104 protein-coding genes and 1 pseudogene (1 of these 105 running past the window's edge) are annotated in these 113,353 nt (G+C 62.9%); 45 read left to right on the top strand and 60 right to left on the bottom strand.

From position 1 onward, the window contains the following. Positions 1-181 carry the 3' end of a GntR family transcriptional regulator gene (locus DDF70_RS06750; protein ID WP_114944096.1) on the top strand. It extends 536 nt beyond the left edge of the window, so the window shows 181 of its 717 coding nt (coding positions 537-717); the start codon falls outside the window, past its left edge; the stop codon is at positions 179-181. Positions 182-266: 85 nt separating this feature from the next. Here DDF70_RS06750 and DDF70_RS06745 read toward each other — a convergent pair whose 3' ends face one another. The 3 genes from DDF70_RS06745 to DDF70_RS38685 form a co-directional block, all read right to left on the bottom strand. Beyond that, a complete protein-coding gene (locus tag DDF70_RS06745) occupies positions 267-1,577 on the bottom strand; it encodes an HlyD family type I secretion periplasmic adaptor subunit (protein WP_114944095.1) in 1,311 nt (436 codons plus the stop codon). Next, positions 1,574-3,334 (bottom strand): type I secretion system permease/ATPase, encoded by a 1,761-nt coding sequence (locus DDF70_RS06740; RefSeq protein ID WP_114944094.1) that lies wholly within the window; start codon positions 3,332-3,334, stop codon positions 1,574-1,576. The genes DDF70_RS06745 and DDF70_RS06740 overlap by 4 nt, the downstream gene beginning before the upstream one ends. A gap of 148 nt (positions 3,335-3,482) precedes the next feature. After that, complete coding sequence (locus DDF70_RS38685) at positions 3,483-11,048, bottom strand: peroxidase family protein (RefSeq protein ID WP_114944093.1); 7,566 nt, start codon at positions 11,046-11,048, stop codon at positions 3,483-3,485. Positions 11,049-11,564: 516 nt separating this feature from the next. Here DDF70_RS38685 and DDF70_RS06730 point away from each other — a divergent pair. The 3 genes from DDF70_RS06730 (at position 11,565) to DDF70_RS06720 (ending at position 14,438) form a co-directional block, all read left to right on the top strand. Further along, on the top strand, positions 11,565-12,863 hold the full coding sequence (locus DDF70_RS06730) for a sensor histidine kinase (protein ID WP_162820242.1): 1,299 nt from the start codon (positions 11,565-11,567) through the stop codon (positions 12,861-12,863). Further along, a complete protein-coding gene (locus DDF70_RS06725; protein WP_114944091.1) occupies positions 12,847-13,509 on the top strand; it encodes a response regulator in 663 nt (220 codons plus the stop codon). The genes DDF70_RS06730 and DDF70_RS06725 overlap by 17 nt, the downstream gene beginning before the upstream one ends. Positions 13,510-13,772: 263 nt before the next feature. Further along, positions 13,773-14,438, top strand: coding sequence for a LuxR C-terminal-related transcriptional regulator (locus DDF70_RS06720; protein ID WP_114944090.1), 666 nt, complete (start codon positions 13,773-13,775; stop codon positions 14,436-14,438). 163 nt (positions 14,439-14,601) lie between these two features. Here DDF70_RS06720 and DDF70_RS06715 read toward each other — a convergent pair whose 3' ends face one another. The 5 genes from DDF70_RS06715 to DDF70_RS06695 form a co-directional block, all read right to left on the bottom strand. Next, positions 14,602-15,321, bottom strand: coding sequence for a ribonuclease activity regulator RraA (locus DDF70_RS06715; RefSeq protein ID WP_205772403.1), 720 nt, complete (start codon positions 15,319-15,321; stop codon positions 14,602-14,604). A gap of 15 nt (positions 15,322-15,336) precedes the next feature. Then, positions 15,337-17,073, bottom strand: coding sequence for an L-arabinonate dehydratase (araD, locus tag DDF70_RS06710; RefSeq protein ID WP_114944089.1), 1,737 nt, complete (start codon positions 17,071-17,073; stop codon positions 15,337-15,339). A gap of 51 nt (positions 17,074-17,124) precedes the next feature. After that, the gene (locus DDF70_RS06705) at positions 17,125-17,967 is read right to left on the bottom strand and encodes an ABC transporter permease (protein ID WP_425374058.1); all 843 of its coding nucleotides are present in this window, start codon (positions 17,965-17,967) and stop codon (positions 17,125-17,127) included. A gap of 31 nt (positions 17,968-17,998) precedes the next feature. After that, a complete protein-coding gene (locus DDF70_RS06700; RefSeq protein WP_114944087.1) occupies positions 17,999-18,760 on the bottom strand; it encodes an ABC transporter ATP-binding protein in 762 nt (253 codons plus the stop codon). Between the two features lie 69 nt (positions 18,761-18,829). Further along, the gene (locus tag DDF70_RS06695; protein ID WP_114944086.1) at positions 18,830-19,849 is read right to left on the bottom strand and encodes an ABC transporter substrate-binding protein; all 1,020 of its coding nucleotides are present in this window, start codon (positions 19,847-19,849) and stop codon (positions 18,830-18,832) included. Positions 19,850-19,994: 145 nt separating this feature from the next. Here DDF70_RS06695 and DDF70_RS06690 point away from each other — a divergent pair, with 145 nt between their 5' ends. After that, positions 19,995-20,717, top strand: a complete 723-nt coding sequence (locus DDF70_RS06690; protein WP_114944085.1) for a GntR family transcriptional regulator — start codon at positions 19,995-19,997, stop codon at positions 20,715-20,717. A gap of 48 nt (positions 20,718-20,765) precedes the next feature. Here the strand turns inward: DDF70_RS06690 and DDF70_RS06685 are convergent, their stop codons facing one another. The 5 genes from DDF70_RS06685 to DDF70_RS06665 all read right to left on the bottom strand — a co-directional run bounded on the left by DDF70_RS06685 (position 20,766) and on the right by DDF70_RS06665 (position 23,844). Beyond that, positions 20,766-21,494, bottom strand: coding sequence for a LuxR C-terminal-related transcriptional regulator (locus DDF70_RS06685; RefSeq protein ID WP_114944084.1), 729 nt, complete (start codon positions 21,492-21,494; stop codon positions 20,766-20,768). 62 nt (positions 21,495-21,556) lie between these two features. Next, a complete protein-coding gene (locus DDF70_RS06680; protein ID WP_162820240.1) occupies positions 21,557-21,907 on the bottom strand; it encodes a DUF1236 domain-containing protein in 351 nt (116 codons plus the stop codon). 106 nt (positions 21,908-22,013) lie between these two features. Then, complete coding sequence (locus tag DDF70_RS06675) at positions 22,014-22,736, bottom strand: anti-sigma factor (RefSeq protein WP_162820239.1); 723 nt, start codon at positions 22,734-22,736, stop codon at positions 22,014-22,016. A 66-nt stretch (positions 22,737-22,802) separates the two neighbouring features. After that, positions 22,803-23,294, bottom strand: a complete 492-nt coding sequence (locus DDF70_RS06670) for an RNA polymerase sigma factor (protein ID WP_114944081.1) — start codon at positions 23,292-23,294, stop codon at positions 22,803-22,805. Positions 23,295-23,439: 145 nt separating this feature from the next. Then, positions 23,440-23,844: a DUF1236 domain-containing protein gene (locus DDF70_RS06665; RefSeq protein WP_114944080.1), complete on the bottom strand. Its 405-nt coding sequence runs from the start codon at positions 23,842-23,844 to the stop codon at positions 23,440-23,442. A 1,282-nt stretch (positions 23,845-25,126) separates the two neighbouring features. Between DDF70_RS06665 and DDF70_RS06660 the strand changes: the two genes are divergently transcribed. Continuing rightward, positions 25,127-26,176, top strand: a complete 1,050-nt coding sequence (locus tag DDF70_RS06660) for a S8 family serine peptidase (protein WP_205772402.1) — start codon at positions 25,127-25,129, stop codon at positions 26,174-26,176. A 101-nt stretch (positions 26,177-26,277) separates the two neighbouring features. Next, on the top strand, positions 26,278-27,315 hold the full coding sequence (locus DDF70_RS06655; protein ID WP_114944078.1) for an NAD(P)-dependent alcohol dehydrogenase: 1,038 nt from the start codon (positions 26,278-26,280) through the stop codon (positions 27,313-27,315). 112 nt (positions 27,316-27,427) lie between these two features. On the opposite strand, the gene DDF70_RS06650 is transcribed toward DDF70_RS06655, so the two are convergent. The 16 genes from DDF70_RS06650 to DDF70_RS06575 all read right to left on the bottom strand — a co-directional run bounded on the left by DDF70_RS06650 (position 27,428) and on the right by DDF70_RS06575 (position 45,430). After that, positions 27,428-28,909: a mannitol dehydrogenase family protein gene (locus tag DDF70_RS06650; protein WP_114944077.1), complete on the bottom strand. Its 1,482-nt coding sequence runs from the start codon at positions 28,907-28,909 to the stop codon at positions 27,428-27,430. Beyond that, on the bottom strand, positions 28,906-30,588 hold the full coding sequence (locus DDF70_RS06645) for a GMC family oxidoreductase (protein ID WP_114944076.1): 1,683 nt from the start codon (positions 30,586-30,588) through the stop codon (positions 28,906-28,908). The genes DDF70_RS06650 and DDF70_RS06645 overlap by 4 nt, the downstream gene beginning before the upstream one ends. A gap of 20 nt (positions 30,589-30,608) precedes the next feature. Continuing rightward, positions 30,609-31,742 (bottom strand): ABC transporter ATP-binding protein, encoded by a 1,134-nt coding sequence (locus tag DDF70_RS06640; protein ID WP_114944075.1) that lies wholly within the window; start codon positions 31,740-31,742, stop codon positions 30,609-30,611. A gap of 13 nt (positions 31,743-31,755) precedes the next feature. Then, complete coding sequence (locus tag DDF70_RS06635; protein WP_114944074.1) at positions 31,756-32,577, bottom strand: carbohydrate ABC transporter permease; 822 nt, start codon at positions 32,575-32,577, stop codon at positions 31,756-31,758. Positions 32,578-32,586: 9 nt separating this feature from the next. After that, positions 32,587-33,387 carry a carbohydrate ABC transporter permease gene (locus DDF70_RS06630; protein WP_245435394.1) on the bottom strand — a complete coding sequence of 267 codons (801 nt, stop codon included), beginning with the start codon at positions 33,385-33,387 and terminating at the stop codon, positions 32,587-32,589. A gap of 190 nt (positions 33,388-33,577) precedes the next feature. After that, on the bottom strand, positions 33,578-34,894 hold the full coding sequence (locus DDF70_RS06625; protein ID WP_114944072.1) for an ABC transporter substrate-binding protein: 1,317 nt from the start codon (positions 34,892-34,894) through the stop codon (positions 33,578-33,580). A gap of 469 nt (positions 34,895-35,363) precedes the next feature. Next, positions 35,364-36,761: a dihydrolipoyl dehydrogenase gene (gene lpdA, locus DDF70_RS06620; protein WP_114944071.1), complete on the bottom strand. Its 1,398-nt coding sequence runs from the start codon at positions 36,759-36,761 to the stop codon at positions 35,364-35,366. Between the two features lie 5 nt (positions 36,762-36,766). Continuing rightward, the gene (locus DDF70_RS06615; RefSeq protein ID WP_114944070.1) at positions 36,767-38,092 is read right to left on the bottom strand and encodes a dihydrolipoamide acetyltransferase family protein; all 1,326 of its coding nucleotides are present in this window, start codon (positions 38,090-38,092) and stop codon (positions 36,767-36,769) included. A gap of 1 nt (position 38,093) precedes the next feature. Then, positions 38,094-39,107 carry an alpha-ketoacid dehydrogenase subunit beta gene (locus DDF70_RS06610; RefSeq protein WP_114944069.1) on the bottom strand — a complete coding sequence of 338 codons (1,014 nt, stop codon included), beginning with the start codon at positions 39,105-39,107 and terminating at the stop codon, positions 38,094-38,096. A gap of 4 nt (positions 39,108-39,111) precedes the next feature. After that, positions 39,112-40,344 (bottom strand): 3-methyl-2-oxobutanoate dehydrogenase (2-methylpropanoyl-transferring) subunit alpha, encoded by a 1,233-nt coding sequence (locus DDF70_RS06605; RefSeq protein WP_114944068.1) that lies wholly within the window; start codon positions 40,342-40,344, stop codon positions 39,112-39,114. A 128-nt stretch (positions 40,345-40,472) separates the two neighbouring features. Then, complete coding sequence (locus DDF70_RS06600; protein ID WP_114944067.1) at positions 40,473-40,763, bottom strand: hypothetical protein; 291 nt, start codon at positions 40,761-40,763, stop codon at positions 40,473-40,475. Positions 40,764-40,857: 94 nt separating this feature from the next. Further along, on the bottom strand, positions 40,858-41,691 hold the full coding sequence (locus DDF70_RS06595) for a universal stress protein (RefSeq protein WP_162820238.1): 834 nt from the start codon (positions 41,689-41,691) through the stop codon (positions 40,858-40,860). A gap of 89 nt (positions 41,692-41,780) precedes the next feature. After that, on the bottom strand, positions 41,781-42,506 hold the full coding sequence (locus DDF70_RS06590) for a DUF2270 domain-containing protein (protein ID WP_114944065.1): 726 nt from the start codon (positions 42,504-42,506) through the stop codon (positions 41,781-41,783). Positions 42,507-42,827: 321 nt separating this feature from the next. After that, complete coding sequence (locus tag DDF70_RS06585; protein ID WP_114944064.1) at positions 42,828-43,748, bottom strand: MBL fold metallo-hydrolase; 921 nt, start codon at positions 43,746-43,748, stop codon at positions 42,828-42,830. A 58-nt stretch (positions 43,749-43,806) separates the two neighbouring features. Then, complete coding sequence (locus DDF70_RS06580) at positions 43,807-44,469, bottom strand: peroxiredoxin (RefSeq protein WP_114944063.1); 663 nt, start codon at positions 44,467-44,469, stop codon at positions 43,807-43,809. A gap of 244 nt (positions 44,470-44,713) precedes the next feature. Continuing rightward, positions 44,714-45,430 (bottom strand): GntR family transcriptional regulator, encoded by a 717-nt coding sequence (locus DDF70_RS06575; protein ID WP_114944062.1) that lies wholly within the window; start codon positions 45,428-45,430, stop codon positions 44,714-44,716. Positions 45,431-45,554: 124 nt separating this feature from the next. On the opposite strand from DDF70_RS06575, the gene DDF70_RS06570 reads away from it, so the two are divergent. From DDF70_RS06570 to DDF70_RS06525, 10 genes are all read left to right on the top strand, one after another. After that, the gene (locus DDF70_RS06570; RefSeq protein ID WP_114944061.1) at positions 45,555-46,550 is read left to right on the top strand and encodes a sialic acid TRAP transporter substrate-binding protein SiaP; all 996 of its coding nucleotides are present in this window, start codon (positions 45,555-45,557) and stop codon (positions 46,548-46,550) included. A gap of 99 nt (positions 46,551-46,649) precedes the next feature. Beyond that, complete coding sequence (locus DDF70_RS06565) at positions 46,650-47,234, top strand: TRAP transporter small permease (protein WP_114944060.1); 585 nt, start codon at positions 46,650-46,652, stop codon at positions 47,232-47,234. After that, positions 47,234-48,640, top strand: a complete 1,407-nt coding sequence (locus DDF70_RS06560; protein WP_114944059.1) for a TRAP transporter large permease — start codon at positions 47,234-47,236, stop codon at positions 48,638-48,640. The genes DDF70_RS06565 and DDF70_RS06560 overlap by 1 nt, the downstream gene beginning before the upstream one ends. 43 nt (positions 48,641-48,683) lie before the next feature. Beyond that, positions 48,684-50,201, top strand: a complete 1,518-nt coding sequence (locus DDF70_RS06555) for a UxaA family hydrolase (protein ID WP_114944058.1) — start codon at positions 48,684-48,686, stop codon at positions 50,199-50,201. A gap of 548 nt (positions 50,202-50,749) precedes the next feature. Next, complete coding sequence (locus DDF70_RS06550) at positions 50,750-51,211, top strand: Tat pathway signal protein (protein WP_114944057.1); 462 nt, start codon at positions 50,750-50,752, stop codon at positions 51,209-51,211. Positions 51,212-51,221: 10 nt separating this feature from the next. Further along, positions 51,222-51,908 (top strand): MotA/TolQ/ExbB proton channel family protein, encoded by a 687-nt coding sequence (locus DDF70_RS06545; protein ID WP_114944056.1) that lies wholly within the window; start codon positions 51,222-51,224, stop codon positions 51,906-51,908. Next, positions 51,908-52,354 (top strand): protein TolR, encoded by a 447-nt coding sequence (gene tolR / locus DDF70_RS06540; protein WP_114944055.1) that lies wholly within the window; start codon positions 51,908-51,910, stop codon positions 52,352-52,354. Before DDF70_RS06545 ends, tolR begins: the two co-directional genes overlap by 1 nt. A 16-nt stretch (positions 52,355-52,370) precedes the next feature. Continuing rightward, the gene (locus DDF70_RS06535; protein WP_114944054.1) at positions 52,371-53,243 is read left to right on the top strand and encodes an energy transducer TonB family protein; all 873 of its coding nucleotides are present in this window, start codon (positions 52,371-52,373) and stop codon (positions 53,241-53,243) included. Between the two features lie 226 nt (positions 53,244-53,469). Next, a complete protein-coding gene (locus DDF70_RS06530; protein ID WP_114944053.1) occupies positions 53,470-55,074 on the top strand; it encodes an FAD-dependent oxidoreductase in 1,605 nt (534 codons plus the stop codon). Then, positions 55,071-55,289: a DUF2783 domain-containing protein gene (locus DDF70_RS06525; protein WP_114944052.1), complete on the top strand. Its 219-nt coding sequence runs from the start codon at positions 55,071-55,073 to the stop codon at positions 55,287-55,289. The genes DDF70_RS06530 and DDF70_RS06525 overlap by 4 nt, the downstream gene beginning before the upstream one ends. A 20-nt stretch (positions 55,290-55,309) precedes the next feature. Here the strand turns inward: DDF70_RS06525 and DDF70_RS06520 are convergent, their stop codons facing one another. After that, positions 55,310-56,182 carry a MurR/RpiR family transcriptional regulator gene (locus tag DDF70_RS06520; RefSeq protein ID WP_114944051.1) on the bottom strand — a complete coding sequence of 291 codons (873 nt, stop codon included), beginning with the start codon at positions 56,180-56,182 and terminating at the stop codon, positions 55,310-55,312. Positions 56,183-56,284: 102 nt separating this feature from the next. Here DDF70_RS06520 and DDF70_RS06515 point away from each other — a divergent pair, with 102 nt between their 5' ends. Genes DDF70_RS06515 through DDF70_RS06485 form a run of 7 tightly spaced genes read left to right on the top strand, consistent with a single transcriptional unit; the run spans position 56,285 to position 64,124 of the window. Further along, entirely contained in the window at positions 56,285-57,895 is a 1,611-nt protein-coding gene (locus DDF70_RS06515) for an ABC transporter substrate-binding protein (RefSeq protein WP_114944050.1), read from the top strand. A gap of 42 nt (positions 57,896-57,937) precedes the next feature. Next, on the top strand, positions 57,938-58,915 hold the full coding sequence (locus tag DDF70_RS06510) for an ABC transporter permease (protein WP_114944049.1): 978 nt from the start codon (positions 57,938-57,940) through the stop codon (positions 58,913-58,915). Then, positions 58,912-59,820, top strand: a complete 909-nt coding sequence (locus DDF70_RS06505; protein ID WP_114944048.1) for an ABC transporter permease — start codon at positions 58,912-58,914, stop codon at positions 59,818-59,820. Before DDF70_RS06510 ends, DDF70_RS06505 begins: the two co-directional genes overlap by 4 nt. After that, entirely contained in the window at positions 59,817-60,800 is a 984-nt protein-coding gene (locus DDF70_RS06500; protein WP_114944047.1) for an ABC transporter ATP-binding protein, read from the top strand. The genes DDF70_RS06505 and DDF70_RS06500 overlap by 4 nt, the downstream gene beginning before the upstream one ends. Beyond that, the gene (locus tag DDF70_RS06495) at positions 60,797-61,801 is read left to right on the top strand and encodes an ABC transporter ATP-binding protein (protein WP_114944046.1); all 1,005 of its coding nucleotides are present in this window, start codon (positions 60,797-60,799) and stop codon (positions 61,799-61,801) included. Before DDF70_RS06500 ends, DDF70_RS06495 begins: the two co-directional genes overlap by 4 nt. Continuing rightward, complete coding sequence (locus DDF70_RS06490; protein WP_114944045.1) at positions 61,798-62,670, top strand: alpha/beta hydrolase; 873 nt, start codon at positions 61,798-61,800, stop codon at positions 62,668-62,670. The genes DDF70_RS06495 and DDF70_RS06490 overlap by 4 nt, the downstream gene beginning before the upstream one ends. A 35-nt stretch (positions 62,671-62,705) precedes the next feature. Further along, complete coding sequence (locus DDF70_RS06485; protein WP_114944044.1) at positions 62,706-64,124, top strand: M20 family metallopeptidase; 1,419 nt, start codon at positions 62,706-62,708, stop codon at positions 64,122-64,124. Positions 64,125-64,290: 166 nt separating this feature from the next. On the opposite strand, the gene DDF70_RS06480 is transcribed toward DDF70_RS06485, so the two are convergent. Continuing rightward, the gene (locus tag DDF70_RS06480) at positions 64,291-64,965 is read right to left on the bottom strand and encodes an FABP family protein (protein WP_114944043.1); all 675 of its coding nucleotides are present in this window, start codon (positions 64,963-64,965) and stop codon (positions 64,291-64,293) included. Between the two features lie 152 nt (positions 64,966-65,117). Continuing rightward, positions 65,118-66,002: an MBL fold metallo-hydrolase gene (locus DDF70_RS06475; protein ID WP_114944042.1), complete on the bottom strand. Its 885-nt coding sequence runs from the start codon at positions 66,000-66,002 to the stop codon at positions 65,118-65,120. Positions 66,003-66,152: 150 nt separating this feature from the next. Here DDF70_RS06475 and DDF70_RS06470 point away from each other — a divergent pair. The 6 genes and pseudogenes from DDF70_RS06470 to DDF70_RS37435 all read left to right on the top strand — a co-directional run bounded on the left by DDF70_RS06470 (position 66,153) and on the right by DDF70_RS37435 (position 70,897). Next, a pseudogene (locus tag DDF70_RS06470) lies at positions 66,153-66,935 on the top strand (sulfite exporter TauE/SafE family protein). A gap of 48 nt (positions 66,936-66,983) precedes the next feature. Next, positions 66,984-67,412, top strand: coding sequence for a protein tyrosine phosphatase family protein (locus tag DDF70_RS06465; protein ID WP_114944041.1), 429 nt, complete (start codon positions 66,984-66,986; stop codon positions 67,410-67,412). 341 nt (positions 67,413-67,753) lie between these two features. Next, positions 67,754-68,338, top strand: a complete 585-nt coding sequence (locus DDF70_RS06460) for a GbsR/MarR family transcriptional regulator (protein WP_114944040.1) — start codon at positions 67,754-67,756, stop codon at positions 68,336-68,338. Between the two features lie 4 nt (positions 68,339-68,342). Further along, positions 68,343-69,764 carry a cytochrome ubiquinol oxidase subunit I gene (locus tag DDF70_RS06455; protein ID WP_114944039.1) on the top strand — a complete coding sequence of 474 codons (1,422 nt, stop codon included), beginning with the start codon at positions 68,343-68,345 and terminating at the stop codon, positions 69,762-69,764. Between the two features lie 3 nt (positions 69,765-69,767). Further along, positions 69,768-70,775, top strand: coding sequence for a cytochrome d ubiquinol oxidase subunit II (cydB, locus tag DDF70_RS06450; protein ID WP_114944038.1), 1,008 nt, complete (start codon positions 69,768-69,770; stop codon positions 70,773-70,775). Then, positions 70,775-70,897, top strand: coding sequence for a DUF2474 domain-containing protein (locus DDF70_RS37435; RefSeq protein ID WP_205772401.1), 123 nt, complete (start codon positions 70,775-70,777; stop codon positions 70,895-70,897). The genes cydB and DDF70_RS37435 overlap by 1 nt, the downstream gene beginning before the upstream one ends. 31 nt (positions 70,898-70,928) lie before the next feature. Here the strand turns inward: DDF70_RS37435 and DDF70_RS06445 are convergent, their stop codons facing one another. Genes DDF70_RS06445 through DDF70_RS06435 form a run of 3 tightly spaced genes read right to left on the bottom strand, consistent with a single transcriptional unit; the run spans position 70,929 to position 72,164 of the window. After that, entirely contained in the window at positions 70,929-71,387 is a 459-nt protein-coding gene (locus DDF70_RS06445; RefSeq protein ID WP_114944037.1) for a DUF6691 family protein, read from the bottom strand. Positions 71,388-71,390: 3 nt separating this feature from the next. Next, the gene (locus DDF70_RS06440; RefSeq protein ID WP_114944036.1) at positions 71,391-71,816 is read right to left on the bottom strand and encodes a YeeE/YedE family protein; all 426 of its coding nucleotides are present in this window, start codon (positions 71,814-71,816) and stop codon (positions 71,391-71,393) included. Between the two features lie 12 nt (positions 71,817-71,828). After that, on the bottom strand, positions 71,829-72,164 hold the full coding sequence (locus DDF70_RS06435; protein ID WP_114944035.1) for an ArsR/SmtB family transcription factor: 336 nt from the start codon (positions 72,162-72,164) through the stop codon (positions 71,829-71,831). 307 nt (positions 72,165-72,471) lie between these two features. On the opposite strand from DDF70_RS06435, the gene DDF70_RS06430 reads away from it, so the two are divergent. The 4 genes from DDF70_RS06430 to DDF70_RS06415 all read left to right on the top strand — a co-directional run bounded on the left by DDF70_RS06430 (position 72,472) and on the right by DDF70_RS06415 (position 76,958). Next, positions 72,472-74,241, top strand: a complete 1,770-nt coding sequence (locus tag DDF70_RS06430) for a chloride channel protein (RefSeq protein ID WP_114944034.1) — start codon at positions 72,472-72,474, stop codon at positions 74,239-74,241. Between the two features lie 324 nt (positions 74,242-74,565). After that, positions 74,566-75,198 (top strand): Spy/CpxP family protein refolding chaperone, encoded by a 633-nt coding sequence (locus DDF70_RS06425; RefSeq protein ID WP_245435388.1) that lies wholly within the window; start codon positions 74,566-74,568, stop codon positions 75,196-75,198. Positions 75,199-75,485: 287 nt separating this feature from the next. Continuing rightward, a complete protein-coding gene (locus tag DDF70_RS06420) occupies positions 75,486-75,764 on the top strand; it encodes a metal/formaldehyde-sensitive transcriptional repressor (protein ID WP_009493033.1) in 279 nt (92 codons plus the stop codon). A gap of 54 nt (positions 75,765-75,818) precedes the next feature. Beyond that, positions 75,819-76,958 (top strand): HoxN/HupN/NixA family nickel/cobalt transporter, encoded by a 1,140-nt coding sequence (locus DDF70_RS06415; RefSeq protein ID WP_114944033.1) that lies wholly within the window; start codon positions 75,819-75,821, stop codon positions 76,956-76,958. Between the two features lie 204 nt (positions 76,959-77,162). Here DDF70_RS06415 and paoC read toward each other — a convergent pair whose 3' ends face one another. The 8 genes from paoC to DDF70_RS06375 form a co-directional block, all read right to left on the bottom strand. Then, positions 77,163-79,382: an aldehyde oxidoreductase molybdenum-binding subunit PaoC gene (gene paoC, locus DDF70_RS06410; RefSeq protein WP_114944032.1), complete on the bottom strand. Its 2,220-nt coding sequence runs from the start codon at positions 79,380-79,382 to the stop codon at positions 77,163-77,165. 3 nt (positions 79,383-79,385) lie between these two features. Continuing rightward, complete coding sequence (locus tag DDF70_RS06405) at positions 79,386-80,336, bottom strand: FAD binding domain-containing protein (protein ID WP_114944031.1); 951 nt, start codon at positions 80,334-80,336, stop codon at positions 79,386-79,388. Next, on the bottom strand, positions 80,333-80,968 hold the full coding sequence (gene paoA, locus DDF70_RS06400) for an aldehyde dehydrogenase iron-sulfur subunit PaoA (protein ID WP_114944030.1): 636 nt from the start codon (positions 80,966-80,968) through the stop codon (positions 80,333-80,335). The genes DDF70_RS06405 and paoA overlap by 4 nt, the downstream gene beginning before the upstream one ends. 242 nt (positions 80,969-81,210) lie before the next feature. After that, positions 81,211-81,915 carry an ABC transporter ATP-binding protein gene (locus DDF70_RS06395; RefSeq protein WP_114944029.1) on the bottom strand — a complete coding sequence of 235 codons (705 nt, stop codon included), beginning with the start codon at positions 81,913-81,915 and terminating at the stop codon, positions 81,211-81,213. After that, positions 81,908-82,690 carry an ABC transporter ATP-binding protein gene (locus tag DDF70_RS06390; RefSeq protein WP_114944028.1) on the bottom strand — a complete coding sequence of 261 codons (783 nt, stop codon included), beginning with the start codon at positions 82,688-82,690 and terminating at the stop codon, positions 81,908-81,910. Before DDF70_RS06390 ends, DDF70_RS06395 begins: the two co-directional genes overlap by 8 nt. Next, complete coding sequence (locus DDF70_RS06385; protein ID WP_114944027.1) at positions 82,687-83,634, bottom strand: branched-chain amino acid ABC transporter permease; 948 nt, start codon at positions 83,632-83,634, stop codon at positions 82,687-82,689. The genes DDF70_RS06390 and DDF70_RS06385 overlap by 4 nt, the downstream gene beginning before the upstream one ends. Before the next feature lie 2 nt (positions 83,635-83,636). Continuing rightward, complete coding sequence (locus tag DDF70_RS06380) at positions 83,637-84,509, bottom strand: branched-chain amino acid ABC transporter permease (protein ID WP_114944026.1); 873 nt, start codon at positions 84,507-84,509, stop codon at positions 83,637-83,639. 193 nt (positions 84,510-84,702) lie between these two features. Continuing rightward, positions 84,703-85,869, bottom strand: coding sequence for an ABC transporter substrate-binding protein (locus DDF70_RS06375; protein ID WP_114944025.1), 1,167 nt, complete (start codon positions 85,867-85,869; stop codon positions 84,703-84,705). A 297-nt stretch (positions 85,870-86,166) separates the two neighbouring features. Here DDF70_RS06375 and paaG point away from each other — a divergent pair, with 297 nt between their 5' ends. From paaG to DDF70_RS06355, 4 genes are read left to right on the top strand one after another with little or no spacing between them, the layout of a single operon-like run. After that, positions 86,167-86,961, top strand: coding sequence for a 2-(1,2-epoxy-1,2-dihydrophenyl)acetyl-CoA isomerase PaaG (gene paaG / locus DDF70_RS06370; protein ID WP_425374057.1), 795 nt, complete (start codon positions 86,167-86,169; stop codon positions 86,959-86,961). Next, the gene (gene paaI / locus DDF70_RS06365; RefSeq protein WP_114944024.1) at positions 86,961-87,422 is read left to right on the top strand and encodes a hydroxyphenylacetyl-CoA thioesterase PaaI; all 462 of its coding nucleotides are present in this window, start codon (positions 86,961-86,963) and stop codon (positions 87,420-87,422) included. The genes paaG and paaI overlap by 1 nt, the downstream gene beginning before the upstream one ends. Before the next feature lie 23 nt (positions 87,423-87,445). Next, positions 87,446-88,780, top strand: coding sequence for a phenylacetate--CoA ligase PaaK (gene paaK / locus DDF70_RS06360; protein WP_114944023.1), 1,335 nt, complete (start codon positions 87,446-87,448; stop codon positions 88,778-88,780). Between the two features lie 9 nt (positions 88,781-88,789). Beyond that, entirely contained in the window at positions 88,790-89,425 is a 636-nt protein-coding gene (locus tag DDF70_RS06355; protein WP_114944022.1) for a TetR/AcrR family transcriptional regulator, read from the top strand. A 157-nt stretch (positions 89,426-89,582) separates the two neighbouring features. On the opposite strand, the gene DDF70_RS06350 is transcribed toward DDF70_RS06355, so the two are convergent. The 7 genes from DDF70_RS06350 to DDF70_RS06320 form a co-directional block, all read right to left on the bottom strand. After that, entirely contained in the window at positions 89,583-90,401 is an 819-nt protein-coding gene (locus DDF70_RS06350) for a Phenylacetic acid catabolic protein (RefSeq protein ID WP_114944021.1), read from the bottom strand. A gap of 16 nt (positions 90,402-90,417) precedes the next feature. Next, positions 90,418-91,494 carry a 1,2-phenylacetyl-CoA epoxidase subunit PaaE gene (paaE, locus tag DDF70_RS06345; protein ID WP_114944020.1) on the bottom strand — a complete coding sequence of 359 codons (1,077 nt, stop codon included), beginning with the start codon at positions 91,492-91,494 and terminating at the stop codon, positions 90,418-90,420. 16 nt (positions 91,495-91,510) lie between these two features. Beyond that, positions 91,511-92,023, bottom strand: coding sequence for a 1,2-phenylacetyl-CoA epoxidase subunit PaaD (gene paaD, locus DDF70_RS06340; RefSeq protein WP_114944019.1), 513 nt, complete (start codon positions 92,021-92,023; stop codon positions 91,511-91,513). A 14-nt stretch (positions 92,024-92,037) separates the two neighbouring features. Next, positions 92,038-92,796: a 1,2-phenylacetyl-CoA epoxidase subunit PaaC gene (paaC, locus tag DDF70_RS06335; protein ID WP_114944018.1), complete on the bottom strand. Its 759-nt coding sequence runs from the start codon at positions 92,794-92,796 to the stop codon at positions 92,038-92,040. Then, entirely contained in the window at positions 92,796-93,086 is a 291-nt protein-coding gene (paaB, locus tag DDF70_RS06330; protein WP_114944017.1) for a 1,2-phenylacetyl-CoA epoxidase subunit PaaB, read from the bottom strand. The genes paaC and paaB overlap by 1 nt, the downstream gene beginning before the upstream one ends. 14 nt (positions 93,087-93,100) lie before the next feature. Further along, positions 93,101-94,096 (bottom strand): 1,2-phenylacetyl-CoA epoxidase subunit PaaA, encoded by a 996-nt coding sequence (gene paaA, locus DDF70_RS06325; protein ID WP_114944016.1) that lies wholly within the window; start codon positions 94,094-94,096, stop codon positions 93,101-93,103. 151 nt (positions 94,097-94,247) lie between these two features. Continuing rightward, positions 94,248-95,144 (bottom strand): PaaX family transcriptional regulator C-terminal domain-containing protein, encoded by an 897-nt coding sequence (locus DDF70_RS06320; RefSeq protein WP_114944015.1) that lies wholly within the window; start codon positions 95,142-95,144, stop codon positions 94,248-94,250. A gap of 212 nt (positions 95,145-95,356) precedes the next feature. On the opposite strand from DDF70_RS06320, the gene paaZ reads away from it, so the two are divergent. From paaZ to DDF70_RS06305, 3 genes are read left to right on the top strand one after another with little or no spacing between them, the layout of a single operon-like run. Then, positions 95,357-97,384 carry a phenylacetic acid degradation bifunctional protein PaaZ gene (gene paaZ, locus DDF70_RS06315; RefSeq protein WP_114944014.1) on the top strand — a complete coding sequence of 676 codons (2,028 nt, stop codon included), beginning with the start codon at positions 95,357-95,359 and terminating at the stop codon, positions 97,382-97,384. Then, positions 97,381-99,468 (top strand): 3-hydroxyacyl-CoA dehydrogenase NAD-binding domain-containing protein, encoded by a 2,088-nt coding sequence (locus DDF70_RS06310; protein ID WP_114944013.1) that lies wholly within the window; start codon positions 97,381-97,383, stop codon positions 99,466-99,468. The genes paaZ and DDF70_RS06310 overlap by 4 nt, the downstream gene beginning before the upstream one ends. A 35-nt stretch (positions 99,469-99,503) precedes the next feature. Next, entirely contained in the window at positions 99,504-99,929 is a 426-nt protein-coding gene (locus tag DDF70_RS06305; protein ID WP_114944012.1) for a PaaI family thioesterase, read from the top strand. A gap of 293 nt (positions 99,930-100,222) precedes the next feature. On the opposite strand, the gene DDF70_RS06300 is transcribed toward DDF70_RS06305, so the two are convergent. Beyond that, on the bottom strand, positions 100,223-100,678 hold the full coding sequence (locus DDF70_RS06300) for an Lrp/AsnC family transcriptional regulator (protein WP_114944011.1): 456 nt from the start codon (positions 100,676-100,678) through the stop codon (positions 100,223-100,225). A gap of 158 nt (positions 100,679-100,836) precedes the next feature. On the opposite strand from DDF70_RS06300, the gene DDF70_RS06295 reads away from it, so the two are divergent. Continuing rightward, positions 100,837-104,307 carry an indolepyruvate ferredoxin oxidoreductase family protein gene (locus DDF70_RS06295; RefSeq protein ID WP_114944010.1) on the top strand — a complete coding sequence of 1,157 codons (3,471 nt, stop codon included), beginning with the start codon at positions 100,837-100,839 and terminating at the stop codon, positions 104,305-104,307. 180 nt (positions 104,308-104,487) lie between these two features. Here the strand turns inward: DDF70_RS06295 and DDF70_RS06290 are convergent, their stop codons facing one another. The 3 genes from DDF70_RS06290 to DDF70_RS06280 form a co-directional block, all read right to left on the bottom strand. Continuing rightward, positions 104,488-104,862 carry a response regulator gene (locus DDF70_RS06290; RefSeq protein WP_425374056.1) on the bottom strand — a complete coding sequence of 125 codons (375 nt, stop codon included), beginning with the start codon at positions 104,860-104,862 and terminating at the stop codon, positions 104,488-104,490. 333 nt (positions 104,863-105,195) lie between these two features. Continuing rightward, positions 105,196-105,618 (bottom strand): response regulator, encoded by a 423-nt coding sequence (locus DDF70_RS06285; RefSeq protein WP_114944009.1) that lies wholly within the window; start codon positions 105,616-105,618, stop codon positions 105,196-105,198. A gap of 54 nt (positions 105,619-105,672) precedes the next feature. Beyond that, positions 105,673-106,068 carry a response regulator gene (locus DDF70_RS06280; RefSeq protein ID WP_114944008.1) on the bottom strand — a complete coding sequence of 132 codons (396 nt, stop codon included), beginning with the start codon at positions 106,066-106,068 and terminating at the stop codon, positions 105,673-105,675. Between the two features lie 167 nt (positions 106,069-106,235). Here DDF70_RS06280 and DDF70_RS06275 point away from each other — a divergent pair, with 167 nt between their 5' ends. Beyond that, positions 106,236-106,679: a response regulator gene (locus DDF70_RS06275; protein ID WP_245435387.1), complete on the top strand. Its 444-nt coding sequence runs from the start codon at positions 106,236-106,238 to the stop codon at positions 106,677-106,679. Positions 106,680-106,703: 24 nt separating this feature from the next. On the opposite strand, the gene DDF70_RS06270 is transcribed toward DDF70_RS06275, so the two are convergent. Further along, complete coding sequence (locus DDF70_RS06270) at positions 106,704-108,374, bottom strand: methyl-accepting chemotaxis protein (protein ID WP_114944006.1); 1,671 nt, start codon at positions 108,372-108,374, stop codon at positions 106,704-106,706. A gap of 200 nt (positions 108,375-108,574) precedes the next feature. Here DDF70_RS06270 and DDF70_RS06265 point away from each other — a divergent pair, with 200 nt between their 5' ends. Continuing rightward, positions 108,575-109,171, top strand: a complete 597-nt coding sequence (locus tag DDF70_RS06265; RefSeq protein ID WP_114944005.1) for a hypothetical protein — start codon at positions 108,575-108,577, stop codon at positions 109,169-109,171. 79 nt (positions 109,172-109,250) lie between these two features. Here the strand turns inward: DDF70_RS06265 and DDF70_RS06260 are convergent, their stop codons facing one another. Together DDF70_RS06260 and DDF70_RS36405 are read right to left on the bottom strand one after the other, a co-directional pair. After that, positions 109,251-109,925, bottom strand: coding sequence for a transglutaminase-like cysteine peptidase (locus DDF70_RS06260; RefSeq protein ID WP_114944004.1), 675 nt, complete (start codon positions 109,923-109,925; stop codon positions 109,251-109,253). 331 nt (positions 109,926-110,256) lie between these two features. Beyond that, on the bottom strand, positions 110,257-110,394 hold the full coding sequence (locus DDF70_RS36405; RefSeq protein ID WP_162820237.1) for a hypothetical protein: 138 nt from the start codon (positions 110,392-110,394) through the stop codon (positions 110,257-110,259). 173 nt (positions 110,395-110,567) lie between these two features. Here DDF70_RS36405 and DDF70_RS06255 point away from each other — a divergent pair, with 173 nt between their 5' ends. Continuing rightward, entirely contained in the window at positions 110,568-110,948 is a 381-nt protein-coding gene (locus DDF70_RS06255; protein WP_114944003.1) for a hypothetical protein, read from the top strand. On the opposite strand, the gene DDF70_RS06250 is transcribed toward DDF70_RS06255, so the two are convergent. The 3 genes from DDF70_RS06250 to DDF70_RS06240 all read right to left on the bottom strand — a co-directional run bounded on the left by DDF70_RS06250 (position 110,949) and on the right by DDF70_RS06240 (position 113,296). Then, complete coding sequence (locus DDF70_RS06250) at positions 110,949-111,734, bottom strand: DUF1217 domain-containing protein (protein ID WP_114944002.1); 786 nt, start codon at positions 111,732-111,734, stop codon at positions 110,949-110,951. It abuts the gene before it with no gap. 61 nt (positions 111,735-111,795) lie between these two features. Beyond that, positions 111,796-112,353: a hypothetical protein gene (locus DDF70_RS06245; RefSeq protein WP_114944001.1), complete on the bottom strand. Its 558-nt coding sequence runs from the start codon at positions 112,351-112,353 to the stop codon at positions 111,796-111,798. Positions 112,354-112,435: 82 nt separating this feature from the next. Next, complete coding sequence (locus DDF70_RS06240) at positions 112,436-113,296, bottom strand: flagellin N-terminal helical domain-containing protein (protein WP_114944000.1); 861 nt, start codon at positions 113,294-113,296, stop codon at positions 112,436-112,438. Positions 113,297-113,353: the final 57 nt, after the last annotated feature.

Raw genomic sequence — 113,353 nt, 5'->3', positions numbered from 1 at the left:
CTCCCTCACGGACGGCATGAAGCGCGCGGAGACCGAGCATGCCGAGCTTGTGCGTCTCTGCCAGAACGGGCAGATCGCAGAGGCCTGTTCTCTCCTCAGAACGCATATCGACGATGTGGCAAAATCGCTGCAGACCTACATCGAAGGTCATCAGAGGACGGACGGCAGCCGGCAGGCTTAGACATTACCCCCATTTTCAGAATTCGAGACGAACCGGCCCGACAGGCAGACGAACCGGAGCCGCAGGACTCCGGTTCGAGCCATCCTTATTCCTCGCGGAATGCTTTGGCCATGTTATCCGCGATGGGCTTCGTCAGATACGAGAAGACTGTGCGGTAACCCGTCTGGATGAAGCCTTCCACCGGCATGCCGGGCATGAGCTTGAGAGTGCCGAGGCGATCCCGCTCTCCGTCCGCGAAGGCCACACGCACCGGGTAATACTGGATGCCCGAGCGCTGATCCGTCACCAGATCGGCCGCAATGAGACTCACCCTGCCCTTGATCTCCGGCGTGGTCCGCTGGTTGAAAGCGGAGAGACGGAGCACCGTGTCGAGCCCGGGCCGCAGCTGATCGATATCCTGCGGCGACACTTTCACCTCGATCGAAAGCTCGTCAGCCTCGGGAACGATCATCATCAGGGGTTCCCCGGCGTTGATGACGCCGCCCACCGTGTGAACCATCGATTGATGAACGAATCCATCCTGCGGAGCCCGGATGTCGATCCGCTTCAACTGATCCTCAGCCGCCACCCGGCGTTCGACCAGCTCCGCAATCTTGGCCTGAACTTCACGCAGCTCCTTCGACACCTCGCTTTTGAGATCCTGTTCGATCTGCAGGATCTGAAGCGCCGTTTCGCTGATCCGGCCTTTCGACTGCGCGATGTTCGAAATAAGCTGTCCGCGTTCACCCCGCAGGCGCGTCTCTTCCCGTTTGAGAGCCGTCACACGGGTGATCGGAACAAGGTTCTTCCGCCACAGCTGCTCGACGCCGCTCAGCTCGCTTTGAATGAGCTGGATCTCGTCGGCCTTCGCAGCCGCCTGAAGATCGAGGCCATCGATCTGCTCCTGCAACTGCGCGATCCGCTCCTTGAGCTGCGCCTTCTGGCCCTCCCGTGCCTCACGACGGGATTCGAAAACGCGGTTCTCGCTTGCGGTCAATTCAACAATATCGGCCTCATCAAGGCGGCTTCTGAGTGCTGCGGGGAAGGTGATTTCATTGAACCCATCCCGCTCGGATTCGAGGCGCCCCTGGCGAGCCGCGAGTTCGTCCAAGCTTTTGGATACCATGGCCAGGTTGGCGCGCGCGACCGTCTCGTCAAGCCGGATCACGATGTCGCCAGCTCGAACCCGGTCGCCGTCGCGGGCATAGATCTCGCCCACGACGCCGCCTGTCGGATGCTGAACCTTCTTGACGTGGCTGTCCACCACCACGGCTCCAGGCGCCACGACGGCTCCGGACAGCTCGGTCACCACCGCCCAGCCGCCGAGTCCGCCGACGAGAAGGAGAGCGGCCGACAAGCCGAGCAACGTATGACGGCGGATGGAAATGCGGGCATTCGCAGTCTTGGCGGGGTTCATGAGGCAACTCCCAAATCTTCGACGACTTTCAGCGGCGTGACGGTTGTGACGCGCGGTTCGGGCGCTTGTGTCGCCGGAACAGGACGCAGAACCTTGCTCAGCACATCCTCCTTGGGGCCGAAGGTCTGCACATGCCCGTCACCCATCACGAGAACCATGTCGACTCCTGCAAGGGCGCTGGGACGGTGAGCAATCACGATCACCACCCCTCCCCGAGCCCTGATGTTCATGATGGCGGCCGTCAGTGCCTGCTCTCCCTCATTGTCGAGGTTGGAGTTCGGTTCGTCGAGCACAACAAGGAAGGGATTTCCATAAAGAGCGCGGGCAAGAGCAATGCGCTGCCGCTGTCCACCGGATAGAGCAGCACCGGCCTCGCCGACCTGCGTTTCATAACCGTCCGGGAGCTGGAGAATCATCTCGTGCACGTTGGCCGACTTGGCAGCTTCGATGATCGTCTCCGGATTCGGATCGGGATCGAAACGCGCGATGTTCTGCGCGACGGTTCCGGCGAAGAGTTCGACATCCTGCGGCAGGTAACCGATGTGGCGTCCCAGATCTTCCGGCAGCCACTGCTCTATCGCGGCTCCATCGAGGCGAACCTTGCCCCGCCATGTCGGCCAGACACCGACGATCATGCGGGCCAGGGAAGACTTTCCGGAAGCGCTCGGTCCAATGATGCCCAGCCCGCTTCCCGCATTCAGTTGAAACGCCACGTCCTGGATGGCGAACCTTTGACCGCCCGGCGCGCCGGTTCCCGCATTCTCCACGGAGAGTACGGATCGTGGCGCAGGCAACTTCAAAGGGGCTTCGCCGCGCGTATTGGATTCGAGAAGAGTCTTGAGCCGGCGCCAGCCCTGGCGGGCGCTCACGAAGCCTTTCCAGTTGGCGATTGCGAGTTCCACAGGCGCCAAGGCCCGCGACGTCAGGATCGAGCTGGCGATCATGATGCCGCCCGTCGCTTGACCGTCGATGACGAGATAAGCGCCGAGGGCAAGGACAGCCGATTGCAGCAGCATCCGCAGAACCTTCGACATGGCGCCGAAGCCGCCGGCCACGTCGGATGTCTTCTGCTGATACGCCAGATAGGTGGCATTGGCCTGGCCCCAGCGGGTACCGATCCGCTGTGCCATTCCCATGGCGTGGACGACCTCGGCGTTTCGGCGTGCTCCCTCGGAAATGCCGTTCCTGACCAGAGCGGCACCGACAGCAGCCTTTGAGGCCTCCCGCGTGAAGAACTCGGTCAGGAGAGTGATGGCGACGAGGACCGCTGCTCCACCCAGAGAGACGACTCCGAGCCATGGGTGAAACGCAAAGCAAATGAACAGGTAGAGCGGCATCCACGGTAGATCGAAGAGCGCCGACGGCCCGCCTCCGGCGAGGAAGGCCCGAAGCTGATCGAGATCGCGCAGAGGCTGCTGCCCGTCGCCTTCGGCCTTGCCGTTGATCGGAGCGGCAAGTTGGCCTTGAAACACCTTTTGACTCAGGTCCTCGTCGAGCGCGGCACCGACCCGGGCCAGGATCCGGCCACGCACCATGTCGAACAGACCCTGGAAGAGATAGAGCACGACGATGATGACGGAGAGACCGACCAGTGTCGGGATGCTGCGGCTGGGCAGGACCCGGTCGTAAACCTCCATCATGAAGATGGAGCCTGAAAGATAGAGAAGATTGATCAAGCCGCTCAGCACCGCGACACCCAGGAAGGCGCCACGGCAGGAAGCGATGATACTGAGACGGCCCTTGAGTGGATTGGTCATCGGCGTAGCCTCGGAAGATTGCACCAGGTGCGGTGCTCAGCTCCAACGTCGAGAAAGTTGCAGCAGTACGTTGGTGTAGAATCCCGCCGGGAGAATTTTGGGGGGCTAACGCTCCCGGCGGGACCATCACGATCTCAGACCAACCGCATCAGAAGATGAAGTCGCTGTTGTCGAGATCGGATGCGTTGACACCTTTCAGGACGAGGACATCGGAACCGTGTGAGATCATCACGTCCTGACCGAGTTGCATCACAATCAGATCGGACACCTTGTCCACGCTAGCGAGGCATCTCGCGTCGATCCTGTCCTGACCGTTTCGGAAGTCGGTGACCGTATCCCAGCCGCCGTTCGTCTCGAAGACGAAGGTGTCCCGACCCGAACCACCGGTCAGCCTGTCGTTGCCGGATCCGCCCACCAGCAGATCATTGCCCGATCCGCCGTTGAGGCTATCCTGACCGGCTCCGCCATGGAGCCGATCATCGCCGGCCATGCCTCTGAGCACATCGTCGCCCGCGCCACCCTTGAGGGCGTTGTTTCCGACACGGCCCGTAAGGGTGTTGTCCAGGGAGTTGCCGGTACCGTTGATGTTGCCCGAACCGGTCAGGACGAGCTTTTCCACGTGAGTGCCGGCAAGCGAGTAGGACACGCTGCTCCGGACGGTGTCGACACCCTGGCCGGCGCGCTCGATGACCTTGTCGCCGGCGCTGTCGACGATGTAGACATCGTTACCCCTGCCGCCATCCATCCGGTCCTTGCCGGTGCCGCCGTCGAGGTGATCGTTGCCGTCTCGACCGATCAGATGATCATTGCCGTCACTCCCATAAAGCTTGTCGTGGCCACTTCCGCCGTCCAATCGGTCGTTACCGCCGTCGCCCTTGAGAGTTTCGCTCCGCGAGCTGCCCTTCAGAACGACGCCAACAGGTGCTTCGGGTTGGGTCGGGGAGATCGGGATCGGATTGCTCGGATTTTCCGTCGTCGGCGTGACAGGATTCGTCGGCGGGGTGGAATCCGTGGGAGTCTCCGGGTTGGCCGGAACCTCGGGTTGCGCCGGGGTCTCAGGTTGGGTCGTCAGCGGGACTTCGCAGAGGTTCGGCCTGCGTCCTCCCTCGCACCGGAAGGTCACCCGGTGGACGCCGCAGGTGATCGTCGTCGTCCCGTCCTCGTTGTCCTCCCACTCGTACTCGTCCGCCTTGCGGCCGGGTTCGAGTTCGATCACGTCCTGCTCCCGCAGCGTACCGATGATGGTATCGTTGCCGCCGTTGGAGCGAAACACGATCCGGTGCGCCGAGGTGAGCTGGGAGATGTCGACCGTATCGGCATCACTCGTTCCATTCACCGTGATGGTGTTCAGAGCCAGACTGGTTCCCGTGAAATCACCGATGATCTGGACAGTGTCGTTCCCGCCCGCATTTCCTCCGACCGGCCCGCCCGGCACCGTGACCTCGCGGGTTCCGATGACGATCTCCTCGATATTGTCGAGTTCGGCGATGACGGAGGTGTTGCCGTTCACCGTGCGGGTGACGACGATCTCCGTGGCTGCGACAAGGTTGGTGATGCCCGCCGCAATCGCAGCATCGCGGGAATACACCCGGAACGTCTCGGACAGGCCGCTTCCGTTCACATCGAACGTATCGACACCATCCCCGCCATCCACGAAGTCGCGTCCATCCTGAGAGGTCTCGAACGTGACACCGAAGATGGTCGTGGAGGTCGCATTCCAAACGACTGTGTCGTTTCCGCCACCGGCCAGGATCGTGTCGTTTCCGGTATGCCCGTCGAAGGTGCTGCCGGCCCCATCACCGATCAGGATGTTGTTTCCTGCCGTACCATCGACCGGGTTCGTGTCGCGTGTCACCGTGACACTGGCCGTGTCGGTACGGACCGGGCTGCCACCATCGCTGACGGTGTAGGTGAAGGAGCCGCCGGCGGTACCCGTATCCGTGAAAGTCACCGAGCCGGGATTCGCCGTCAGCGACAGGTTGCCGAGGCCGTTCGGGTTACTGACGGAGGTAATGTCCAGCGCCGGCCCATCCGGATCGTTGTCGTTCGACAGCAGAACCCATTCCGGAACCACGATCGGTCCGTTCACAATGTTGGTGATGATGGTGTCGTTGTTTGCGTTGACTGGATCGTTGACCGCAATCACGTTGACCGTAGTCGTCGCGACGTTGCTGTCCATGAGCCCGTCATTCACCGTCACCTGGATGACGCGACTGCCCGCAACCGGATCGTTCGAGTCGTTGTCGAACGTCACCGCCTGGATCGCCCTCTGATAGGCGGCCAGGGATGCCGCACCCGCCAGGTTCACGGTGATTCTGCCGGCTACTGAAGTGTCGATGGTCGCGGATATGCCTGCAGGCAATGCACCGACATTGAGCTCGTCGGCTGCCTGGGCGTTGGTCAGCACGATCCGGGCAGACACCATCTGCGCAGCATCATCGACGATCCCGGGATTGCTTGCGATCGCCACAGCCGCACCGCCCTCGGTGAAGGAGGTCGCGTAATTGACCGTCGGAGCGGCTGCCGGGACCAGGACGTTGACCGACAGGTTGTCGATGTTCACGAACTCGTTGAACGCGTTGATGCCCGAGGCCACGAAGCGGATCGCGGCACCTGCCGTGAACGGCCCTGAGATGTCGAAGCCCCGGTTCCCACCATTGGTGTTTCCACCGATGGTTTCGATCAGCGTCCAGGCTGAACCATCCCTGGAGAACCAGACCTCGACCTGCTCGCCGTTGTCCAGCCCCTGCTCGGCGACCGAGTAGGTCAGCCGCGCCGTGGCAACACCCGCGAGGTTCAGGCCGCGCTGTATGCTGGCGCCATCACCCTGGTCGAACCGCAAGGCGCCGTTCGTGATCTGGATCTGCCCGTTGGTCGATGTGGCGCTGCCGTCATCGCCCGTCTCGATCCAGTTGGTCGCCCAGGGCCGGGAACCGTCAGACCGGCTGTAGGACGCCGTGGTGAAGTTGTCCGCATGATTGCCGCCGGCATCGAAAGCATGGAGAGACAGCTTCGGCGGGGTCACGTTCACTTCAACGTCGGCGAAGCGCAGCTTCTCGATGTTGAACAGGCGATCCGTTCCGTCCGAGACCCGGTTGTTGCCGGTGGTCGGATCGGTCTCGACCGTCACCGTCACGTGCTGGACGGTGATGCTGCCGTCGGCATTGCTCGTGATGGTGTAATTCGCCCGAAGGTCGCCGTACACCGCCACGTCGATGGCGCTGTTGTCCAGGTCGCCGTCGACGATCTCGCGGACGATGCTGAGCTGACCCGGGTTGAGGGTTGCGCTGAGCATCAGGGCGTCGAGGGTCTTGCCGCCGAACTGGGCAATTGCACCGGTCTTCGGAGCGCCATAGGCGTAATCGGTCTCGAGGTAGACCTTCTCGGTCATCCCGTCAGCCGTGTAGGTGACGCCGTCCTTGACGATCCGGATGCGTACGTTGAGCCACTTGTCGCCGTCGATGATGTCGTCCCCGGCAAAGCCCTTGATGGTGTCGCTGCCGCCACCGCCGAGGATGATGTCTGCCGCCTGCGAGGTATCGAGCACGATCAGCTCGGGGTTGCCGTCCTTGTCGAGGACGGGGTTGCCTTGCGCATCCACCACCGGGATCCGGGTGCGGTGTGCCACCAATTGATCGAGACCATCGATCAGATGAACGTTCTTCTGCAACAGGTCGTTGGAGAAGGATTCGAGCGGTGAGTTCGGACCCGGGATGGCAGCCGTTCCGGTTGCCTCGGCCCTCGTGTTCACGGCTGCGACGCGCCCGGTGAGAATGTCGTTGTGTTTCCAGCCTGACAGACCCTCGACCAGATCGAAGCGGTCGCGAAGGATAAATGCCTCCTGGTTGTCGAAAATCGGGATACCGAGGTCGGAGTTCGCCGCGGTGGCGTCACCCTTGTGGATGGCCCAGTCGAAGCCAGCCATGCCGTTGTTACGCTGGATGCCTTCGCCCTGGAACATGATGTCGTCGCCGGATTCGGCATCGTAGTCCGTATCGCTGGCGCCGCCATTGAGCACATCGTGACCGATGATGGTGGAATTGAAGAACAGCTCCGAGTTCTCGCCGGCAATGACGTCGAACCTCGCACCACCTTCGATCCAGTCGTCCCCCTCGTTGCCGAGCAGGAAGTCTCCGCCGTCGCCGCCAAGCAGGAAGTCGTTGCCCGTTCCGCCGAAGAGCTGCTTTCCATCCGGACCGGCAATCAGGAAGTCCTGGCCCTGGTTGCCGAAGAGCAGTGCCAGCCCGCTGCCGCCCTGGATGACGTCATTGCCCTCCTCACCGTGCAGCTTGTCGGTCATGCCGATATCGGTGCCGGCATTGGTGATGATGTCGTCGCCCTTGCCGCCATGGATGATGTCGACGCCGTAGCCGGCCTCGATGGTGTCGTTGCCCTCATAACCCCAGACGGTGTCGTCACCCTCGCCAGCCACGATATAGTCGTCCTCGGCGGAACCGCCCATGACCACATGGTCTGTGCCGTTGTAGACGAGGACATCATCGTCGCCGTCGCCGTCGATATCCTTGCGCACCACCAGCGGCGTGAGCGCCTGGAGGATGGGATTGTCCCAAACGGGGTCTGCCGCGATCTGCTTCGACCGGATGATCTCGAGAGTGTGAGCGGGCGTGGCGAAGATGTCTCCCGGAAGCGCCGTCCGGCCCTCGTCGCCGAGGTCGGTGTTGCGCATGATGATGTCCGTCATCGAGTTGTTTTCGAGCTCGTTGAGGAGGTTCAGCCCCTGGACACGGGAGAGATAGTAGAACCGGTCGGCGTCCTGGAGGGCTTCCAGCTGGGCCTCGAAAACGAAGGAGAAGGTCGACCCGAGCATGCCGCCGAAGTCCATCTTCTTCTCGGCGAGGCCGCCGATCCAAAGATCGATATCGTTGAGGCCCGAATTCTGGGCGGTCCAGGCACCTGTGGCATTCAGGAAGTCGAGACGGTCCGCCGGAGCGCCGGTCCCGCCGAGAACGAGCAGCGTCGCCGCTGCCCGCTTGGCATCGAGGGTGGTCGCGGCCTCGATCAAGGGATGCTTTCCATAGGCCGCGATGAAGTTGATGATCGACAGCGAGTTCTGCAGGTTGAGGGCAAAGTCGGTCCAGCTCACATAGGGCTTGAGCTGAGAGTCCTGCCCGGACATCTGGTGGAACTGCGCCCGCGCCTCGTTCAGGGACGGCAGGCCGAGATCGCGGCCACGGGCGATGTTCAAGGCGGCGAGATCGAGCGGGATGCCGACGAGCTGATTGCGCAGCACATGAGTGACAAACTCGTCGATCTCGTTGCCGTGCTGTCGGGACATGCCACGCATGATCGCGCCGGCCGCCTGCTCGTGATCGATGGTCACGTTGCCGTTGGCGTCGGTCGCTCCGAAGCCAAGCGGATTGAGGAACCCGTCGAACAGCTTCATCGAGAACGGGTTTCCGTTGGCGTCGATCGTATCGATATTCTCGTTGAGCATCGAGTGGCCGAAGCGGTACACGGCCTGGGCGAACTCCGCAAAGATCGCCGGATTGATGTCGACCGACGGTTCGAACACGAAGGCGTCCACGTCGGGCTGCATCTTGCGGGCGAATTCCTCGAAGACGAGGTGCTGATACTCCATTTCATTGGTGAAGCGGGCAGCCTGGAACAGGCGCTCACCATCCCACTGAAGGCCGTTGATGGCTGCGGGATCCGTGGGAATCGACGAGACGGGGACGCGCAGCCACTCGTTCAGGAAGGCGAGGTCCCCGCCGGAGAGGATCACCGACTTGACCTGCTCGACGAGATGGTTGTGCTCGGAGTGGAAGACGTGATGGATCGCGGTCAGGCCGACATTCTCGTTGCCGCGGCCGTCGCCCGTGATGTAGTGCGCGTCGAGCAGTTCATTGTCGTAGGCCGTGTTCGATCCGCGCGAGTTCACGAGCCCGGTCGTGCTCCCGTCCGCATTCGCATAGCCAACGGCGCTGTCACCGTCGTTCCGAAGGACGCCGCCCACGATGACAGGCACCGCCGCGTGCGCGATGTCGTCGAGGAAGGCGTGTCCGGTCAGGACGGCGTTCACGAGGCTCACCGGCGCGTCCGGCGTGCCCGAGATCACGACGTCGTCGGAAGTGTTCGGAATACCGTCAGGGCCGAGGCCAACGATGACCTGCGCAAAGCCCGTCTGAGGGTGGGGAATGAAGTTGCCGTAAGGGTCTGTGCGCAGCAGCGGCACCTTGCCGACATTGGCATCGGTCAGGTCGACTCCGAGCATCGTGCGCGCCTGCTCCTTGACGTCGGCCCAGGTGGCAAGCCCTCTATCGCCGTCGAGCAGCCTGCCGGTGGCAACGGTCTTGCCGCTCGCGTCGGTCGTGTATTCCCGCAGGAAGACCTGGTGCGAGGCATGCGAAGTGTAGGTCTGATTCTGGTCGACCCACGGCGTGGTCACGTTGACGGTATCTCCGTCCGCGTCGCGGCTGGCCCGTGTCATCACCATGAAATTGGTGTGAGGGGTCGCCGGATTGTAAAGCGGGTCATCCGGCGACAAGGGGATATAGACCGTCCCGCTGCCACCCTTGGAAATCAGGTCGAGGCCATGGTCGAAGAACTGCCCGAACAGGGTGAACAGCGAATTGTAGGGAGCGGAGTCGCCGATGTCGGGAGCGACGTTCGGGATCAGGACGGTGTTGCCGTCCATCTGGATGCCGAGCTGGGTCAGGAGAGTGCTCAGGGCCGTCTCGGCCGTCGTGACGGCAGCAGAGTCGGACTGGGCCTGGGTCTGAGCCTGCGTGAGAGCCAGCGTGGCGGCTTGCAGCGCGGTTGCTGCCTCAGCCGCATGCGTCGCGGCCGCCTGCGCGGCAGTCGCGGCATTCTGTGCCGGCGTTACGAGTGCATCCGCGGCGGCCGTCTTGGTGTTCAGGGTTTCCTGGGCCGAAACGAAGGCCGAGAGCGCCGCATCGTATTCCGCCTGCTGTTGGTCGGTGGGAATGCCGTCGAGGAGCAGGGCGTTGAAGGCAGCAAAGGTTTCGTTGACCTCAAGCTGTGCGCCGGCCTTCTCCTCGTTTGCCGTCGCGAGCGCCGCCTGCGCGGCTTCCGCCGCCGCCTGAGCATTTGCGGCTTCATTGCTGGCCGTCGTGGCAGCGGTCTGGGCCTCAGCCTTGGCTGTCACGAGCGCCGGAATGCCACCCGACGTGGTGTTTGACGTCTGAACGGCTTGCGCGATCGCCGCGCGGGCGGCCTGGATCTGCGCGATCGCGGTCATCTGGGCAGCGCCCTCAATGCCGGCATAGGTCAACGCCGCGCTGATCGCGGCGGGGTTGTTCAAGGTCTGGTCGGCCACAAGGTTCGAGATGAGGCGCGGATCCGCATCGACGACGGTTCCTGGTTGCAGCATTGGGGAGCCCGTGGCCGATCCAGGCGTGTAATTGTTGTTCGTCAGCCATACCGGGTTGGTAGGCGTGCCGAACATCATCGAGTCGTCCCCCTCGTTCAGGTAATCGGGGTTCGACATCTCAGGGAATGGCTGGTCGGCCGCGCCCAATGTCTCGCGTCCCTCGACGAGATTGTTGTACGTGCCGTCGACGGTGCGAAGTCCATAAGGCAGCAGGTGAGCTTGAGTGGGCGTGGTGGCGGCATTGGGATCGAAACCTCCGGCCTCCGCCACAAGTGCACTCAAATCCTCACCGGCAGCGTGCCGTTCTGCGATCTTGATCTGCTTCAGGATGTACTCGAGATCGTGCTTGACCAGATTCACCATTGTCGTCCCCTCCAAGTCGTCGCCGCAATGTTGACGGCACCTGGACACATTCTGGGCAAATTAAGGGACTTTTAACTATACGGCCTGAGGTCCGACTCCGCGGTCTGGCCCATCGGTCCGATGATGGTCTCAAGCACACCTTGGACCATGGTCTGGAAGCCGACTATGGTCCGATGTCGACCTGACATCGCTTACGCGAAGCGGGACAAAATCTTTGACATTGCGCCCCTTCCCCTGAACACACGCCTGGTGTTCACAGATCAGGTTGTCCGACGGATCTACCTCTTCGGGATAGTATTTACCCACGAGGAGGCTCGGCTCTAGATTAGAAGATCTCTAGATCCTGACCCTATATGAAGAAGGCAACGGTCCGGGGCCCAGGGGATCGTCGCGGTGTATGTTTTCAGGAATAGAAGGTCTGGCAAACCGTCAGGGGCAAGACGTCGGAAGAGGAGGAGCCTTGCCCGACAATTTCTCCTGGTCGCATTCGCAGTCATGCTGACTGGAATGTTTGCCATGGGCACTCTTGTCTCATGGCAGATCGAGAAGAGTGTCGCCGAGGTCAAGGCCGCATCCACAGCACTCTATATCAACACCTTCATCGCACCACATCTTCAGGATCTTTCCGGCAGCGTTCTCTCGCCCGGCAGCATCCAAGGCCTGAACCAGGCGATGGAAAGGCCCGATTTCCAGGCAAGCATCACCTCGGTCAGAGTTTGGAACCACGACGGATTGATTGTTCACAGCAGTGAACCTGATCTCATCGGCAAAAAATTCACCCCTCCTCCCGCTTCGCGAAAGGCTTGGGCCGGAACGATTGCCGCAGAGTTCGACGATGTTCCCGGAGACGAGGAGATTGCCGAACAATTCACCGGACTTCCTCTTCTCAAGGTCTTCGCTCCCATTCGGAACTTTGAGACAGGCGGCATCATCGCCGTCGTCGAGTTTCATGAGCGTGCAGAGAGGTTGAACTCCGAGCTCATCGCATCGGAATGGAAAACCTGGCTCGCAACGGCCTTGATCACCCTGAACATGATGGGATGCCTGTTCGTCATTGTGGCCAATGGGAGCAAAACCATTGACCGACAGCGTGCGACGCTGAAGGAGCGTGTCTCCCAGCTCTCGGAGTTGCTTCGTCAGAACCGGGTCCTCCAAGCGCGGATCGAGCGCGCAGCTCAGAATGCCACGGAAGACAACGAGCGCCTGATGCGGCAAATGGGATACGATCTTCATGACGGGGTCGCGCAGCTTATCAGTCTGGCGCTCCTGCGCCTCGATCGTGTGCAGGGGATAGAAGGCGACCGTGAAAACCTGCAGAAGATTCAGAAGGCTCTTGCTGATGCGCTCACCGATACGCGCAATATCTGCAAAGGCATGCTTCTTCCGGAAATTCAAACTCTGACGCTCAGAGATGCATTGATGTTCATGATACGCCAGCATGAACGCCGAACGGGAACGACGATCGCTTATCGAATAGCGGATCTACCAGACAGCGCACCGCAATTCGTTAAGATCGCTCTATGCCGCTATGTTCAGGAAGGTCTCAACAATGCCTTCAAACATGCCGATGGCCAGGAGCAACAAGTCGAGGTCTGTTGGGATGGAGCGACAGTGACCGTCGAAGTCGCGGACAAGGGGCCAGGCATGTCCGATGGAAACATCACCAGGAGCGAGCCGCGCCTGGGGTTGGCCGGCCTCAAGGATAGAATTGAAAGTATCGGAGGAGCATTGAGCATCAAGAGCATTCCTGGCGATGGAACGCGCATCAAAGCATCTCTACCCTTGGTGAATGTAGGGAATGCGGATGCAGCCTAGAATCCGGGTTGGGGTCATCGACGATCACCCACTTTATAGAGACGGGGTCGTGTTCGCTCTGGAGTCGGAGAGCGACATCGAGGTTATTGGACAAGGGCAAAGTGCTCAGGATGCACTTCAAATCGCCCAGGAGCATAGTCCGGACGTTCTTCTTCTGGATATGAACATGCCGGGAGGAGGCATCAATGCCGTGTCGAAGATCGCGCAAAGTTGTCCAACGACCAAGACCCTGATGCTCACCGTCGTCGATGATGAGGATGAAGTTCGAAGCGCCTTGAGGAAAGGAGCCAAGGGGTACCTCCTTAAAGGCACGGGAAGTTCAGAACTCGTGAATGCCGTCAGATCGATTTACCGGGGCCAAAACTACGTCTCGCCGAGTTTTGCCGCGCAACTCATCATGTCGAGAGGAGTTGGCGACAGCATCTCTCCGGATCCAGTGCGGCGATTTCCCGAGCTTTCAGACCGTGAAGAGCAAATCTTGATGCTTATCTTTCAAGGGTTCAGCAATAGATTGATCGGCGATGAACTCGGACTGACTGAGAAGACCGTTAAAGGATACGTGACGTCAGTCATGGATAAACTTCAAGTTCGCAATCGCGTGGAAGCGGCTATTCTGGCTTCAGAACGAATATCCGGAAAGCGGTAGCGTCAATGGCGTCGGTCCCCTGGATCAGGTCCTGACACGTTCCAGATCTGCATCCGCTTCTAAAGAGGCAATTCATACCTCTTCGGGGATAACACGTAAGGGATCTGCAAGGTCGCATCCTGTCACTTCATAGATATTGCTGCATGCAACCTTGAGTGAATATTCTTAGGGTGGGATGAGGCTCAATGAGATCGTCATCGGGCACATGAAAATCGGCTGCTTGAGTTGTTGGCAGCGCATCATATTGGATCTGGGGGGCTCCAATGACAGAAAATATTCGCGTCTGTGTCATCGACAGGCATCCGCTCTTCCGGGATGGCGTGAGCCTTGCCCTGAATTCTCAACCGGACATCAAGGTTATAGTCCAAGGCACATCGGTCTGGGATGCAATCGACGTCGCCCAAGAAAACGCTCCTGACATGATTGTCCTTGATGCCGGCGTGTTGGATCCCAGCATGGGGGCCGTAGAATCGATCCTCCAGCACAACCCTACCATTCGCATCGTCATCCTTTCCGACGAGGCAGACGAAGAGCATGTCTATAGCGCCTTGAAGCGTGGCGTGCGTGGCTATCTGCTGAAAGGCGCTTGCAGCAAAGAGCTGATACAGACAGTACGGGCGCTGCATCAGGGGCAAAATTTCATCTCGCCCGGCCTTGCTGCAAGACTTCTGATGAGATCGGGACCGAGCGGCACCAACGAAGCTAAAGGCTCGGGTCCTCTTCCCCCTCTGACTCCCCGCGAGCAGCAGATCCTCTCGATCCTGGTTCAGGGACGAAGCAATAAGGAGATCGGCAACAAGCTCGAGCTGAGCGAGAAGACGATCAAGCACCACCTGACCAACATTCTGCAGAAGTTGCGCGTTCGCAATCGGGTGGAGGCAGCCCTCCTGGCTTCCAACCACCTTCCGCAAAGCATGCTGGCCTCTTAGTGCATCGGACGTGAACTCGAACTCAGGTCCAATGCTCTAAGGCCTTGTCTTTAGGATCTTTACACGCGAAACCGGATCCCGTTTTCTGCACGAGTCGATGCGCCAGCTAAGGGACGATCATCGGAATCGATCCCAAAGTGGGGCCCACCTTAACGTCGATGCTTTAGCGGCCCTTCTCCTTGCGCCAAGCCGCAAAATCCGCGTGGGTTCGCTCATCCGTCGGTGGATAGAGCCCCAGGATGGAGCGGCCCTTCATGACCTCTTCCTGCACGAAATCCTCGAATGCGGTCATCTCCACGGCCTCGCCGGCAATCTCGTCCGCCAGATAAGCCGGAATGACGACGACGCCCTCGCCATCGCCGACGACCACATCGCCGGGCCACACTGGCACGTCACCACAACCGATCGGAACATTGATGTCGAGCGCCTGGTGATGGGTGAGATTGGTCGGAGCGGAGGGGCGGTTGTGATAGGCCGGAATGCCGAGCCGCGCGATTTCAGGCGAGTCCCGGAAGCCGCCATCGGTAACAACACCAGCGACACCCCGCTTCATCAGGCGTGATACCAGGATCCCACCGGCCGAGGCTGCGCGGGCATCCTTGCGGCTGTCGATCACCATGACCGCGCCAGGGGGGCACTCCTCCACGGCCTTGCGCTGGGGGTGAGAGCGATCCTGAAACACGCTGATCGGGTTCAGATCCTCGCGAGCGGGAATATAACGAAGCGTGAAGGCCTCACCCACCATGTTTCCGAGGTCGGGGTTGAGCGGGCGGACATCCTGAATGAACTGGTTGCGCAGGCCACGCTTGTAAAGGGCAGTACACAGCGTTGCTGTACTGACAGTCTTCAGCTTCTCGCGGGTCTCCGGCTTCAACGTGGTCATGATCCTCTCCATATGTCAGTAGATGGCGGGTTCTCCGGCGGGCGCACCGAAGCTGGTTTCCAAGAAATCGAAGTCGCAGCCTTCGTGAGCCTGCTTGATGTGCCGCGTAAACATCCAGCCATAGCCGCGCTCGAAGCGAGCCTCTGGTTTCACCCACTCCACGCGGCGTCGCTCCATCTCGTCGCCCGATACATTGAGGTCTATGGTTCGTGCCGCCACATCCACCGAGATCATGTCGCCGTTCTTCACCAGAGCAAGGGGCCCTCCGACATAGGCCTCCGGTGAGACATGAAGAATGCAGGCACCATAGCTCGTACCGCTCATGCGGGCATCGGACAGGCGCAGCATGTCGCGCACACCCTGCTTCACGAGCTTCTTCGGGATCGGCAGCATGCCCCATTCGGGCATGCCGGGCCCACCTTGCGGGCCCGCATTGCGCAGAATCAGGATGTGATCGGCGGTGACTTCCAGGTTCTCGTCGTCGATGGCGGCCTTCATGGACGGGTAGTCGTCGAAGACGAGAGCCGGTCCGGTATGCTTCAGATAGCGTGGATCACATGCGCTCGGTTTTATCACGCAGCCGTCCGGGGCAAGGTTTCCTTTGAGAACCGCCAGCGCTCCCTCGGCATAAATCGGATTGTCGACGCTGCGTATGACGTCATCATTGAACACCTCCGCCCCGGCAATATTCTCGCCCAGGGATTGACCGGTCACGGTCAGAGCATCGAGGTGAAGATGATCCTTGATGCGGGTCATCAAAGCCGGCAAGCCGCCAGCATAATAGAAATCCTCCATCAGATACTTGTCACCGCTCGGACGCACATTGGCAATCACCGGCACTTTGCGGCTTGCCGCCTCGAAGTCGCCGAGGCCGATCTCCTGTCCCGCGCGGCGCGCCTGAGCGATCAGGTGAATGATGGCATTGGTCGAACAACCCATTGCCATGGCAACGGCGATGCCATTCAGGAAGGCCTCCCGGGTCTGGATCCGGTCCGGCGTCAGATCCTCCCATACCATTTCGACGATGCGCCGTCCGCATTCGGCACTCATGCGCACATGGTTGGCATCGGGAGCCGGGATCGAGGATGCCCCCGGCAGGGTCATTCCAATCGCCTCTGCAATCGCCGTCATCGTGGAGGCCGTGCCCATGGTCATGCAAGTGCCATGGCTGCGGGCGATACCCGCTTCCATATTGAGCCAGTCCGCGTCCGTGATGGTCCCGGCGCGGCGCTCATCCCAATACTTCCATGCATCCGACCCGGATCCCAGGATCTTGCCCTTCCAGTTGCCGCGCAGCATAGGCCCAGCAGGCAGATAAATGGCCGGCAGCCCCGCACTCGTGGCGCCCAGGAGAAGCGCAGGCGTGGTCTTGTCACAACCTCCCATCAGCACGACCCCATCGACCGGATGGGACCGCAGCAGTTCTTCGACGTCCATAGCCAGCATGTTGCGGTAGAGCATGGTCGTCGGCTTGACGTATTGCTCAGCAAGGGAAATTCCCGGCAATTCTACCGGAAAGCCTCCCGCCTGGAGGACACCGCGCTTCACATCGTCGACACGCAGCTTGAAATGGGCATGGCACGGATTGATGTCGGACCAGGTATTGAGGATGGCGATGACAGGCCGGCCGACCCAGTCCTCCGGGGCATAGCCCATCTGCATCATGCGGGAGCGGTGACCGAACCCCCGCAGGTCATCGGGCGCGAACCAGCGCGCGCTCCTGAGCGATTCAGGCGTCTTTCTAGCTGTCATGGTGCGAACGCTCATTGAATTGGAAGAAAATGGGAAGGGCCGAGCGCAGACTCAGCTCTGGAGGCCCCACTTCCGGATGGTCTTGCGCTCGATCGTCCTGAAGATCAGATTCTCGACGACGAGACCGATGATGATGACGGTCAGAAGCCCTGCGAAGACGGATGGGATGTCGAGCAGGTTGCGGTTCTCGAAGATGAACCAGCCCAGTCCTCCCTGCCCCGACGATACGCCGAACACGAGTTCCGCCGCGATCAGCGTGCGCCAGGCAAAGGCCCAGCCGATCTTCAGGCCCGTCAGGATCGATGGGAAGGCGGCAGGGACCAGGATCTTGAAAACATAGGAGAGCCCCTTCAGACCATAGTTCCGTCCGACCATGCGCAGCGTCTGCGACACACCGAGAAATCCGGAATGGGTGTTGAGTGCCACGGCCCAGAGCACCGAGTGGATCAGCACGAAGACCAGGCTGCCGTTGCCGAGGCCAAACCAGATAAGAGCCAGGGGCAGCAGCGCGATGGCTGGCAGCGGATTGAACATTGCCGTCATCGTCTCGAGGAAATCCGTGCCGATGCGGGTGTTGATGGCGAGAATCGTCAGAATCGCCGCGATGGTAACGCCCGCCGCATAACCCATCAGCAGAACCTTGAGCGAGGTCCATGCCCGGAGCGGGATTGTTCCATCCATGATCCTGTCAGCCATGGCGGACAGGGTGTCACCCAGGGTCGGGAAAAGGAGCGGATTGTCGAGGTAGCGACCGTAGACCTCCCAGACGATACCGAGGAAGATGATGATGGCCGTCTTGCGGACGAAGCCATTCCCCCAGGCGAGTTCGAGAGTGCTGAGCTTGCGCTCGACCGCACCCGTATGCGCCTGCGCCGCACCCGTGTCGGCGCGCATCACGATCTGTGCATTGCTCATGAGCGTGCTCCTAATGTTCTGCTTCGTCGGCGAACAAAAGCTCGTGGATATGCTTCTCGAGCTGCCCGGCGCTCCCGTCCGTGGGCGAAACGCGGTCTACGTCGTTCACTTCGGCCTTCACACGGCCTGGATGGGGAGAAAGGAGCAGAATGCGGTTGCCGATCTTGATGGCCTCCGCGATGGAATGGGTCACGAACATCACGGTGAATTTCGTGTCTTCCCAAAGCTGCAGAAGCTCATCCTGACAGGTTCTCCGGGTGAGCGCATCGAGTGCGGCGAAGGGCTCATCCATGAGCAGAATGTCGGGCTCCATCGCCATGCCGCGGGCGATAGCAACGCGCTGCTTCATGCCACCGGACAGGGTATGCGGATAAGAGTCGATGGCTCTCGTGAGATTGACCTTCTCGATATAGGCACGTGCCCGTTCCTCGGCCTCCTTGTGCGACAGCTTACGGGCCGCGAGCAAGGGGAACATTACATTTCCAAGGACAGTCTTCCAGGGAAGCAGTTGGTCGAATTCCTGGAAGACCATCATGCGATCGGCACCAGGCTCGGTAACCTCGCGCCCCTTGATGCGGATCTTGCCTTCGCTCGGGCTCAGATAGCCGCCGACGGCCTTGAGCAATGTGGACTTGCCGCATCCGGACGGTCCGAGCAGGACGAAACGATCGGATTGATTGACCTGAAAGCTGACCCTGTCGGTCGCCGTCACGAGGACGCTGGGCGTTTTGTAGCGCAGTGTCACGCCACTGACATCGAGAAGAGCGGACATGAATGATTGACCTAAGATACAGACACGATAGTGCGCCCCTCCCCTTGCGGGGCGCACGGGCGCAGTTCATCAGCTGCCGTTGAGATCGTGCGCGATCGGCAGGTAGAAATCCTTCCAGGATTTCGGCTGTGTCTTGAGCGTTCCGATCTTATAGAGATGATCGGCAAACTTCATCGTACCCTGCGGCTCGAGGTTCCATTCCATCATGCCTGGCTCCTTGAGCCATGCGAGCAGATCTTCGGAACTGGTCTTATCGCCTGTGATTTCCTTATAGATCTCGACTGCCGCCTTCGTATCGCTGCGAATGAAATCCTGAGCCTCTTTGGATGCCGCGCGAACGGCCTCGATGACCTTGGGATTGGCTTCGGCGAACTTCGTCGTCGTGAAGAACTGGCCCTGCGTGAGCGGCCCACCGATGATGTCCGGCGACTGCAGGATGATGCGTGCGTTCGGCACGGTCTTCATCTCGATGTACTGGAAAGGCGGCGCAGCGAAGTGGCTCTTCACTTCGTGCTGAGGATTGGTCATGGCCACGACGGCATCGGGATGACCGAGCTGAACGGTGTTTGCATCGAGCTTCGACCACTGATCCGCGCCGAACTCCTTGGCGCTCGCCATCTGGAGAAGGATCGCCTGGGTCGAAACCTTCACAGTCGGCACGGCTATCTTATCGCCGGGACCGAAATCCTTCAGTGATTTGATCTTCGGATCATGCGTGACGAAGGCCAGCGGCAGGGCGGAAGACGCCACGATGCCCTTTACTCCGCCCTTTGTCCGGTCCCAGAGCAGAAGCAGATTGCCGACACCCGTATTCACCATGTCGACACCGCCGGACAACAACGCATCCGTCTGCGCGCCGCCGCCGCTGAAGGTGATCCACTTGGTCTTCAGCTCAGGCAGACCGAGCCGGGCGGCATGCTTCTCGATGAGCTGCTGCTTCTCGATGACATGCGTCGGCAAGTAGATAATGCCGGGCTGGCGCGTGATGGAAACCTCATTCTTCTGCTGCGCCGAGGCGGCGCTCGCAAGCGCAACCACGCCTAAAGCAGCCGCTATACCGGCGCTTAAGCGCCTTATCTGTCTCTTCATGGCATTTCCTCAAGGTACGCTCCTCTTGGCGGGAGCCTTGATGGCCTTATTCGGCCGCTAAGCCGACAGCTCATACACTAATGCATTAGTGCATTCGGTACAAGTGTGCTATAGAGAGGCCAGACGAAAGTTCAGGTTCACGCGGATGACGCACTCTCGCACAGCTCTCACTCACCCGATTTCAGGCGGGATTTCCGATCGCCTTGACCGCGGACGCCAGGCAGCGCCTCAGGTCTTCGAGCGCCTCAGAGAGATGATCATATCGCTCGTGCTCGCCCCGGGAACCGTCCTGAACCGGCTTACCCTGCAGCAGGAGTTCGGTCTCAGCTCGACCCCTATCCGCGACGCGCTCCTGAGGCTTCAGGAGGATGGCCTGGTCGATATTTTTCCGCAACACGCAACCGTCGTAAGCCCGATCGATCTCACGCTGGCCCATCAGGCGCATTTTTTGCGGCGCTCTCTGGAGCTTGAAATCGTCCGAAGCCTGGCTCTTAGTCCGGATCCTCGCCTGATCGCCAGACTTCAGGGTTTTCTCGCGCAGCAGCAGGCGCTGATGGAAGCAGAAGACTTCGAGGCCTTTTCCGCAGCCGACCAGGCATTCCACCAGCATCTTTACGAAGCCGCCCGCATGAGCGACCTGTGGATCCTCGTGCGTAGCCGCAGCGGGCATATCGATCGCCTGCGTCGCCTTCATCTTCCCACTCCCGGCAAGGCACAGGACATCGTTCAGCACCACAGGCTGGTTGTGCGGGCGATTGCGGAAGGAAAAGCGGACGAGGCTCAAGAGCACCTCCGGCATCACCTTTCCGGAACTCTGGCGCATGTGGAGGAGATCAGGGCAAAGTATCCCGGCTATGTGAGAGGCTGAAGGCAAGGAGTCGGCAGAGCAGAATCTGAAGAGCACGATCCTGCCAGGCTACAATGACCTTCCGTCTGTCGCGGTATGTCTGGTGGCCCATAGGGCTGCCTGCGTGCGATTGCAGACGCCGACCTTCTTCAAGATGGTTTTGACGTGAACCTTCACCGTTGCCTCGGACAGGCTCAGTTTGCGGGCAATGACCTTATTGGGCGCGCCATCCCTCAGGAAGGCCAAGATCTCGGCCTCCCGGCTTGATAGTGCCGGACCATCGACCTTCTTATGATGAGGGCCGTTCGCAGGTTCATGACGGGTATCGTGAGCATTCATCCCGCCACGCGGCAGGACGATGGCTGCAGGAAGGACGGCTTCTCCCAGCATTACCAACTCGATCGATTTGATGAACACATCTCGTCCATAGGACGAGAGACAGAATCCATGAACTCCTGCATCCCAAACCGTAGGCACGGTGTGCGGGTCGAAGGCGTCCGCCAGCAGGACGATCCTTGCCGTGGGGGCATGAGCTTTCAACCGCCTCACAAGGTCGATGGCCCCGCTGGTGAAGCTGTCTGCATCAATGATGAAAAGCGCAGGAAGATCGTGGTGAACCGCAGGCAGGCGAGAAAAGCCATCGACAATCTCGTGCCACACTGCAAAGCCCGTATCTGAGAGGATACTCTCCAGACCTAGGCGAAGGACATGATTTCTGCAGACTGGGAACACGATAGCAAAAGACGGGTCTCCGCTATCGGATACGAATTCTGTTCCGTTCACGTTATCCGATGGCATGGCTCGGCCATCCTTTCGTTGAGCTGACAGTTATCTATATTGGTTCTGCAGGCCCTTCGATCTCACTGTATGACGTAGACAACCTTACGCGATGTCGCGTCGACGATAATCCGGTGACCATCGACTACGCCATAACGATAAGTTTCATGCTTCGGAATCGGATGAAGCTCGACTGAATCGGAAAGGCTTTCTCCAACGGATATTTGCTTTTCCACTTGGACTCCCGCGGAACTATCCTGATTGACAGCCAGCCTTGCGGACACTTCCGCAGCAACATTACGAACGACACCTGGGATGAAATCCGCTTCGAATAGCGATGCCGCTACCGGATCCGTCGCGTTCGGCGCCGCCGTGGGAGCCGTGACGGCTCCAACGGAGAAAACAGCTAGCGCCAGATGATACGCGGCTCTCATCCTCACACTCTCTAAAAGGGCGGACTTGAGCATAGAACGGAGCGGCGCGCGGGTTTATTCCACCTATTCGGGAAAAACTTTCAGAGGCACGGACCTGATCTTGTGCTCAGCGATTCGCCTCGGCGAGAGCACGGGCTTCCGCTTCACCGACTAGGGGCGCGCCTGCATTGATGCTCTGCAAGTAAGTCGTCATCAGGTCATCACCTCCGCTTGGCGAATACTCAGGAGCCTTACTGGTGCTTGCCACAGCGAAGGTTGCATTCCATTGATTGTTGCGGCAAGCAACGGCTTCCGCTTCCTCGCCGGGGGACTTCAGCCGGAACTCACGGCACAAGCCCCCCTCTGCGAGGCGATAGGTCGAGATCACCCGTAGATGGCCGAATGGCAGTTCTACGTCTTGCCCCGACGCATTCCCGCTCAATGCGCGGTGGACACCCGGGCTTCCGAGTTGCGCCACGAGCCCGCCTGTCCTCGCCGTGTCCTGGGAACCGGCGAAGTACCCCAGGGCGAACGCAACGGCTGCAACCGATGCTGCCAGGGCCATTTGCGCATACAATGGCTTTCGCTTGAACCAACCGACTTCCGACCGTGCGACCTCAGAGCTTATGTTTGCCGTGCTGGACGTTTCATAAGCTTCGATCTGAGCCGATACGGCCGCCCGCAATTGTGGCGGCACATCGGGCATCGAAGCGGCCGAGAAGGCAGATCGAGTCAGGCGGCGACTCTGCTGGAAATCCATGACCCGCTTTGCCACGGCAGGATCCTCGGCCATCGCCCTGGCAATCGCGGCCGCGGTGGGCTCATCGAGTTCGCCATCGGCGAACGCCATAAGGATCTCGTCGCTGAGATGTAGCTGAGACATTCTATTGGCTCCCCTTTTGCATGTCCTCAGCGCCTAGGCAGCCGCTGTCAATTCCATCAACCGCTTGCGCGCCCGCGCAAGACGGCTCATGACAGTCCCGATGGGCACCCCGAGAACATCAGCGGCCTCCCGGTAACTGAGTTCCTCGGCGCACACGAGGAGCAGGACCTCGCGCTGCTCTTGAGGCAGGTTATCGATGGCACGCTGCACCTCGGACAGAACCAGCCTGCTCAGAACAGGCCCTTCGCCCTGATCTCCGATGAGCTGCGTTTGCTGCGATAAATCTTCCGGCATGCCTTCGGTTCTCATCCGTCTCAGGTGATCAATCCAGTGATTGCGGAGAATCCGGAACATCCATGCGTCGAACTTGGTCCCTGGGGTCCAGCTTTCCGCATTGGCGAGCGCACGTTCGCAAGCTCCTTGGACGAGATCGTCCGCAAGAGATTGCGAGTGACAAAGCACGAGCGCAAAGCGCCTCAGGCGCGGCAGAAGCGCCACCAGTTCCTGTCCTATGGCTGCCGGCATTCCTGCTCCGCATGACCTCTTTGCCTCATAACGGAGAACCTAGTCGCTTTATTCCAATCTCAAGTGGGGAATATTTGCAGCACTCAGATACAAAAATGGGCGGCCCAGCGGCCGCCCATCGTTGAGTCCGGAGGACTGATGCGCTTTAGCGGATGACCTGCACGATCTTATGGGTGCTCGGCTCGACCAGCACGGGGGTGTTGTTCACCACCGTGTACTTGTAGCCCTTCACCTTGTACTGGGCCGGAACCTCGTAATAGGTCACTCCGGACTCGGGCAGAACCGCACCCACACGCACTTCTTCCTTGTAGGTGTAGGACGGGACGGACTGAGTCGTGACGTACTGGCGGAATTCCGGCTGCTGCTGGTCGGCGATACCGCCCACGATAGCGCCTGTCACACCACCAACGGCCGCGCCGACCGGACCGCCGACGATTGCGCCGCCCACCGCACCAGTCGCAGCACCGGCCGCAGCGCCACCCTGAGCGAAGGCGGCGGCAGGCGCAAGAGCGGCGAGAACGGTAGCAGCGAGAAGGAACTTCTTCGACATGATCTTACTCCTGATTGAACGTTCGGGATTCGCACCCGGCAACCGACAACGCGTCATCCACCAAGTAGTTTCACAACAAACCTCAGCTTACTGAGACCATCCTTGGTCTATGCTAAGGAGCGAATATGAGAAGCGCACCTTGCATACTTCGAACACACCTTGCTGTTATTCATCTTATGTTCATCAAAGGCCGCAATTTGACATCATTTCAAGTTTATACTCCTCGGGAGCTTCATGAGAATTCCCTCTGGCTTGAAAGCCATGGACCCGGTATTGTTTATGAAACCAACACGGTGCCTTGGCCGTTATTGCGTGTTGGATCCGCTACCCCAAATCCGTCCCTGAAGGTTGCGACGGATACTCCGCGGCGAAGGTGAGCGTTTCGATGAAATCAAGACAGCGCCATCTCCTCATTGCTGCATCGTGCCTCGCTCTCATGTGCCCGCCGAAGCTCCAGATCGAGCTCACCACGGCCAGCTCTCTCTCCTTAGGAAGCACGCCCGCCATTGCCAAGGATGGCAACAATGGGGGTGGGAATGGGAACGGCGGCGGGAACGGAAACGCAAATGGCGGAGGCAATGGAAACGGCAACTCGGGCGGGAAGGGTAACTCCGGGGACAACGGCAATTCAGGCAGGAGCGAAGGTCCAGGTAACGCCGGAAACAATGGTAACGGTCAGGGGAATGGCAGCGGGGGTGGAGCAAGCAATGGAAATGGCCGCGGCGGCGGGAACGGAAATGCCGGACAAAGCGGTTCGGGCCCTTCCAGCAATGCATCCGGTCAGGGAGCGGCCTCAAGTTCCGGGAACTCATCGGGCCAGGGGGATTCCTCCAACCGCGGCAATTCAGCCGGGCAAGGGAAAGGGGCCGACAATGGAAAAGCGTTGGGCCGGACTTCCGGCGCGAGCCAATCGCCCCCTGCCGCAACCGGCGGGTTGTCGGCTCTCTTTGGAGCGATCGCGGAAGGCCTCCGGCCGCTGACCCCACAGGCTCCTCCCGTGGAAAAATCGAAAGCCCGTAAAACCGCCGCCAATGCCAAAACCGCATCGAACAGCGAGCGATCGAAGGCATCGCCTTCGCGTACGGGTCAGAAGAACAAGGAGCAGGCGGCTCCCACAAACAAGAACGCCCCGACATCAAACAGGCTGCAGGCTGCCAATCCGCAGCTGCCCGCAGCAATGGTCGAACGAACTCTCCCCAAGCCCGTTCGCGCCGAACGCTCGGTTGTCGCAATTGGCCTGAGTTCAGCCAGTCTGGCCCAATTGAGCGCACAAGGCTTCAGGATGGAAAAACAGACGACCGGAAGGCTCGCGAGCGTCGTTCAGCTCATCCCACCGCGTGGAGTTTCCCTCGACGAGGCACAGCGGAGGATCCACGTTGTCGATGCGAGCGCTACGGTGGATTTCGATCATTACTATTACACCGACGAGGGACCGGCGGACTGTACGGGGCCAAACTGCGAAGCAGTTTCGCTCGTGGGCTGGAACACATCCGCTTCGCAGCGATGCGGCCCTACCCCGACAATCGGGCTGATCGATACAAGAATCAATCGCGATCATGAATCGCTGAAAGGACAATCGATCGAGATCCTTTCAGGCCTCGAACTTCGCGGCAGTCCGTCTCACCAGGATCACGGCACGGCAATAGCCGCCATCCTTGTCGGCAGAAGCGGCAGCAGCAACCCCGGACTTCTTCCCGACGGGCGCCTGTTGGCTGTGGAGGCATTCTATCGGGACGGTGGTACAGCGGATCGGACCGACGTGGTCACGCTCGTCGGGGCTCTGGAAGCTCTGGCCGAACGCAACGTGCGCGTCGTCAACATGAGCCTTTCTGGTCCAACCAACGAAGTTCTGAAGCGAGCGATTGCTTCTGCCCAAGAGAAAGGCATGATCATCATTGCCGCGGCAGGCAACAACGGCGCAGGTGCGGAGCCATCCTATCCGGCCGCCTATCCGGGCGTGATTGCCGTTACTGCCGTGGACAAGAAGCTTGCCGTCTATTCCCGGGCAACGCAGGGCGAATACATCGATATCGCCGCTCCCGGAGTGGATTTATGGGTTGCCTCATCGGGCGGCAGCACCGTCAAGAGCGGCACATCCTACGCGGTCCCGTTCGTGACGGCCGCGGCAGCGATCCTCACTGCATCGAGCGCTTCATTAGACGCGACGGATCTTCAGGCAACCCTGGAGAGCAACACCCTCGATCTCGGCGCGCCGGGCCGCGACAAGACCTACGGGTATGGATTGCTGCAGGCCGCAAATCTCTGCGCACCTCGCCCGAAGGAGACGCCGGTCGCACACTCGGCGACGGGACAGAGTGTCGACCTGCCTTAACTGGCTTTGCGCACTCGTTTGCTCTCTTCAGCTCTGCCAGCCGGTGCTATGCAGCGCCGACAGGATCAGGCAGGATATCCTCCCGTAGAGGAGAGTGAGTCATGGAAGCTCTGGTACTGGAGCGCAAGGATGAGCTCAGTTTGCGCGATATTTCCGTCGCGGAAACTTTGGGCCCTCGGGATCTCAGAATCGCTCTCCGAACGGTCGGCGTCTGTGGCAGCGATGTCCACTATTATACCCATGGAGCCATCGGGCCGTTCGTGGTCAAGGAGCCTATGATCCTCGGGCACGAGGCCGCCGGTCAGGTTGTCGAGGTTGGTTCGGCCGTGTGGGAATTCAAGGCGGGAGACCGCGTCTGCATGGAGCCCGGAATTCCCGATCCGGCAAGCCGCGCGACGCGCCTGGGCAAGTACAATCTCGATCCGTCCGTGCGGTTCTGGGCAACACCGCCCGTACATGGCGTGTTGCGGCCAACGGTCGTCCATCCGGCGGATTTCACGTTCAAACTTCCGGATCACATTTCCTATGCAGAAGGCGCCATGGTCGAGCCTCTGGCGGTGGGAGTCCACGCCGCCACCAAGGTGCAGGTGCAGCCGGGCGATCTGGCTGTCGTCATCGGCGCAGGCCCGATTGGGATGGTCACGATTCTGGCGGCTTTAGCCGCCGGTTGTTCGCGTGTCATCGTGAGTGACATTCACGAGCCTAAACTCGCCCTGGCGCGTTCGCTGGGTCCCGTGATCCCAGTCAATGTTAGGAATCAGAATCTTCTCGACGTCGTCAAACGCGAGAGCGACGATTGGGGCGCGGACGTCATTTTCGAATGCTCGGGCTATCCGCCTGCCATGGCCCAGATCTTCGACCTCGTCTGCCCTGGCGGGAAAGTGGCCCTGGTCGGCATCCCCCTCGAGCCCTTTCCTTTCGACGTCAGCAAGGCTCAGGTGAAGGAGGCGCGGGTCGAAAGCATCTTCCGCTACGCCCACGTGTACCCGCGGGCGATCGCCATGATCGCTTCGGGCAAGATCGACGTGAAACCCCTGATCACCGACCGCTTCGCATTCAAGGACAGCATCGAAGCCTTCGACTTCGCCAAGGCGATGCCGCCCGCCTCCGTAAAGGTGCAGATCGATATGCCTATGTGAAGGCTTAGCGCGTCGCGCGGAAAAGTGGCCCCGGCTTTCCGCCAAAGCGATGCGCCAATGAATAGATGAGCATCGGACCCAAAAGTGAAAATCCACTTTTGGGTCCGATGCTCTAGATGTTTCCGCTCAGGTAGCGTTGCAAAGTGGCGCGGGTTCCGTCGCGCCAGAGGCTGCTCAACGAGGTCTCGAAGCGAGACCGAAACTGCGGTGCGTCGGCGATATCACCGAAGATGTCCCGGAGGTCGAGGAAGGACGCCGGATTATCCTTCGCGGCCAAGGCGGCAGGCGTCAGGCGGCTCGCATTGGGATCATCGAGCCTGAAGGCCTCGCCTGTATCGGTCGTTCCTGCGCAATAGCGGCACCATAGGGCGGATTCGAGCGCAAGACCCGTTACATCAGCTCCTGCCTTCAGGCGATCCCGCGTCGATGGAAGAATGAACTTGGGCTGGCGGTTCGACCCATCCTGAGCGAGCCGGGGGATCGTGTCTCCCACATCAGGATTAGCGAAGCGACGGGCGATCAACTGGTAATACTCGCGAAGATCGACGCCGGGCACGGGCGGTACGCAGGGAATGATCTCTTCGACCTCCAGCTTGTCCAGAAATCCTCGCACCAGCGGATCCGCCATAGCATCATGGACAAAATGAATGCCCAATAATCCTGCCGGATACGCGATGGTGGCGTGTCCTCCGTTGAGGATTCGAAGCTTCATCAACTCGAAGGCTGCCACATGCGGCGTGAAGGTGACGCCGACGTCCTCCAGGGCTGGACGACCTGTCGGGAATTTGTCTTCCAGAACCCATTGGCGGAAGGGCTCGCAGAAAACGGGCCAATTGTCCTTTATACCGAAGCGCTCGGCCAAGATGGTGCGCTCGCGGTCGGTTGTCGCCGGCGTGATGCGGTCGACCATGCTGTTGGGAAAGGCCACCTGCTCGCGCACATACGCCGCCAGGGCAGGATCCACGAGATCCGCAAGGCCGGCTACCGCATCTCTCGCGACCTGTCCATTATGTGGAATATTATCGCACGACATCACGGTAAAGGGCGCCTTGCCCGCGTCGTGACGGCGCTTCAAAGCCGCCAGGAGGACACCGAACACACCCTTGGGGGCATTCATGTGAGCGGCATCGTAAACGATATCGGGATGGTCCGGATTGAACGATCCTGTTGCCGGATCGATGCAATAGCCGCCCTCCGTGACGGTCAAGGACACGATTCGCAGTGCCGGATCGTCAAGGGCAGTGACGATGGCAGTCCCATCCTCGTTGACGGGCACGAAGTCCACCATGGCGCCCGTCACACGCGCGATATTCGCGCCTGGCTCGAGTTCCACCACCGTGGTGAGCCAATCCTGCGGCTCCAGCGCCTGTCGCATCGCTCTGTCGCCGATACGGATGCCGGCACCAATGAGAGCCCAATCGAGATCTTTGCCGGCATTGAAGAGGTCGTCCAAGTACACGGCCTGATGGGCGCGGTGAAAATTTCCGACGCCGACATGCAGGATACCGGCCTTCAGCTCCCCGCGACCGTAGCGAGGTTTGGCAACACCGGACGGCAGATTCGCAAGGTTGGCGAGATTCAAGCTCTGGCTCATGACGGATAGACCTGATCGGATATAGGAGACACGTGGTTCGACGAAGCATATTCCGTTTCACGATTCATGCGAGCATGTCCGATGATGACGTCGACCGCCTTGTCGGCAATGGCCAGCACTGACGCGTTCGTGTTGCCGCTGGGAATGGTTGGCATGATGGAGGCGTCGACGATCCTCAAACCCTCGATGCCTCGGACGGCAAGCTCTGGCGTCACAACGGCATGAGGATCGCTCTCTCTACCCATGCGGCACGTTCCGACCGGATGGTAGTTGGTTTTCACCGTCTTACGACAGTGAGCGGCAATAGCCTCATCCGAAGCGACCTCTTTTCCCGGAAAGATCTCCCGCTCGACCATGCCACGAACCGGCTCTGTCGCGAGTACCTCGCGGGCATATCGCAAGGCCCCGATAGTCAAGCGAAGATCGTCTGGATCTCCAAAGAATTGCGGATCCACCAATGGAAGCGCAGCCGGGTCGGAAGACGCGAGCCGCACGGAGCCCCGCGCCTTCGGGCGTAGCAGGCAGGGGTTCAGCGTGACTCCGTGAGTGGGTTCGACACCCGAGACATCGCGGTCAAGGTAGACGGTTGGGACACAATAGAGCTGGATCGTCGGCCGCTCTCTCCCGTCGGGGTCGATAAAAGCGCACGCCTCGACGCCAGTGGTGGTAACGGCACCCGATCTGAAAAGCATGTACTGCAATCCATTGCTCAACATCGCAAGGCCACGGTCCTGGCCGAAATAGCCGAACGCCCCGGAGGTCGTGGCAACGACGGGAACTTCATGATGATCCTGCAGGTTCTGACCGACACCGGGCAAGTCGGCACAAGTCCTTATACCATGCCGCGACAGCTCATCAGGCGGGCCGATGCCGGAGAGCATCAAAAGCTTCGGCGTCATGTACGTCCCGGCCGCGAGGATCACTTCCGCGTCGGCGAAGACGGTTTCAGGCCCTGTCGGCCCGAGAAGATCCACCCCGGTTGCGCGGCTCTTCTCAATGCGGATCCCCGTGGCAAGCGTCTCCGTGATAACGGTCAGCTTCGGATGAGAGATGACGGGCTGGAGAAACGCGTCGACTGCACTGCACCGGCGACGTGTGGCCCAGTCAATCGTGTGCTGCATGAAACCGACACCGCTTTGTCGAGCTCCGTTAAAGTCGGCATTGTAGGGGATGCCCAACTCCTGCATTGCCTGCACGAAGGCGCGGCTCATCGCGGAGTGCTGTCCCAGGTGCGACACCTTCAAGGGGCCGCGGACGCCATGATAGGGCGCGCCCAGGTGATCGTTGCCCTCCTGCCGGATGAAATGAGGCAGAAGATCCTTGTAGCTCCACCCGGCGCCACCCAGAGCTTCGTCCCAATCATCGTAATCCTGAGCCTGCCCGCGGATATAGACCATAGCGTTGACAGTGCTTCCACCGCCCAGAACTTTGGCCTGCGGCACGATGGGTGCGCGGCCCCCGAGCTGCTGCTGCGGAAGAACGTGGTGCATGGTGAGATAGGTATCCCGGGCGAGGAACTTCATGTATCCCGCCGGCATCGCGAGGATCGGGCTCACCCTTCGGGGGCCCGCTTCAACGAGCAGCACGCGGGCATCATGCTCGGCGACGAGCCGGCCTGCCACGACGCATCCTGAACTGCCTCCGCCGACAACGATATAGTCGAAGCGCTTCGAGGCCATGGCTTGCCTCTGAGTTAGAGTCAGCTTGCCTTACGGGTCGGCAGCCGACGCAGATTGGCAAGCGGATGCCGCTGCACGCGCTCGATTGCAATGCCGTCACCGTCGAAGAGATGGCATGTCGCCGGGTCGAGCTTGATGGCGATGCGCTCGTGCACGTTTGTTGGGATCTCTCCATCCGCCTGGACAATCAGCATCGTGCCGTCGTTGAGCTGGGTATAGAGGAATGTTTCACCACCAAGACGCTCGACGACCATCACCTCGCCGGTGATCTCTCCCTCCCCAGCCAGTCGCATGTGCTCAGGCCGAACGCCGAGCGTCACCGCCTCTCCGACTTTCTGGCCACCGGGACGCACAGGAACGGCGAGGTTAGCGCCGCCCGCGAGCTGGATGCTGGTGGCCACATCCGTTACCGCCGTGACTGTCGCAGGAAGAAAATTCATCTTCGGGCTGCCGATGAACCCCGCCACGAAAAGATTCCGTGGATGATGATAAAGCTCCAGTGGCGTTCCGGCCTGCTCGACGATGCCTCCCTGCAGCACCACGATCTTATCCGCCATCGTCATGGCCTCGACCTGATCGTGGGTGACATAGATCATGGTTGCGGCCAATTCATCGTGCAGGCGAGCCAGCTCGATACGCATCTGAACGCGCAAAGCCGCATCGAGATTGGACAACGGTTCGTCGAAGAGAAAGACCTTTGGCTTACGCACGATGGCGCGGCCGATGGCCACGCGCTGCCGCTGGCCGCCGGACAGTTCCTTCGGCTTGCGGTCGAGGAGCTTATCCAAGTGCAGGATGCGTGCTGCTTCCGCCACCTTGGCACGCCTCTCCTCTTTAGGAACACCTGCGAGGCGAAGTGAGAAGCCCATATTGTCCGCAACAGACATATGCGGATAGAGGGCGTAGGACTGGAACACCATGGCGAGGCCGCGCTCCGATGGCGGCACGTCGTTGACGCGCTGGCCATCGATGAGTAGATCGCCCTCCGTAATCTCCTCAAGACCCGCGATCATTCTGAGGAGAGTCGACTTCCCGCATCCGGAAGGCCCGACAAAGACGCAAAATTCCCGGTCGTCGATGGAGAGATCAACGCCCTTGATAACCTGCACGGCCCCGTAACTCTTCTCAATGCCTTTGAGGACGACTGTCGACATGTTGAACTTCCCGTTACTTGACAGCACCGAAGGTCAGGCCACGCACGAGCTGGCGCTGGCTCATCCAGCCGAAAACCAGGATGGGTGCGATGGCGATCGTCGAAGCGGCGGATAGCTTGGCCCAGAACAACCCTTCAGGCGCGGAGAACGAGGCGATGAACGTGGTCAGCGGCGCTGCCTCGGACGTCGTGAGGTTCAGGCTCCAGAAAGCCTCATTCCAGCACAGGATGATGGAGAGGAGCGCCGTCGATGCGATGCCGGGCAGCGAGAGGGGCAGAAGGAGCATCCAGACCTCCTGCTTCGGTTTGGCTCCGTCCATGCGCCCGGCCTCGAGGATGTCCTTCGGCACCTCCTTGAAGAAGGTGTAGAGCATCCACACCACGATCGGCAGGTTCATAAGCGTATAGACTGCGGTGAGGCCCCAGCGGGTATCGATGGCGCCGATATCGCGGAAGAGGAGATAGATCGGGATCAGGACGCCTACGGCGGGCATCATCTTGGTCGACAGCATCCAAAGCAGCAGGTCTTTCGTCCGTTTTCCCGGGAAGAATGCCATGGCATAGGCGGCAGGAACCGCAATCAGCGTCGCCAGAAGCGTGGCCCCGACGGAGATGACGATGCTGTTGATGGCGAAGTGGATGTAGTCGGCCCGCTCGCGCACAGTCACATAGTTTTCGAGCGTCGGGCTGAAGAAGAGCTTCGGCGGCGTTGCAATCGCCTCCACCTCGGGCTTGAAGCTCGTCAGGATCATCCAGAAGATCGGGAAGAAGATCAGCCCGGCGGCGAACCACCCGACCACGGTGAGGATGAGCTTCTCGCGGGTTTTCGGGTGCATGGCTCAACCTCAATCGGCGATGTTCTTGGCAATCGAGCGGACGAGGAAGATCGCCACGATGTTGGCGAGAATCACGGCGATCACGCCGGCGGCCGAGGCACCACCCACATCATATTCGCGCAGGGCGCGCAGATAGATCAGGAAGGCCAGGTTGGTCGAGGCGAGGCCGGGGCCGCCGGAGGTCGTGACGTAGATCTCGGCGAACACAGAGAGCAGGAAAATCGTCTCGATCATGATGACGACGCTGATGGCCCGACCGAGATGGGGCAGGATGATGAAAAAGAACATCGAGAAGGGGCCCGCGCCGTCCATGCGTGCAGCTTCCTTCTGCTCGCTGTCGAGCGACTGAATTGCCGTGAGCAGGATCAGCAGGGCGAAGGGCAGCCACTGCCACGCGACGATGATAATGACGGAGGTCAGGGGAAAGCTTCCGAAGAAGTCGATGGCCGGCAAGCCGAGCGAGCGGGCAAAGAAGGCGAAGAGCCCGTTGACCGGATGCATCAGCATGTTCTTCCAGATCAGGGCGCTTACGGTCGGCATGACGAAGAATGGAGCGATTGCGAGCAGGCGTGCGATGCTCCGGCCGTAGAAATCCTGATCGAACAGGACGGCGAGAAGCGTTCCCAACCCGACCGTGATCACCAGCACCCAGAAGACCAGGAACAGCGTGTTGATCATCGCCGTCCAGAGGGACGGATCGGTCAGAAGAAACGTGTAATTCTCGAATCCCGCAAACCCGCCAACCGAAGGATCCAGCAGGTTGTAGTACTGGAACGAGAACCACAGCGTCATCACCAGCGGCACGATCATCCAAAGAAACAGGATGACCACCGAGGGCGCGATCAGGGGCAGCGTTCTCACATTGCGCTGACTGCGCCCCCCGGTAGGAGCCACGCTGGCAGGGGCAGGAACGGTCGTGGTGGTGCTCGCCATCTCGGTTGCTCACACTGGAGAGAGCAACCGGCGGACGATCAAGCCCGCCGGCTGCATGGCGATCGGCTTATTTCGGATAGCCTGCCTGCTTCATCGTGCGCTCCGTGGAGCGTTGCGCCGTCTCGAGTGCCTGGTCCACTGTCGTCTGACCGGCCAAGGCCGCCGCAATCTGCTGCCCGACGGCCGTGCCGATGCCCTGGAACTCGGGGATGGCGACGTATTGAATGCCGATATAGGGCACGGGATCCTTCGTCGGCTTGGTGATATCCGCACTCGACACCGCCTCGTAGACCACCTTCGCGAAGGGCGCCGCCTTCTGGTACTCGGGATTGTCGTAGGTCGATTTGCGCGTACCGGGAGGCGCAGCGACCCAGCCGACTTCATTGCCAACCAGGGTGATGTAGTCTTTCGAGGTCGCCCATTTCACGAAGGACTTCGCCGCATCGACCTTCTTCGAGGACGCCGGAATGCCGAGCGCCCACGCCCAGAACCAGCCAGATCCGTTGCTCGTGACCTCCACGGGTGCGGCCGTGAAATCCGTCTTGTCCGCAACCTGGCTTTCCTTCGGATTGTAAATGTAGCCCGCCGCCGATGTGGCGTCGACCCACATGGCGCAATGCCCGGTCGCGAACAGGGCGCGGTTTTCGTTGTGCCCGTTCGCCGTTGCGCCCGGAGGCCCATATTCCCGCATGTTCTTGACGTAGTAGTTGATCGCCTTCTTCCAGGGCTCAGAGGTGAGCTGCGGCTCCCATTTCTCGTTGAACCAGCGTCCGCCGAAGGCATTCACCATCGGGCCGATGAAGGCCATGTTCTCGCCCCAGCCCGGCTTGCCGCGCTGGCAGAAGCCATATTGCTCCTTCGACTTGTCGGTCAGCTTGGCCGCATATTCGGCGATCTGGTCGTAAGTAGGCTTGTCGGGCATTTTGATGCCGGCCTGATCGAACAGATCTTTGCGATAGAACGTGAAGGAGCTTTCAGCATAGAATGGAACAGCGTAAAGCTTGCCGTCATACGACAGGCCGTTCATCACAGACGGAATAATGTCGGCATAATCATAGTCGGCGCCGAGATCATTAAGGGGAACGAGCCAATTCTGCTTGCCCCAGATCGGTGCCTCGTAGGAACCGATCGTGATGATGTCGAACTGCCCGCCCTTGGTGGCGATGTCGGTGGTCGCGCGCTGACGCAGCACGTTTTCTTCAAGCACCACCCAGTTCAACTTGTTGCCCGTCGCCTGCTCCCACTTGGGAGACAGCCGCTGCATGATGATCATGTCGGCGTTATTGACCGTGGCAATCGTCAAGGTCTGGCCCTGAGCCAATGCCAGACCCGTACCCGCAATCCAACCCATTGCAGACAATAGCGTAAGCTGCCTCAACTGCATCGTTTCCTCCCAACGGAAGCTGTTTTGGATTATCTTTAATTGTTAAGAATGGATGCTCTCACAGCAGCCAATGCCAGTCAATTACTCGAGCCAACCTAGGTTTACTGGTGTTGGCATCAATATTGATGATGGATTTTGCTTATTTGCTTACAATATGTGATTTACCTCCTGAGAGATCTTGCCGTCATCTTCAGCCCGCCTAGATAGAGCCGCCACTGAACAACCGTGCCTTCATCGAAGCCAAAGCAACAGCATCGAATTTCGCGCTCTGATCGTTTGAAATGCGGAATGGAGCCTATATCATTGCTTTCAGCGAAGGCCTTAGCGCATCGTGCGGACCCGGAGGGCCGCGTCCGCGAAAAGGGGACCCGGTTTTCCGCACGATGCGCCGTCCAATGCTCTAGCCGCTATGGCAGATCTCCACCAAGGGCAAGGTCGCATTGGAAGGCCGCCGCGCATGCCCCTCGCCTCACATATGGAGTTCCATCCCCAATGCCTTGAGCGCCGCCTCCTGGAAGGCTTCTCCTTGTGTCGGATGCGCGTGGATCGTGCCGGCGATATCCTCGAGGCGCGCGCCCATCTCGAGCGCCAAGCCGAAGGCGGTCGCTAGCTCGGAGATGCCCTGCCCGACGGCTTGGATGCCAAGCACCAGATGGTTGTCCGCACGGGCAACGACCCGCACAAAACCGTCCTCGCCCATTCTGGTCATAGCGCGACCATTGGCCGAGAACGGAAATTGTCCAAGTTTGATGTCAGTGCCCGTTCGGCGCGCCTCTTCCGGCGAGAGGCCGACGGTGACGATCTCGGGATCGGTGAAGCAGACGGCCGGGATGCCGCGCTTGTCCCAGACGCGTCTATGGCCCGCGATGATCTCTGCCGTCATCTCGCCCTGCGCCATGGCGCGATGAGCCAGCATCGGCTCGCCTGTCACGTCGCCGATGGCATAGATCCCGCGCATCGACGTCTGGCATCGCTCGTCGATGCGAATGAAGGGGCCGTCCATGTCGAGGACGAGCTCGTCCAGTCCCCAGCCCTGCGTAACGGGCCTTCGACCGACCGTCACCAAGATCTTGTCGGCTGCAAGCGATGTCTCCGATCCATCCTCCGCCTCGACCAGCAGCGTGCCGCCCGCTTTCGCCAGGCCCTTCGCCTTGGCGCCGGTCAACACCTCGATGCCGAGCGCCTGTAATCTCTTTGTGACCGGACGCGTCAGTTCGGCATCGTATTGCGGCAGGATGCGGCCTTGAGCCTCGACGACCATCACCTTCGCCCCCATCTTCGCGAAGGCGGTACCGAGTTCGAGGCCGATATAGCCACCGCCGACCACCACGAGGCGCTCCGGAACCGACGTCAGCGACAGAGCCTCGGTGGACGTGATCACAGGGCCGCCGAACGGCAGGCTCCTCAATTCTACTGGAGCCGAACCCGTTGCGATCACCACGTTCTCGGCGCGGATGATCTGCCGGCCCGTTTCGGTCTCCACCTCGACCGTCTTGCCGTCGCGAAAACGCGCATGGCCCTGAACGATCTTTACTTTCGCCTTCTTGAGCAGACCCGACACGCCGCTGTTGAGACGCCCGACGATGCTGTCTTTCCAGGCGATCGTCTGGGAGAGATCGAGCTCCGGCTTCGTCGTCCTGATCCCGAGAGAATTCCGACCATTCGCCAGATGAACGATCCTGTCGTATTCCTCCGCCGCATGAATGAGCGCCTTGGAGGGAATGCACCCGACATTGAGGCAGGTTCCGCCGGGTTTGCCCGAGTCGACGATGACCGTGTCGATCCCCAGTTGCCCGGCGCGGATCGCGCAGACATAGCCCCCAGGCCCGGCTCCGATGACGAGGAGCTTGCAGGAAATATCCTTCATCGGTTTTAAGCCTCCACGAAGATCATGGCTGGGGTCTCCAGCAGCGTCTTGATGCGCTGCACGAACACCGCCGCATCCCAACCGTCGATGATCCGGTGATCGAAGCTCGAGGAGATGTTCATCATCTTGCGAGGGATGAAGGTCGAGCCATCCCAGACCGGCCGCACCATCATCTTGTTGACGCCGACGATGGCGACCTCCGGGTAATTGATCACCGGCGTGGTGACGATGCCGCCCATGGCGCCGAGCGACGTGATGGTAATCGTCGACCCGCTTAGTTCCTCACGGGTGGCGAGCCCGGATTTCGCCGCCTCCGCGAGCCGGTTCAGTTCAGCCGCGCATTCCCAGAGGTCGCGAGCCTCCGCGTGCCTCACCACCGGCACCATGAGACCGGCTCCCGTCTGCGTTGCGATGCCGATATGCACGCCGCCATGCTGATGGACGACACCTGCGTCATCATCGTAGATGGAGTTGAGGTGCGGCTGCTCGGCGATGGCTTTCACCATTGCGCGCATGAGGAACGGCAGCAGCGTCAGTTTGGGACGATCGGCCCGCCTGTTTGCATTGAGTGCCGCCCGCAGATCCTCGAGCGCCGTCACGTCGACCTCTTCGACATAGGTGATGTGCGGGATGTGCGCTTTCGCAATCGCCATATTCTCCGCGATCTTGCGGCGCAGGCCGACGACCTTGATGTGCTCGACCGATGTGTTCTGGGACAACCCGGGCGCCTTGGCGATCTGGCGTCCATGGGTGAAGAAGGCGTCCAGATCCTCGTGGGTGATACGGCCTGCGGGGCCGGAGCCCGGAACTTGGCGCAGATCGACCCCGGCCTCACGTGCCCTCAACCGGATGGCAGGCGAGGCGATCGGCTTCTCACCCTCGGCCCGCGTCACCGGCGCGCGATGCATCCTCGCCGCAGGGGCCTGCGGCTTCTCCGTTGGCAGAGGCGGCGTGCTCTTGGCTTGCCGTTCGACAATGGCATCCGGGACTTTGACCGCACCATCCGCCTGGGCTTCGATCTCTCCGGTTCGGGCTGGCGGTTCAGCTACCTTTTCGTGCTGAATCGTCTCGGACGATGTGCTCTCCTCCCCTTCGACCTTCAGACGGATCAGAGGCGAGCCTATCGCCACCACATCGCCGATCTCCGCCCCGAGCCACAGAACCTCGCCGTCGACCGGAGAAGGAATTTCCACAGTGGCCTTGTCCGTCATCACGGCAGCCAGCACCGCGTCCTCGCGCACGAGGTCGCCGACCTTGACGTGCCACTCGACGAGTTCGGCCTCGGCGATGCCTTCGCCGACATCGGGCATTTTGATCAGGTGCTCGCCCATGTCAGGCCTCCATCGTCTCGATAAGGGCGCGGCCGACGCGGGCGGGCCCTGGGAAGTAATCCCATTCCTGAGCATGTGGATAGGGCGTGTCCCATCCGGTCACCCGGACGACGGGCGCCTCCAGCTGGAAGAAGCAGTTTTCCTGAACAAGCGTCGCCAGTTCTGCTCCGAAGCCCGAGGTGAGAGTGGCCTCGTGCACGACCACGCAGCGGCCCGTCTTTCTGACGGAGGCCGCAATCGTCTCCATGTCGAGCGGGATAAGTGTCCGCAAATCAATGATCTCCGCATCGATGCCGGTCTCCGCTGCGGCGGCCTGTGCCACGTAGACCATTGTGCCATAGGCCAACACGGTGACGGCGGCGCCTTCGCGCACGATCGAGGCCTTGCCGAGCGGCAGGCTGAAATGCCCGGTCGGCACTTCGCTCAGGTCGTGTTTCGACCACGGCGTCACCGGCCGGTCGTGATGCCCGTCGAAGGGACCGTTGTAGAGCCGTTTCGGCTCCAGGAAGATCACGGGATCGGGATCCTCGATGGCGGCGATCAGAAGCCCCTTGGCATCGTGCGGGTTGGACGGCACGACCGTCTTCAAACCCGACACGTGCGTGAACAGTGCCTCAGGGCTCTGGCTATGGGTCTGCCCACCGAAAATGCCGCCGCCGGTCGGCATGCGGATCACCATCGGGCAGGTGAATTCACCATTCGAGCGGTAACGCAGCCGGGCTGCCTCCGACACGATCTGATCGTAAGCCGGATACATGTAATCGGCGAACTGGATTTCGATGCAGGGCAGCAGGCCGTAGCTTGCCATGCCGATGGCCGTTCCGACGATGCCGGCTTCACTGATCGGCGCATCGAAGCAGCGTGTCTTTCCGTATTTCTGCTGGAGACCGGCCGTGCAGCGGAAAACGCCGCCGAAATAGCCGACATCCTCACCGAAGACCACGACGCGCTCGTCGCGCGCCATCATTACATCCATGGCGTCACGGATGGCTTCGATCATCGTCATGCGCGCCATGGCCTTAGACTCCCGCCTGCTGACGCTGACGACGCAGATGCGGCGGCATTTCGGCATAGACGCCGTCGAAGATCTCGCGGGCGGATGGCTTGGCACCAGCGTGAAGCGTGCCGTAGCTCTCCGCCTCCTTCTGGGCTGCGATCACGGTATCGAGGATTTCCGCCTCCGCCTGCTTGTGCCGCTCCTCCGACCAGGCGCCGCGCAGGATTAGATGGTTCTTCAATCGAATGATGGGATCCCCAAGTGGCCAGGCATCGGACTCGGTCTTCGGGCGGTACGCCGACGGATCGTCGGACGTCGAATGCGCACCCACCCGGTAGGTGACGTATTCGACGAGCGTCGGACCGAGATTGCGACGGGCCCGCTCGGCGGCCCATTTCGCAACCGCATAGACGGCGAGGTAATCGTTGCCGTCGACTCGCAGAGAGGGAATGCCGAAGCCCAGTCCACGGGCGGCAAACGTTCCTGCTCCGCCTCGCGCGATTCCCTGGAACGTGGAGATCGCCCATTGATTGTTGACGATGTTGAGGATGACCGGCGCCTTGTAGGTGGACGCGAAAACGAGAGCCGCGTGAAAATCCGATTCCGCCGTCGATCCATCGCCGATCCAGGCCGCCGCGATCTTGGTGTCGTTCCGGATTGCCGAGGCCATCGCCCAGCCGACGGCCTGGACATATTGGGTCGCGAGATTACCCGAGATCGTGAAGAACCCGTGCTCCTTGGAGGAATACATGACGGGCAGTTGCCGTCCCTTCAGCGGATCGCGGGAGTTCGAATAGACCTGACACATCATGTCGACCATGGAATAGCCGCCGGCGATCAGGAGACCCGCCTGCCGGTAGGTCGGGAAGTTCATGTCTCCCGGCGAGAGGGCCTTTCGGAAGGCGCAGCTGATAGCCTCTTCGCCAAGATGCTGCATGTAGAAGGAGGTCTTGCCCTGCCGCTGCGCAATCAGCATGCGCGCATCGAAGGTGCGCAGGGTCATCATGTTGCGCATGCCCTCGACGAGTTCCTCGTCACTCAGCAGCCCGGCCCACGGCCCGACCGCTTCTCCGGCGCGGTTGAGAACCCGAATGATGGAGAAGGCGAGATCACGGATGGTTTCCGGCTCCACATCGACGTCCGGCCGCGGGACGGCCCCAGCCTTGGGGATTTTCACATTCGAAAAATCGGGGGTGCCCCCCGGTCGAACGGCGGGTTCGGGCACGTGAAGGGTCAACGGTCCATAATCGGTCATGGTCTTTCGTTCTCCTCCCGAGAGAACTAGGAACGAAACACCATTCGGCCATAGGCTGAGCCGTTTCTAAAGGAGCAAATGCCGGTTATAGACAGGCTCTGATAGCGCGGACAAATCCGCTGGCACCATCAAGGCTTTACTGTCGCCAGAATCTCGCCGGCCGTGATTTCCGGTTCGCCCTGAATCAAATCGGCCAAGCTGGCGCGGATCCAGGCGAGGGCCTTCTCGTTGGCCGCAAGAGCAGCCTCGCGGCTGTCGAACAGAGTGACGGAGCCTCCGGAACCGTTGCCGCAATCGAAGACATGATACTCTTGGAAGCCCGGAGATTGCCGCAGGATCTGGCCGATCCCGCTCTCCGCTCGCCGCGCCGCCTCAGGTACCGAGCGCATCTTGCTGAACTTGCGAATGACGACATACATGGATGCCTCCGCCTGCTGTAGAAGAACGCAACCCCGAGTACCAAGAAGAAGAACGGCGCGACTCTCGCGGAGCGCCGGAGATCACCGCGCGGCGCTAATGGGCCATCAGGACCGGCATACCCGCATGGGCAATGATGTGGCTCGTCGCGCCGCCGAAGATCATCTGCCTCAGACGGCTCTGGGTGTAGGCCCCCTTGACGAGCAGATCCGCATGAAACGAAGCGGCGTCTTCGAGAATGGCCTCGCCCGGGGAGCGCGTGTTCAGCCTGCGAACCGCCGTCTCGACCCGAACTCCGTTTCGCTCGAGGCGGAAAGCGAGCTCCGCACCGCTTGGACCGTCCACTCCCCAGCCATCCAGCGACAGAACGACGACACGACCGGCCTTCTTCAGGATGGGCATCGCGAGCGCCACGGTCCGAGCCGTTTCCGTGCTGCCGTTCCAAGCGATCACGACAGTCTCGCCGATCGACGCCGGTGACGCGGGCGGGACCATGAGCACGGGCCGTCCGCCCTCGAACAAGGCAGCTTCCAGAGTGGCGAGTCGCGGCGGCTCATCCTGCGTTCCAGGGCGACCGAGCACGACCAAGTCGAAGACCCGGCCGAAGCTGCCGATATAGCTGTCTCCGAACAATTGCTGCCCGATAAAGTCGCAGGTAACCTCGTCTGCCGCTTCCGTTTTGCGCGGCACCGCGCAGGAGAGCATGAATTCCTCGAAGAGGTGCCGCGATCGCGACAGGTGCTCACGCTGCTCCTTCTCGCTCAGGATGGTCCAGCCGACCGGGACATCGAAGGCGATGACCTCCGGGATATCGGGACCGAGCGCCAGTCCCTCCACATGGCTTCCGAACCGGCCCGCGACGAGCAGGGCGGCGTCCAGGACCGAACGGATGAAACTATGCGGCTCAACCGGAACCAGAATGGCTTTCATGGCAACCACCTCGGCAAGCCTGTGGGGCGACGCCTCGAAAGCATTATACTCCCAAGCCGCCATCCGGCACAGCCTATCTTTGCGTCCCTTCAGACATGCACGTTGCCGAAGGCCAGCTCCCCCTCGCCCGTCGGTTTGCGCAGGGCGGCGTAGAGGATCCATCCATAGAAGACGGCCAGACCGGCGATTACGACCCATCCGGGAGCCGGCCCGATGGCCGCATTCCGAACCCATTCCCCCACCGATCCGACGAGGTGAGCATCGACCGCGTTCTCCTGCATCCTGATGAAGGTGGTCTTCACCAGCCAAGCGAAGAGCAGGATCAGGAACAGCCAGCAATAATTGCGCCGGAGGCGGCGCGTGATGGCCTCGCTGGTGCTCGTCAGGAACAGGGGACGACGGAGGTCCTCACCCAGCTTCTGGACCCAATCGTCCGTGGTCCCCTCCTCGGGAGCGAAGATCTGGGCGAAGTAATTGCGTTCCATCCGGCGGACCCGGTTCCGGTACACGTCGAAGAAGCGGTACCGCCGCGCCTCGATTACGAGCAGCAGGAGGACCAGCACCATGGCGAAGATCAGCACGCCGTGGTGGGCGGTCGACGTGGACAGGGAGACCGACAGCATGGCGGCCACCACAGTGATGGCCCAGTTTGTCGTCCGGTCGATCCGGTCGCGCCAGCCGGCCATGCGGGCGATCTCGGCGCGGTGGTAATGCGCCATGACGTTGATAAACTCGGTCGAATTGCTGGGAAAGACCGGCGCCTTTACGGAAGGACGGAGGGTCTGCACAACGCCTTGATCGTTCTTCGGCAGCATGATCTTGCTCCCTTAAGCCGCGGCAGCGTCTCGACATGCCCGGTCAGCTCTGGAGACTTGTTTGTTTATAGGTCTCAGCGAAACGAAATCATCATGGCATCGGCAAGTTCCGCTCGAAAAGGAAGATGTCTGGAAGGAGATTCCAGACGAGATCCATGCCCAGCCAAGCCGGAACGGTCAGATTCCTGACACGCAGAAGGTCCGGTCGTTGGGATGCGATTGGCAGCGCATATCACATCAGGTGCGAGATGGATCCATCAGCGGCTTCCAATCGGACGAGACTGTCTCCTCGCCGGGAGTCCAGGTCGGATCCGAGCGCCGTCAGTCCCAGACCGCATGGGGCAGCGCATCGAGCGGGATCTTGAGGTAGCGCGTCCCGTTGCTCTCCGGCGCCGGGAGGCGCCCTCCCGCCATGTTCACCTGCAGGGCGTGGAGGATCAGCTTCGGCATCGGCAGCTTGGCGTCCCGTGCCCGGCGCAGGGCGACGAACTCATCCTCGGTGCGGGCCTGCGCCAAATGGACGTTATGGGCCTTCTGCCCGGCGACAGAGCTCTCCCAGGCCGGAGCCCGTCCGCCCGGCATGTAGTCGTGGCCCGAAAACAGGCGCGTGTCGTCGGGCAGGGAGAGGATGCGCTGGATGGTGCGCCACAAGGCCCGCGCATCCCCGCCGGGGAAGTCGCACCGGGCCGTGCCGAAATCGGGCATGAAGAGCGTGTCGTGGATGAAGGCGGCGTCGCCGACGACATAGGTGATGGATGCGAGTGTATGACCCGGTGAGAAGATGACCCGAACCTCCAACTCCCCAAGCTGAAAATCATCTCCATCGGCGAACAGGCAGTCCCATTGCGAGCCGTCCGGTTCGAAATCCGCGAGGTTGTAGATGTCCTTCCAGAGCCGTTGAACGTCGATCACGCGCTCGCCGATGGCCGTCTTCGCGCCTGTGCGGTCCTTGAGATATCCGGCAGCCGACAGATGGTCCGCGTGCGGATGCGTATCGAGGATCCATTCGACGGTCAGGGCTTTCTCCTTCACGCAGGCGAGCAGGGCGTCGGCCGAAGCGGTCGCGATGGAGCCGGACTTCTCGTCGTAATCGAGAACCGGGTCGATGAGGGCGCAGCGCCGCGTCGCGGGATCGGACACCACGTACTGGACGCTGCAGGTGCGCCTGTCGAAGAACGCGTCCACCTGCGGTCTCGCGGCTGAACGGTCGGGCGCCGATCGAGGGATAGCTGCTGTGCTCATGGCTTCTCCTCCTTCGAACGCGGATGCGCGAACCGTTCATGCCGCTCGTGCCGAGGCCTCAGGCATCGGGCTGCGGCACGATCCGGATATAGGGCTTCGGCGCCTTCCAGCCTTGCGGGTAGATCTTCCTGGCCTCCTCGTCCGGCACGGAGCCCGCAATGATGACGTCCTCGCCCTGCTTCCAGTTCGCGGGTGTCGCGACCCGGTGCTTCGCCGTGAGCTGCAGCGAATCGATGACCCGAAGCACTTCGTCGAAATTGCGCCCCGTCGTCATGGGATAAACGAGCACGAGCTTGATCTTCTTGTCGGGCCCCACGACGAACACGTTGCGGACGGTCTGATTGTCCGCTGGCGTCCTGCCTTCCGACGTGCCGCCCGTGCTGGCGGGAAGCATCCCATAAAGTTTGGAGATCGAGAGATCGGAATCGCCGATCATCGGAAAGTTGGGTGCGGATCCTTGAGTCTCCCGGATGTCCTCGGCCCACCGGGCATGATTGTCGACGGGATCGACGCTGAGCCCGATGATCTTCACGTTGCGGCGGTCGAACTCGGGCTTGATCCTGGCCATGTATCCCAGCTCGGTCGTGCAGACCGGGGTGAAGTCCTTGGGATGGGAAAAGAGCACGCACCATGAATCGCCGAGCCAGTCGTGAAAGCGGATGCGACCTTCCGTTGTCTCGGCTTCGAAATCCGGCGCGACATCGCCAATCTGGAGTGTCATCGAAACCTCCTGCCATATGCGCGTCGGGCGGACCCGCAGGGCCACGCCGAACGATGCGCCAGCCAAAGAGTGAGCATCGGATGGGATCCCAGAAGTGCAAGTCACTTTCAGGTCAGATGCTCAAACACGCCCCGTCGCCTGCCGCCATGTATATACTGCGCGGCGGCACCGGTGAAGTCGCTTCCGGCCATGGACGAAGCGCGCGTCGGCGGTACTTCGTGAGGCGCCTCACCACCCCTCCCGCTCAAGCCTGCACGAAAACCTCGGCGTGCTCGATGGAGAAGCGCTCCAGCTCGTCGACGACCGCTTCCAGGTGAGCCTCCATGGCCCGGCGGGCCGCCGAGGCGTCGCGCGCCTCGAGAGCGTGGAAGATCTCCCAGTGCTCGGCGAGGGTCACCGCATGCCGCCGTGGCGAGGAGAGAAGACGGCGCACCCGGTCGATATTGGCCCGCGAGGCGTCGATCACGGCGGCGACGCGGGGCATCTCCAGCCCCTCGACGAGAATCATGTGGAATTCCAGGTCCAAGGCGTGGAAACCAGGGCGATCCCCGCGCGAGACCGCCCCCTGCTGGGCTTCCAGGTTGTAGCGAAGCGCCTCAACGGATGTCGAGGGCAGCCCCTTGGCGGCCGCTTCCGCCACCATGCCTTCCAGAGCCTGCCGAATCAGCATCGATTCCCTGATTTCCGACAAGCGGATGCGCGCCGCGCGGGATCCGCGCTGGGGCAGGATCTCGACGAGCCCCTCGGCAGCCAGACGCGTGAGGGCTTCGGAAACCGGAAACCGGGAAACCCCGAGCGCCGCACAGACGGCCCCCTTGTCGATGAATTCCCCTGGGGCGAATTCGAGAGCCACGATGGCGTCCCGGATGGACGTCTCCACCTTCTCGGTCGTGTGCCCCCGCGCCCCCCGCTGCAGGGGAACGAGGAAATCGTATCTTTTTCTCTTGTCGAGCGCGTCCATTTGCCTAACATGTTAGCCGAACCGATGGGCGCACGCCATCAGCTTGTCGGGTGCCATGCACGAGCGGAACCGCTCGTGACCAATCGTCAACCGGCCGCAGAGCCGGCATCTTAGAGGAACGCCTATGCCATTTCCGACCCGCCGCCTAGCTTTGAGCCTCGTCGCGGCCGCAGCCGCCATGCTGCCCGCCCTGCCGGCCAGCGCCCAGACGAAGCTGAAATGGGCCCACGTCTACGAGACATCCGAGCCCTTCCATACCCAGTCCGTGTGGGCCGCTCAGGAAATCGCCAAGCGCACCAACAACCGCTACCAGATCGACGTCTATCCCGCCTCCCAGCTCGGCAAGGAGAGCGACATCAACCAGGGCCTGTCGCTCGGCACGGTCGACATGATCATCTCGGGCCCGAGCTTCGCCGCCCGCAGCTATCCGCCCATCGGCATCGGCTACTATCCCTATGTCTTCCGCGATTCCGGCCATCTGCTCGCCTTCGCGAAGAGCGACGTCTTCAAGGAGCTCGCCGCCGGTTATGCCGACAAGACAGGGAACCACATGGTCGCCCTCACCTATTACGGCGTGCGCCACAGCTCCACGAACAAGCCGTTCAAGACCTGCGCCGAGATGAAGGGCCTCAAGATCCGCGTGCCCGACGCACCGGCCTATCTGGCCATGCCGCGCTCCTGCGGCGCGAACACCTCGCCGATTGCTTTCGCGGAGGTCTATCTGGCGCTTCAGAACGGCACCGTCGACGCGCAGGAAAACCCGCTGACGACTATCGAAGCCAAGAAGTTCTACGAAGTGCAGAAGCACATTGTGCTTACCGGCCACATCGTCGATCACCTGGCGACGATCATCTCCAAGCAGCTCTGGGCCAAGCTCTCGGACGAGGACAAGAAAATCTTCAGCGACGTCGCTCAGGAAGCCGCCGTCCGCGCCTCGAAAGAGATCCAGGCGAAGGAGAAGGAGCTGATCGAGACCTTCAAGCAGAAGGGCCTGACGATCACGGAGGTCAACAAGGACGAGTTCAAGGATGCGGTGATGAAGAACGTCACCCTGGAATCCCTGGGCTATCGGAAGGCCGATTACGACAAGATCCAGGCGCTGAAGTCGGAGGGCCTCTGATCCGTCTGCCGGGCCGCTCCGGGCGGCCCGGCATTTCCTTCCATCGATCCCGCCGCGGCGGGATCGGTCCAGGTGCGTAAGAGCGAGGCTCGACGAAACATGCAGACTGAGGTCCACACCCAGGTCAGCGCCGAGGCATTGGCGCAGACCTTCGACGAGAGCGAGCACGCGCCTGTCGATCTTTCGGGCTATGCCTTCGAGGATTGGCTGTCCCTGGCCCTGTTCTGGGCGATGGCGCTCGCCGTCTTCGTTCAATTCTTCACACGCTACGTGCTGAACGACTCCTTTGCCTGGACGGAGGAGATCGCAACCAATCTCAATGTGGCCCTGGTCTTCGTCGGATCGGCCATGTGCGTGCGCATGAACCGTCACATCCAGGTCGACTTCCTCTACCGCTATCTTTCTGCCGGTCTGGCCCGCGTGCTGGCAACGGTGATCGATATCGTCCGGGTCTCCTTCTTCGTCTATGGAGCCTTCCTTATCTGGCGCTTCATGAGCATCGTCGGCGACGAGCAGATGACGACCATCGCCCTGCCGAAGAACATCACCTATGCCTTCGCCTTCATCGGCTTTGTCCTCATGAGCTTCCGCTCGATCCAGGTTGCCGTCGCCAACTGGCGCCGCGGCTATTCCGTTCTCGAGCGGCCCGAAGCATTCGATGCACCTGTAGTGGCGGAAACCTGATGCTCATCCTGATCGGCTCCTTCCTTATTCTGATGATCCTCGGGCTGCCGGTGGCCATCTCGATGGCCACCGCGTCCCTGCTCTACATCCTGGCCAGCGGGACGGTGCCCGACGTCATCGTCGCGCAACGCATGATCGCCGGCGTCGAGAGCTTCCCGCTTCTTGCCGTGCCCTTCTTCATTCTCGCCGGCAATCTCATGAACATCGCCGGCGTCACCGGCCGCATCTACTCCTTTGCCGTCGCGCTGGTCGGCTGGATGAAGGGCGGCCTCGGCCAAGTGAACATCATCGGCTCGGTGATCTTCTCGGGCATGTCGGGCACGGCCATCGCCGATGCGGCGGGACTTGGGACGATCGAGATCAAGGCCATGAAGGACCATGGCTACTCGACCGAATTCTCGGTTGGCGTGACGGCCGCCTCCGCGACCCTCGGCCCGATCATTCCGCCCTCTCTGCCCTTCGTGATCTACGGGATGATGGCGAACGTCTCCATCGGGGCTCTCTTCCTGGGCGGCCTGATCCCCGGTATCGTCATGACGCTGCTGATGATGGCGACGGTGGCGTATTTCGCCTACAAGAACCGCTGGGGTTCGGACACGCCCTTCTCGTGGCGCCAGCTTGGCAATGCCAGCATCGAGGTCGTCATCGTCCTGATGTTCCCGGTGGCCGTCTGGCTGATGATTCAGGCGGGTCTGTCCACCAATGTCGCCATCGGCATCGCGCTGGCCGTGCTTCTCGTTCTCGACTGGTACTTCGACTTCTCGGCCGTGATGGCCCTGATGGCGCCGGTCATCCTGATCGGCGGCATGACCCTGGGCCTCTTCACGCCCACCGAGGCGGCGGTCGCGGCGGTCCTCTGGTCCCTGTTCCTCGGCCTCGTCCGCTACCGCTCCATGACGTTCAAGAGCCTCGCCAAGGCGACCTTCGACACCATCGAGACGACGGCGTCGGTTCTCTTCATCGTGACCGCAGCGTCGATCTTCGCATGGCTCCTGACGGTCAGCCAGGCGGCCCAGATCCTCTCGGACGCGATCCTCGGATTCACGCAGAACAAGTGGGTGTTCCTGCTTCTCGCCAATATCCTGATCCTGTTCGTCGGCTGCTTCATCGACACCATCGCGGCCATCACCATCCTGGTGCCTATCCTGCTGCCGATCGTGCTCAAGCTTGGTATCGACCCGATCCATTTCGGGCTGATCATGACGCTCAACCTGATGATCGGACTGCTTCACCCGCCCCTTGGCATGGTCCTCTTCGTCCTGGCGAGGGTGTCCAAGCTGTCCGTCGAGCGCACGACTGTGGCGATCCTTCCCTGGCTCGTCCCCTTGATGCTGGCGCTGATCGCGATCACCTATATTCCGGAACTGACTCTCTGGCTCCCGCAGAAGATGGGATTGGGGCGGTGACGGGCCGCCCGACAACCGGAAATGACCGACTTACGAGATATTCATGAGCACGCCCCGCACCATCCGCCTCTCTCCCGACGACAACGTGGTCATCGCCATCGACCTCGTGAACCAGGGCGCCGGCGCGGCGGGCCTGACGGCCCGCGAGCGCATCCTGAAAGGTCACAAGATGGCCGCGGAAGCGATCCGCGAGGGTGAGCCGATCCGGAAGTTCGGGCAGATCATCGGCTTCGCCAAGACCCACATCGCGCCGGGCGAATGGGTGCACGAGCACAATGTCGGCCTGCACGATTTCGAGCGCGATTATGCGTTCGGCGTCGAGGCGCGAGAGGACGATCTTCTTGCGCCCGACCTGCGCGCCACCTTCCAGGGCTATCGCCGCGCCTCGGGCAAGACGGGCACCCGCAACTATATCGGGATCCTCACCTCGGTGAATTGCTCGGCTTCCGTCGCGCGTTTCGCGGCCGCGGAGGTGGAGCGTTCGGGGATCTTACGCGACTATCCGGGCATCGACGGCGTCGTAGCCATCGTCCACGGCACCGGCTGCGGGCATGCGGCCTATGGCGAGGGCTTCGACATCCTGCGCCGCACGCAATGGGGCTATGCCAGCCATCCGAACTTCGCCGGGGTGATCATGGTCGGGCTCGGCTGCGAGGTGTTTCAGATCGGCCGCATGAAGCAGGAATACGGCCTGACCGAGAGCGAGACGTTCCGCACCCTCACCATTCAGGAGACGGGCGGCACGCGACGGACCGTGCAGGCCATCGTCGAAGCGGTGAAGGACATGCTCCCCATCGTCGCCAGGGCGCAGCGCGAGACGCGTCCCGCATCGGAACTGGTGCTCGCTCTCCAGTGCGGCGGCTCCGACGGCTATTCGGCCCTCACGGCCAATCCCGCCCTCGGCGTCGCGTCCGATCTGCTGGTGCGCCACGGCGGAACGTCGATCCTGTCCGAGACGCCCGAAATCTACGGTGCGGAGCACCTGCTCACCCGGCGTGCCGCCACGCGGGAGATCGGCGAGAAGCTCATCTCGCGGATCCACTGGTGGGAGGATTACACAGCCCGCAACGGCGGCGAGATGAACAACAATCCGTCGCCCGGCAACAAGGCGGGCGGATTGACGACGATCCTCGAAAAGTCATTGGGCGCTGCGGCCAAGGGTGGACGCTCCACGCTCCGCGCCGTCTACGAATATGCCGAACCGGTGAAGGATCGCGGCTTCGTCTACATGGATACGCCGGGCTACGATCCCGTCGCGGCGACCGGTCAGGTGGCCGGCGGCGCGAACCTGATCGCCTTCACCACCGGGCGCGGATCGGCCTTCGGCTGCAAGCCCGTGCCGTCCCTGAAGCTCGCGACGAATTCCGACATCTACCGGCGTATGCTCGACGACATGGACATCAATTGCGGCGACATCCTCGACGGCGTCTCTCTCGAAGACAAGGGCCGGGAGATTTTCGAGATCCTCCTGCGCGTCGCGTCGGGCGAGCACACGAAGTCGGAAGAACTCGGCTACGGCGACCTCGAATTCGTCCCCTGGCAGGTCGGCGCGACCATGTGATCGTGCCGGCATCATGCCATTCAAGTCCACTCGTTAACGGATTGTTAACCATAACGCAGCGATAGTTCCCGTGCCGATCCGCCAGGCGGAAAGGCTCTCTCCCAAAAGCGACCGGGGCGCGGATGTACCGCCTCGCTCGCTTTGGGATGCAGGCCGCAGCATTGATCGCCGCCGCTCTCAGCCATACACGTAGAAGATCGCTCCAAGCGCTGCCAACGCACCGACGAATGCGTAAGGGTACCAAGTCGGATAAGGCTTGTCGTGACCGTCGTAGCTCAAGCGGAATCTCCCGGGTCGTTGGCTCGTCCCCTCTTCCTCACGCAAAATGGTATTTTCGTGAAAGCCGTTCGAGGCTCGCGGCCTTTCAACCGGCAAAGTCGCGATGGAACCTGGAAAAATTACTTTGAAGCTCTTTTAAGGAAGCGAATTCCACCCCGTTCTCAACGCCGTAGCGGGTCTTTTAGAACGCCTCTGATTTTCTCCTAAGCCCTTGATCAGCTTGCGTTCTTTCAGATACTTCATCGGCAACTTGTGAAGGAGAACGGGTCATGGGCATGAGCACCTGGAATGAGCCTGGCTATGCGTCTGGCAGCATCTTCGCCTGCCTGGCCCTGCTCCTGCCTTTCAGTGGAACGGCTCTCGCCCAGGACGATCCTTCGACTCCCCTGCGCATCGAGTTGAACAGGGTCGAGGCCGCGGGCGAAAACTGCAGAATCTATTTCCTCATCGACAACCAGAAGGGCGAGAGCTGGAAGTCCCTGAAGCTCGATCTGTTCGCGCTCGACACCGACGGCGTGGCGGCCAAGCGGCTCGCCGTGGAAGTCGGCCCGGTGCCGCGCCGCAAGACGCTGATCAAGCTGTTCGACTTTCCGGGCCTGTCCTGCCCGCGCGTCGGACGCGTCCTCCTCAACGACGTCCTGACATGCGAAGGAGCGGCAGCCTCGCGGGAGGATTGCCTGTCCGCCATCGAGACGGCCTCCAAGGTCGACGCCGTATCCTTCGCAAAGTGAGACCATCATCATGAACGAAATCATGCCCGCGACAGCGCATGACTTGTCCTTTCTCGGCCTGTTCCTGCAGGCCGATCCGATCGTCAAGGGCGTCATGATCCTGCTCGTCCTCGCGTCGCTCGGGTGCTGGACCATCGTGTTCGAGAAGCTCCTGCGCCTCGGGAAACTCCGCGGTCAGGCCCGCGCTTTCGAAGCAGCGGCGCGCGCGGGCGACAGGCTGTCTCCGCAGATGGCTGGTGCGACGGGCCGGATCGTCGCGGCCGGTCACGAGGCGTGGCGCGATCAGGATGCCTCCGAGAGCCGCGCCGAACGGCGGGAGCGCATCGAGCGCGCCATGCGGGCCGCGCTCTCAGCCGATATGCGTCAGCTTCAGGTCGGCCTGCCGTTTCTTGCCACCATCGGTTCGGCCGCGCCCTTCATCGGCCTGTTCGGCACGGTCTGGGGCATCATGAACTCGTTCTCCGCCATCGCGGCGAGCCAGGACACGAGCCTGTCCGTCGTCGCGCCCGGCATCGCGGAAGCCCTGTTCGCAACCGCCATCGGGCTTGTCGCCGCCATTCCGGCCGTGATCGCCTACAACAAGCTCACGACCGATCTCGGCCGCCTGCAGCAATCGTTTGCTGCCGGCATCACGGCGCTCGGCGACCGCCTGGCGCGCGACCGCAAGCTCCACGTTCGCGCAGAGGCGGCCGAATAATGGGCATGGGACCCATCCGGACGCCGGACACGGACGACGAGTTCGGGGCCGCGCCCCTGTCCGAGATCAACGTCACGCCGCTCGTGGACGTGATGCTCGTCCTGCTCATCATCTTCATGGTGGCCGCTCCCCTCATGACCGTAGGCGTGCCCGTGCAGCTGCCGAAGACGGCCGCACCGAAAGTCTCGCAGCCGAAGCAGCCCGTCGTGGTCACCATCGACGCGCAGGGCCAACCGTTCCTCGACAAGGAACCCCTCGCACCGGAGACCATGATGCCGCGCCTGCGGCAGCTGGCGAGCGCGGATGCGAGCCAGGTCGTGCTGGTCCGTGGCGACAAGGCCGTTCCCTATGGCCGCATCATCGAGATCATGGGGCAGATCAATGCCGCGGGCTTCAGCCGGGTCTCCCTGATCGCGCAGGCACCGGGCGGATCGACCGCGCCATAGATCCCGCAATCCATCGATGTCCGTTCAAAGCATAAGATCGCCCCAGGAGCCGAGCCGGCTCGGCATCGCCTTCGTCACGGCGCTCATCCTGCATGGCGCCGTGTTGACGGCGGTGACCTACTGGCCGTCCGACAAGGCCGACGCGCCCGGCGAGCAGGAGATCACCATCGACCTTGCTCCCGCCATGGAAGAACTCGTGTCCGCGGCACCGTCGCTCGAGCAGGTCCCGGACGTGCCGCCCGTCGAGGCAGAGCCTCAGCCGATCGAGTCGGAAACGGTGGAAGAGCAGCCTCCCGAGGAGATCGTCGAAGCCCGGCCTCAGGAAGCCATCGAAGCCGTGCCCGTCGAAGCGGTTCCGGTCGAACAGCAAACGGCTTCGACGGAAGCGGTCATCCTTCCGCCTCCCGAAACAGTGGTGGCCAAACCTCTCGAGGAGAAGCCTGCCCCCAAGCCTGAGAGAAAGCCTCCGCCGAAACCTGTGGAGCGCAAGCCCCCTCCGCGTCGGACGGTTGCCGAACCGAAACCGCTTCCGTCGGATGCGCGCCAAGGCCAGGCATCGGCCTCGCGCGAAGACATGGGCGGCCAGGCCGCCGCGGCCGATCCGACCGCGCGCAACCGCTATCTGGCGAGCCTCGTCGCGTCGCTGCGCAATCGCCTGCGTTATCCGGATGTCGCCCGCAGCCAGGGTGTGACAGGTGTTGCCACCGTGCGGTTCACCATGGACAGGTCGGGCCGCGTTGTCGGCGCGTCCCTCGTGCGGAGTGCAGGCCATGCAGCCCTGGATCAGGCTGCGCTTGCCGCGGCAAGCCCCGGATCCTCCCTGCCGCCGATCCCGGATTTCATTCCGCAATCGACGTTCACCGTGCCGCTACGCTTCAACCTTCGCTGAGCGCAAGCTCAGCCTTCGCGGCGAACTTGACGGTTACATTCTCAAGACTACCCTGTCCGTCAGCAGCTCAAATATCCGTCGGCAGCAGAAGACCGGCGGAATGGATTGCGCGGAATATTGGGGAGAAACGTCATGGCCGAAAGGCCAATGCCTTGATCCGTCATCTGTGTGCTACGGCCACAGGCAAGTCTCATTCCGGCAAGATCGTCGACGCACAGGCCACGCCATGAACACGCGCAAAACGCTCTACCAGTTCGGCTACCGCCGCTGTGCGGATCAGGATCGTCCCTCTCCCGCCCGTCATCGCGTGATCGTCGTCGGTGCAGGTCCCGTCGGTCTCTGCACGGCCATCGACTTGGCGCAGCGCGGCGTTCCCGTCGTGCTCCTCGACGATGCCGACCGGATCGGCGAAGGCTCACGCGGCATCTGCTATGCCAAGCGTACCCTGGAAATCCTCGACAGGCTCGGCGTCGCGAAGCCTTGCCTCGAGAGAGGCGTGACCTGGAAGCTCGGCAAGGTGTTCCAGCGCGACGAGCAGCTCTACGCCTTCGACCTGCTGCCCGAGGACGGGCACAAGATGCCGGCCTTCATCAACCTGCAGCAATATTATCTCGAACACACGCTCGTGGAGCGCGCCGCAGAACTGCCCCATCTTGAGATCCGCTGGCGCAATAAAGTGAGCGGCCTCAAGCGCCGCAACGACGGCGTGACGCTCACCGTTGAGACACCCGAAGGCTCTTACGATCTCGATGCCGACTGGGTGGTGGCGGCCGATGGCGCACGCTCTGCCCTGCGCGGAATGCTCGGGCTCGACTTCAAAGGCGAGGTTTTCGAGGATCGCTTTCTCATCGCGGACGTGAAGATGAAGGGCGATTTTCCGCCCGAGCGCTGGTTCTGGTTCGATCCGCCTTTCCACGACGGCCGCTCCGCCCTTCTCCACAAGCAGCCGGACGATGTCTGGCGCATCGACCTGCAGCTCGGCCCCGATGCGGATGCGAAGGCCGAGCAGGCACCGGAACGCGTGATCCCGCGCATCCGCCAGATGCTGGGGCACGACGCGTTCACGCTCGAATGGGTGTCGGTCTATACGTTCCAGTGCCGGCGCCTGGAGCGCTTTGCGCATGGTCGGGTGGTCTTTGCCGGCGACGCGGCGCATCAGGTTTCGCCCTTCGGGGCGCGCGGCGCCAATTCCGGCATTCAGGACGCGGAGAACCTCGCCTGGAAGCTCGCGCTCGTGATCAAGGGCGAAGCGCCCGAGAGCCTGATCGACACCTATGATGCCGAACGCTCGGCCGCCGCCGACGAGAATATCGGCCACTCTACCCGTTCGACGGATTTCATCGCACCGCGCTCGGCACAGGAATTGCGCTTCCGCAATGCGACCCTCGCCCTTGCGCGCCACGCGCCCTTCGCCAAGCGCATGGTGAATTCCGGCAGGCTGTCGATGCCGTCGACCTATGAGACATCGCTGTCGACGCCCGATGAGGACGATTGGTCGGGATCCGCGCGCCTCGGCGCGCCCGTGCCCGATGCCCCCATGCGCAAAGGCGACGGCCAGCCGATCTGGCTGCTCGAAGCGTTGGGCGGCGAGGAGACGCTCATCCACGTGCCCAACGGCAGCTCTCCACCGCCCGGGAAGCGCGTTCTCGTCATCGGACAGGATCTGCTCGACCAGGAAGGCTTCTTCGCCCGGCGCTTCGACGCGACACCCGGCAGCACCTACCTTGTCCGACCGGACCAGCACCTTGCGGCACGCTGGCGCCACGCGGCACCGGAAGCGATCGCGCGCGCGTCCCGCCGCATGAAGAACATGGACGGAGAACGGGCATGAGCGTCCTCGTCACCGAAAGCCGTTTCACCGATCCGGATCGCGCCTACCGGGCGTTGATCGAAGCGCATCGCGGATTGTCGGATGAACAGAGCGCCGCGCTCAACTCCTCCCTCGTGCTGATCCTCGCCAATCACATCGGCGATCAGGGCGTGCTTCAGGAAGCGCTTTCGCTCGCGAAGCAGAGTCTGGAGCAGACACAATCAACGCCGGAGTAGGACAGTTCCAGATCGGCTCTTCACTGATAGAACGTCCACAGAAGATTCTCGCTGAGTTCCTTCAGGGCCTCGACGGCATCGGGCCGCTCCCGCGCCACCGCAGCCACGATGGCGTCGGCGAGTGCGAAGGCCGCGGTCGGCGAGTTCGGCAGCAACCGGTTCCTCGCCGGAGCGAAGAGGGTGATGTCGGCGATGGGGACGAGGGGTGAGCTCGGCCCGTCTGTCAGGGCCATGACCGTCGCGCCTCGGTTCTTGGCGAGTTTCGCCAGATCGACAGTTCCCCGTGAATAACGCGGAAGAGAGATGGCCAGCACGAGATCGTCCGCCCCCACGTTCATCAGGTGCCTGACCGCCTTCTCGGCTCCGCCGCGGGACGACGCGAAGATCACGTTCGCATCGAGATAGAGCGTCAATCCTTCATCCAGGTGGGCCGCCACATGGTGGCTTGCTCCGGATCCGACGATGAAGATCCGGCGGGCGCGCAACAGAATGTCCATGGCGCGGGAGCAGGTTTCCTCGTCGACGGCCGCGAGGGTCTCGTCCAGATTGGCCGCCTGATCCTTGAGAGCCGTCACGAAGGTCGCGAAGGCGGAGCTTTTCGTGCTGTGGGCATCGGCGAAACTGTCGACAGGAGCCATGGCCAAACGCAGCGCCTCGGAGAGCGCAGCCCGGAACTCGCTGTAGCCGACGTAACCGAGAGCACGGACGAACCGGGTCACAGTCGCCGTGGAGGCGCCGCTGCGCTCCGCAAAACCCTCGATCGTCATCGTCGCCGTCTCGAGAGGATGCTGAAGCACGAAGTCCGCCGCGCGCCGGTGCGCTTCGCTGAGGGAGGCGTAAGCGACCGCGATGCGGTGGGCCAGATCCGTCGTCGGCTTCAGAACTTGAGACACGGGAACTCCGGACTGATTGACGTCAGGATATTTTCATGATTTTTAATTTGAGAAAATAAATCTGTCAAAAGGCAGCCACCAAGGGAACCGGAGAGATACTCGATGCGCCGTCCACTCATATTCGCCTTTGTCGCCAGCACCTGCCTGCTCAGCGCTCCCGCATGGGCTCAATCCCTCAAGATCGCGCTCAGCTCCGAGCCGACGGCGATCGACCCACACTACCACGATCTGACGCCGAACAATGCCCTCGCGGCTCACATCTTCGACGGATTGACCAAGCAGGACGAGAAGCAGAAAGTTCTGCCCAACCTTGCGACGTCCTGGGAGAACGATGGCCAGAATCGTTGGACCTTCAAGCTCCGTCAAGGCGTGACCTTCTCCAACGGCCAGCCCTTCACCGCGGACGACGTGATCTTCAGCTTCTGCCGCACCCTGAAGAACGAAACGGCGATTGCGGGCTCGTTTGCCGACATCACGGGCAACTTCACGGCTGTCGAGGCGCCCGATCCGCACACCATCGTCATCACCACCAAGGCGCCGGATCCCCTGCTGCCGAATTTCCTTTCCGGCCTCGCCATCCTGAGCTCGTCCATTCTTCCGCATGACAAGCTGACCTTCGATGTCGCGAAGAACTGCGGCGTCACCGGACAATGGCCCGTCGTCGGCGACTTCAACGACGGCAAGCTCACCATCGGCACCGGCCCCTACAAGTTCAAGAGCTACACCAAGGGGACGAGCGTCGAGCTCGAACGCAACGAAAAGTACTGGGGCCCGGCAGAGCCTTGGGCCAACGTGACCTTCGTCCCGGTCCCCAATGCCGGCCCGCGCCTCGCTGGCCTGCTCGCCGGCGATTACGACGTGATCGAGAACCCGGCTGCGCGCGACGTGGCCCGCATCAAGGACGACAAGCGCTTCGGCTACGTGATCACGCCGTCGACGCGCGTCATCTACTTCCAGCTCGACGTGGAGCGTGAGCCGAGCCCGTTCGTGAAGGCAGAGAACGGCAAGAACCCGTTGAAGGATCCGAAGGTGCGCAAGGCGATGTCGCTGGCCATCGACCGTGACGCCATCATCAAGCGCATCATGGACGGTGCGGCCGAGCCGGCCTATCAGTTCCTGCCCAACGGCATGTTCGGCGCGCTGGAGAACCCGCCGAAGCTCGCCTACGATCCGGCCGCGGCGAAGAAGCTCCTGGCGGAGGCCGGTTATCCCAACGGCTTCCAGATCACGCTCTCGACGACCAATGACCGCTACATCAACGACAGCCAGATCACGCAGGCCGTCGCGCAGTACCTCACCCAGGTCGGCATTCGCTCCGAAGTGGACGCGATGGCACGCGCCATCTACTTCCCGCGCCGCGCCAAGAAGGAATTCAGCGTCGCCCTCGGCGGCTGGGGCTCCACGAGCGGCGAGGCCTCGTCCTTCCTGAAGCAGTGGGCCGCAACGCCCGACGAAGCGAAGACCATCGGCGGCTCGAACTACGGCGGCTATGCCGATCCGGAATTCGACAAGTTGATCCGCACGGCGATCACCACCCTCGATGACGCCAAGCGGGCCGAGCTTCTCAAGCAGGCCGGAACCAAGGCCATCGAAGGCGGCGCGTTCATTCCGCTGCATTTCGAAAGCACGATCTGGGCCTACAAGGCGAACCTGAAATATGCCGGCCGCGCGGACCAGTTCACGATGGCCATGCAGGTCAAGCCCGCGAAGTAAGCAAGCCATGAACGAAGCCGCGAGCAGATCGGAACGCCTCACATGACGGCCTACATCCTGCAACGTCTGATCCAGAGCGTCCTGGTTCTGCTCGCGGTTTCCGTCGTGGTCTTCCTCGCCGTCTACGGCATCGGAGACCCGATCGAACTCCTGGTCCCGCCGCAGGTCAGCGCCGCAGAACGCATGGCCATGATCCAGCGGCTCGGGCTCGATCTGCCCGTGTGGCAGCAATATCTCGGCTTTCTGGGCAAAGCCCTGAAGGGCGATCTCGGTTTCTCCTTCGTCCATGGCGTTCCGGCGGTCGATCTGATCCTGGCGCGATTGCCGGCGACGTTCGAACTCGTCCTCCTGGCCATGAGCCTTGCCGCCATCGTCGGCATTCCGCTCGGTCTCCTGGCCGGCCTCAATCCCGAGAGCCGTCCCAGCCGCGCGATCATGGCCGGAACGATCCTCGGCTTCTCCCTTCCGAGCTTCTGGAAGGGCATGATGCTCATCCTGCTCTTCAGCGTCTTCCTCGGCTGGCTGCCGACGGCGGGACGCGGAGAAACGGTTTCCGTTTTCGGAATTCCGACAAGCCTGCTGACGCTCGATGGTCTCAAGCATCTCGCCCTGCCCGCGCTGAATCTCGCCATCCCGAACATGGCCCTGATGATCCGCCTCGTCGCGGCGGGAACGACGGAGGCGATGACGCAGGACTACGTCAAATATGCCCGCGCCAAGGGCGTGCGCCGCAAGCGCATCGTCGGGCGCCATGTGCTGCGCAACATCCTCATTCCCGTCGTAACGGTGGCCGGCATGGAATTCGGCAGTCTCGTGGCCTTCTCGACCATCACAGAGACCGTGTTCGCCTGGCCGGGCATGGGCAAGCTCCTCATCGACAGCATCTACCAGCTCGACCGTCCCGTCGTCGTCGCCTACGTGATGCTCGCAACGCTCCTCTTCGTCGCCGTGAATTTCCTCGTCGACATCCTCTACGCGGCGCTCGATCCCCGCGTGAAGCTGATGGGAGAAATGGCATGATCGCTTCGAAGACGGCGCCCGTGGCGGCCGATGCCGACACGGCGCTGCGCCACAAGGTTCTGCGCCGGATCAAGAGCCGCCCGACGACCCGCGGCGCAGTCATCCTCTTAGGAATCCTCCTGCTTCTCGCGCTGCTCGCGCCCTTCATCGCGCCGCAGAACCCGCACGACCTCGCGTCGCTGAGTGTGATGGACAACCGCCTGGAACCCGGCTCGCAGGGCATGACCGGCATCACCTACTGGCTCGGCACCGACGCGCAGGGCCGCGACATGCTCAGCGCCATCCTGTACGGGCTGCGGACCAGCCTGCTGGTCGGCCTGACATCCACCGCCGGCGCGCTCGCCATCGGCGTCCTCGCCGGACTCGTCGCGGCCCAGTTCGGCGGAGCCGTCGATGCAGCGATCATGCGCGTCGTCGACTTCATGCTCGGCTTCCCGTCGATCCTGATCGCCCTCGTGCTTCTCGCCTCGATCGGACGCGGCGTCGACAAGGTGATCATCGCCATCATCCTGGTGCAATGGGCGCAATATGCCCGCCTGATGCGCGCGGCCGCCCTCGTCGAGCGGCGCAAGGAGTATATCGGGGCAGCGGTCAATTTCGGCCTGCCGACGCGCCACATCATGCTGGCGCATCTCCTGCCGAACTCCATCAGCTCCGTCCTCGTCGTCTCGACGATCAGCATCGCGGGCGCGATCACGCTCGAAGCCACGCTGTCCTTCCTCGGCGTCGGCGTTCCGGTGACGCAGCCTTCCCTCGGGCTCCTGATCGCCAACGGGTTCGAGTTCCTGCTCTCGGGAGAATACTGGATCGCGGCCTTCCCGGGCATCGCCCTCGTGCTGCTGATCATGTCGCTCAACCTCGTGGGCGAGCGCCTGCGCCGCAGCTTCAATGTGAGGGGCCAATGACCTCCCCGTTGCTCGAAGTTCGTGGATTGAGAACGGTCTTCCACGATCTCGCAGGCGCATGGCCCGCCGTCGACGGCGTCGATCTCGTCGTGCAGCCCGGCGAGATCGTGGGTCTCGTGGGCGAGTCCGGCTCCGGGAAGTCGGTGACCGGCTTCTCCCTGGTCCAGTTGATCGATGCTCCCGGCGAGATCGTTTCCGGCGACGTCCTGTTCAAGGGAGAAGATTTGCGCCAGGCGCCCGAGGAACGCCTGCGCCATCTGCGCGGCGATCGCATCGCGATGATCTTCCAGGATCCGCTGATGACCCTCAATCCGGTCCTCACCATCGGCGAGCAGATGTGCGAGGCTATCCAGGAGCACCGCCCGTGCAGCATGCAGGAGGCCCTGGAAGAAGCGTCCCTTGCCTTGTCCCGGGTCGGCATCTCCTCGCCGCAAGCGCGATTGAAGCAGTATCCGCACGAGTTCTCGGGCGGCATGCGCCAGCGCGTGGCGATTGCCACCGCTCTCCTGAACAAGCCCGACCTGATCATCGCCGACGAGCCGACGACGGCGCTCGACGTCACGATCCAGAGCCAGATCCTGTTCGAGGTCCAGAAGCTCAGCCGGGAAACCGGCACGGCGGTGCTCTGGATCACGCACGATCTCGCCGTCGTCGCCGAGCTCGCCGACCGGGTCGCCGTCATGTATGCCGGACGGATCGTCGAGACGGGCACCGTCGACGACGTTCTCGACCGTCCCCGCCATCCCTACACGCTCGGCCTGCTCGGCTCCTCGGCCGCGACGGTCGCTCCCGGCGCGCGGCTGAGGCAGATCAACGGCGCCGCGCCCAGCATCGACGCGCGCCCGAGCGGATGCCCGTTCCGTCCGCGATGCGAGCGCGCCCTGCCCGTCTGTGCGCAGATCGATCCCCCGCCGCAGGTCATGAGCAACGGGCAGAGCTATCGCTGCCACAACCCCGTGCCCGAAGGCGTTGCCTCATGACCGAACCCTTCTTCGAGCTGCGCGGCGTCAAGAAATACTTTCGCGGCAAGGCGACCATCGCCCAGCGCATTCTCGCGACAATCGGGAGCGCGCCGCCGCCGCCCGTGCTGAAAGCGGTCGATGGCGTCGATCTCAGCGTGAAGCGCGGCGAGGTGCTTGGCCTGGTCGGTGAATCCGGCTGCGGCAAGTCCACGCTGGCGCGGGCCGCGACCGGCATCACCAAGCCGAGTGCCGGCGACATCATCTACGAGGGGCGGCGCGTGGCCGAACTGCGCGGCAAGGACCGGCTGGATTATCTCCTCAAGGTCCAGATGGTGTTCCAGGATCCCTATGCCTCGCTCAATCCGCGGATGCAGGTGTGCAACATCGTCGGAGAGGCCCTGCGGGTTCACGGCCTGCTGCCGAAGAGCGAGATCGACGCAGCCGTCGACAAGGCTCTGACCGAAGTCGGCCTCGATCTCGCCTACCGCAACCGCTATCCGCATCAGTTTTCCGGCGGACAGCGCCAGCGCATCGGCATCGCCCGCGCGCTCGCAGTCAAGCCCGGCTTCCTGGTCTGCGACGAGCCGGTCTCCGCGCTGGACGTGTCGATCCAGGCCCAGGTCATCAACCTGTTCATGGACATTCGCGAGAAGCACGGGCTGACCTATCTGTTCGTCAGCCACGACCTCGGAGTCGTCCGGCACATCAGCGACCGCGTCGCGATCATGTATCTCGGGCGCATCGTCGAGATCGGGCCGGCCTCCGCCGTCTTCGCGGAACCGGCCCATCCCTACAGCGCCGCACTCATCTCAGCGAGCCCTTCCACGGAGCGGCGCAAGCGCGCGTTCCAGCCGCTCAAGGGCGAGTTGCCCTCTCCCCTGGCGCCGCCCAGCGGCTGCCCTTTCCACCCGCGCTGCGAGCACGCGATGGCGAAATGCCGTGACGTTCGCCCTGTCCTGAAAGAGATCGCCCCCGGACGCAGCGCCGCCTGCCATCTGCACAATTCGGATCACACATGACGACAACCACGCTTACCCCTGAGATCGGCCGCAGCACGCTTCCCTTCATCGACCCGCATCACCCTGACAGGCCGATCGAGGTGAACTTCTATCGCCCATCGGGCCATGGCCCTGACGATCCGGTCGTCATCGTCCAGCACGGCATGCTTCGCAACGGCGACGAGTACCGGGATTTCTGGATTCCCGCCGCTGAGAAGCATCGGATCCTAATTGCCGCGCCGACCTTTTCGGACGCGTCTTTTCCAGGCGCGGAATCGTACAACAATGGCTTGGTCATCGAGGACGGCGGAAGCGTGCGTCCTGTCGAGAAGTGGCTCTATTCCATCCCGGAACGCGTCCTGGCTGCCCTGCAGAAAGGCGGCGTGACGCGTCGTCCGAAGGCCCGTCTCTTCGGCCACTCGGCCGGGGGACAGTTCGCGCACCGGATGCTCGCAACCCAGGATCATGGATCGTTCGAGGCCGTCATCGCAGGCAATCCGGGCTGGTACACCTTGCCGACCTTGGAGCGCAGCTTCCCTGAAGGACTCGGCGGCCTCGGCTTCGACGAAACCAGCCTGGCGCGCTGGTTCGCTTATCCGATGCACATTTTCGCAGGCGATCAGGACATCAGCACCGACGATCCGAACCTGCCGGCTCAGGCGGAGGCCCTGAGACAGGGACCGCATCGTTACGGGCGCGCGCAGTTCGTCTACGATTTCGCGCGCCGGGAAGCCGAACGCCTCGGGTTTCCCTTCCGGTGGAAATTGATCCGCGTCGAAGGCGTGGGCCATGATGGCGCCGCCATGTCGCGCGCGGCCGCCGCCTACTGGTTCGAGGGGCGCATTCCACCAGCCGACGAGCTGATCACCGCCGAAGTGGGCGCCTTGTAAAGCGCGACCGTTCACGACCGATTCTGGAGCAAGACATGAACGTCCGAAACGAGATCTGGCAGCATGTGGATGCTGCAAAGAGCCGCCTCATCGCCTTGAGCGACCGTATCTGGGGGATGCCGGAGGTCTGCTACACCGAAGTGCGCTCGGCTGCCGAGCATGCCGCGGAACTGCGTCACCAGGGCTTTCGCGTCACGGAGGGTGTCGCCGGTATTCCCACCGCCGTCATCGGCGAAGCCGGCGAAGGCGGCCCGGTCATCGCATTCCTCGGTGAGTACGACGCCCTTCCGGGACTCAGCCAGGAATCCGGTGTCGCGGAGCATCGCCCCATCGAGCCCGGCGGCCATGGACACGGATGCGGGCACAATCTCCTCGGATCGGGCGCGATGCTCGCCGCCGTCGCGTTGAAGAACTGGCTTGCGGAGAAGGGCATTCCAGGCCGCGTCCGGTACTATGGCTGCCCGGCCGAGGAAGGTGGCGCGGCCAAGGCCTTCATGGTGCGCGCCGGCGCCTTCGACGACGCCGACATCGCAATATCATGGCATCCCTACAGCTTCTGGGAGGTCGCGCCTGCGCTGTCGCTGGCCAACACGCGCGCCGACTTCGCCTTCAGGGGCCGCGCGGCTCACGCGGCTGCATCGCCTCATCTGGGGCGCAGCGCGCTCGACGCCGTCGAGCTGATGAATGTGGGCGTGAACTACATGCGCGAACATATGCCCTCGGACGCGCGCGTGCATTACGCCTTGCTCGATACGGGCGGCATCGCGCCGAACGTGGTGCAGGCCTATGCCCGCGTGCGCTACTCGATCCGCGCCATGGACCTTCAGGGCATGCTCGACCTCGTCGAGCGCGTGCACAAGATCGCGCAGGGAGCCGCCCTCATGACGGAGACCAGCGTCGAGATGCGGATCGTCAGCGCCGTTTCGAACACGCTTGGGAACACGCCGCTGGAACATGCCCTGCACAACGCCATGGAGGAGCTCGGAGCACCCCCGTTCGACGATGCCGATCGGGATTTTGCACGCAAGATCCGCGCGACGCTCTCGGACCAGGAGATCGCATCCGTCTACAAAGCCATCGGCCAGCCCAAGACCGATGCTCCTCTCGCCGATTTCCTGACGCCGCTCGACTCGCCGCGGAAGCCGATGATCGGTTCGACCGATATCGGCGACGTGAGCTGGGTGGTGCCCACTGTTCAGGCGCACGCGCCGACGGTGGCAATCGGTACGCCGTTTCACACCTGGCAGGTCGTAGCCCAGGGCAAGATGCCGGCCGCGCACAAGGCGATGGTGCATGTCGCCAAGGCCATGGCCGCAACCGGCATGGCAGCGATCACCGATCCGTCCCTGATTGCCGCCGCCAAAGCCGACCTTGCGGAGAGGACGCGGGAAACCCCGTATGTGAGCCCGCTTCATGAAGGCGTCGAGCCGCCGTTGGACATGTCGCGCAACTGAAGCATCGAACGCAAAAGCGGGAACCTGTTTTGCGTGTAAAGATGCGAGGAACCAAAAACTGAGAGCATCGGACGTGCGGTCGAGTTCACGTCCGATGCGCTAGCAGGAACGGCAGGATCCGCTTCTGCGGAATTGGAAAAGCGGAGACCGACCTCAGCCGGCCGGTTCACTCCGCTCCACCGGCCTTTCGCCAAGCAAGGATCACCGCCAAGGGATTGGGCTTCGCTTCACCGACCCGGTGAAGCGTGTTTCGGTCCTGATGGGCAAAAGGCACGTCCCGGCCATGCACCAGCAACTCGGTGTCGGTCACGTAGCTCCAGCTGCCGTCCGGATGGAAGGTGATCGTGATCTTGTAGCTGTCCGTGCGAAACGCCTGCTCCAGAAAGGTTGTCGAGCAGATCCCATATTCGGTCTGCCCGCGGGTTGCCGTCACGACGATCTCGTCGGCATCGGGTTTCGCATGGCCTGCCGCGATGGCCACCTGCCCGCGCGGGATGGCGACCGTCTGCATGACGAGGCCGGTAGCCGGCTCCCATAGCCAGTAGCCGACCTGATCATGAAAAGTGATGTCCTCTTCCTCGGTCGTGATGTGGATGTGGTAGCGCAGGCCGTAGAGCAGTTGCGGCCCATTCGCCTGTGGGTCGATGGCCTGGAAGTCGATGTTCTCGATGAACACGCGCCGCTCCGGACCCTCGGCCTTGGGGTTGAGGTCCACGCCCTTGCGCGCGCGCCAGCGCCCCGCCAGGCGTCGCAGCGGGCCCAGATTGTTCAGCGTTTCCGGATCGACGTTGCCGGGCTCGGTGAAGACGTCCGTGAGGGCATTCTTCGGCGAAGGCATCATGGCGCAACCTTCCGTTTGCAGGAGGAGGGACAAGCATACACCACGCGGATGCGTCGCCATGTGCAGCAGCACCCCGCGATGGCACGATCAAGGAAGCATCATAATTCCGCGAACGTGATTGCCAATAACCGCCACACCGGCATCCGGTTGGCTCAGACGACCTCTTCGGCGCCGCCTTTCAGCGTCACCGGGATCATGAGGTAGCGCACGCCATTGGCCTCGGCGGGCGGGAACTTGCCGGCGCGGATATTGGTCTGGATCGAGGGCAGAAGGAGGCGCGGCGCCGCGAGCTTGGCGTCCCGGGCCTGGCGCATGGCAACGAACGCGTCCTCCGTGACGCCGTCCTTCAGGTGCACGTTGTTCCGCTCCTCGGCGACCGTGGTCTCCCACGCATAGGTGTCGCGGCCCGGTGCCTTGTAGTCGTGGCACATGAACAGGCGCGTCTCGACCGGAAGCGCAAGAAGCCGCTTGATCGAGCGGTAGAGCTTGTGCGCGTCGCCGCCTGGAAAGTCGGCCCGCGCCGTGCCGTAATCCGGCATGAACATCGTGTCGCCGACGAACACCGCGTCCGCGATCTTGTATGCAACGTCGGCCGGCGTATGGCCGGGCGTATGCAGCACCTCCACGTTGAGTTCGCCGATCCTGAAGCGCTCGCCGTCCTTGAACAGGTGGTCGAAGTCGCGGCCGCTGGTGTCCAGGTCCGTGGCGTTGAAGATCGGACGGAAGATCCGCTGCACCTCGGTGATGTGTTCACCGATGCCGATCTTCGCTCCCGTCCGGGCCTTGATGTAGGGCGCGCCGGACAGGTGGTCGGCATGGGCGTGTGTCTCGAGGGCCCACTCGATCGTGTAGCACGCCTCCTCGGCCGCCTTCAGCATCGCCTCGACGGAGCGCGTGTCGACCGTGCCGGAGTTATGATCGTAGTCAAAGACCGGATCGATGATCACTGCTTTCCTGGTTGCCGGATCGGCCACGAGATAGCTCACGGTATAGGTGGGCTCGTCGAAGAACGCCCGGATGACGGGTTGGCCTGACATGATCTGAACCTCCTCGATGGCCTGTCGCGCTATTGCTATTGACAATATATAAGATGTATCTAAATAAGCAACATCTAATTTAACCACTGCTGGAACGGCTCCCTATCGCCCGTATCAGGGCAAGGACCTGGTGCCGGCTCAGGCGAACCAATGACGTTATCGCTTTTCCAAAGCGCCCTCGGATTGGCCTCAGGGTCACTCGTCGGCTTTACGCTCGGCCTCGTCGGCGGAGGTGGGTCGATCCTGGCCGTGCCGCTGCTGGTCTACCTGGTAGGTGTCACGAACCCGCATGTGGCGATCGGCACCAGCGCCGTGGCGGTTGCGGCCAATGCGGCCATCAATCTCGGCACCCATGCCCGCGCGAGAAACCTGAAATGGCGTTGTGCCCTGGTGTTCACCGTTGCGGGCATCATCGGTGCCCTCGGTGGCTCGAGCCTCGGCAAGATGGTCGACGGTCAGAAGCTTCTTGCCCTGTTCGCCGTGCTGATGATGGTGGTCGGCGTCCTGATGCTGCGCAGGCGCTCCGGCGAGGGCGACGAGAGCGTTCGGCTCGGCCGGGAGAACTTTTTCAAGCTGGTCGGTATCGGCTTGGCAACAGGTGCCCTTTCGGGCTTCTTCGGCATCGGCGGTGGATTCCTGATCGTGCCGGGGCTGATCCTGGCGACCGGAATGCCGATCCTCTATGCGGTCGGCTCTTCGCTGCTGGCAGTGACCGGCTTCGGCCTGACCACCGCGGCGAACTACGCCGTCTCGGGTCTAGTCGACTAGCCCTTGGCTGCCTTGTTCATCGGCGGCGGCATCCTCGGCGGGCTGCTTGGCGCGAGCCTGGCGTCGAGGCTCGCCGTCAGGAAAGGAGCACTCGACACCGTCTTCGCCGGGCTGATCTTCGTGGTCGCCATCTACATGCTGGTCCGGAGCCTCAACCTGGTGTGAGGCTCAAGGAACGTCATCGGTAGCTCTCAGACAAACAGGAGACGATCCATGCCATTCGCCAAGCTTAACGATAAGCTCTCGGTTGCGCCTCAGCTGAACCCTGAGGATCTGCAGGACGCCGCCGCTGCGGGCTTCCGGTCCATCATCAACAACCGCCCGGACGGCGAAGCCCCGGACCAGCCCTCGAGCGACACCCTTGCGGCGGCCGCGCAACGCCTGGGCCTCACCTACCGGCACATCCCGGTCATTCCCGGCAAGGTCTCGGCCGACCAGGTCGAGGCCTTCGAGGAAGCCCTGGCGGCGACCGCCGGCCCGACGCTCGCCTTCTGCCGGACCGGCACCCGGTCGACCAGCCTTTGGGCACTCGCCTCGGCCCGTCACCTTGCGCCTGATGTCGTTCTACGGACGGCAGCGGCGGCCGGATACAATCTGGAGGCCCTGCGCCCTCAGATCGAGGCAGCCGCCCGGAAACGTTAGAGGCTGGCGATCCCGATTTGAACAGTGCTGTCACCTGACTCAATCGGGATCACGGGCCCGAGGCCGGTGATGACGTGACGGCGCTGACTGCGCCTTCGATTCAGCTCTCAGAGACACCGTCATGAGGAGCAGGTCGTTTCCGGCGCATGGCGGGTGAGGTGGCGATCCGGCCGATGGTGAAGAAAGGTGTCGCTACGAAGGCCTGAGCACCGCTCTGAATGACCCGGCGGCGGACGCGGCTAAGGCACGCAAGGAACGCGCCTGCCTCCGGCAGCCCCGAGTCCTTGACTCACATCAATGCTTTCCCATATTTCAGTAAATTCTGAAATTTCGGAACCAACATGAATCTCCCTCCTCTCGTCCAGACCTTCGTGCTTCATTTCGGCGAAATGGGCTCCCGCTGGGGCATCAACCGCACCGTCGGCCAGATCTACGCCCTGCTGTATCTCTCCAAGGAGCCGCTGAACGCCGAGGACGTCGTCGAGCGGCTTGGCGTCTCCCGCTCCAATGTCAGCATGGGGCTTAAGGAACTCCAAGCCTGGAACCTCGTGCGGCTGCAGCACAAGCCCGGCGACCGGCGCGACTACTTCGCGACGCCCGACGACATCTGGCAGATCGTCCGCACCTTGGTGGAAGAGCGCAAGAAGCGCGAGATCGACCCGACCATGACGCTCCTGCGCGAGGTGCTCATGCAGGAACCCGCGAGCGCCGAGGAGCGCCATGCTCAGGAGCGCATGCGCGAGATGCACGACCTCTTCGAGCTCCTGACCGGCTGGTACGCCGATGTGCAGCGGCTCGATACCGAGCGTCTCGTCCAGCTCCTGACGCTCGGCTCAAAGGTCCAGAAGATCCTAGAGATGAAGGACCGTCTCTTCGTCGTGCCCGGATCGAGGAAGAGCCGCCGCGAAGAGCCCAAGGAAAAGTAAAAAAATGTTCGACCAGTTCGACGCGCTGCTCCTGGCGCGGTTCCAGTTCGCGTTCACCGTTTCCTTCCACTTCATCTTCCCCTCCTTCTCCATCGGGCTTGCGAGCTATCTCGCCGTGCTGGAAGGGCTGTGGCTCTGGACCGGGCGCGACGTCTACCTCAACCTGTTCAAGTACTGGCTCAAGATCTTCGCCCTGGCGTTCGCCATGGGCGTGGTGTCGGGCATCGTCATGTCCTACCAGTTCGGCACCAACTGGGCCGTGTTCTCCGACAAGGCAGGACCTGTCATCGGCCCGCTGATGGCCTATGAGGTCATGACCGCCTTCTTCCTGGAGGCGGGGTTCCTCGGCATCGCGCTGTTCGGCATGGGACGGGTGGGTCGCAAGCTGCACTTTGCCGCCACGCTTGCGGTTGCGGTCGGCACCTTCATCTCGGCCTTCTGGATCCTGTCCGCCAATTCCTGGATGCAGACGCCGGTCGGCTACGCCATCAACGAGGCCGGACAGTTCGTTCCGGAGGATTGGTGGGCGATCATCTTCAACCCGTCCTTCCCCTATCGCCTCGTCCACACGGTCTTCGCCGCCTACCTCACCACCGCCCTGGTGGTCGGCGGTGTCGGCGCCTGGCATCTGCTGCGCGAGCGCACCAACAAGGGCGCCCGGGTGATGTTCTCCATGGCCCTGGGCATGGTGACCGTCGTGGCACCGCTCCAGATCCTCGCCGGGGATATGCACGGCCTCAACACCCTCGAGCACCAGCCCGCCAAGGTCATGGCCATGGAAGGCCACTTCCAGAGTCATCCCGAGGGCGCGCCTCTGATCCTGTTCGGCATTCCCGACCAGGAGGCTGGCACGGTGCGCAACGCCATCGAGATCCCGAAAGCCTCCTCGCTCATCCTCAAGCATGACCCGAACGCGCCCTTGAACGGGCTCGACACCATCGACCGCGCCGACTGGCCCTACGTGCCGGTGGTGTTCTGGTCGTTCCGCATCATGGTGGCCTTGGGGTTCGCAATGCTGGGTCTCGGGGCGCTCAGCCTTTTCGCCCGCTGGCGCGGCCGGCTCTACGACTGGCGTCTGCTGCACCGGCTGGCGCTGCTGATGGGACCTTCCGGCTTCATGGCCGTCATCGCCGGCTGGGTCACGACCGAGGTCGGCCGCCAACCCTTCACCGTCTACGGCCTGCTCAGGACCGCCGTCTCGGCCTCGCCGCTCGAGGCCCCGGCCGTGGCGGCCTCGCTGCTCACCTTCATCGTGGTCTACTTCATCGTGTTCGGCGCCGGCACCGGATACATCCTCAAGCTCATGGGCAAGCCGCCGCATCCGGGCGAGACCGGGCCCGAAGCCGGGCGCGATCCGATCCGAACCGCCGGCATCACTCCGGCTCCGGCCATCAACCCGACCCGCACCCTCGGCGCGGAGGCGTAAACCATGATCTCACTCCTCGACCTTCCCACCCTCTGGGCCTTCGTCATCGCGTTCGCGGTCTTCGCCTATGTGGTGATGGACGGGTTCGACCTCGGCATCGGCATCCTGTTCCCGTTCTTCAGTCCGGGACCAGAGCGCGACAGCGCCATGAACTCGGTCGCGCCGGTCTGGGACGGCAACGAGACCTGGCTCGTGCTCGGCGGCGGTGGCCTGATGGCGGCTTTCCCGCTGGCCTATGCCATCATCCTGCCCGCGCTCTACGCACCGATCATCGCGATGGTGCTGGCGCTGATCTTCCGCGGCGTCGCCTTCGAGTTCCGCTGGCGCGACCCCGGCCATCGCCGCTACTGGGACTTCGCCTTCACGACGGGCTCGGTGATGGCGACACTGGCGCAAGGCATCACGCTCGGGGCGCTCCTCCAGGGCATCGCGGTCGAGGGTCGCTCCTACGCCGGCGGCTGGTGGGACTGGCTCACGCCGTTCAGCCTGCTGGTCGGCGTCAGCCTCGTCATCGGCTATGCCCTGCTTGGCGCGACCTGGCTGGTGATGAAGACCGAAGGCTCCGTCCAGGACCACAGCTTCCGCCTTGCCGGCAAGCTCGCGATCGGCCTGATCGTCTGCATCGGTCTCGTGAGTGCGGCGACGCCGTTTCTGAGCGGCGCCTATTACGAGCGCTGGTTCGCCTGGCCCCAGGTCCTGTTCACCGCCCAGGTGCCGCTGCTCGTCGGCCTCTGCTCAGGGGCGTTGGTGGTGAGCCTGCTGCGCCGCTCGGAATACTGGCCGTTCCTGCTGACGCTGGGGCTGTTCGCCCTCTGCCTCGTCGGGCTGGGCATCAGCATGTTTCCGCACGTCGTGCCGAACGCCGTCACCATCCACGACGCCGCGGCGCCGCATGCCAGTCTTCAGTTCATGCTGGTGGGCGCGAGCGTTCTGATCCCGATCATCCTCGCCTATACCGGGTATGCCTACTGGGTGTTCCGCGGCAAGACGGGGCACGAGGGATATCACTGATGGGCAATAATCTCGAACAGGGCTCCGCTCTCAGGCAATGGCTGTGGTTCGCCGGCCTCTGGGCCGCCGGCGTCGGCACGACCGGAGCCGTCAGTCTGGTCCTCAGGGCCTGGCTGACCTGATCATCGGTGAACATGCCGGCCGCACTACCACTCAACCATCCACCTGCGCGGTTTCGCGGCGGAAGGCAGCCCGCGGCCAATCGGCGGGCGCGAGGCGGAAGAGCGCCATGCCGACGATCATGGCAGCGACGAAGACGAAGACCTGCCACGGACCGAAGGTCAGCCCGACCAGGGCCGGGCCTGGGCAGAGGCCGACGAGGCCCCAGCCGACTCCGAACAGGGCCGCCCCGCCGATGAGCCGCGGATCGAGATCGCGCCGGGTCGGGATCTCGAGGCGCGGCGCCAGCACAGGCACGCCGCGTCGCCTGGCGATGAGGGTGCCCAACGCCGAGACCGCGACGGCACCGCCCATGACCAGGGCGAGGCTCGGGTCCCAGCGGCCGAAGATGTCGAGGAAACCGAGCACCTTGGCCGGGTTGACCATCTGCGAAACGATCAGTCCGAGACCGAACAGCAGGCCGGACGCAAAGGCGGACAGGATCAGGGGCATGGCTTACGTCCCGATGACGTGACGGGCGAGGAAGACCGTGGTGATGGCAGCGGCCATGAACACGAGCGTCGCCACCATGGAACGCGGCGAGCCCCGGCCGATGCCGCAGACGCCGTGGCCGCTGGTGCAGCCCGCCCCCAGACGCGTGCCGAACCCGACGGTCAACCCTGCCACGATCAGCAGAGGCATGGATGCGTCGAGCCTGACGGACGGCAACGTGCCGCCCGCCATGACATAGACGGGAGCGGACACGAGCATCCCGGCCAGGAAGGCGAGACGCCAGCCGACTTGACCGCGCTCGGGTGGGATCAGGCCGCCAAGGATGCCGCTGATGCCCGCGATCCGCCCATTCAGCACCAGGAACAAGGCGGCCGATGTGCCGATCAGCAGGCCGCCGATCAACGCGGACGAGGGTGTGAAGTTGTCCATGACTGCCTCCGGTCAGGCCGGCTTGCCGGTGTTCGCCTGCTTGCAATACAGCTCGTAGAGAAGGCCGAAGAGCTGCTCGATGCGGGGGTCGGCGATGCGATACCAGATCGTCTGGCTCTCACGCCGGGTGGCGACGATGCCCTCTTCGCGCATCTTGGCCAGATGCTGCGACAGGGCCGATTGCGACAGCCCGACAGCCTCGACCAGCGAGTTGACGTTCGCCTCACCCCATTCCACCAGCTTGCACAGGATCATCAGCCGGCGCTCGTTGGCGAGTGCCCGCAGAATGTCCGCGACCTCGGTCGCCTTCCGTTCGAACGTCTCAAGGTCGAGTTCCATCCTGGACATACACAAACCTTCTTAAATAAGATATTTCTAATTTAGCATCTCCTCATCGATATGCAAGAACCATCTGAGCCCAATCCTTGGCTGGGGAGCCGACCGGCGGCTCCTAGTTGGCCCCGCTGAGGCGGAAGGCTTAACCACGATTGCGGGCCCGGCGGGCTGCTGACGCGAAAGTCCGCTGTTCGCCCCTTGCTGAAAGCGATGTGCCGTTAAGGCAGTCCTCGACGCCGAAAATGGGTTGACGGCAACGGCCGGCACGCCCAAACCGCCTGCACCCCGCGGAAAGGCCGCTCCTCACCCGAACCGCACGATGCTGCTTCGCCCCCGCCTTCCGGCGCTGCCGAACATTCGCAAGCCGACAGGCTCGTTCCGTCTGGTCGGGCTCGCCATCGTGATCGGCATCCTGACCGGCCTGATGGTCGCGGTCGTGCAGCAGTTCGTCGTCTTCGCGCAGCGCGCCGTGCTGGGTTTTGCGGCCGAGCGGCGGATCGCCCTCCCGGACCACGCCTCCTTTCTGAGGATCGCCCTGGCCCTGGCCTGCAGCGCCTTCCTGGTCACCCTGCTGTCGCACCTGATCGCGCGGTGGAAGACCAAGGAACCCATCGACGCGGTCGAGGCGAATGCCCTCAACGGGGGCAGGATGGGCTGGTACGACGCCACAGGAGTCGTGATCCCCATCCTCACCTCGGTCTGCTTCGGCGCCTCGGTCGGCATCGAGGCCGCCGTCACCCAGCTCGGGGCCGTGCTCGCCAGCCGATTGGGACGGCGGCTGAACCGGCCGCGCTCCGACCTGCGCCTGCTGGTGGCGGTCGGCGCCGCAGCCGCCATCGCGGCCGCCTACCGGGCACCGATTGCCGGCATGCTCTACGCCTATGAGCTGCTGTTGGGGACCTTTTCCCGCCGGACCCTGGCGCCGATCGGGCTCGGCGCCATCGCGGCCGTGGTCACCATCTGGCTACTCCTGGGACAGGCGCGCCCCTTCAGCCTCGAGACGGGCCCCGGCACGTCCTGGTCCGACTACCCGCTGGCCATCCTGATCGGGATCGTCGCAGCCCTCGCCGGCATCGTGGTAATGCTGTTGGTCTCGGCGATCGAGCGCCTCCTCAAGCGCTTCTTGAGGGACGAGATCCTGCGCCGGCTGTCGGCCGCCCTTCTTCTCACGGCCTTGGCAACCCGCTTCCCGGCCGTTCTGGGAAGCGGCCACGCGGCCATCGAGCATGCCGTGTCCGGCGATATTGCCGGCCGCCACGCTCTCGGCCTGCTCGCCGCGAAGGGGCTGGCTTCCGCCGCCAGCCTCGGAGCCGGTTTCCGTGGCGGCCTGTTCGGCGCCTCGCTCATGATCGGCGCTCTCCTGGGGCAGGTGCTGGCTTGGCTCTTGCCCTTCATCCCGGGCGCTCCGGCCTGGAGCCCGGCCCTGTGCGCGGTGATCGGCATGGCCTCGGTCGGCGCGAGCGTGATCGGCAGCCCACTCGCGATGATCTTCCTGGTGCTCGAGACCACCGGGGACTTCGATGCCACCATCGTGGTGGCGATCGGGGCACTGACCGCCTCGTTCCTCACGGACCGCCTGTTCGGCTACTCGTTCGCAACCTGGCGCTTCCAGCAGCGTGGGCTCGCCATCGAGGGCGGTCACGACATCTCGCGCCTGGAAGCCGCCGCGATCGGCGAGATCATCAAGCCGCCGAAGCGGGCCGTGATGGCCAATGCCAGCCTGGAGGAGGTCCGCCGGGCGCTGTCGACGGCAGGCGCGCGCGGCACGGCCGTCTATGCGGTGGACGGAACCTTCCTTGGGCTGATCGACCCGCGTCTGGTCGAGGCGATCGAGGCCGAGAGCGCCGACCTGCCGGTGGTAGCGGCAGAACTGGTCTACGAGTCGGGCCCGATCGTGACGCCCGCCGCGTCCCTTGCGGAGGTGCTCGACATCTTCCGCAGCGACGACCGGGCCACGTTGGCCGTGGTCGGGTTCGAGGACCGCAACAAGATCGTCGGCTGCATCCGGGCCCGGGATGCCTTTGCCCTGGCATCCTCCCTTCTCGACTCCCAGCGCCGGGAAGATCTCGGAGTCGGAAGCTGGAAGTGACCCGGACCATGAGACCTCGCCATGGAGCGTCGAAACACCATCAGCGCCACCAGATAGCAGACGAACAATCCCCTGGGACTCTTTGCGGATCGATGGCGATATCGGTGCTGTGAAGCGTTCGAGCCGATAAGCTTGCCCCGCGCCATCTGGGCCGGGATCGATTACGCACCTCTTGGAGGCCTTCAGGCGGAGCAGGTTGAGCAAGGTCAAGGACGCGTCTCGAAGGCTGCTTAAAATTCCACGAGGTATCCGCGCCACTCTGCAATCGGATCCGGCGCGCTGCTCCTCCAATCCAATGGACCGGCCTCATAAGGAGAAACCGCCATGAAGACGTCCATTCTCGCCGCCGCCCTGCTCGCAATCGCCGGACCTGCCTTGGCCCAGACCACGGCTCCTGCACCGCGCCAGACCTCTTCCACCCAGTCCGGAGAGCAATCGCCCATGAATCGGATGATGATGCGCCAGGGCATGATGCAGGACCGGGAGATGATGTCCCATGGCATGATGGGCGGGTTCTCGCCCGAGGACATGGGCGCCTTCATTGACGCTCATCTCGCCGCGATCCACGCCGGTCTGAAGCTCTCGGCCGACCAGGAGAAGCTGTGGCCTCCCGTCGAGACCGCAATCCGGAATCTTGCCACCCTCCATGCCAGCCATATGCAGGCCATGCGCCAAGCCCGGGGAATGATGGCAAGCGATCCGGTCGGCTTGGTCCGTGCGATGGCGGACCGGATGAGTCAGGGCGGTGACGCGATGCGCAAGCTCGCGGATGCAGCAATGCCGCTCTACGCCACGCTCGACGAGGCCCAGAAGCGGCGGCTGCAAGTGCTCGTGCACATGGGCGGCCGTGGCATGATGGGACCAGGGATGATGGAGCGGGGAATGATGGGTCCCGGCGGCATGATGCCCGGCGGATCAGACGACGACGACAGCGACGACACACAGGGCAATCGCTGACGATGCGACGCCGGGAATGGATTTGGAGCACTCGCGATGCCGAGCGCGAGCATCGCGACGGCCGAGTGGAGAAACAGGAAGCGGGTCCAGGCTCAGACGGCATCCTTGATCATGGCCGTAACGGATGTCGCACACTACGAGGGCGTATGCCTGCCCTGAAGAACCCCTGCATAGCCTATGCGGGTTCGTGAACGAGTGGGCGTGCTACGGCCCCTGCGACCGCTGTGACACTCGACACCGATAGGATACCCCCCTATATGATGATCACTATCATTACAGGGGGTGGCATGTCCCACACGATCAAGGAGAAGACGAAGCTCCTGGCCCGGGTCCGCCGGATCAAGGGGCAGGTCGAGGCGATCGAGCGGGCGCTTGAGGCCGAGCTTGGCTGCGCCGACGTGCTGATGCTGGTCGCCTCCGTCCGCGGGGCCGTGAACGGCCTGACCGTCGAGCTGATGGAGGACCACATCCGCAACCATGTGGTCGACCCGGCCCACGAGCCCGATCCGGAGCGGGCCAAGGGCGCAGCCGAACTCATCGACGTGGTCCGCACTTACTTGAAATGAAATCCCCGGCGGCGGGGAGAACGATTGCAGCCGCGAGACATTTCTGGAACACCAATGCCTGATATTGCGCAACTCCTTCAGTCCGGCGGCAACGGCTGGATCTACCTGCCCATTGCTGTCCTGCTCGGCGCCCTGCACGGGCTGGAGCCCGGACACTCCAAGACCATGATGGCCGCCTACATCGTGGCGATCCGCGGCACCATCGGGCAGGCCATTCTGCTCGGCGTCTGCGCCGCCCTCTCGCACTCGCTGATCGTCTGGATCGTGGCCATGCTCGGCCTGTCACTTGGCCGTGACATCCTGAACTCGCATTTCGAGGCCTGGCTGCTGATCGCCTCGGGCGTGATCATCCTCGGCATTGCCGCCTGGATGTTCTGGCGCACGGGCCGGAGTCTCGGCTGGTTCCGGCATGATCATCTTGGTCATCACGACCATCACCATGACCACGATGACCACCATCAGCACGACGAAGTCCGGACCATCGACACCGGGCATGGCGCCGTGGAGCTCTCTATCTTCGAGGACGGGGTGTCCCCTCGCTGGCGCCTGCGCACCCTTAGCGGCAACGCATGGAAGGCCGAGGACGTGCTGGTCACGACCGACCGCGGCGACGGCTCGGGCGAGCGCTTCCGCTTCGTCGAGCGGGACGGCTATCTCGAATCCGCAGGCGAAATTCCCGAACCGCACGCGTTCACGGCCCGGGTGCGGCTAGCGCACGGCGACCACGCCCATACTTACGCGGTCAGCTTCGCCGAACACGGCCATGGGCACCATCATCATGCCGAGCACGACGAGGACGCGCATGAACGCGAGCACGCCGAGCAGATCGCGCGCCAACTCGCGGCCAACAACGGGCAGGTCACGACGGCGCAGATCGCGCTGTTCGGCATCACCGGCGGGCTGATCCCCTGCCCGGCTTCGATCACCGTGCTGCTGATCTGCCTCCAGCTCGGCCAGTTCACCCTTGGCGCCGCTACTGTTGCCGCCTTCAGCCTGGGTCTGGCGATCACGATGGTGTCCATCGGCGTCGCGGCCGCCTGGGGTGTGCAGCATGCCTCGAAGCGGATCAACCTCTCCGACCGCCTGCTCCGGCGCCTGCCGCTGGCCTCGGCCGGCCTCGTCGGCGTCCTCGGCACGATCATGCTGGTACAGGGCTTCATCGACCTCGCGGCACCCGCTACCCCTTTGTCGTAAGCTCCGACAGACTTCAGCCGAGGTAAAAGTCATGCGATGCTCCAGGTCTGCCTGGAGCATCGCATGACGAGCCCATCGCTTGGCGCGGTAAACCGAATCCGCTCTTCCGCACAGTGCGCTGAGGTCTCGGCAGGCGCAGCATAGGCTGCGCACGTCGTGCTCCGTCGCTTCACGCGAAAGAACAGGAATTCACTCGCCAATCTCTCAGACGGCGTCCGGCAACCGTTCGATCAGCTTGTCCAGCGTGAGCGGATAGTCGCGCACCCGGATGCCGGTGGCGTTATAGACCGCATTCGCGACGGCCGCACCGACACCGCAGATGCCGAGTTCTGCCACGCCTTTGGCCTTCATCGGTGACGACATCGGGTCGACCTCGTCAAGGAAGATCACCTCCTGGTGCGGGATATCGGCATGGACGGGAACTTCGTAGCCGGCGAGGTCGTGATTGACGAAGAAGCCACGCTTCGTGTCGACCGAGAGCTTCTCCATCAGGGCTGCGCCGACGCCCATCGTCATGGCTCCGATCACCTGACTCCGAGCCGACTTGGGATTCAGGATGCGGCCCGCCGCGCACACCGCGAGCATGCGCCGAACCCGGACCTCGGCCGTCGCAGCATCGACGCCAACCTCGACAAAGTGGCCGGCGAAGGTCGATTGTTGCTGCTTCTTGGCCAGATCTCCATATTCGATCATGTCCTCGGCGACGAGTTCGCCTCCGCTCGCAGCCTCGGCGAGAGGGACACTCCGATTGCCGGAGCGCACCTCGCCATCGAGGAACACAGCCTCGGCGGAGTTGAAGCCGAGCCTCGTGGCCACGGCCTCGCGCAGCTTCACGCAGGCGGCATAGACTCCGGCCGTGGAGTTGTTGGCGCCCCATTGCCCGCCCGACCCAGCCGAGACCGGAAAAGAAGAGTCGCCGAGCCGGACGTTCACCATCTCCAGCGGCACGCCCATCATCTCGGCTGCCGTCTGGGCGAGGATGGTGTAGGAGCCTGTCCCGATATCCGTCATGTCGGTTTCGACCGTCACGACGCCGCGTCCGTCGAGGCGAACGCGGGCCGCCGACTTGGTCAGGAGGTTGTTGCGGAATCCGACCGCCATGCCGTACCCCACGAGCCAGCGCCCGTCCCGTACCTGGCCCGGCTCTCGCGGACGCTTATCCCAGCCGAAGCGCTCGGCGCCTTGACGCAGGCACCCAACCAGATCGCGATGAGAGAAGCGACGTTCCGGCTTCTCGGGATCGACCTGGGTATCGTTGATGATGCGGAACTGGACAGGGTCGATACCGAGCTTCTCGGCCATCTCATCCATGGCGACCTCAAGCGCCAGCATGCCAGGTGCCTCGCCGGGCGCCCGCATGGCGTTGCCTTCCGGAAGATCGAGATGCGCAAGGCGCAGTGCCGTCAATCGGTTCGCCCCCGCGTACAGCAATCTCGTCTGATCGACCGCCGTCTCAGGCTTGCCGTCAGGAAGATTGCCCGACGTACTCTCGTGCGCGATCGCCGTGATCGTGCCGTCAGGATTTGCGCCGATGCGGATGCGTTGGATCGTCGCCGGCCTGTGGGTGGTGTTGTTGGCGATCAGCGGGCGCGTCAGCGCCAGTTTGACGGGTCTTCCTGCGGCTTTGGCTCCGAGCGCCGCCAGCACTGCATCGGCACGGACGAAGAGCTTTCCTCCGAAGCCTCCACCGACATAAGGCGAGTCGAGACGCACGTTCTCAGCCGGGATGCCGAGGATCTTGGCGATGCTGCCCTTGCCCCATGCGATCATCTGGTTCGAGGTCCAGAGGGTGAGCTTGTCTCCGTCCCATGCCGCAATCGTGGCGTGCGGCTCCATCATCGCGTGGCTTTCGTCGGCCGTCGTATAACGCTCGTCGAGTTTGACGGGCGCCGCCGCGAAAGCCTCCTTGAAATTACCGACCCGGGCTTCGTGCGGAGCCCCGCTGCCTTCGCCGCTGTCGCTTGAGACCGGCTGCGCATGTGGCACTTCGGCGGCGAGATCGTATCTGCCGGGCTCCCGCTGGTAATCGACCCGGATCAGGTGGGCCGCCGCGCGGGCCTGCTCGAAGGTCTCCGCAACCACGACCGCGACCGCCTGATGGTAGTGCTGAATGACCGGCCCGCCGAACAGATAGGCCGCGTTCATCCGACCTCTTCCCAGCCGAGGCATGTCGAGCGTCGTGACGATCGCCAGCACGCCGGGAGCTCTCTGAGCCTCGCTCAGATGCATGGCGGCGACGCGGCCCTTGGGGATCGCCGAGCCGAGCACGAAGCCGTAGGCCTGGTTCGGTACCGCGTCATGGCGCTCGTAGGCGTAAGGGGCCGTACCCGTCGTCTTGTACTTGCCATCGATACGGTCGGTCGGTCGGCCGACGACCCTGAGCTGATCGATGGGATTTGGACCGGCAGGAGTGTCGAACTTCATGTCTCAGGTCCTTGCCTCGGTTAGCACCGCCGCGACGGTGCGCTCGACGAGTGGGATCTTGAAGGCGTTGTCGCGGGTCGGTTTCGCCCCGGCAAGGAGCGCGGCTGTCGCGGCTTTTGCGCCGCGGCGCAGTTCCGCGTCCGCTCCATCGACCCGCCAGGGCTTGTGCGCGACGCCGCCAAGGGCCACGCGCCCGGTCCCGTCCTGCTGCACGATGGCCGCGACCGAGATCAGCGCGAAGGCGTAGGAGGCACGGTCCCGGACCTTGCGGTAGATCTGCTTGCCGCCGACCGGGGGCGGCAAGGTGACAGCCGTGATGAGCTCGCCAGGCTCCAGCACGGTCTCGATATGGGGCGTATCACCGGGAAGACGGTGGAACTCGGCGATCGGAATCGTCCGCGTCGTGCCGCCGGCATCGACCGTCTCGACCATTGCATCGAGCGCGCGCATGGCAACCGCCATGTCGGACGGGTTCGTCGCGATGCAGGCCTCGCTCACGCCGATGATCCCGAGCTGCCGGCTGACCCCATCCAAGGCCGAGCAGCCGGATCCCGGCTCCCGCTTGTTGCACGGCTGGGCCGTGTCGTAGAAGTAGGGGCAGCGGGTGCGCTGCAGCAGGTTGCCCGCAGTTGTCGCCCGATTGCGCAGCTGTCCGGAGGCGCCGGCGAGGAGCGCCCGCGACAAGACTCCATAATCACGCCGGATCCGCTCGTCGGCCGCGAGGTCCGTGTTGCGCACAAGGGCCCCGATGCGCAGACCACCCTCGGGTGTCGGCTCGATCTGGTCGAGGTTGAGGCTGTTGATGTCGACAAGATGGGCGGGGGTCTCGATCTGGAGCTTCATCAGATCGAACAGGTTCGTCCCGCCTGCGATGAACTTGGCGCCGGGATGCTGCGCGACCGCAGCGGCGGCCTGGGCCGGTGAGCTGACGCGCTCGTAGGTGAAGGCTTTCATCCTTGCCTCTCCGCGACTTCGGTAATGGCCTCGACGATGTTGGAATAAGCGCCGCAGCGGCAGATGTTGCCGCTCATGCGCTCGCGCAGCTCGGTCTCGGTCAGACGGACGGGCGCAAGGAGGTCCGCCGTAACGTGGCTCGGGACACCGGCCTTGATCTCCTCCAGCATTGCGACGCTCGAGCAGATCTGGCCTGGCGTGCAGTAGCCGCATTGGTAGCCATCGTGCTTGATGAAAGCGGCCTGCATCGGATGGAGATTGTCGGGCTGGCCCAGTCCCTCGATCGTCGTAACTGCACTGCCCTCATGCATGACGGCGAGCGTCAGACAGGAATTGATCCGTCGCCCATCCACGATCACCGTACAGGCGCCGCACTGGCCGTGGTCACAGCCCTTCTTGGTGCCGGTCAATTGCAGGTTCTCGCGAAGAAGGTCGAGAAGACTCGTTCGCGTGTCCACGGTCAAGGTGTGGGGTTGCCCATTCACACTGAGTGAGACCCTGAATTCGACAGGATTCTCAGCGGGTCCTGGTTGTGCCCTCGCGGCGGCCGGAATGACCGGTATGGCCGCGCACGCTCCGGCGCCGACCATCAGATCGCGCCGGTTCAGATCCAGGTCGTCCGAACCCACCATATTCGGTCTCCAAGCTGTCGAGGATTTGCTGTTATTGGGAATGGCTCGTCCATACCCACGATGCCCCGCGTATCTCGCGGAACGCCTCCACCACGCGATCGGTTCCGCTAGGCGGCGTTGCGATTTTCAACACTCCACCGTGGATATCGCTCATAAGGCTCAGAAGAATCGAGAGAACCTGTTGGCGGAGGGGACGATTTTCGGCCGGAACGTTGTTCTGCTCAAGCTGAAAAACGGCGCCCTCACGCGATGCCGAGATAGGCCGCCTTGATCTGAGGGTCGGCGAGCAGCGCGGAACCGGCGCCGCTATGCGCGACCCTTCCGGTCTCCAGCACGTAACCACGATCGGCAATCGCCAAGGCCGCACTGGCATTCTGCTCGACGAGGAGCACCGTGATGCCGTCCTTCTTCAGGGACACGATGGCATCCAGGATCTGGTCGACGAGGAGCGGCGACAGACCGAGCGACGGCTCGTCCAGAAGCAGAAGCTTCGGGCGGCCCATGAGGGCGCGCCCGATGGCGAGCATCTGCTGCTGACCGCCCGACAATCCTCCTGCCAGAAGATGCCGCTTCTCGGCCAGAACCGGGAACATGGTGAAGATGCGGTCCCGATCCTGATCGATCTCCCTGTCGCGTCGCCTGTAGGCCCCCAGTCGCAGGTTATCCTCGACGGTCAAAGGCCCGAAGACCTGCCGGCCCTCCGGCGATTGCGTCATGCCCAGCTCCACCCTCTTGTGTGGTGGCATCCGGTCGATGCGTTGATCCTTGAAGCGGATCTCGCCCCCCGTGATCGGCTGAACGCCCGAGAGCGCACGAAGCAGCGTCGTCTTGCCCGCGCCGTTCGAGCCGACCAGCGCGACGATCTCACCGGTTTGCACATCGAGATCGATGCCCTTCAGCACCTCGATCCTGCCGTAGGCACTGCGCAGGTTCTTCACCTCAAGCACGGGCAGCCTCCCGTGCGCCGTGCTGTCCCAGATAAGCCTCAAGGACCCTTGGATCATCGCGCACCTCCCGCGGTGTTCCCTCGGCGAGCGGCCGTCCGCGCTCGAGCACGAGGATCCTGTCGGAGATCTTCATCACGAGCTTCATGTCGTGCTCGACCAGGACCACGGCGACGCCCCTATCGGCCACTTGCTTGATCAGGTGGTCGATCTCCTCCGTCTCCACCGCATTGCAGCCGGCGGCGGGTTCGTCGAGAAGAAGCACGCGCGGTTCGGCGGCAAGAGCCCTGGCGATCTCGAGCCTCTTGCAGGCGCCGTAAGGCAATGAACCAGCAGGGACATCGGCGGCATCCTTCAGCCCCACATCGGCAAGGAGAGCGAGCGCCGCCGCACGGGTTTCGCGGTTCTGGCGCGTGACGGAAGGCGTTCTGAACAATGCCGGCAGCAGGCTGCACTTTTCCCGCAGATGGCGCCCGACCATCACGTTCTCGCAGGCGGTCATGCGCTGAAAGATCTGCAGGTTCTGGAAGGTACGAGAGAGGCCGCGCGCCGCGAGCTTGTGAGGGGGAAGTCCCGTCACGTCTTCGTCCGCCAGCTGGATCGATCCGCGGCTGGCGACATAGACGCCGGATACGATGTTGAAGAGCGTCGTCTTGCCGGCGCCGTTCGGGCCGATGATCGACAGGATCTGCCCGGGGCTGACCGAAAAGCTCACGCCGTCGACGGCCTTCACGCCGCCGAAGGAGATGCCGATGTCCGTGGCTTGCAGGATCGTCATGAGCGGGCCCTCCGGACCAGCAGGCTTGAGAGGCTCGGCACGATGCCGTTGCGCATGAAGATCATCGCCACGATGATGATGAGGCCCAACAGGAGGTGCTCGTATTCCTGGAAGATCGTCAGAGCCTGCGGGAGCGTGATGAGCACTGCGGCGCCGACGATGCTTCCGACGACGGATCCAAGACCGCCCAGCACGACGATGGTGACGAGTTCGACCGAGTGCAGGAATCCGGCCTGATCCGGATTGATGAAGCCGTTCATGAAGGCCAGGGCAGAGCCCGCGAGTGAAGCATAGACGGCGGCGATCACGAAGGCCTGCAGCTTGAAGCGGGCCACGTCGACGCCGACCACCTGCGCGGCCACCTCGCTGTCATGGAGCGCGCGAAAGGCCCGTCCGGTCGGCGTTTCGTCGAGGTTGAGCGCGATCCATGTTCCGACGAGCAGCAGGCCGCCGGTGACCCAATACCACGTATAAGAACCGCTCACTCGCCAGCCGAACAGCGTCAGTCGCTCGACCGGCATGCCGTCCGGCCCGCCGGTCCAGCGGCTTTCCGTCGTGATGACGAGGGCCACGAGGACGCCGAGGCCGAGGGTCGCGATGGCGAGATAATGCCCTTTCAGCCGCAGGATCGGGCGACCGACGAGATAGGCGAGAATGGCCGAGAGAAGCGCACCGAAGAGCAGAGCGACCCAGGGGGGCAGGCCGAGATGGGTGGGCCCGATCGCCACCGCATAGGCGCCGATGCCGAAGAACGCCGCATGTCCCAAGCTGACCTGACCCGCCTGCCCCATCAGGACGTTGAGGCCGATGGCGGCAAGCGCCGAGACCCATACGAGCGAGGCCACCCGGAAGTAATAGCTCGACGGAAAGATGAGCGGGAGCGCGACGATCACCACCGCCAGCGCGATGAGCGTAAGAAAGCGCCTGTTCACGAGAGCACGCATGTTTACACCCTCTCCACGACCCGGCGCCCGAACAGGCCCTGGGGAGCTGCGAACAGGACGATGAGAATGACGACAAACGCGAAGGCATCCTTGTAGGTCGAGCTGATGTAGCCGGCGCCGAAGGCCTCCAGCAGGCCGAGCAGAAGCCCGCCCACGACAGCGCCGACCGGATTGCCCATGCCGCCCAGCATGGCGGCGGCGAAGCCTTTCAGGGCCAGCAGCGTGCCGACGTCGTAACTCGTCAGCGTGATCGGCGTCACCAGGATGCCGGCAATGGCCCCGATGGCGGCGGAACCACCGAAGGCCAGTGCCATGATCGTGGTCGTGTTGATGCCGACGAGACGCGCCGCGAGGCGGTTTGCGGCCGTTGCCAACACGGCCTTGCCGGTGATCGTATGTTCGAGAAAGACATAGAGTGCGAGCACGACGACCGCCGTTCCGCCCAGCACCCAGAAGCTCTGCGGCTGGACGGCTGCGCCCAGCACATCAACCGGCGTATCGCCCGTAAAGGCAGGAAGCTTGTGGAACTGCTTGTCGAAGACGATGGCCGCAAGGCCGCGCAACAGGATCGATGCGCCGATGGTGATGATGATAAGGGTGACGGCCGATGCGCCGCGGGCCGGCTCGATGGCGAACCGATGCAGAAGGAGCCCGATCGCGACGGCCACGCCGATGGCGATGAGAGCCGCCAGTGGGAGGGGCACGCCGGCCGCCGAGACGAACACCGTCACCATGCCGCCGAGCATGACGAACTCGCCTTGCGCAAAATTCACCACGCCCGACGCATTGTAGATCAGGGTGAAGCCGAGTGCGACCAGCGCATAGACGGCTCCCACCGTCAGACCGGAAATGAGGAACTGGAGAAACTCGGCCATGGTGCTGTCCTGCGACCTTCTAGAGCATCGGACCCAAAAGTGGATTTGCACTTTTGGGATCCATCCGATGCTCCGCTTCCTGAAGAGCGCATCGTTCGGGGCGTAAAACCGGATCCACTTTTCCGCACGATGCGCTAGGTGCAGAACGGGAGGCCGACGATCAGCCTCCCGTCCGATCGGTTGCGTCGAGGAATCAGCTTCCCGAGGCGATAAGGTTCCAGTCGCCGCCCTTGATCTCGAGCATGCGGAAGGCCGAGAGGTCGAGACCGAGATGGTCGGTGGGCGACATGTTCACGATGCCGCCGGTGCCGACGAAGCCCTTGGTCTTCTCGATCTCGTCGCGGATCTTCTTGGGATCAGTCGAGTTCGCGCGCTTCATGGCCTCGACCAAGATGAAGAGACCGTCATAAGCGTGACCGCCGAAGGTCGAGACCGGCTGCTTGGTCGCACTCTCGTAGGCCTGCTTGTATTCGGTCACGACCTTCTTCTGCGGATCGCTCTCCGGCAGCTTGTCGCCGACGAGGAGCGCGGCGGCCGGCAGGCGCACGCCTTCCGCGGCAGCGCCAGCCAGGTCGATGAAGCTCTTCGAAGCCACACCGTGGCTCTGATAGAACGGGATGTTGTTCATGCCGAGCTGGGCGTAGTTACGGGTCACGATGGCAGGCCCTTGCCCGAAGCCCGGATTGACCACCGCCTGTAGGCCGGCCGTGTTCTTGATCTTCGTGAGCTGAGCGGTCATGTCGCTGTCGCGCGGACCATAATTCTCATCGCTGATGATCTGCATACCGTAGTTCGGTGCGACCTTGACGCATTGCGCACGCATGGAAGCCCCGAACCCGTCCGTGCCCGAGATCAGGCCGATCTTCGTGAGGTTGCGCTTCTTCAGATCCTCGAAGATCTTCTCGCACGCCATCTTGTCCGTGTGCGGCGTCTTGAAGACGAACTTGCGCACTGGATCGACCACCTCGATGGCACCGGCCAGGGAGATGAACGGAACCTGCGCCTCTTCGAAGACGGGGATCATCGCCATGGTAGAGCCGGTGGTCGTTCCACCGACCATGGCGATCACCTCATCATCTTCGATCAGGCGCGTTGCAAAGGTGCGCGCCTTGTTGGCGTCGCCGCCATCGTCGTAGATCACGAGTTCGATCTTCTTGCCCGCGACGCCGCCCGCCGCATTGATCTTGTCGACATAGAGCCGCAGCGTCTTGTCTTCCGGCTCGCCGAGAAAGGAAGACGGCCCGGTGACCGAGAGCACCGACCCGATCTTGACGGTGCCCTGGGCGAGCGCGCCTTGCGAGAAGCCGAACGCCATGACACTGGCGGCCAGGAGTGATTTGAGAGCGGTTTTCGAGTTCATCTGTCTCCTCCGGTTTCGTTGTCGTTTTCTGTTTTTATTGTTGCGCAATGGCTCAGGCCGCCAAGAGCCCGCGGAACATTGCGGAAAGGAAGCGATCAGGAGTCCCCAAAGCCGGCGTTAGCTTTGCATGCGGATCCTGTCGGCCGCCAAGCACGCCACCCCGCTTATCTCCCTGAAGGACCGAGTGTTGGATGATTGACGCTGTTCATCCCATCAATATAATTGACCGGACGGTTGGTCAATAGTAAACAAGTCGCAAGACCACCCGCTTGCCATCAACGAAAATTCGGGAGGGCCATGGTGGAGAACGATCTCATCGTCACGGAGCGTCGGGAGGGCTATCGTGTCCTCATCCTCAACAGGCCCGACCGTCTGAACTCCTTCAACGAGGCGATGCATGCGGCCCTGATGTCCGCCCTGCTCGATGCCGAGGCGGACGAGAACTGCCGCGCCCTCATCCTCACGGGCGCCGGACGCGGATTCTGCGCCGGTCAGGATCTGTCGGACAGGGTCTTCAGCCCTGGCCAGGTTCCGGATCTCTCCTCCACCCTGGAGCGCCTCTACAATCCGCTCGTTCGCAAGCTCCGTGCGCTGCAGATGCCTGTCATCTGCGCAGTGAACGGCGTTGCCGCGGGAGCCGGTGCCAACATCGCGCTCGCCTGCGACCTCGTCCTGGCGGCGCGTTCGGCCAAGTTCATCCAGGCTTTTGCCAAGCTCGGCCTCGTTCCGGATTCAGGTGGTACCTGGTTCCTGCCGCGCCTTGTCGGTCCGGCCCGTGCGCGGGCCCTCGCGCTACTCGCCGAGCCGGTTCCCGCCGAGCAGGCCGAAGCCTGGGGCATGATCTGGAAGGCTGTCGACGATGCTAGCCTGATGGACGAGGCGCATCGCCTCGCCGCGCATTTCGCGGTTCAGCCGACCATCGGTCTCGGGTTGATCAAGCAGGCGCTCGATGCCTCCGAGACGAACGATCTCGACCGACAGCTCGATCTCGAACGCGACCTGCAGGGACAGGCCGGGCGTACGCCGGACTATATCGAAGGCGTCACGGCGTTCTTCGAGAAGCGGCAGCCTAAATTCACCGGGAGAACCTGATGGACGCACGATCGAACCACTCGGATGACGCCTCCCACGAAATCGCCATAGCCTGCGCCGAAGCCATGTGGGCGGAGGATCAGGCAAGTCAGGGGCTCGGCATGGTGATCGAGCGCGTCTCGCCGGGCGAGGCCGTGCTCTCCATGACGATCCGCCCCGACATGACGAACGGGCACGGCATCTGCCACGGCGGCTTCATCTTCACGCTGGCCGACTCGGCCTTCGCGTTCGCCTGCAACACCTACGACCAGCGCACGGTCGCGCAGCATTGTGCCGTGACGTTCCTGCAGCCGGGGCGGCGGGGAGACAGGCTCACGGCCCATGCGGTCGAACGCAATCGCTCAGGCCGCTCAGGCATCTATGACGTGACGGTTCGCGACGGCAAAGGCGAGGTTGTCGCGGAGTTCCGTGGACACTCGCGCACCATCGCCGGCACGCTGCTCGGCTCAAATCCGCAATAAGAACGAACGAATGGGAGGTTCCCTTGCTCCAGATCCCGCACCGCAAGTTGTCCGAACTCAAGCCTCAGCCCGCCCAGCTCGATCGTTTCGAACTCGCATCGCGGGATGAGCTCGCCGCCTGGCAGCGCGAGCGCCTCGCCTGGTCCTTGCGCCATGCCTATGAGAACGTGCCGCACTACAAAGCGAAGTTCAACGCGGCGGGCGTTCATCCGGACGATTTCAAGGATCTGAGCGACCTCGCGAAGTTTCCCTTCACCACCAAGGCCGACCTGCGGGACAATTACCCCTTCGGCATGTTCGCCGTTCCACAGAACCAGATTGCGCGCGTGCACGGCTCGTCCGGCACCACCGGCAAGCCCACGGTCGTGGGCTACACCAAGCGCGATATCGACACCTGGGCCGACGTGGTGGCCCGCTCGATCAGGGCCAGCGGCGGCCGCCCAGGCATGAAGGTTCACGTGGCCTATGGCTACGGCCTCTTCACGGGCGGATTGGGCGCACATTACGGCGCCGAACGCCTCGGCTGCATGGTGATCCCCATGTCGGGCGGCATGACGGAACGCCAGGTGCAGCTGATCCAGGATTTCCAGCCCGACATCATCATGGTCACACCGTCCTACATGCTGGCGATCCTCGACGAGTTCCGGAAGCAGGGGCTCGATCCGCGACAATCCTCGCTCAAGGTCGGCATCTTCGGCGCCGAGCCATGGACGAACGCCATGCGGGCGGAGATCGAAGAGGCCTTCGACATCCATGCAGTCGACATCTACGGCCTCTCAGAGGTCATGGGGCCGGGCGTCGCCTGCGAATGCGTGGAAAGCAAGGACGGGCTGCACATCTGGGAAGACCATTTTTATCCCGAGGTGATCAACCCGGTAACGGGCGAAGTCCTGCCTGACGGTGAGGAAGGCGAGCTCGTCTTCACCTCGCTCACCAAGGAGGCCATGCCCGTCATCCGCTACCGCACCCGGGACCTGACGCGCCTCCTGCCCGGCACGGCCAGGGCCATGCGCCGCATGGAGAAGATCACCGGCCGCACCGACGACATGATGATCATCCGGGGCGTCAACGTCTTCCCGACCCAGATCGAGGAAAAGCTCCTCACGATTCCGACCCTGTCGGGGCATTACCAGATCATCCTGACCCGCGAGGGCCGGATGGATCAGATGGAGATCCGGGCCGAGATCCGGCCGGATGCCGACTACCCTGAAACCCGCAAAGCCGCTGCCGAGCGCCTCAGCCAGTCCATCAAGGATACCATCGGCATCACGGCTCATGTAAATGTCCTCGATCCTGAAGGCATCGAGCGCTCTCTCGGCAAGGCGAGACGCGTGATCGACCGCAGACCGAAAGAATAGAAGAGTCCCATGGCCCGCACCCGTGCCACCGATTATGACGACAAGCGCCGAGCGATCCTCGATCGCTCGGCTGAACTCTTTGCGGAGCACGGCTACGACCGCGCCTCGATGAGCAAGATCGCGGAGGCCTGCGGCGTCTCCAAGGCCAATCTTTACCACTACTACAGGGACAAGGAGGAGCTGCTCTTCGACGTGATCCGCTTTCACCTCGAGGAACTGCTCGAGGTGGTGGAGGCGGCCGACAATCCGGACCTCTCACCCGCAGAGCGCCTGAAGGAATTGGTCGCCGCTCTGCTCGAGGCCTATCGCGATGCCGACGCCCAGCACAACGTGCAGATCAACGGCATGCGCCTGCTCCCGGCGGAGCGTCAGGGCGAACTCAAGGCGGTGGAGCGCGATCTGGTGAAGATCTTCTCCGATGCGGTGGCGGGCGTAGCGCCGCAGCTCAAGGGGACAAAGCTGCTCAAGCCCGTGACCATGTCCCTCTTCGGCATGATCAACTGGCATTATCTCTGGTTCAAGAGCACCGGCGAAGTGACCCGCGCGGATTATGCCGAACTCGTTTCCCAGCTCATCGTCGATGGAACCCGCAATCTTCATCCGGAACCAGCCGCCTCGTCACGGCGCGTCAGCGCTGCGGAATAGGAGGTTGTCGTCTAGCCCATCTTACGGCAACCCGGATCCATTCTCTCTGACCCCGCCACGTCATGGCCGGGCTTGTCCCGGCCATCCCGATGCTGTGAAGCACAGCACCTTTCCGATCGAGATCACCGGCACGAGGCCGGTGATGACATGGTGGATGTCACCCCCGGCGAGCTGAAGGCTCAAGAGGAGAATCCACTCCCGCGCTCAGCGCACGCCCAGGAACGACAAGGTCGAAGCGCGAGAGCATCGGATGGACGAGGCTCTGCCACTGGGCGGTCAGCTCTTCCCGGCCCTTCTGGCGCAATCCGTATTTCCGATGCTGGACGAAATGATCCGAGGCGCTGCTGCCGAAGGTGTCGGCCACGCGGGGATACCAGTAATTGACCGAGGCCTGGGCATCGGTCCTGTCATGCCCTCTCTCCAAGGCGGCCTGCAATCCCTGTTGTCCGAGCTCCGCATGGCGCTTCTCGGCGGGAAGGATGTCGCTAAGAGCATCGGCAAGAGGCTGGTAGGAACCGCGAGTCAGCTCGTCGAGCTGCACCACGGTGGCCTGGCCCATCAGGCAGTTCATCACGACCGCGTCGACCCAGCCGTTGATTGGATAGTGAAAGACGTTGAGACGCATGTCGCCTTCCATGCGTCGCGTGCCGAGATTGACGCTGCGATCGAGACGGGATGCCCAGGGATGGGCGCCCACATATTGGTCCGTGTTGGCGCCGAACTGCTCCATCAGGTCCAGGACCTGCCGCGCATGGTTGAACTTGTCGAAGACGATCCGGGTCGCGATGATCCGCTCCTTCAGTCCCGGAGCCAAGTTGATGCAATCGGCGAAACCCGAGGCGCCCGCCATCTCCGAATCGATGAAGATCGCCATCAGGCGCATGAGCTCGCCGCGATAGCGCGGCGTGACATTCTCCGGCGCACTCAACCGGCCGCCACCGGCTATGAAATTGACGATGCTCTCTTCGTCGACCATGGGAGCCGCTCCCCTGTCACTTGTCGAAATCGACCAGGATCTTGTCGCTGACGGGATAGCTCTGGCAAGTCAGGATATATCCGCGCGCGATCTCGTAGTCCTCCAATGCGAAGTTCGCATCCATGTCCACCTCGCCTTCGACCAGCATCGCCCGGCAGGTAGAGCAGACGCCGCCCTTGCAGGCATAGGGAAGTTCAAGCCCCTCGGCCGTGGCGGCGTCGAGGACAGATGCGGTCCCCTTCTCGAAGGTCAGGCTCCGGGCCCGCCCGTCGATGACGATGGTCGCCTCGCACAGGTTCTTGCGATCCTCCGCGGCCGTCTCCTCGGGCCGGCGCTGCCGGCGGGTCGGCGTCGTGGTGGCGAAGAGTTCGAATTTGATCTGGCGCTTGTCGAGGCCATGTTCCTCGAGGCTCTGCGCGACACCCAGCATCATGTCCTGCGGCCCGCAGATGAAAGCGGTGTCGATGGATGATGCGTCGATCCAATGATCGAGAAGCTGGTCGCATTTCTCCTTGGTCAGGCGCCCGTTGAAGAGATCGATGTCCTGCTGCTCGCGGCTGAGAATGTGGATCAGGCTGAAGCGGTCGAGATGCTCGTTCTTGAGATCCTCCAGTTCCTCCCGGAACATGATCGAACTCGAAGCGCGATTGCCATAGAACAGCGTGAAGGAGGATTGCGGCTCGGCGACCAGCGTCGTCTTGATGATGCTGAGAAGCGGGGTGATCCCGCTGCCTGCGGCGAAACCCACGAAGTGACGCTTGCGGGTCTGATCAAGGGGCACGAAGAAATTGCCCATCGGCGGCATGGCCTCGATGACCTGCCCGGGCGCGAGTTGCTCGCTCGCCCAGTTGGAGAATGCGCCGCCGGCGATTTTCTTGATGCCGACCCGGAGCCTGCCCTCCGTCGGCGTGGCGCAGATGGAATAGGATCGCCGCACCTCATCGCCGTCGATGGTGGTGCGCAGGGTCAGATACTGCCCCGGCGAGAAGCGAAACGCCTCCTTGTGCTCATCCGGCACGTCCAGCGTCAGGATGATCGCATCACGGGTTTCGCGTCGCACATCGGCAACGGTCACAGGGTAGAACTTCGTCATGGAGCATCCGCTCGTTTCAAATGCACTTGAAGTAGTCGAAAGGCTCGAGACAATCTCGGCACCGATACTGCGCCTTACACGGCGTCGACCCGAATTCGCTCACCCGTTCGGTGTTCTCGGACTTGCAGCGCGGGCAGGCGATCGCCAGCGGCTTGCGCAGGAAGCGGTCGAAAGGCGACGGCCCGCCGGCATTCTCGGCCGGCGGCGCAATGCCGTAGGCCTCCAATCGCCGCCGCCCTTCCCGGGTAATCCAATCCGTCGTCCAGGGAGGCGAAAGGCGCCGCTCGATCCGCAAGCGGTCGATCCCTCTCGCCCGCAGGGCCGCTTCGATTTCGAAGGCGATGACGCTCGTCGCGGGGCAGCCCGAATAGGTGGGCGTGATCGCGACGACAAGTTCGTTACTGTCCCACTGCACATCGCGAACGATGCCGAGATCCATGACGGAAACTGCGGGGACCTCTGGGTCGGGAACCTCTTCCAACCAGCGTCTGATCTGATCCGGATCCGGTCGTGTCAGGCTGTCGATCATCGACCCCGCGCTCCTCACCACGTCGCGTTGGGATAGGCCCGCTGCAGGAATTGAAGATCGGCCAGGATATAGCCGAGATGCTCGGAATGGATGCCGCGCTTGCCGCCCTTCTGGGCCCAGCCAGGCTGCGGCAGGGAAAGCGTCGCCTCCTCGGCCGTTGCACGAACGAGGCCGAGCCAGGGCTCGTGCAGCGTCGCGAGATCGGGGCCGAGGCCCTCCTGAACCATGGCCCGATCGATCTCGTCGCTCGCGAACAACTCGCCCGTATACATCCAGAGATCGTCAATCGCCGTCTGCATGCGGCGGTGGCTTTCCTCCGTGCCGTCGCCGAGGCGCAGGACCCATTCCTGACTCCGCTCCAGATGGTACGTGACCTCCTTGAGGCCCTTCGCGGCAATCTCGGCGATGCGGGGATCCTTCGATCCGGTCAGCTCGCGCAGCAGCAGGTAATGCCAGGCATCGAAGTAGAACTGGCGTGCCATCGTGACGGCGAAGTCTCCGTTCGGCTGCTCGACGAGAAGGACATTGCGGAAATCGCGCGCATCGCGAAGGTAAGCGAGCTTGTCGGCGTCCCGCCCCTTGCCTTCGATCTCGCCTGCGAGGTTCAGCCAGAGCTGCGTCTGACCGATAAGGTCGAGGGCAACGTTGGAGAGCGCCAGATCCTCCTCGAGGGCCGGTGAATGCCCGCACCATTCTGATAGGCGATGCCCCAGGATCAGTGCATTGTCCCCGAGGCGCAGAAGATACTCGACGAGAGCGTCCTGCGCGTTCATCACATATGTCCTAGCTCTTCTGGGATCTCGTAGAAGGTCGGATGGCGATAGACCTTGCTGTTGGCGGGATCGAACAGCGGCCCCTTCTCGCTCGGGGAGCTTGCCGCAATATCGGATGCCTTCACGACCCAGATGCTGACGCCCTCGTTGCGGCGCGTATAGACATCGCGCGCATTCATGATCGCCATCTCGGCATCGGGCGCATGCAGGCTGCCCACGTGGCGATGCGCCAGTCCGTGCTGGCTGCGGATGAACACCTCCCAGAGAGGCCATTCCTTCTTGTCGGTCATTCCCGTTCTCCCGCTCACGCAGCCTTCGCCTTTGCCCGTGCCGCTTTCTTGGCCGCATAGGCATCGGCCGCATCGCGCACCCATTGCCCCTCTTCGTAGGCCTTCACACGCGTGCGCAGGCGCTGGCGGTTGCAGGGGCCGTTGCCGGCGATGACCTGATAGAACTCATCCCAGTTGATCTCGCCGAAATCGTAATGGCCGCGCTCCGCATTCCATTTGAGATCGGGATCCGGGACGGTAAGGCCGAGGTATTCGGCCTGCGGCACCGTCTGGTCGACGAATTTCTGGCGCAGCTCGTCGTTGGAATTGATCTTGATCTTCCAGCGCATGGATTGGGCGCTGTGCACCGAATCCGCATCGGACGGGCCGAACATCATGAGCGACGGCCACCACCAGCGGTTCAGCGCATCCTGCGCCATCTGCTTCTGCTCAGGCGTCCCGCGCGCGAGCTTCGTCATCGCATCATAGCCCTGACGCTGGTGGAAGCTCTCCTCCTTGCAGATGCGGATCATGGCTCGGGAATAGGGCCCGTAGGAGCAGCGCTGCAGCGGCACCTGGTTCATGATCGCGGCACCATCGACGAGCCAGCCGATGGCGCCGATATCGGCCCAGGTGAGCGTCGGATAGTTGAAGATGCTGGAATACTTGGCCTTGCCGCTGTTGAGCTGCTCCATGAGCTCGTCGCGGCTGACGCCCAGCGTCTCGGCCGCGCAGTAGAGATAAAGGCCGTGACCAGCCTCGTCCTGCACCTTGGCCAGCAGGATCGCCTTGCGCTCCAGGGTCGGCGCGCGGGTGATCCAGTTGCCCTCCGGCTGCATGCCGATGATCTCGGAATGGGCGTGCTGCGAAATCTGCCGGATCAGGGTCTTGCGATAGGCCTCCGGCATCCACTCCTTCGGCTCGATCTTGACGTCGGCATCGACGCGCTCCTGGAAGGCCCGCTCCTCCGGAGACATCTCCTCCTTGGAGCGGACGTGCTCGACGCCCGTCTTCACCATCTGTGCATACACGGCGCATCTCCCTGAGTTTCAAAGCCTTGCCGGCCTCTTCCCGCCCGGTGGCGAGGACAAGATCCATACGCGCAGGCGGCATGCCTCTCCGGAGGCCCTTCTAATATGTCACAGAAATTATCTTATTCAAGAATTTTATGTAACGTATCGATCAGCCAATCCTCAATGCGGCAACCGGCTCCGCCGCCGCGAAACGTCGCGCGAAATCCCGGTCGACCGAAGGCAGTGGACCCGTATCGTTCTGGGCATGGGTGTCGATCCAGCGCTCCGCCGCCGGGAGCAGCGTCCTGTAGATCGTGCCGCAGAGAGTGCGGGCCGCCGTTCCGGCCCAAGGCTTGGGAAGGAGCTGCGCGGGCAGCAGCGGGTCCTTCAGGACAGCCCGGCGGTAATCGTGAATCAGGAGGATGCGAACCAGCAATGCGTCGAGATTCGTGAACCCGGCCCCCCTCTCCAGAGCTCCGAGGATGCCCGAATAGGTATCGATGAAGCGTTTGTAGCGACTTTCGATCTCCGCCAGAGGCCATGCCCTCTCCACCAGCCTCCGGGCCGTCGCCGGATCGGCCGGGGTCGCGCTCAACCTGAGGAAAGGGCCCGCACCGCCGGTCGATGCCGCAGCCGCCACCAGGAGGTCTGGCCCAAGGGCGCCATAGCCTGCCGCCGAGAGTTCGCCCTTGAGCGCGCTTCGGTCCTGGGCATTCTCGAGCAGGAGGAGATCGAAGGATCCCTGCCAATCCTGGGGTGGGTCGGCGTAGATCCGCTGGGTCGCCCGGGCGAAGGCCTCCTGTCCCTGAGGCGTCAGGCGGTAATAGCTGTTGCGCCCGACCTTCCAGCGCTCGAACCATCCCTCGGAGACGAGGCGGGACAAGGCCGTTCGGACGAGCGTGTCGCTGATGCGGAAGGCCCGCATGATCTCGTGCAGCGACGTCAGGGACAGCACCCCGCCTCGCGGCACCACTGCATCCCCAAAAACGGTGACGATCAGCGAGCCCGCCCGGATCGGCGTCCGCTCGTGGAACTTGTCCAGCAGGGTGTCTACGAACGCGGCCATGCAAGCCTACTCCGGTCCTCTATGGCCAAGACGGCCTTTGCCTGTTCGGTCCATCCTCCCCTCACCTACCCATTCTTCGCCATGTCTGTCGAGCCATCCTGTGGGCCTGCCGCCTTCCTCAAAATTCCTTGACTAACCGGCCGGTCGGTCAATAATGCAGCAAAGACCGGGCGATGCCAATGCCGCCTGTCACAACATTCCAAGGTGCCCCAATGAGACTCGAGAGCTTCGTTCGCGGAAGTTGGATGTCGCCCGGCCAGGAGTTGGCCGACATTCACAGTGCCGTCACCGGAAACGTCGTTGCTCAGGTGGCCAGCGGCGGCCTCGATATGGGCGAGGTGCTGGCCTATGCCCGTCAGGTCGGCGGTCCCGCCTTGCGGAAGCTCACCTTCCATCAAAGGGCAGAACTTCTGAAACGCCTTGCCATTCATCTGTCGGAGCGCAAAGACCAGCTCTACACGCTTTCCTTCCAGACAGGCACCACGCGAACCGACAACTTCATCGACGTGGACGGCGGCATCGGCACCCTCTTCGTCTACGCTTCCAAGGGACGCCGAGAACTGCCCAACACCACCTTCCTTCTGGATGGAAATGTCGAAGCCCTGTCGAAGGGCGGCAGCTTCGTCGGCCAGCACGTGATGACGCCGCTCCACGGTGTCGCCGTTCACATCAATGCCTTCAACTTCCCCTGCTGGGGCATGCTGGAAAAGCTCGCTCCCGCCATCCTGGCCGGCGTGCCGGTGGTCACGAAGCCCGCGACGATCACGTCCTATGTGGCGCATGCCCTCGTGCGCATGATCGCCGAATCCCGCATCCTTCCGGACGGCGCTCTTCAATGCATCGTCGGCTCCACGGGCGATCTTTTCGATCACCTGACCTGTCAGGACGTGGTCTCGTTCACGGGCTCCGCCGATACGGCCCAGAAGCTGCAGCGACATCCGGTCGTCGCGCGCGAATCCGTGCGTTTCATCGCGGAGCGCGACTCGCTTAACGCGGCGATCCTGGCGCCTGACGCCGGCCCGGGCACGCCGGAATTCGAGCTCTTCATCAAGGAGGTCGCCAAGGAGATGACGGTCAAGGCCGGTCAGAAATGCACGGCGATCCGGCGCGCCATTGCTCCCAACGCTCATGTGCCTGCCGTGATCGAGGCTCTGGGGGAGCGGCTTTCCAAGATCAAGGTCGGCAATCCCGAACTCGAAAGCGTTCGCATGGGACCGGTCGTCGGCCTCGGGCAGCGTCGCGACGTGCTCGCGCAGGTGGCGAAGCTGCGCTCGGAAGCGGACATCGTGGTCGGCAATCCCGATAACTTCACGGTCGAGGGCGCGGACCGGGAACGCGGCGCCTTCATTCCTCCGCTCGTGCTGCATTGTCCTGACCCGATCCGGGCCACCAACGTGCACAGCGTCGAGGCTTTCGGCCCTGTCTGCACCGTGATGGGCTATGACGGCCTCGATCAGGCCGTAACCCTGGCAAACAAGGGCGACGGCAGCCTTGTCGCCTCCCTCTACACCTACGATCCCGCCGCGGCGGCCGATCTCGTCTTCGGCGTCGGCGCCTTCCACGGCCGTCTCGTCCTGATCGACCGCGACTGTGCCAAGGAGCAGACCGGCCACGGCTCCCCTATGCCCCACATGGTCCATGGCGGACCGGGACGCGCCGGCGGCGGCGAGGAACTCGGCGGCATGCGCGGCGTGCACCACTACATGCAGCGCACGGCCCTGCAGGGCTCGCCCGCCATGCTCTCGCGCGTGACGCAGAGCTGGATCAAGGGCGCGCCCACGATCGAAGAGGGACGGCATCCGTTCCGCTACTACTTCGAGGATCTCGCCATCGGACAGACCTTCGTCTCGAAAGAACGCACGATCACCCTCGAAGACATCGAGCATTTCGCGGAATTCACCGGCGACACGTTCTACGCCCATATGAGCGAGGAAGCGACGAAGAACCATCCGTTCTTCCCCGGCCGCGTGGCTCATGGCTATCTGCTCCTGTCCTTCGCGGCAGGTCTTTTCGTCGATCCCGATCTCGGACCGGTGCTTGCCAATTACGGTCTCGACTCCTTACGGTTCGTCAAACCCGTGCAGCCGGGCGAGACCATCAAGGTCCGGCTGACGGCAAAATCCAAATCGCCGCGCAACGAGCAATACGGCGAGGTACGCTGGGACGTGGAGATCATGACGGACAAGGGCGAGACGGTTGCAACCTATGAACTCCTCACGATGAACGCGGTGCGCCCATGACAGCGACCTCGCCCGAGGGTGTCGATCCGGTTCGATTGGTCTCCACGAGCCCGGTCGCCCTGATCGAAATCGACAACCCTCCGGTCAATGCCACGTCGCAGGCTGTCCGGGCGGGATTGCTTGCGGCGATCCAGGAGGTCGGCCGCAATCCGCAAATCGAGGCCGTGGTCATCGCCTGCGCGGGAAAAACCTTCGTTGCCGGGGCCGATATCCGCGAGTTCGGCCAGACGCCGCGCGAGCCGCACCTACCCGACGTGATCAACGCCATCGAGGCCTGCTCCAAGCCCGTCGTCGCAGCCATCCAGGGCACCGCCCTCGGGGGCGGCTGTGAGATTGCGCTGGCCTGCCATGCCCGTGTGGCCGAGCCGGGCGCAAGCCTGGGCCTGCCAGAGGTCAAGCTCGGGCTGGTGCCCGGTGCCGGCGGCACGCAGCGCCTGCCTCGGCTCATCGGGTTGGAGGCGGCCCTCGACCTCGTGACCAGCGGACGTCCCGTCAAAGCGCAGGAAGCCCTGCGTCTCGGCCTCGTCGACCGGATCTCCTCGGGCGATCTGCGCCAGGATGCGACGGAGCTTGCGCGGGAGCTGATCGGTCAGCCGCTCCGCCGCACGGGCGAGCGGAGTGTGGTGGCGATGGATGCTGAAACGGCATCGGCCAAAGCCGCGGAAATTCGTAAGAAAGCCAGGGGCGCGGAGGCCCCGGGCAAGGCCGCGGAGCTCGTGCTGCTGGCCGCGGGCCTGCCGCTTCAGGACGGCATGGCGCGCGAGCGCGAGACCTTCCTGGACCTGCGCTGCTCCGAGCAATCGGCGGCTTTGCGGCATGCCTTCTTTGCCGAGCGGGAGGTCATGCGCCTGCCGGGGCTCGATTCGGTCGAGCCTCGCCGCGTCCAGAAGGTCGGGATCGTCGGAGCCGGAACGATGGGCTCCGGGATCGCCATCGCGTTTGCGGATGCGGGTTTCGACGTCAGGATCGTCGAGACGAGCGAACAGGCTCTCACGGCCGGACAGGCACGGGTTGCGGACGTTTACGACAAGCAGGTTGCGAGCGGCCGGATCACGGCGGCCGCAAGGGACGAGCGCCTGCGGGCCATTGGGTATGCAATTGGTACGAGCTCCCTGTCGGATCGGGATCTCGTGATCGAGGCGGTGTTCGAGGATCTCGAGGTCAAACGCGCGCTTTTCCGCGATCTCGACGCTGTCCTGCCGCCTGGAACAATCCTGGCAACGAATACCAGTTACCTTGATATCTCGCTGATAGCCGATGCCACATCGCGGCCGGCCGACGTGGTGGGCCTGCATTTCTTCAGCCCGGCCCATGTGATGAGGCTGCTCGAAATCGTGCGGACCGACGCGACGGCCGCCGATGTCGTCGCCACGGGGCTCGCCCTCGCCAAGCGCCTGCGCAAGATCCCGGTCGTGTGCCGGGTCTGCGACGGCTTCGTGGGCAACCGCATTCTATCCCGCTATCGCCAGCAGGCGGAGTACCTGCTCGAGGAAGGCGCGCTGCCGCACGAGGTCGATGCGGCTCTCGAAGCGTTCGGCTTCCCGATGGGTCCCTTCGCCGTGTCGGATCTCGCCGGGCTCGATATCAACTGGGCGCGCCGCAAGCGCCTGGCGCCCACCCGCGATCCGCGCGAGCGCTATGTGGACATCGCCGACCGTCTCTGCGAGGCAGGCCGCTTCGGGCGCAAGACCGGCGCGGGCTGGTATCGTTATGAAGGCGGCAAGCGCGAGGTCGATCCGGTCGTGACGGCGCTCGTCGAGGAATCCTCGCAGCGGCGCGGACTGACGCGGCGCGCGATTTCGGCGGACGAGATCCAGTCGCGCATCCGTGCCGCCATCGTCAACGAAGCCTGCAAGATCCTCGACGAGCGCATCGTCGAGCGGCCGCTCGATGTCGATGTGGTGATGATGCACGGCTACGGCTATCCGGCCTGGCGCGGCGGTCCGCTGTTCGAAGCCGATCGTGTGGGATTGCAATCGATCCTCGCGCAGGTGCAGGAGCGTGCCGCACAGGACGGGCCGGGCTGGGAACCGGCCGACAGTCTCATCAACCGCGCCGCGTCGGGAGCGAAATTCTATCCGTAACCGGAAGCGCGAAAACAACAGCTGGGGGATCCTTCATGTTCGACCGGGCGACCGCCGAGGCGATGCTCGAAAGCGTCTTCGCGCCATGGGTGCAGGCGCTCGACCTCTCCATCGAGAGCCTCGATAAGGAAGGCGCAATCTTACGCATGCGGTTCTCCGAAAAGCTCTGCCGCGACAACGGGGTGATCTGCGGACAGGCCCTCATGAGCCTTGCCGACACCGCAATGGTGTTCGCCGTGTCGTCCGCCGGCGGCGCCTACCGGCCGATGACCACGGTCGACCAGACCATGCACTTCCTGCGTCCCGCGGCGAATGCCGATGTGCTCGCGGAGGCGAAAGTCGTACGGCTTGGACGCACCATGGCGTTCGGCAGCGTGACGCTCACCACCGATGGGGACGCGCGGCCTGTCGCGATGGCGCAGCTCGCTTATGCGTTGCTGGGTGAGACCGCAAAGGCTTAGCGCCTTCACCTCTCCCCGGCGGGGAGAGGTCGAGCGCAGCGAGGGTGAGGGGGAGAGCGCTCTCCGGATAGACCTGTAACCCCTCACCCGCCGCGCCGGCGCGCGTCGACCTCTCCCTCAGGGAGAGGTGAACCAGCGCTACACCTCGCAAGTTGCGTTCGACCTTCCCGTCATGGCCGGCCTCGTGCCGGCCATCCCGATTGTGTGAAGCGGTGCGCCCTAATCTATTGAGATCACCGGCACAAGGCCGGTGATGACGTGGTGTGCGTCGAAAACCCTCCTGAAACTCCCGCTCAAAACGGCAGCGCCACGCTCGTCTTGATCTCCTTGAGGATCACGTTGGTGCGCACGTAGCGGATGCCGGGCAGGCGGAACATGAACTCGTCGAGAAACGCGTTGTAGGCCTTCATGTCGCGTACGACGACGCGCAGATGATAATCGGCGTCCCCCGTGGTCGCGAAGCACTCCATCACTTCGGCTCGCGCCGTCACGCGGGACACGAACTCGTCGACGAATTTCGCATCGTGCCGTTCGAGCGACACATGCAGGATCGCCGAGGTGGCGAACCCCGCCTTCTCCCGATCGACCAGGGCCGAATAGCCCACGATCACGCCCGTTTCTTCGAGCGAGCGCACGCGCCGCCAGCAGGCTGATGTGGACATGCCCACATCCTCGGCGAGCTGCTGGTTCGTCGTGCGCCCCTCCTTCTGGAGCTGCGCCAGAATATGCTCGTCCTGCCTGTCCAACATGGCGGCGCCCTCCCTGGTAGGTTCTGCCATTTATAGCGCTTGTACTCGCAACATCTACCGCAACATGAGGCGCAGAGGGAAGGAATAGGAAACATCTACCAGCCGTTCGGGATTATTCTGGAGATCAACGAAAAGCGCCCTGCTCCGGGAGGAAGCTGATGAAAAGCGTTCCGTCACTCGATTCCTATCAGCTCGCCGACCGCTATGCCCGCGAGACCGGCCGGGTTTTCCTCACGGGCACCCAGGCCATCGTCCGCATCGTGCTCGACCAGGCCAAGCGCGACAAGGCGGCGGGGCTCGACACCGCCGGCTTCGTATCCGGCTATCGCGGATCGCCGCTCGGTGGCGTCGATCTCGAACTCTGGCGCGTGAAGGAGCAGCTGAAGGCCCACCGGATCGAGTTCCTGCCCGCCGTCAACGAGGACCTCGCCGCGACGGCCGTCCTCGGCTCGCAGCAGGTCGAGACCAATCCCGACCGGCAGGTGCAGGGCGTGTTCGGCCTCTGGTACGGCAAGGGCCCGGGCGTCGACCGCTCGGGCGATGCATTGAAGCACGGCAACGCCTACGGCTCGTCGCCCCATGGCGGCGTGCTGGTAATCGCCGGCGACGACCACGGCTGCGTGTCCTCCTCGATGCCGCATCAATCGGATGTCGCCTTCATGAGCTGGTTCATGCCGACGCTCCATCCGGCAAGCGTCAGCGAATATCTCGAATTCGGCGAATACGGTTATGCGCTCAGCCGCTTCTCCGGCATGTGGGTCGGCTTCAAGGCCGTGTCGGAGATCGTCGAATCCGGCGTCTCCGTGGAGCTGCATCCGCCGCGCCAATTCCTCGAGCCTGATTTCACGCCGCCGCCCGGTGGTCTGCATTACCGCTGGCCGGACCTGCCGGGACCGCAGATCGAGGAGCGCATGGAGGCGAAGAAGCACGCGGTCTATGCCTTCGCGAAGGCCAACCCCATCGACCGGCGCATCTACGACATCCCGAACGCCAGCTATGGCATCGTCACCGCCGGCAAGGCGCATCTCGACCTGATGGAGGCCTTGCGCCTCATCGGTCTCGACGAGGCCGCCTGCCGCGCGCATGGCATCGACATCTACAAGGTCGGCATGGTGTGGCCGCTTGCCCTGCACGACGCCATGGAATTCGTGAAAGGCAAGCGCGAGATCCTCGTGATCGAGGAAAAGCGCGGCATCATTGAAAGCCAGTTCAAGGAATACTTCTACGATTATCCCGGCTCGAAGCCCGAACGGATGGTCGGCAAGCATGATGAGACCGGCGAGCGGCTCATTCCCTGGACGGGCGAACTCTCGCCGCGCTTCCTCGCGGGCGTTCTCGCAAGGCGTCTCGATCCGATCTTCCCCGATCTTTCTCTCACGCAGCGCGCCGCCGCGCTGACGCCCGAACCGGAGCGCGTGATCGCCGTTCCAGGCGCGACGCGCACGCCTTACTTCTGCTCCGGCTGCCCGCACAACACCTCGACCAAGGTGCCGGAAGGCTCGAAAGCCCTCGCGGGCATCGGCTGCCACTTCATGGCGAGCTGGATGGACCGGGAGACTTCGTCGCTGATCCAGATGGGCGGCGAGGGCGTCAACTGGGCGGCGTCATCGAAGTTCACGGGCCAGGGCCACATCTTCCAGAATCTCGGCGAAGGCACCTATTACCATTCCGGCTCCATGGCGATCAGGCAGGCCATCGCGGCAGGCGCCAACATCACCTACAAGATCCTGTTCAACGACGCTGTCGCCATGACGGGCGGCCAGCCGGTCGACGGACCCGTGAGCGTCCACGCCATCGCGCACAGCGTGCGCGCGGAAGGCGTGTCGCGCATCGCGCTCGTGTCCGACCATCCGGAGAAGTTCAGTTCCACCGATCTGCCGAGGGGTGTGACGATCCATCCGCGCGAGGATCTCGATGCGGTGCAGAAGGAACTGCGCGAAATCTCCGGCGTCACGGTGCTGATCTACGAGCAGACCTGCGCGACGGAAAAGCGCCGCCGCCGCAAGCGCGGGCAGATGGAAGACCCGAAGCGCTTCGCCTATATCAACGACCTCGTCTGCGAAGGCTGCGGCGACTGCTCTGTCGCGTCGAACTGCCTGAGCGTGGAGCCGAAGGAGACGCCGTTCGGACGCAAGCGCAAGATCAACCTCTCCACCTGCAACAAGGACTTTTCCTGCCTGGAGGGATTCTGCCCCAGCTTCGTGACCGTGGAAGGCGCCACGCGCCGGGCGAAAACCACAAGTGGATTCGACGCAGCCGCGCGCGCCGCGACACTGCCGTTCCCTGACCTCCCGGAGCTTTCAAAGCCTTTCGATCTTCTTGTGACCGGCGTCGGCGGAACCGGCGTCGTCACCATCGGGGCGCTCATCAGCATGGCGGCGCATCTCGAAGGACACGGCGTGTCGGTGCTCGACTTCACGGGCTTCGCGCAGAAGTTCGGCCCCGTGCTGAGCTTCGTCCGGCTCGCGGCCGATCCCGATGCGCTGCATCAGGTGCGCATCGACCAGGGCGCGGCCGACGCGCTGATCGGCTGCGATGTCGTCGTCAGCTCCTCGCCCAAGGCGTCGGGCACCTATCGCCACGGCACGCGCGCCGTGGTCAACACCGCCGAGATGCCGACCGGCGACGTGGTGCGTTTCCGCGATGCGGATCTTGCGAGCCGCACGCGGCTTCGCGCCATCGAGCGCGTGATCGGCGCCGGCAACATGGCGACGCTCGACGCCAACGCTCTTGCCGAAACGCTGCTCGGCGACACGGTCTATGCCAATGTGATGATGCTCGGCTTCGCGTGGCAGCAGGGCCTCGTGCCGGTGTCGCTCGAGGCCCTCTCCCGCGCCATCGAACTGAACGGCGTCACCGTCGAGCGCAACCGGCAGGCCTTCGCCTGGGGCCGGCTGCTCAGCGCGGATCCCGACGTCGTGCACCAGGTTGCAGGTGACAAGCCCGAACAGGTCGAGACGCTCGATCAGGTGATCGCCCGGCGGGTCGCGTTCCTCACTGCTTATCAGAACGCCGCCTATGCGGCCCGCTTTGCCTCGACGGTGGCGCGGGTCCGCGAGGCTGAGCGTGCTCTCGGTTCCGAGACGTTGACTGACGCGGTGGCGCGCTCGCTCTTCAAGCTCATGGCCTACAAGGACGAATACGAGGTCGCGCGCCTCCACATGGAGACGGGCTTCCTCGACGAGCTGAAGCAGCAATTCGAGGGCGACTTCACGGTGCATTATCACCTGGCGCCGCCGCTCCTGCCCTCAAAACGCGATGCACGCGGCCGTCCGAAGAAGCGCAGCTTCGGCCCCTGGCTCCAGACGCCCATGTCCGTTCTCGCCAAGCTGAAGGTGCTTCGCGGCACGCCGTTCGACATCTTCGGCTATACGGCGGAGCGGCGCACCGAGCGGGCGCTCGTCGGCTGGTATGAAGCGCAGGTCGAGAGGATCCTTGGTGCTCTCGATCAACGGCCCTTCGCGGATCTCGTGGCCATCGCCAAGGCGCCCATGGACATCCGCGGCTACGGCCCGGTCAAGGACGCGGCCATCCATCAGGTTCAGTCACAGGTCCAGACACTGTGGAACCGTTCCGCAGCGGCGCCGGAGGTGATCGACACCCGCGCCCCGCAGGCCGTTCGGGCTTGAGGGCAGTCTCGCCACCCGGACTTGGCACCGTACCACCCGCACGTCATCACCGGCCTTGTGCCGGTGATCTCGCTTGATTGAGACGCAGCGCTTCACGGCATCGGGATGGCCGGCACAAGGCCGGCCATGACGTGGCGGGTTGTCAGGGGCGTTTGAGAAACGAGAAGTCGCGAACCCGCCTCAAGTCCCCTGGCTCACTCCGCCCTCCGCGGCCTTCATGACCTTCGTCAGGGCGGCCACCAGATCATCGGGGAGGATAGGCTTGTGCAGGAAGGCCGCATTGGGCGGCATGTCGCCGGGGCCGGGGCCGGTCTTGCCGGAGATGACGAGAACGCCCACCTCGGGCCAGCCCTGCCGGACGAGGCGCGCGAACTCGAAACCGTCGATGGAACCCGGCATGTCCACATCCGTGAGAACGGCCGAGATGTCCGGGCGGGTCTTCAGCAGTTCGAACGCCTCGTCGGCATCCTGAGCCTCGACGACCCAGAACTCGGCCTCGCGCAGAATGTCGACCTGGGTCAGACGAACGAGCGGCTCGTCTTCAACCAGGAGCACGACCGGCTGTCTTACAATTCTGCGATGAGGTTTCATGCACCAGAAACGGGCCTGCTGTGATCCGGTTCCCACGGCTCGCACAGGCGTGAGGCCATCCAAGCCTTCAGGACACGGCCCTCATCCTGAGAGGCTGGCTCATCAAGTGGCGCGGGTATCCCCTCCCCCTTGTGGGGAGGGGTGGCTGCGAAGCAGCCGGGGTGGGGGTGTCGGCGCCAGACCTTCATAGGCTATCGCTCACACCCCCACCTCCTCCCCACAAGGGGGAGGAGAGCTCCTCGTGCTTTACGAGTCAGACTCTCAGGATGAGGGCTAAAGGCGATGCGGATTTTGCCTTCAGGACCGCTTGGCTTTCGCCGTGAGCTGCTTGATCCGGTCGACCACGTCCTGGGACGGATACGGCTTCTTCAGCAGCGGGCCGGCCTCGCAGAGGGTCGCGGCGATGTCGGCCGAGCGTTCCGCCCCGGAGGTGAGGATCACCTCGGTCCCCGGCTTGTTGGTGCGGATCCACCGCGCCAGTCCGAAGCCGTCCATGGTTCCGGGCATCTCGACATCGCTGAACACCACGTCGACGGAGACCTCCGGCGACTGGAGGATTGCCACGGCCTCCTCGGCGTTCACGGCCTCATGGACCCGGTAGCCGCATTCGCGCAGGTAATCCGCGATCACGAGGCGCACCAGAACGTCGGCCTCGACCACGAGGACGGTCGGGAGTGGGGTTTCGGCGTCGGCCGTGATGTTCGTCGATAGGGTGCTCACGGCAATCTAACCGCTGAGCTTTTGTCCTGGTTCCCTTCCTGATGTCCTGGCGCCTCATGCGGGCTCGGGCCAGTTGAGGCTGCTCTTGATGAGGCCGACGACCTCGGACGCGGGATAGGGCTTTCGGACGACAGGACCGAGACCGCCCGAATCGACGTCGCCGTCCGCGGAGGCGACGATGATCCTCATGGGCTTCTGCCGGGCGCCGGCCAGTTGGGCGGTCTCCAGCCCGCTCTGCGCCCCCGGCAGATCGAGGGCGATGAACAGGAGATCGACCCGGACGGCGTCGACAACCGTCAGGGTCTCCTGGGCGGACCCGGTTTCCAGGACCCTGAAGCCGGCGCCGCGCAGCTCGTCGCTGACGAGGCAGCGGACCCGGACGTCGTCTTCGGCAACGAGGATGGTGGGAGGTGTCCGGCGTGGAAGGACCGTGACGGATGCAGCGCTCATCTTTGCCCCTGACGCGATACAATACGCGGACAACGTGCGTGCGTCCCAAGGGTTCTCCCGGGAGTTTGCACCGGTTTCCGTCAATTTGCTGGTCTGACGGGGCGGAACAGTCTATCAATGGGCGCGTTGCGCCTTCCTCGCGCTATCCCTTTTCTGACGTTGGCCTCTTGTCCGATCCGAAATCCTTAGGCGTCATTCTTCTGGTGGAAGACGAGCCGCTCGTGCGGCTGGTGGCGGCCGACATTCTCATGGAGGCGCATTTCCACGTGATCGAGGCGGCCGACGCGGAAGAGGCCCTGACGGTCCTGAAGGCCGAGATCGGGATCGACGTGGTGTTCTCGGATGTCGAGATGCCGCCCGGCATGAACGGCTTCGACCTGACGTGGCAGATCCACCGGGGCTGGCCCTGGATCGGGCTTCTCATCGCGTCGGGCCGGGAGTGGCCGCGGGAGAACGACCTGCCGCCGGGAGCGGTCTTCCTGGCCAAGCCCTATTCCCAGGCGACCCTGCTGTCGCATGTCCGAGCCGCCGTCGAGAAGGCCCAGGCCGCCCGCGCCCGCGCGCAGGACGGCTCGGGCGGCGCGGCACCGCCCGTGTCGAAGACCGCCTGAGGTCAGTGACGGCATCCGGACGGCTCAAGCCGTCCGCACCCCCTGAAGGAAGCCTTCGACCTCCCGGCTCAGGGCGTTCGAGTTGGCCGCCAGCTCTCCCGCCGCTGCCAGCACCTGGGACGCGGCCGAACCCGCATGGGTCGCGGCGCCCTGGACCTGGACGATGCTCTCGCTCACGTCCTGCGTGCCCCTCGCCGCCTCGCTGACATTGCGTGCGATCTCCTGCGTGGCGGCCTGCTGCTCCTCGACGGCGGCCGCGACGCTGGTGGCGATCTGGTGCACCTCCTCGATGGTGAGGCCGATGTCGCGGATGGCCTCGACCGCATCCTTGGTCGATTGCTGGATCTGGTGGATATGCGCGCCGATCTCCTCGGTCGCCCGCGAGGTCTGGTTCGCGAGCTCCTTCACCTCGGAGGCGACGACGGCGAAGCCCTTGCCGGCTTCTCCCGCGCGGGCCGCCTCGATGGTGGCGTTGAGCGCGAGAAGATTGGTCTGGCTCGCGATGGTGTTGATCAGGGCGACGACCTCGCCGATCTTCTGCGCGCCCTCCGCCAGCGTCTCCACGAGCGCGTTGGTCCTGCGCGCATTCTGCACGGCGCGGGCCGCCGCGATGGAGGTCTGCGACACCTGCGAGCCGATCTCGTTGGACGAGGCGGCGAGCTGCTCCGCCGCCGCCGCGACGGCCTGCACGTTGCTGGACGTTTCCTCGGCGGCGGCCGCCACCGAGTTCGATTGCTGATTCGTCTGCTGCGCGGTCGACGCCATCGAGCGGGCCGTGGCCTCCATCTGCTGCGCGGCGACGGACAGATGCTGCACCAATCCACCGACGCTGCCTTCAAAGCTTTGGGCGAGCGCCATCATGTCGATCCGGCGCCGTTCCGCCGCCTGCTTCTCGGCTTCGGCCTGCGCATGGCGCAGATTGTCGGCTTCCTGCATGGCGCCGGCGAAAACCTGCGTCGCCTGCCAGATATCGCCGATCTCATCCTTGCCCGCCTTGGCCTGCGGCAGGTCGTAGTCGCCCGAGGCGAGTCTGCGGATGGCCTCGGTCACGTGCTTCAGGGGCTGGGCGATCTGCCGATGGCCGACGAGCCAGCCGATCAGCAGCGCGAGCACGGTGCCTGCAAGCGCGATCCCGATGAGCAGCATCAGGCGCTGGTCGTAGAGTTCGGCCGTGCGCCGGTTGACCGCCTCGATCTCCTCGCTGCCGCGCTTGGTCAAGGCATCGATGCTGACCTGGAAGGCTTTCCGGTTGGCGCGGTTCGCCTCGGTATTGCCCTGCGCATTGGCGGCGGCGGGCGAGACCTCGCTCCCCAGGCGGACCGTCTCGGAGCGGAACTTGCCGAACTCCGCCGCATCCCTCGTGACCGCATCGAACAGGACTTTGCTGTCGGCCGGGACGATCGGCTCCCATTCCTTCAGCAGCGCATCCATGTCCTTCAAGGTGGCGAGAAGACCGTCGCCGAACTTGCGGGCCTCGGCCGTATCCTTGGACGCATAGATGCCTCTGGCTTCCATGACCACATGGGTCACCAGCCGGTTGAGACGCTCGCCGTAAAGGGCGCGTGTGGCCGCAAGGCGGACGTCATCGACGGCCTGGTGATAGGTCTGCAACGTGTTGACGCCCACGATGGCCGTCACAATCGCGACAAGGCTCAAGGCCGCTACAAGCGCAAAAATCTTCGTCCTAATTTTCATGATAAACCCCGGCGCGCGATGCCCCTGCAACATCTTCGAAAGACCCGTGATGGTAGCGCGCAGTGGCTTGCGCGAGGCTTGTTCGAAACCTGCACTCACTCTTTGGAGGTATACGGCCAAGTTTCGCCGCTTCGGGTGACGAATTCTTAAGCATACGACCATAGGAAAGATTGCACGCGGTTCTTAACGTGGCGGTTTCCATGGGCGTTCGGTTCGACAAGGTTTTGGAGCAGGTAGCCAGGGCTGGAAGCGCCAGGGAACACGTCTCCACGGCCGAGCGGCGGGAGCGCAAGGTGCAGCGGATCGAGGAATCCATCCGCGCGCGAGAGGCGGTCGGCGACCGCATCGTGATGTGCCTCGGCCTGGCTCTCACCCTTTCGGCCATCGGCCTGCCGGTCTATGCCCTGCATTTCAGTGAAAGCTACAGCTATCTCACGAGCGCCGTGGCCGACACGACGATCGGCAAGGCCGTGACAGCGAACCTGACGCGCACGATCGATCTGAACCCCGCGACCACGGGCTCCCTGGCGAAGAAGGACGTCGAGCTGAGCGCAGGTCGCAAGGGCGATACGTCGAAGAGCGCCAGCAGCGGCCCGCAGTTCCAGCGCTACGTTCTCCATCGGGCCACGGACGAGTCCGCCCTGATCGAAGGTCCCGACGGCATCTGGTGGGTCACGCCCGGAATGACCCTGCCCGGCATCGGTCAGGTGATCTCGATCGAGCGTTCCGATGCCGGTTGGGTGGTCCTGACGACCGAGACGATGATCACGCAGTCTCCCGCGCGGGCGTCGAGCTGACGAGCGCAGAGCGCACCGCCGCGCCTAACCTGACATTCTGAGAAAAACCGAAAGCGGCGTTGTCTGAGAGGCGCGCCGCTTACTTCGTTGCGGTCGCGACCGGCGCAGCCTGGTTTCCGAGCCAGACCCAATCCACGCTGTCCGACCCTTCCCGCTTCACATAGCGATAGCCTGTCTGCTGCCAGGGCAGAACGGCGTTGCGCTTGTTGTCGAGGATGTAGTCGCCGCGATCCGTCCTCGCCATGAGAACCGCGTGGCCCGCGCCCAGTTCGTCGATCACCACCGTCATGCGAAGGGCCCGCTGCGGCAGGCCGGCCTGCGTGAGACGGCGGCGCTTGAGCAACTGAATGTCCTCGCAGTCGCCCATGCCGTCATCCGGGTAGTCCCAGCGATCCGCGACGCCCCAGTGATCCTGGTCGGTGACCGGCACGATCTCCTTGTTCACCTGCTCGTTCACGTCGACGATTAGCTTCCAGGTCGCCTGATCGAGAACGATCGTGTCGGGCTCCGATGGATTGTGCGCGCATTCCTTCGGCAGCTGCGTGCAGAACTCGATCCAGGCCGGCGTGGGCCCGGCGGCTCCGACGGCAAAAAGCGTATCGCCGGGCGCCCGCACGGCGAATTGAGGAAATTCGAGCGCCGATCCGGCTCCGGGCGTTGCGGACAGAACAAGGGCCGCGAGACCTGCCGAAGCGAAGAGACGATGAAGGCGTTTACTGCGCCGTCCTGAAGGTCTGAAAGTAATCCCGCACATGCCCCGCACCTGTTCAGTTTTATTATTTTCAATAAAGCTGTCAGCAGCGGGTGCGCGGCGCAAGCGCGAAAGTGCCGCAAGATCACGAACGATCCGGCACTGTTGACTTCCAGCAACAGAACAAGCAATCGCCGCCCGCGACCTCTTCAAATGAAGAGGAAAGATCAGCATCGAAGCGCGCCAATACAATGACGTTTATTTCAGTGCAGTGTTCGCATCCGAATACGGTGTAATGGCTCTCTGGACGAATGTGGCGAAGACTCTTCCGCAAGTTCCCCGCCGGGGATGCCCGCTCCATTCGCCGCTGATGCGCAGAGCGGCTCGGTTTGCTTCAGTGCCGGCCCTGCGCCATGCTGCGACTTCTGGCCCAATGCCTCGTTCTCGCAGATGACATCATGAGACGGATGACGGGCGTTCCAATCAGCCCGACCAGGGACGCTGCGACGACCGGCACCAGAACGACTGCCATGGATCTCTCCTCATCACATGGAGGCACTCCTTCAATATGATGCCGGAATCTTGCCCGAACCTGACGCGACCTCACCACGTGCATGTGGTGATTCACTACACTCGCAGGAAAAACTTCATCCGCTCCCGATCGCCGGTATAGTGCATATTGGAGCATCGGATCGGGGGATTGTCTTGAGAACGCTATTTGCGACACTTGCAGCTGCCCTTGGCGTCGGCGGCTGCGTGCCGGCGGTCCAGGAGCCCCTCGCCCTGTCGTGCTCGGACTATATCGGCAAGCCCATCTCGGCGCGCATTGCCGCCTGGGGGCCGCCTCGAACGGTCTATCGGATCAGCCCGAGCCAGGTCGGCTACATCTTCGAGAGCAAACAGACCGCCTTCATCGGCGGCGAGCCCTATTACACGGTGAATTACCTGATCGGCGCCGACAAGCATCACGCGCCGGTGCGCAAGGTCACCACCATCTGCAGCGGCGTGTTCGTGGTGAACGCGCCGTACGACGCGATGCCGCTCAATGAGAGGATCGTCGAGGACGTGATCTCGGCGAAAGGCTGATTAGAAGCCTCCGAGCCTGAGCTTGCTGATGCTCATCATCAGGTCGACGCTCACGCCTGCTTCGGCAGGCTCCGAGAACAGGGTCAGGACCGGGGCTGCCGTGGCAGCGCTCACGTTGTTCATGTCATACATGGCGGAGAACCGCTGGATCAGCTTGTCGACCTTCTTGGGATCCTGAAGATCCTTGATGTTGATGTGCTTCTCCAGGTTACGGACCTGCAGGTCGAGATCCGCCTTGGACGCGCCGGTCGGAATGTTGAACGTGGTCTGCACGAATTTCAGGAGCGCCTTGTCGGCCAGTAGCCCCATCGTGGTGGTCACGCTCGACGCCTTGCGCTTGAAATAGAGCGCGAGCCGCACGCCCTCGTTCTGCTCGCCTTCCTTCTTCTCCAGCGTCTGCTGGTAATACTTGCTGACGGCTTCCGTGGTCGCACTCGCCTGGGATGTGGCCTTGTCGCCCTTCGCGACGAAGTCGAACGCCTTGGCGAATTCCATGTACCGCTTGTCCGTCATCTTGTTCGCCATGCTCTTGGTATCCGTGACACCTTCGGTGAGCACCTTCTTCATGAAGGCCTTGGCGTAGATCATGTCCTCGAGGCCGTAGGCCTTCATGGCATAGCTGTAGAGGCGGTAGTCCTTCATGAAATCGTCGATGGTCTTCACCTTCGAGATGTTCGCCTGGTAGTATTCGGTGTCGCGCTTGACCATCGCGTCGTTCTGGGTGAGCGTCTTGGTCAGCGCCGTGTTGGTCTGCAACATCTGGTAACGGGTCATCGTGCTGATCATGGCTCACTCCTATGGTCGGCGCTCGTCATCCGGTCGGGGACGCGCGGCCGATCAGGTCTTGCTAGTTCTTCGCCGTCGCGATGGACCGGCAATCCTTCGAGAATCGTTCGACCACCGCATGCGTCTCGACGGGATCGAGAGCGAACTTCACGCTTTGCGGCTCGAGCCGGAAATTCGCAAGTTCCACGATAAGCGTCTGTGCTGTCGCGAGGCTTGCGACGAAGTCCATGACTTCGTTTTCTCCACGCAATTGACCGTAGCGGTCGCGATAGATCCAGTGCGCCACCTCCGGCGGACGGTCGTCGAGCCAATAGACCGTGCTCCGCCCCCGATAGTCGCTAGGTCCGAGATAGGCTTTCTGCATCACGGTGGCGGCAACGGCCACTTGTGGCGGCTCGTCCTCCCCCGAAACCTTCGTGCAGGAGAACCAGAGGGAGCTCCCCCCCTCGCCGCGGATCTGCGCCAGGGCTCGGTTCGGGAGGCCGCTCTGGTCGCTTTGGAGGGCATAGTTCCAGGCCCGCAGAGCGCTAGTCGCGGCGGTGGCGGAAAGATCGGGAGCGGCCGCCCCGATGGCGCAGGCGAACGCGAACGCGGTCGCGCGATGAAATGTCGTGAACATGGCTCAGCGTTCCGCGAGCAATCCAAAAAGAAAGCCCCGCCTTTCGCAAGACGGGGCCTCGTTGTCAGCGATCAGGAGGCTCTTACTGGAAGAGCTTCAGGATCATCTGGCTGTTCTGGTTCGCAATCGAGAGCGACTGAACGCCGAGCTGCTGCTGCGTCTGCAGAGCCTGCAGGCGGGTGGAAGCCTCGTTCATGTCGGCATCGACCATGGAGCTGATACCATTGGTCAACGAGTTGGACAGGGCGTCAAGAAACTTCGACTGAGCGTCGATCTGGTTCTGCACCGCGCCCAGATCGGCTCCGAAAGTCCGGACGATATCAAGGGCGAGATCCAGTTCGCTCGACAGGGTCTCCGCGGTGGCCTTCGAGTTGACAGTGGCAGGAGTAATCGAGCTGGCCAAGTCTGTAACCAGGTTCTTCGGTGTAATCGCAACCGTTGAGAAGGAGCCCGCAGTAGTAACAGCCGGAGTGGCAGTGTTTGTCACAGCGGCCGTATAGCCCGTGACGATATTGATTGGTGCAGTGGCATTGTTGAGGAGGTTCACTCCATTGAAATTTGCGCCGTTGATAAGGCCAGACAGAGTCTTCCCAAGGCCCGCGAGAGCTTTGTTAACCTCGGTATACCCGCTGGTCCCGTCGACATCTGCGGCTTGAGTGGCTTGCTCCTTCATAGAGGTCAGCGTCTCAGTAACCTGCTGAAGAGCAGCCGTGGCCGTCTTCACGAGAGCGGAGTTTTCCTTCAGCTTGTCCTTGATGGTGCCGACGACGCTGTTCTCGGCCTTCATCTTGGTCGAGACGGACCAGTTGGTGGAGTTGTCGGCCGCGGTCGCGACCTTCAGGCCGGTCGAGATCTCGTTCTGGGTCTTGCTCAGGTTGCGCTGGGTGTTGTTCAGGTTCTGGAGAGCGGTGAGTGCGCTGGAGTTCGTGAGAATCGAAGACATGTGCTTCTTCCTTGAATGATGTGAGATTTTTTCAGGGAATGTCGGAGTTTAACCGAC

This window comes from Microvirga calopogonii, from assembly GCF_003347665.1.
In the GTDB taxonomy this organism is placed as follows: domain Bacteria; phylum Pseudomonadota; class Alphaproteobacteria; order Rhizobiales; family Beijerinckiaceae; genus Microvirga; species Microvirga calopogonii.
The sequence above is the reverse complement of the archived record's forward strand: the minus strand, read 5'-3'. Positions and strand labels throughout refer to the sequence as shown.

Excerpts from the sequence above, each read along its gene's own strand:
- DDF70_RS06320 (WP_114944015.1), bottom strand. The coding sequence starts at position 95,144 with ATGGCCGCGTTCGTAGACACCCTGCTGGACAAGTTCCACGAGCGGACG.
- DDF70_RS06695 (WP_114944086.1), bottom strand. The coding sequence starts at position 19,849 with ATGAAGAGACAGATAAGGCGCTTAAGCGCCGGTATAGCGGCTGCTTTA.
- DDF70_RS06715 (WP_205772403.1), bottom strand. The coding sequence starts at position 15,321 with ATGACCACGTTGAAGCCGGAGACCCGCGAGAAGCTGAAGACTGTCAGT.
- DDF70_RS06240 (WP_114944000.1), bottom strand. The coding sequence starts at position 113,296 with ATGTCTTCGATTCTCACGAACTCCAGCGCACTCACCGCTCTCCAGAAC.
- DDF70_RS06460 (WP_114944040.1), top strand. The coding sequence starts at position 67,754 with ATGAATCTCCCTCCTCTCGTCCAGACCTTCGTGCTTCATTTCGGCGAA.
- DDF70_RS06640 (WP_114944075.1), bottom strand. The coding sequence starts at position 31,742 with ATGTCGACAGTCGTCCTCAAAGGCATTGAGAAGAGTTACGGGGCCGTG.
- DDF70_RS06720 (WP_114944090.1), top strand. The coding sequence starts at position 13,773 with ATGACAGAAAATATTCGCGTCTGTGTCATCGACAGGCATCCGCTCTTC.
- DDF70_RS37435 (WP_205772401.1), top strand. The coding sequence starts at position 70,775 with ATGGGCAATAATCTCGAACAGGGCTCCGCTCTCAGGCAATGGCTGTGG.
- DDF70_RS06375 (WP_114944025.1), bottom strand. The coding sequence starts at position 85,869 with ATGAACTCGAAAACCGCTCTCAAATCACTCCTGGCCGCCAGTGTCATG.
- paaI (WP_114944024.1), top strand. The coding sequence starts at position 86,961 with ATGGACGCACGATCGAACCACTCGGATGACGCCTCCCACGAAATCGCC.
- DDF70_RS06535 (WP_114944054.1), top strand. The coding sequence starts at position 52,371 with ATGTCCGTTCAAAGCATAAGATCGCCCCAGGAGCCGAGCCGGCTCGGC.
- DDF70_RS06250 (WP_114944002.1), bottom strand. The coding sequence starts at position 111,734 with ATGATCAGCACGATGACCCGTTACCAGATGTTGCAGACCAACACGGCG.
- DDF70_RS06260 (WP_114944004.1), bottom strand. The coding sequence starts at position 109,925 with ATGTGCGGGATTACTTTCAGACCTTCAGGACGGCGCAGTAAACGCCTT.
- DDF70_RS06730 (WP_162820242.1), top strand. The coding sequence starts at position 11,565 with ATGGGCACTCTTGTCTCATGGCAGATCGAGAAGAGTGTCGCCGAGGTC.
- DDF70_RS06390 (WP_114944028.1), bottom strand. The coding sequence starts at position 82,690 with ATGACGATCCTGCAAGCCACGGACATCGGCATCTCCTTCGGCGGCGTG.
- DDF70_RS06405 (WP_114944031.1), bottom strand. The coding sequence starts at position 80,336 with ATGAAAGCCTTCACCTACGAGCGCGTCAGCTCACCGGCCCAGGCCGCC.
- lpdA (WP_114944071.1), bottom strand. The coding sequence starts at position 36,761 with ATGAAGGATATTTCCTGCAAGCTCCTCGTCATCGGAGCCGGGCCTGGG.
- DDF70_RS06555 (WP_114944058.1), top strand. The coding sequence starts at position 48,684 with ATGAGCACGCCCCGCACCATCCGCCTCTCTCCCGACGACAACGTGGTC.
- cydB (WP_114944038.1), top strand. The coding sequence starts at position 69,768 with ATGATCTCACTCCTCGACCTTCCCACCCTCTGGGCCTTCGTCATCGCG.
- DDF70_RS06605 (WP_114944068.1), bottom strand. The coding sequence starts at position 40,344 with ATGACCGATTATGGACCGTTGACCCTTCACGTGCCCGAACCCGCCGTT.
- DDF70_RS06745 (WP_114944095.1), bottom strand. The coding sequence starts at position 1,577 with ATGAACCCCGCCAAGACTGCGAATGCCCGCATTTCCATCCGCCGTCAT.
- DDF70_RS06350 (WP_114944021.1), bottom strand. The coding sequence starts at position 90,401 with ATGGTCGACGAAGAGAGCATCGTCAATTTCATAGCCGGTGGCGGCCGG.
- DDF70_RS06585 (WP_114944064.1), bottom strand. The coding sequence starts at position 43,748 with ATGAGCACAGCAGCTATCCCTCGATCGGCGCCCGACCGTTCAGCCGCG.
- DDF70_RS06525 (WP_114944052.1), top strand. The coding sequence starts at position 55,071 with ATGAGCGTCCTCGTCACCGAAAGCCGTTTCACCGATCCGGATCGCGCC.
- DDF70_RS06705 (WP_425374058.1), bottom strand. The coding sequence starts at position 17,967 with ATGCGCGCCGACACGGGTGCGGCGCAGGCGCATACGGGTGCGGTCGAG.
- DDF70_RS06305 (WP_114944012.1), top strand. The coding sequence starts at position 99,504 with ATGTTCGACCGGGCGACCGCCGAGGCGATGCTCGAAAGCGTCTTCGCG.
- DDF70_RS06485 (WP_114944044.1), top strand. The coding sequence starts at position 62,706 with ATGAACGTCCGAAACGAGATCTGGCAGCATGTGGATGCTGCAAAGAGC.
- DDF70_RS06445 (WP_114944037.1), bottom strand. The coding sequence starts at position 71,387 with ATGCCCCTGATCCTGTCCGCCTTTGCGTCCGGCCTGCTGTTCGGTCTC.
- DDF70_RS06630 (WP_245435394.1), bottom strand. The coding sequence starts at position 33,387 with ATGATCGTGCCGCTGGTGATGACGCTGTGGTTCTCGTTCCAGTACTAC.
- DDF70_RS06505 (WP_114944048.1), top strand. The coding sequence starts at position 58,912 with ATGATCGCTTCGAAGACGGCGCCCGTGGCGGCCGATGCCGACACGGCG.
- DDF70_RS06635 (WP_114944074.1), bottom strand. The coding sequence starts at position 32,577 with ATGCACCCGAAAACCCGCGAGAAGCTCATCCTCACCGTGGTCGGGTGG.
- tolR (WP_114944055.1), top strand. The coding sequence starts at position 51,908 with ATGGGCATGGGACCCATCCGGACGCCGGACACGGACGACGAGTTCGGG.
- DDF70_RS06270 (WP_114944006.1), bottom strand. The coding sequence starts at position 108,374 with ATGAAAATTAGGACGAAGATTTTTGCGCTTGTAGCGGCCTTGAGCCTT.
- DDF70_RS06420 (WP_009493033.1), top strand. The coding sequence starts at position 75,486 with ATGTCCCACACGATCAAGGAGAAGACGAAGCTCCTGGCCCGGGTCCGC.
- DDF70_RS06415 (WP_114944033.1), top strand. The coding sequence starts at position 75,819 with ATGCCTGATATTGCGCAACTCCTTCAGTCCGGCGGCAACGGCTGGATC.
- DDF70_RS06530 (WP_114944053.1), top strand. The coding sequence starts at position 53,470 with ATGAACACGCGCAAAACGCTCTACCAGTTCGGCTACCGCCGCTGTGCG.
- DDF70_RS06495 (WP_114944046.1), top strand. The coding sequence starts at position 60,797 with ATGACCGAACCCTTCTTCGAGCTGCGCGGCGTCAAGAAATACTTTCGC.
- DDF70_RS06700 (WP_114944087.1), bottom strand. The coding sequence starts at position 18,760 with ATGTCCGCTCTTCTCGATGTCAGTGGCGTGACACTGCGCTACAAAACG.
- paaZ (WP_114944014.1), top strand. The coding sequence starts at position 95,357 with ATGAGACTCGAGAGCTTCGTTCGCGGAAGTTGGATGTCGCCCGGCCAG.
- DDF70_RS06740 (WP_114944094.1), bottom strand. The coding sequence starts at position 3,334 with ATGACCAATCCACTCAAGGGCCGTCTCAGTATCATCGCTTCCTGCCGT.
- DDF70_RS06245 (WP_114944001.1), bottom strand. The coding sequence starts at position 112,353 with ATGTTCACGACATTTCATCGCGCGACCGCGTTCGCGTTCGCCTGCGCC.
- DDF70_RS06725 (WP_114944091.1), top strand. The coding sequence starts at position 12,847 with ATGCGGATGCAGCCTAGAATCCGGGTTGGGGTCATCGACGATCACCCA.
- DDF70_RS06550 (WP_114944057.1), top strand. The coding sequence starts at position 50,750 with ATGGGCATGAGCACCTGGAATGAGCCTGGCTATGCGTCTGGCAGCATC.
- DDF70_RS06425 (WP_245435388.1), top strand. The coding sequence starts at position 74,566 with ATGAAGACGTCCATTCTCGCCGCCGCCCTGCTCGCAATCGCCGGACCT.
- DDF70_RS06440 (WP_114944036.1), bottom strand. The coding sequence starts at position 71,816 with ATGGACAACTTCACACCCTCGTCCGCGTTGATCGGCGGCCTGCTGATC.
- paaD (WP_114944019.1), bottom strand. The coding sequence starts at position 92,023 with ATGATCGACAGCCTGACACGACCGGATCCGGATCAGATCAGACGCTGG.
- DDF70_RS06610 (WP_114944069.1), bottom strand. The coding sequence starts at position 39,107 with ATGGCGCGCATGACGATGATCGAAGCCATCCGTGACGCCATGGATGTA.
- DDF70_RS06515 (WP_114944050.1), top strand. The coding sequence starts at position 56,285 with ATGCGCCGTCCACTCATATTCGCCTTTGTCGCCAGCACCTGCCTGCTC.
- DDF70_RS06560 (WP_114944059.1), top strand. The coding sequence starts at position 47,234 with ATGCTCATCCTGATCGGCTCCTTCCTTATTCTGATGATCCTCGGGCTG.
- DDF70_RS06280 (WP_114944008.1), bottom strand. The coding sequence starts at position 106,068 with ATGAGCGCTGCATCCGTCACGGTCCTTCCACGCCGGACACCTCCCACC.
- DDF70_RS06650 (WP_114944077.1), bottom strand. The coding sequence starts at position 28,909 with ATGAGCCAGAGCTTGAATCTCGCCAACCTTGCGAATCTGCCGTCCGGT.
- DDF70_RS06455 (WP_114944039.1), top strand. The coding sequence starts at position 68,343 with ATGTTCGACCAGTTCGACGCGCTGCTCCTGGCGCGGTTCCAGTTCGCG.
- DDF70_RS06600 (WP_114944067.1), bottom strand. The coding sequence starts at position 40,763 with ATGTATGTCGTCATTCGCAAGTTCAGCAAGATGCGCTCGGTACCTGAG.
- paaE (WP_114944020.1), bottom strand. The coding sequence starts at position 91,494 with ATGACGAAGTTCTACCCTGTGACCGTTGCCGATGTGCGACGCGAAACC.
- DDF70_RS06475 (WP_114944042.1), bottom strand. The coding sequence starts at position 66,002 with ATGTCAGGCCAACCCGTCATCCGGGCGTTCTTCGACGAGCCCACCTAT.
- DDF70_RS06500 (WP_114944047.1), top strand. The coding sequence starts at position 59,817 with ATGACCTCCCCGTTGCTCGAAGTTCGTGGATTGAGAACGGTCTTCCAC.
- DDF70_RS06490 (WP_114944045.1), top strand. The coding sequence starts at position 61,798 with ATGACGACAACCACGCTTACCCCTGAGATCGGCCGCAGCACGCTTCCC.
- DDF70_RS36405 (WP_162820237.1), bottom strand. The coding sequence starts at position 110,394 with ATGGCAGTCGTTCTGGTGCCGGTCGTCGCAGCGTCCCTGGTCGGGCTG.
- DDF70_RS06435 (WP_114944035.1), bottom strand. The coding sequence starts at position 72,164 with ATGTCCAGGATGGAACTCGACCTTGAGACGTTCGAACGGAAGGCGACC.
- DDF70_RS06625 (WP_114944072.1), bottom strand. The coding sequence starts at position 34,894 with ATGCAGTTGAGGCAGCTTACGCTATTGTCTGCAATGGGTTGGATTGCG.
- DDF70_RS06590 (WP_114944065.1), bottom strand. The coding sequence starts at position 42,506 with ATGCTGCCGAAGAACGATCAAGGCGTTGTGCAGACCCTCCGTCCTTCC.
- paoA (WP_114944030.1), bottom strand. The coding sequence starts at position 80,968 with ATGGTGGGTTCGGACGACCTGGATCTGAACCGGCGCGATCTGATGGTC.
- DDF70_RS06685 (WP_114944084.1), bottom strand. The coding sequence starts at position 21,494 with ATGCCATCGGATAACGTGAACGGAACAGAATTCGTATCCGATAGCGGA.
- DDF70_RS06265 (WP_114944005.1), top strand. The coding sequence starts at position 108,575 with ATGGGCGTTCGGTTCGACAAGGTTTTGGAGCAGGTAGCCAGGGCTGGA.
- DDF70_RS06380 (WP_114944026.1), bottom strand. The coding sequence starts at position 84,509 with ATGGCCGAGTTTCTCCAGTTCCTCATTTCCGGTCTGACGGTGGGAGCC.
- DDF70_RS06655 (WP_114944078.1), top strand. The coding sequence starts at position 26,278 with ATGGAAGCTCTGGTACTGGAGCGCAAGGATGAGCTCAGTTTGCGCGAT.
- araD (WP_114944089.1), bottom strand. The coding sequence starts at position 17,073 with ATGACAGCTAGAAAGACGCCTGAATCGCTCAGGAGCGCGCGCTGGTTC.
- DDF70_RS06690 (WP_114944085.1), top strand. The coding sequence starts at position 19,995 with ATGACGCACTCTCGCACAGCTCTCACTCACCCGATTTCAGGCGGGATT.
- DDF70_RS06595 (WP_162820238.1), bottom strand. The coding sequence starts at position 41,691 with ATGAAAGCCATTCTGGTTCCGGTTGAGCCGCATAGTTTCATCCGTTCG.
- DDF70_RS06310 (WP_114944013.1), top strand. The coding sequence starts at position 97,381 with ATGACAGCGACCTCGCCCGAGGGTGTCGATCCGGTTCGATTGGTCTCC.
- paaC (WP_114944018.1), bottom strand. The coding sequence starts at position 92,796 with ATGAACGCGCAGGACGCTCTCGTCGAGTATCTTCTGCGCCTCGGGGAC.
- paaB (WP_114944017.1), bottom strand. The coding sequence starts at position 93,086 with ATGACCGACAAGAAGGAATGGCCTCTCTGGGAGGTGTTCATCCGCAGC.
- paoC (WP_114944032.1), bottom strand. The coding sequence starts at position 79,382 with ATGAAGTTCGACACTCCTGCCGGTCCAAATCCCATCGATCAGCTCAGG.
- DDF70_RS06615 (WP_114944070.1), bottom strand. The coding sequence starts at position 38,092 with ATGGGCGAGCACCTGATCAAAATGCCCGATGTCGGCGAAGGCATCGCC.
- DDF70_RS06570 (WP_114944061.1), top strand. The coding sequence starts at position 45,555 with ATGCCATTTCCGACCCGCCGCCTAGCTTTGAGCCTCGTCGCGGCCGCA.
- DDF70_RS06510 (WP_114944049.1), top strand. The coding sequence starts at position 57,938 with ATGACGGCCTACATCCTGCAACGTCTGATCCAGAGCGTCCTGGTTCTG.
- DDF70_RS06565 (WP_114944060.1), top strand. The coding sequence starts at position 46,650 with ATGCAGACTGAGGTCCACACCCAGGTCAGCGCCGAGGCATTGGCGCAG.
- DDF70_RS06580 (WP_114944063.1), bottom strand. The coding sequence starts at position 44,469 with ATGACACTCCAGATTGGCGATGTCGCGCCGGATTTCGAAGCCGAGACA.
- paaG (WP_425374057.1), top strand. The coding sequence starts at position 86,167 with ATGGTGGAGAACGATCTCATCGTCACGGAGCGTCGGGAGGGCTATCGT.
- DDF70_RS06675 (WP_162820239.1), bottom strand. The coding sequence starts at position 22,736 with ATGGCGTTCGCCGATGGCGAACTCGATGAGCCCACCGCGGCCGCGATT.
- DDF70_RS06480 (WP_114944043.1), bottom strand. The coding sequence starts at position 64,965 with ATGATGCCTTCGCCGAAGAATGCCCTCACGGACGTCTTCACCGAGCCC.
- DDF70_RS06295 (WP_114944010.1), top strand. The coding sequence starts at position 100,837 with ATGAAAAGCGTTCCGTCACTCGATTCCTATCAGCTCGCCGACCGCTAT.
- DDF70_RS06680 (WP_162820240.1), bottom strand. The coding sequence starts at position 21,907 with ATGAGAGCCGCGTATCATCTGGCGCTAGCTGTTTTCTCCGTTGGAGCC.
- DDF70_RS06355 (WP_114944022.1), top strand. The coding sequence starts at position 88,790 with ATGGCCCGCACCCGTGCCACCGATTATGACGACAAGCGCCGAGCGATC.
- DDF70_RS06385 (WP_114944027.1), bottom strand. The coding sequence starts at position 83,634 with ATGCGTGCTCTCGTGAACAGGCGCTTTCTTACGCTCATCGCGCTGGCG.
- DDF70_RS06430 (WP_114944034.1), top strand. The coding sequence starts at position 72,472 with ATGCTGCTTCGCCCCCGCCTTCCGGCGCTGCCGAACATTCGCAAGCCG.
- DDF70_RS06670 (WP_114944081.1), bottom strand. The coding sequence starts at position 23,294 with ATGCCGGCAGCCATAGGACAGGAACTGGTGGCGCTTCTGCCGCGCCTG.
- DDF70_RS06645 (WP_114944076.1), bottom strand. The coding sequence starts at position 30,588 with ATGGCCTCGAAGCGCTTCGACTATATCGTTGTCGGCGGAGGCAGTTCA.
- DDF70_RS06660 (WP_205772402.1), top strand. The coding sequence starts at position 25,127 with ATGGAAAAACAGACGACCGGAAGGCTCGCGAGCGTCGTTCAGCTCATC.
- DDF70_RS06665 (WP_114944080.1), bottom strand. The coding sequence starts at position 23,844 with ATGTCGAAGAAGTTCCTTCTCGCTGCTACCGTTCTCGCCGCTCTTGCG.
- DDF70_RS06465 (WP_114944041.1), top strand. The coding sequence starts at position 66,984 with ATGCCATTCGCCAAGCTTAACGATAAGCTCTCGGTTGCGCCTCAGCTG.
- DDF70_RS06575 (WP_114944062.1), bottom strand. The coding sequence starts at position 45,430 with ATGGACGCGCTCGACAAGAGAAAAAGATACGATTTCCTCGTTCCCCTG.
- DDF70_RS06300 (WP_114944011.1), bottom strand. The coding sequence starts at position 100,678 with ATGTTGGACAGGCAGGACGAGCATATTCTGGCGCAGCTCCAGAAGGAG.
- DDF70_RS38685 (WP_114944093.1), bottom strand. The coding sequence starts at position 11,048 with ATGGTGAATCTGGTCAAGCACGATCTCGAGTACATCCTGAAGCAGATC.
- DDF70_RS06545 (WP_114944056.1), top strand. The coding sequence starts at position 51,222 with ATGAACGAAATCATGCCCGCGACAGCGCATGACTTGTCCTTTCTCGGC.